This is a genomic window from Pseudoalteromonas sp. S1650, from assembly GCF_005887195.1.
GTDB classification, from domain to species: Bacteria; Pseudomonadota; Gammaproteobacteria; order Enterobacterales; family Alteromonadaceae; genus Pseudoalteromonas; species Pseudoalteromonas simplex.
The window spans coordinates 115,343-199,154 of record NZ_PNDF01000007.1; the positions used below are offsets into that span (position 1 = coordinate 115,343).

The 83,812-nt window shown below is 40.0% G+C and carries 79 protein-coding genes (1 of these 79 only partly in view); 49 read left to right on the forward strand and 30 right to left on the reverse strand.

Annotation, left to right across the window (positions count from 1 at the left end):
• Together CWB80_RS00880 and CWB80_RS00885 are read right to left on the reverse strand one after the other, a co-directional pair.
• Positions 1 to 844, reverse strand: the 5' portion of a protein-coding gene (locus CWB80_RS00880) for an HlyD family secretion protein (protein ID WP_138599788.1). It extends 287 nt beyond the left edge of the window; the window shows 844 of its 1,131 coding nt (coding positions 1–844); its start codon is at positions 842 to 844; its stop codon lies off the left edge, out of view.
• A gap of 3 nt (positions 845 to 847) precedes the next feature.
• Positions 848 to 1,192 carry a DUF3302 domain-containing protein gene (locus tag CWB80_RS00885; RefSeq protein WP_138599787.1) on the reverse strand — a complete coding sequence of 115 codons (345 nt, stop codon included), beginning with the start codon at positions 1,190 to 1,192 and terminating at the stop codon, positions 848 to 850.
• Between the two features lie 457 nt (positions 1,193 to 1,649).
• On the opposite strand from CWB80_RS00885, the gene ybaK reads away from it, so the two are divergent.
• From ybaK to CWB80_RS00900, 3 genes are all read left to right on the forward strand, one after another.
• Positions 1,650 to 2,111 carry a Cys-tRNA(Pro) deacylase gene (gene ybaK, locus CWB80_RS00890; RefSeq protein WP_138599786.1) on the forward strand — a complete coding sequence of 154 codons (462 nt, stop codon included), beginning with the start codon at positions 1,650 to 1,652 and terminating at the stop codon, positions 2,109 to 2,111.
• Between the two features lie 118 nt (positions 2,112 to 2,229).
• Positions 2,230 to 2,712, forward strand: a complete 483-nt coding sequence (locus CWB80_RS00895) for a DUF3015 domain-containing protein (RefSeq protein WP_054552216.1) — start codon at positions 2,230 to 2,232, stop codon at positions 2,710 to 2,712.
• Positions 2,713 to 2,757: 45 nt separating this feature from the next.
• The gene (locus CWB80_RS00900; protein ID WP_138599785.1) at positions 2,758 to 4,578 is read left to right on the forward strand and encodes an Lnb N-terminal periplasmic domain-containing protein; all 1,821 of its coding nucleotides are present in this window, start codon (positions 2,758 to 2,760) and stop codon (positions 4,576 to 4,578) included.
• Here the strand turns inward: CWB80_RS00900 and CWB80_RS00905 are convergent.
• The 3 genes from CWB80_RS00905 to CWB80_RS00915 all read right to left on the reverse strand — a co-directional run bounded on the left by CWB80_RS00905 (position 4,575) and on the right by CWB80_RS00915 (position 6,730).
• Entirely contained in the window at positions 4,575 to 5,831 is a 1,257-nt protein-coding gene (locus CWB80_RS00905; RefSeq protein WP_138599784.1) for a Y-family DNA polymerase, read from the reverse strand. The two genes, CWB80_RS00900 and CWB80_RS00905, sit on opposite strands and share 4 nt — an antisense overlap.
• Complete coding sequence (locus tag CWB80_RS00910) at positions 5,819 to 6,232, reverse strand: LexA family protein (protein WP_054552219.1); 414 nt, start codon at positions 6,230 to 6,232, stop codon at positions 5,819 to 5,821. Before CWB80_RS00910 ends, CWB80_RS00905 begins: the two co-directional genes overlap by 13 nt.
• Before the next feature lie 63 nt (positions 6,233 to 6,295).
• On the reverse strand, positions 6,296 to 6,730 hold the full coding sequence (locus tag CWB80_RS00915) for a MarR family winged helix-turn-helix transcriptional regulator (RefSeq protein ID WP_054552220.1): 435 nt from the start codon (positions 6,728 to 6,730) through the stop codon (positions 6,296 to 6,298).
• 111 nt (positions 6,731 to 6,841) lie between these two features.
• Between CWB80_RS00915 and CWB80_RS00920 the strand changes: the two genes are divergently transcribed.
• The 5 genes from CWB80_RS00920 to CWB80_RS00940 all read left to right on the forward strand — a co-directional run bounded on the left by CWB80_RS00920 (position 6,842) and on the right by CWB80_RS00940 (position 12,416).
• Positions 6,842 to 7,615 (forward strand): siderophore-interacting protein, encoded by a 774-nt coding sequence (locus CWB80_RS00920; RefSeq protein ID WP_138599783.1) that lies wholly within the window; start codon positions 6,842 to 6,844, stop codon positions 7,613 to 7,615.
• Positions 7,616 to 7,682: 67 nt separating this feature from the next.
• Positions 7,683 to 8,678, forward strand: coding sequence for an LLM class flavin-dependent oxidoreductase (locus CWB80_RS00925; protein ID WP_138599782.1), 996 nt, complete (start codon positions 7,683 to 7,685; stop codon positions 8,676 to 8,678).
• A gap of 174 nt (positions 8,679 to 8,852) precedes the next feature.
• Positions 8,853 to 9,809: a patatin-like phospholipase family protein gene (locus tag CWB80_RS00930; RefSeq protein ID WP_054552223.1), complete on the forward strand. Its 957-nt coding sequence runs from the start codon at positions 8,853 to 8,855 to the stop codon at positions 9,807 to 9,809.
• A 120-nt stretch (positions 9,810 to 9,929) separates the two neighbouring features.
• The gene (locus CWB80_RS00935; RefSeq protein WP_138599781.1) at positions 9,930 to 11,339 is read left to right on the forward strand and encodes an alanine/glycine:cation symporter family protein; all 1,410 of its coding nucleotides are present in this window, start codon (positions 9,930 to 9,932) and stop codon (positions 11,337 to 11,339) included.
• A 27-nt stretch (positions 11,340 to 11,366) separates the two neighbouring features.
• Positions 11,367 to 12,416 carry a patatin-like phospholipase family protein gene (locus CWB80_RS00940; protein ID WP_138599780.1) on the forward strand — a complete coding sequence of 350 codons (1,050 nt, stop codon included), beginning with the start codon at positions 11,367 to 11,369 and terminating at the stop codon, positions 12,414 to 12,416.
• A 17-nt stretch (positions 12,417 to 12,433) separates the two neighbouring features.
• Here the strand turns inward: CWB80_RS00940 and CWB80_RS00945 are convergent, their stop codons facing one another.
• The 3 genes from CWB80_RS00945 to CWB80_RS00955 form a co-directional block, all read right to left on the reverse strand.
• The gene (locus tag CWB80_RS00945; RefSeq protein WP_138599779.1) at positions 12,434 to 13,993 is read right to left on the reverse strand and encodes a methyl-accepting chemotaxis protein; all 1,560 of its coding nucleotides are present in this window, start codon (positions 13,991 to 13,993) and stop codon (positions 12,434 to 12,436) included.
• A 225-nt stretch (positions 13,994 to 14,218) separates the two neighbouring features.
• Positions 14,219 to 14,527, reverse strand: a complete 309-nt coding sequence (locus CWB80_RS23150) for an excalibur calcium-binding domain-containing protein (protein ID WP_054552227.1) — start codon at positions 14,525 to 14,527, stop codon at positions 14,219 to 14,221.
• A 616-nt stretch (positions 14,528 to 15,143) separates the two neighbouring features.
• Positions 15,144 to 15,707 (reverse strand): lipid-binding SYLF domain-containing protein, encoded by a 564-nt coding sequence (locus CWB80_RS00955; protein WP_054553327.1) that lies wholly within the window; start codon positions 15,705 to 15,707, stop codon positions 15,144 to 15,146.
• 134 nt (positions 15,708 to 15,841) lie between these two features.
• Here CWB80_RS00955 and CWB80_RS00960 point away from each other — a divergent pair, with 134 nt between their 5' ends.
• Both CWB80_RS00960 and CWB80_RS00965 read left to right on the forward strand, forming a co-directional pair.
• Positions 15,842 to 17,053, forward strand: a complete 1,212-nt coding sequence (locus CWB80_RS00960; protein ID WP_054553328.1) for a tyrosine-type recombinase/integrase — start codon at positions 15,842 to 15,844, stop codon at positions 17,051 to 17,053.
• Positions 17,053 to 18,240, forward strand: coding sequence for a cation:proton antiporter (locus CWB80_RS00965; protein WP_054553329.1), 1,188 nt, complete (start codon positions 17,053 to 17,055; stop codon positions 18,238 to 18,240). The genes CWB80_RS00960 and CWB80_RS00965 overlap by 1 nt, the downstream gene beginning before the upstream one ends.
• A gap of 36 nt (positions 18,241 to 18,276) precedes the next feature.
• On the opposite strand, the gene ydiJ is transcribed toward CWB80_RS00965, so the two are convergent.
• On the reverse strand, positions 18,277 to 21,321 hold the full coding sequence (gene ydiJ, locus CWB80_RS00970) for a D-2-hydroxyglutarate dehydrogenase YdiJ (RefSeq protein WP_138599778.1): 3,045 nt from the start codon (positions 21,319 to 21,321) through the stop codon (positions 18,277 to 18,279).
• Between the two features lie 147 nt (positions 21,322 to 21,468).
• On the opposite strand from ydiJ, the gene CWB80_RS00975 reads away from it, so the two are divergent.
• Positions 21,469 to 21,678 (forward strand): PGPGW domain-containing protein, encoded by a 210-nt coding sequence (locus CWB80_RS00975; protein ID WP_138599777.1) that lies wholly within the window; start codon positions 21,469 to 21,471, stop codon positions 21,676 to 21,678.
• An 80-nt stretch (positions 21,679 to 21,758) separates the two neighbouring features.
• On the opposite strand, the gene ppsA is transcribed toward CWB80_RS00975, so the two are convergent.
• Complete coding sequence (gene ppsA / locus CWB80_RS00980) at positions 21,759 to 24,134, reverse strand: phosphoenolpyruvate synthase (protein ID WP_138599776.1); 2,376 nt, start codon at positions 24,132 to 24,134, stop codon at positions 21,759 to 21,761.
• Positions 24,135 to 24,286: 152 nt separating this feature from the next.
• Here ppsA and ppsR point away from each other — a divergent pair, with 152 nt between their 5' ends.
• The gene (ppsR, locus tag CWB80_RS00985; protein ID WP_054553333.1) at positions 24,287 to 25,096 is read left to right on the forward strand and encodes a posphoenolpyruvate synthetase regulatory kinase/phosphorylase PpsR; all 810 of its coding nucleotides are present in this window, start codon (positions 24,287 to 24,289) and stop codon (positions 25,094 to 25,096) included.
• A 63-nt stretch (positions 25,097 to 25,159) separates the two neighbouring features.
• Here the strand turns inward: ppsR and CWB80_RS00990 are convergent, their stop codons facing one another.
• Positions 25,160 to 26,509: a class II 3-deoxy-7-phosphoheptulonate synthase gene (locus tag CWB80_RS00990; protein WP_138599775.1), complete on the reverse strand. Its 1,350-nt coding sequence runs from the start codon at positions 26,507 to 26,509 to the stop codon at positions 25,160 to 25,162.
• Positions 26,510 to 26,945: 436 nt separating this feature from the next.
• On the opposite strand from CWB80_RS00990, the gene CWB80_RS00995 reads away from it, so the two are divergent.
• Complete coding sequence (locus CWB80_RS00995) at positions 26,946 to 27,821, forward strand: DNA replication terminus site-binding protein (protein ID WP_054553335.1); 876 nt, start codon at positions 26,946 to 26,948, stop codon at positions 27,819 to 27,821.
• 63 nt (positions 27,822 to 27,884) lie between these two features.
• On the opposite strand, the gene CWB80_RS01000 is transcribed toward CWB80_RS00995, so the two are convergent.
• Positions 27,885 to 29,099 carry a hypothetical protein gene (locus CWB80_RS01000; RefSeq protein WP_054553336.1) on the reverse strand — a complete coding sequence of 405 codons (1,215 nt, stop codon included), beginning with the start codon at positions 29,097 to 29,099 and terminating at the stop codon, positions 27,885 to 27,887.
• 769 nt (positions 29,100 to 29,868) lie between these two features.
• Between CWB80_RS01000 and CWB80_RS01005 the strand changes: the two genes are divergently transcribed.
• From CWB80_RS01005 to CWB80_RS01025, 5 genes are all read left to right on the forward strand, one after another.
• The gene (locus CWB80_RS01005) at positions 29,869 to 31,107 is read left to right on the forward strand and encodes an AAA family ATPase (RefSeq protein ID WP_138599774.1); all 1,239 of its coding nucleotides are present in this window, start codon (positions 29,869 to 29,871) and stop codon (positions 31,105 to 31,107) included.
• 14 nt (positions 31,108 to 31,121) lie between these two features.
• Positions 31,122 to 32,084 (forward strand): transcriptional regulator, encoded by a 963-nt coding sequence (locus CWB80_RS01010; protein WP_138599773.1) that lies wholly within the window; start codon positions 31,122 to 31,124, stop codon positions 32,082 to 32,084.
• A gap of 415 nt (positions 32,085 to 32,499) precedes the next feature.
• Positions 32,500 to 35,643 (forward strand): DEAD/DEAH box helicase, encoded by a 3,144-nt coding sequence (locus CWB80_RS01015; protein WP_138599772.1) that lies wholly within the window; start codon positions 32,500 to 32,502, stop codon positions 35,641 to 35,643.
• Positions 35,644 to 35,872: 229 nt separating this feature from the next.
• Positions 35,873 to 37,339 (forward strand): DNA recombination protein RmuC, encoded by a 1,467-nt coding sequence (locus tag CWB80_RS01020; RefSeq protein WP_138599771.1) that lies wholly within the window; start codon positions 35,873 to 35,875, stop codon positions 37,337 to 37,339.
• Between the two features lies 1 nt (position 37,340).
• Entirely contained in the window at positions 37,341 to 38,318 is a 978-nt protein-coding gene (locus tag CWB80_RS01025; protein ID WP_138599770.1) for a hypothetical protein, read from the forward strand.
• Between the two features lie 29 nt (positions 38,319 to 38,347).
• Here CWB80_RS01025 and CWB80_RS01030 read toward each other — a convergent pair whose 3' ends face one another.
• Positions 38,348 to 39,052 carry a Clp protease/crotonase-like domain-containing protein gene (locus CWB80_RS01030; protein WP_138599769.1) on the reverse strand — a complete coding sequence of 235 codons (705 nt, stop codon included), beginning with the start codon at positions 39,050 to 39,052 and terminating at the stop codon, positions 38,348 to 38,350.
• 126 nt (positions 39,053 to 39,178) lie between these two features.
• On the opposite strand from CWB80_RS01030, the gene CWB80_RS01035 reads away from it, so the two are divergent.
• Positions 39,179 to 39,754 (forward strand): DJ-1/PfpI family protein, encoded by a 576-nt coding sequence (locus CWB80_RS01035; protein WP_138599768.1) that lies wholly within the window; start codon positions 39,179 to 39,181, stop codon positions 39,752 to 39,754.
• Here CWB80_RS01035 and CWB80_RS01040 read toward each other — a convergent pair.
• Entirely contained in the window at positions 39,749 to 40,630 is an 882-nt protein-coding gene (locus CWB80_RS01040) for a LysR family transcriptional regulator (protein WP_138599767.1), read from the reverse strand. The genes CWB80_RS01035 and CWB80_RS01040 overlap by 6 nt on opposite strands.
• Positions 40,631 to 40,730: 100 nt before the next feature.
• Here CWB80_RS01040 and CWB80_RS01045 point away from each other — a divergent pair, with 100 nt between their 5' ends.
• The 5 genes from CWB80_RS01045 (at position 40,731) to CWB80_RS01065 (ending at position 46,367) form a co-directional block, all read left to right on the forward strand.
• Positions 40,731 to 41,219, forward strand: a complete 489-nt coding sequence (locus tag CWB80_RS01045) for a DUF2938 domain-containing protein (protein WP_054553345.1) — start codon at positions 40,731 to 40,733, stop codon at positions 41,217 to 41,219.
• Positions 41,220 to 41,228: 9 nt separating this feature from the next.
• Positions 41,229 to 41,861 (forward strand): thiopurine S-methyltransferase, encoded by a 633-nt coding sequence (tmpT, locus tag CWB80_RS01050; protein WP_054553346.1) that lies wholly within the window; start codon positions 41,229 to 41,231, stop codon positions 41,859 to 41,861.
• 112 nt (positions 41,862 to 41,973) lie between these two features.
• The gene (locus tag CWB80_RS01055; protein ID WP_138599766.1) at positions 41,974 to 42,774 is read left to right on the forward strand and encodes a DODA-type extradiol aromatic ring-opening family dioxygenase; all 801 of its coding nucleotides are present in this window, start codon (positions 41,974 to 41,976) and stop codon (positions 42,772 to 42,774) included.
• A 94-nt stretch (positions 42,775 to 42,868) separates the two neighbouring features.
• Positions 42,869 to 45,199 (forward strand): S9 family peptidase, encoded by a 2,331-nt coding sequence (locus CWB80_RS01060; protein ID WP_138599765.1) that lies wholly within the window; start codon positions 42,869 to 42,871, stop codon positions 45,197 to 45,199.
• A 286-nt stretch (positions 45,200 to 45,485) separates the two neighbouring features.
• The gene (locus CWB80_RS01065) at positions 45,486 to 46,367 is read left to right on the forward strand and encodes an alpha/beta hydrolase (RefSeq protein ID WP_138599764.1); all 882 of its coding nucleotides are present in this window, start codon (positions 45,486 to 45,488) and stop codon (positions 46,365 to 46,367) included.
• Between the two features lie 115 nt (positions 46,368 to 46,482).
• On the opposite strand, the gene CWB80_RS01070 is transcribed toward CWB80_RS01065, so the two are convergent.
• Positions 46,483 to 47,331: a LysR family transcriptional regulator gene (locus tag CWB80_RS01070; protein WP_138599763.1), complete on the reverse strand. Its 849-nt coding sequence runs from the start codon at positions 47,329 to 47,331 to the stop codon at positions 46,483 to 46,485.
• Positions 47,332 to 47,451: 120 nt separating this feature from the next.
• Here CWB80_RS01070 and CWB80_RS01075 point away from each other — a divergent pair, with 120 nt between their 5' ends.
• Positions 47,452 to 48,114 carry an FMN-dependent NADH-azoreductase gene (locus tag CWB80_RS01075; RefSeq protein ID WP_138599762.1) on the forward strand — a complete coding sequence of 221 codons (663 nt, stop codon included), beginning with the start codon at positions 47,452 to 47,454 and terminating at the stop codon, positions 48,112 to 48,114.
• Between the two features lie 70 nt (positions 48,115 to 48,184).
• Here CWB80_RS01075 and CWB80_RS01080 read toward each other — a convergent pair whose 3' ends face one another.
• On the reverse strand, positions 48,185 to 48,643 hold the full coding sequence (locus CWB80_RS01080; protein ID WP_138599761.1) for a GyrI-like domain-containing protein: 459 nt from the start codon (positions 48,641 to 48,643) through the stop codon (positions 48,185 to 48,187).
• A 192-nt stretch (positions 48,644 to 48,835) separates the two neighbouring features.
• On the opposite strand from CWB80_RS01080, the gene CWB80_RS01085 reads away from it, so the two are divergent.
• The 6 genes from CWB80_RS01085 to CWB80_RS01110 all read left to right on the forward strand — a co-directional run bounded on the left by CWB80_RS01085 (position 48,836) and on the right by CWB80_RS01110 (position 53,536).
• The gene (locus CWB80_RS01085; RefSeq protein WP_138599760.1) at positions 48,836 to 49,462 is read left to right on the forward strand and encodes a fused MFS/spermidine synthase; all 627 of its coding nucleotides are present in this window, start codon (positions 48,836 to 48,838) and stop codon (positions 49,460 to 49,462) included.
• A complete protein-coding gene (locus CWB80_RS01090) occupies positions 49,447 to 50,337 on the forward strand; it encodes a spermidine synthase (RefSeq protein WP_138599759.1) in 891 nt (296 codons plus the stop codon). The genes CWB80_RS01085 and CWB80_RS01090 overlap by 16 nt, the downstream gene beginning before the upstream one ends.
• A complete protein-coding gene (locus CWB80_RS01095) occupies positions 50,334 to 50,810 on the forward strand; it encodes a TlpA disulfide reductase family protein (RefSeq protein ID WP_082389267.1) in 477 nt (158 codons plus the stop codon). The genes CWB80_RS01090 and CWB80_RS01095 overlap by 4 nt, the downstream gene beginning before the upstream one ends.
• Positions 50,811 to 50,945: 135 nt before the next feature.
• Positions 50,946 to 51,422, forward strand: a complete 477-nt coding sequence (locus tag CWB80_RS01100; protein ID WP_054553355.1) for a MarR family winged helix-turn-helix transcriptional regulator — start codon at positions 50,946 to 50,948, stop codon at positions 51,420 to 51,422.
• Between the two features lie 4 nt (positions 51,423 to 51,426).
• Complete coding sequence (locus tag CWB80_RS01105; protein WP_138599758.1) at positions 51,427 to 52,488, forward strand: HlyD family secretion protein; 1,062 nt, start codon at positions 51,427 to 51,429, stop codon at positions 52,486 to 52,488.
• A 13-nt stretch (positions 52,489 to 52,501) separates the two neighbouring features.
• Entirely contained in the window at positions 52,502 to 53,536 is a 1,035-nt protein-coding gene (locus CWB80_RS01110) for a DUF2955 domain-containing protein (protein ID WP_138599757.1), read from the forward strand.
• Positions 53,537 to 53,552: 16 nt separating this feature from the next.
• On the opposite strand, the gene CWB80_RS01115 is transcribed toward CWB80_RS01110, so the two are convergent.
• Both CWB80_RS01115 and arfB read right to left on the reverse strand, forming a co-directional pair.
• Complete coding sequence (locus CWB80_RS01115) at positions 53,553 to 53,870, reverse strand: hypothetical protein (protein ID WP_054553358.1); 318 nt, start codon at positions 53,868 to 53,870, stop codon at positions 53,553 to 53,555.
• Between the two features lie 135 nt (positions 53,871 to 54,005).
• Positions 54,006 to 54,419 (reverse strand): alternative ribosome rescue aminoacyl-tRNA hydrolase ArfB, encoded by a 414-nt coding sequence (arfB, locus tag CWB80_RS01120; RefSeq protein WP_063703818.1) that lies wholly within the window; start codon positions 54,417 to 54,419, stop codon positions 54,006 to 54,008.
• A 112-nt stretch (positions 54,420 to 54,531) separates the two neighbouring features.
• Between arfB and CWB80_RS01125 the strand changes: the two genes are divergently transcribed.
• The gene (locus tag CWB80_RS01125) at positions 54,532 to 55,089 is read left to right on the forward strand and encodes a short-chain dehydrogenase (protein WP_138599756.1); all 558 of its coding nucleotides are present in this window, start codon (positions 54,532 to 54,534) and stop codon (positions 55,087 to 55,089) included.
• A gap of 45 nt (positions 55,090 to 55,134) precedes the next feature.
• Here the strand turns inward: CWB80_RS01125 and CWB80_RS01130 are convergent, their stop codons facing one another.
• From CWB80_RS01130 to CWB80_RS01145, 4 genes are read right to left on the reverse strand one after another with little or no spacing between them, the layout of a single operon-like run.
• Complete coding sequence (locus CWB80_RS01130) at positions 55,135 to 55,869, reverse strand: phytanoyl-CoA dioxygenase family protein (RefSeq protein ID WP_138599755.1); 735 nt, start codon at positions 55,867 to 55,869, stop codon at positions 55,135 to 55,137.
• A 3-nt stretch (positions 55,870 to 55,872) separates the two neighbouring features.
• The gene (locus CWB80_RS01135) at positions 55,873 to 56,454 is read right to left on the reverse strand and encodes a uracil-DNA glycosylase family protein (RefSeq protein WP_138599754.1); all 582 of its coding nucleotides are present in this window, start codon (positions 56,452 to 56,454) and stop codon (positions 55,873 to 55,875) included.
• A 19-nt stretch (positions 56,455 to 56,473) separates the two neighbouring features.
• Positions 56,474 to 56,836, reverse strand: a complete 363-nt coding sequence (locus CWB80_RS01140; RefSeq protein ID WP_138599753.1) for a VOC family protein — start codon at positions 56,834 to 56,836, stop codon at positions 56,474 to 56,476.
• Positions 56,837 to 56,845: 9 nt separating this feature from the next.
• Positions 56,846 to 57,538, reverse strand: coding sequence for an aspartate/glutamate racemase family protein (locus CWB80_RS01145; RefSeq protein WP_138599752.1), 693 nt, complete (start codon positions 57,536 to 57,538; stop codon positions 56,846 to 56,848).
• A gap of 200 nt (positions 57,539 to 57,738) precedes the next feature.
• Here CWB80_RS01145 and CWB80_RS01150 point away from each other — a divergent pair, with 200 nt between their 5' ends.
• Genes CWB80_RS01150 through CWB80_RS01160 form a run of 3 tightly spaced genes read left to right on the forward strand, consistent with a single transcriptional unit; the run spans position 57,739 to position 60,013 of the window.
• Entirely contained in the window at positions 57,739 to 58,083 is a 345-nt protein-coding gene (locus CWB80_RS01150; RefSeq protein ID WP_206004023.1) for a hypothetical protein, read from the forward strand.
• Positions 58,080 to 59,681 carry a PepSY-associated TM helix domain-containing protein gene (locus CWB80_RS01155; RefSeq protein WP_138599751.1) on the forward strand — a complete coding sequence of 534 codons (1,602 nt, stop codon included), beginning with the start codon at positions 58,080 to 58,082 and terminating at the stop codon, positions 59,679 to 59,681. Before CWB80_RS01150 ends, CWB80_RS01155 begins: the two co-directional genes overlap by 4 nt.
• A complete protein-coding gene (locus CWB80_RS01160) occupies positions 59,678 to 60,013 on the forward strand; it encodes a DUF3325 domain-containing protein (RefSeq protein WP_054553366.1) in 336 nt (111 codons plus the stop codon). The genes CWB80_RS01155 and CWB80_RS01160 overlap by 4 nt, the downstream gene beginning before the upstream one ends.
• A 211-nt stretch (positions 60,014 to 60,224) precedes the next feature.
• Here CWB80_RS01160 and CWB80_RS01165 read toward each other — a convergent pair whose 3' ends face one another.
• Positions 60,225 to 60,758: a lipocalin family protein gene (locus CWB80_RS01165; protein WP_054553367.1), complete on the reverse strand. Its 534-nt coding sequence runs from the start codon at positions 60,756 to 60,758 to the stop codon at positions 60,225 to 60,227.
• 104 nt (positions 60,759 to 60,862) lie between these two features.
• Here CWB80_RS01165 and CWB80_RS01170 point away from each other — a divergent pair, with 104 nt between their 5' ends.
• The 9 genes from CWB80_RS01170 to CWB80_RS01210 all read left to right on the forward strand — a co-directional run bounded on the left by CWB80_RS01170 (position 60,863) and on the right by CWB80_RS01210 (position 67,432).
• Positions 60,863 to 61,312, forward strand: coding sequence for a YaiI/YqxD family protein (locus tag CWB80_RS01170; RefSeq protein ID WP_138599750.1), 450 nt, complete (start codon positions 60,863 to 60,865; stop codon positions 61,310 to 61,312).
• Positions 61,309 to 61,851: a DUF6942 family protein gene (locus CWB80_RS01175; protein ID WP_138599749.1), complete on the forward strand. Its 543-nt coding sequence runs from the start codon at positions 61,309 to 61,311 to the stop codon at positions 61,849 to 61,851. Before CWB80_RS01170 ends, CWB80_RS01175 begins: the two co-directional genes overlap by 4 nt.
• A gap of 119 nt (positions 61,852 to 61,970) precedes the next feature.
• The gene (locus tag CWB80_RS01180; protein ID WP_138599748.1) at positions 61,971 to 62,783 is read left to right on the forward strand and encodes a substrate-binding periplasmic protein; all 813 of its coding nucleotides are present in this window, start codon (positions 61,971 to 61,973) and stop codon (positions 62,781 to 62,783) included.
• A gap of 136 nt (positions 62,784 to 62,919) precedes the next feature.
• Positions 62,920 to 64,617 carry a gamma-glutamyltransferase gene (gene ggt, locus CWB80_RS01185; protein WP_138599747.1) on the forward strand — a complete coding sequence of 566 codons (1,698 nt, stop codon included), beginning with the start codon at positions 62,920 to 62,922 and terminating at the stop codon, positions 64,615 to 64,617.
• Positions 64,618 to 64,970: 353 nt separating this feature from the next.
• Positions 64,971 to 65,498: a hypothetical protein gene (locus tag CWB80_RS01190; RefSeq protein ID WP_212751206.1), complete on the forward strand. Its 528-nt coding sequence runs from the start codon at positions 64,971 to 64,973 to the stop codon at positions 65,496 to 65,498.
• An 84-nt stretch (positions 65,499 to 65,582) separates the two neighbouring features.
• Positions 65,583 to 66,077, forward strand: coding sequence for a hypothetical protein (locus CWB80_RS01195; RefSeq protein ID WP_138599745.1), 495 nt, complete (start codon positions 65,583 to 65,585; stop codon positions 66,075 to 66,077).
• 87 nt (positions 66,078 to 66,164) lie between these two features.
• Positions 66,165 to 66,545, forward strand: a complete 381-nt coding sequence (locus CWB80_RS01200; protein WP_138599744.1) for a hypothetical protein — start codon at positions 66,165 to 66,167, stop codon at positions 66,543 to 66,545.
• A 75-nt stretch (positions 66,546 to 66,620) separates the two neighbouring features.
• Positions 66,621 to 66,947: a hypothetical protein gene (locus CWB80_RS01205; protein ID WP_138599743.1), complete on the forward strand. Its 327-nt coding sequence runs from the start codon at positions 66,621 to 66,623 to the stop codon at positions 66,945 to 66,947.
• A 179-nt stretch (positions 66,948 to 67,126) separates the two neighbouring features.
• Complete coding sequence (locus CWB80_RS01210) at positions 67,127 to 67,432, forward strand: hypothetical protein (RefSeq protein WP_138599742.1); 306 nt, start codon at positions 67,127 to 67,129, stop codon at positions 67,430 to 67,432.
• 572 nt (positions 67,433 to 68,004) lie between these two features.
• On the opposite strand, the gene CWB80_RS01220 is transcribed toward CWB80_RS01210, so the two are convergent.
• The 5 genes from CWB80_RS01220 to CWB80_RS01240 form a co-directional block, all read right to left on the reverse strand.
• Complete coding sequence (locus tag CWB80_RS01220) at positions 68,005 to 68,667, reverse strand: class I SAM-dependent methyltransferase (protein ID WP_138599740.1); 663 nt, start codon at positions 68,665 to 68,667, stop codon at positions 68,005 to 68,007.
• A gap of 9 nt (positions 68,668 to 68,676) precedes the next feature.
• Entirely contained in the window at positions 68,677 to 72,330 is a 3,654-nt protein-coding gene (locus CWB80_RS01225; RefSeq protein WP_138599739.1) for an SbcC/MukB-like Walker B domain-containing protein, read from the reverse strand.
• Positions 72,327 to 73,559: an exonuclease SbcCD subunit D C-terminal domain-containing protein gene (locus CWB80_RS01230; RefSeq protein ID WP_138599738.1), complete on the reverse strand. Its 1,233-nt coding sequence runs from the start codon at positions 73,557 to 73,559 to the stop codon at positions 72,327 to 72,329. The genes CWB80_RS01225 and CWB80_RS01230 overlap by 4 nt, the downstream gene beginning before the upstream one ends.
• A gap of 69 nt (positions 73,560 to 73,628) precedes the next feature.
• Positions 73,629 to 73,865: a hypothetical protein gene (locus CWB80_RS01235; protein WP_054553375.1), complete on the reverse strand. Its 237-nt coding sequence runs from the start codon at positions 73,863 to 73,865 to the stop codon at positions 73,629 to 73,631.
• A 138-nt stretch (positions 73,866 to 74,003) separates the two neighbouring features.
• The gene (locus CWB80_RS01240) at positions 74,004 to 74,237 is read right to left on the reverse strand and encodes a hypothetical protein (protein ID WP_054553376.1); all 234 of its coding nucleotides are present in this window, start codon (positions 74,235 to 74,237) and stop codon (positions 74,004 to 74,006) included.
• Between the two features lie 267 nt (positions 74,238 to 74,504).
• Between CWB80_RS01240 and CWB80_RS01245 the strand changes: the two genes are divergently transcribed.
• The 4 genes from CWB80_RS01245 (at position 74,505) to CWB80_RS01260 (ending at position 79,046) form a co-directional block, all read left to right on the forward strand.
• Complete coding sequence (locus CWB80_RS01245) at positions 74,505 to 76,943, forward strand: M1 family metallopeptidase (protein ID WP_054553377.1); 2,439 nt, start codon at positions 74,505 to 74,507, stop codon at positions 76,941 to 76,943.
• Positions 76,943 to 77,446, forward strand: coding sequence for a DUF6702 family protein (locus tag CWB80_RS01250; RefSeq protein ID WP_054553378.1), 504 nt, complete (start codon positions 76,943 to 76,945; stop codon positions 77,444 to 77,446). Before CWB80_RS01245 ends, CWB80_RS01250 begins: the two co-directional genes overlap by 1 nt.
• A gap of 124 nt (positions 77,447 to 77,570) precedes the next feature.
• Positions 77,571 to 78,188 carry an HAD family hydrolase gene (locus CWB80_RS01255; protein WP_054553379.1) on the forward strand — a complete coding sequence of 206 codons (618 nt, stop codon included), beginning with the start codon at positions 77,571 to 77,573 and terminating at the stop codon, positions 78,186 to 78,188.
• Positions 78,189 to 78,320: 132 nt separating this feature from the next.
• Positions 78,321 to 79,046: a YebC/PmpR family DNA-binding transcriptional regulator gene (locus CWB80_RS01260; RefSeq protein ID WP_138599737.1), complete on the forward strand. Its 726-nt coding sequence runs from the start codon at positions 78,321 to 78,323 to the stop codon at positions 79,044 to 79,046.
• Between the two features lie 197 nt (positions 79,047 to 79,243).
• Here the strand turns inward: CWB80_RS01260 and CWB80_RS01265 are convergent, their stop codons facing one another.
• A complete protein-coding gene (locus CWB80_RS01265; protein ID WP_502704994.1) occupies positions 79,244 to 81,418 on the reverse strand; it encodes a malate synthase G in 2,175 nt (724 codons plus the stop codon).
• Between the two features lie 230 nt (positions 81,419 to 81,648).
• Here CWB80_RS01265 and CWB80_RS01270 point away from each other — a divergent pair, with 230 nt between their 5' ends.
• Complete coding sequence (locus CWB80_RS01270; RefSeq protein ID WP_138599735.1) at positions 81,649 to 83,250, forward strand: isocitrate lyase; 1,602 nt, start codon at positions 81,649 to 81,651, stop codon at positions 83,248 to 83,250.
• 141 nt (positions 83,251 to 83,391) lie between these two features.
• Here CWB80_RS01270 and CWB80_RS01275 read toward each other — a convergent pair.
• Positions 83,392 to 83,812 (reverse strand): IS3 family transposase (locus tag CWB80_RS01275; protein ID WP_138686269.1); only part of this gene is annotated, 421 nt, incomplete at its 5' end.

Consider the following 83,812-nt stretch of genomic DNA (forward strand, 5'->3'; position numbering starts at 1 on the left):
CTTTAAAAATAAAATCTGCTTTGTAGCCAGACTCGAGTCTTAATAGTGAATTTTGTCTAAATGCAGCGACGTAAACGGCATCTTCTTTGTGCACAAAGGTCATTACTGGGCGTAATGGCATTGGTACTGCAATCATCCCAGGGCGTAATGTTAGTTGTGTTACATAGCCATCAGTAGGTGCATAAACGCTTGTGCTGTCTAAGTTAAACTGAGCTTGCTCTAAATTAGCGCGAGCAGCGGCAATTTTAGTTTGTTCGCCGTTAATTTCTGACTCAAATGCTAGTTTCTGGCGTAACTCTTCGGCTTGTGCTGCTTCGTAGCTTGCCTTTGCTGCTAAATAGACCCCTAATTTATTATCAACTTGGCCTTTTGAGTAAGCACCGCTTTTTGCGCCTTTTTCATAACGTTCGTATTCTTTCTTGCTACGATCATATTCAGCTTTAGCCATTAGGGCACTGGCTTGTGCTGATTTATAGCTCGCTTCTAAACCGAGCACTGACTGTTTTGCATCCTGCAAAGCGGCAATCGCTTGATTTAGTTTGGCTCGATATAAGGTATCGTCTATGCGAAACAATAAGTCACCTTTTTTAACTGGCTGATTTGGCTTTACTGCAACCACTTCAACGGTACCACGTACATTTGGCACAATGGGTGTTGTGACATAGGCACTGCTGGCCATATTTGAATGTGGATGATTGTAGTTCATTAATAGGATTAAAGCGCCTATCAGTACCACACCACCGAGTACCGCGGTGGGTACTGTCCATTTATTAAGTGGGATTTTAAACACTTTAAAGATACCAATGCACAATGCGGTATAAGTGAGTATTAATAACAAATCCATAGTCTATTTCTCTTTATTATTCGATTGAGAATTTATTTGTGCTTGTAGTGCTGCAACCGTGGCTGTCAGGCTAGCTACTTTTTCTGCTAAGTCTTCTTGTTCCTTTTGAATTTGGTTAAACCCCCAGCCGCGGTCATCACGCCATAATGTCGCCCAAACCCATAAAAATGGCCACAGCACATGTAGGGTAAACAGGCTAACCCAGCCTGCATAATGGATGGCATCTTGGTGAGGGTGATTACGTTTTTTGGCAATTTCGTAGGGAATATCGTGAATGGCAATAACACCATAAAATATTACTACCGTTACAAACACTAGCATGACCAGTGCAAAGTAGTCTAAAAACATCTATCTTCCTTTGTTAAATTAATACCTAATTTATAATACGTTAAATTGACCCTATTCCTAATCGGCATTTTCAGATTTAATCTAATACAACATAATAGGCAGAATCATCAAGACATCTGCACAATGTTACATCATCAGAGAATACCGTTTTTTGAATCTTCCCTTTATTTAGACCAAGTGTTTGACATTTATTTTGGCAATCAATAAAGGAGTTCCACGCTAAGTATTCGTTGCAGATAAAATTAATCGTATACAACAGGGTGAGTATGATAAGTAACTGCTTAACCAGATATAGGCTATTAGCTCTAGACATGTTCATTACCTTGCGTAGTGTCTATCACTTAAGTGTAGTTCATTTTACTTAAATTAGTACTATTGTAGGCTTTGATTAATTGCTTTTAGACTACCGTTCACGTTATGTTTTTTATCGTTCAGCATTCAGTATTTGGAAGAAGTAATGACACCGGCTATTAATTTATTACAAAAGAAAGGTATTAATTTTGATGTGCTCAGCTATCAACATGATCCTTCAAAGCAACAGTTTGGTCTTGAAGCGGTTGAGAAGCTAAAACTCCCTGCTGAGCAAGTATTTAAAACTTTAGTACTTGAAGATACTGAGCATCAGCTTTTGGTTGCTATTGTGCCAGTGAGCCAGCAAGTTAACTTGAAAATGCTAGCAAAGGCGGCAAAGGTTAAAAAAGTGCAGATGGCTCCACAACAAAAAGTCGAAAACACGACAGGTTATATTTTAGGTGGGGTGAGTCCGCTAGGTCAGAAAAAGCGATTAATGACGTTTGTTCATCAATCAGTATCTAATTATGAAAAAGTATATGTTTCCGCGGGTAAACGTGGATTAGAGATTTCTATAGATCCTAACGATTTATGTGCTTTGTTAGGTGCTAAGTTGGCTGATTTTTAATCATATAACGGTGTTTTTTCCTAATTTCGGAAATTACTTATTGTACTGAGGCTATTTATAGATAAGCTGTTCATGCGTTATTAATTCTAATAACGAATTATCTTAAAGGATTCAGGATATGAAAAAAATTATTGCTATTTCTGCACTTACTCTTCTTCCACTTTCTAATGCGATGGCTGATCAAGATATCGGCTGTGGTCTAGGTTCGCAACTTTTCGCAGGCCAAGAAGGTAAAGTTGTTAAAGTATTAGGTGCGACGACAAACGGTACATCTGGTAACCAAACTTTTGGTATCACATTTGGTACGTTAGGTTGTGACGGTACAGGTACTGTTACGGCGTCAACTAAAGTAGCAACATTTATTGATGGCAACATGGAACAACTTGCGCGCGATATGTCTCGTGGTGAAGGCGAATCACTAGATACACTTGCGGAAGTTTGGGGTGTTCAAGCTCAAGATAAAGCGGCGTTTAATAAATTAGTACAGGCTCAGTTTACTCACGTTTTCACTTCTGAAAATGTTACTTCTCAAACTGTACTAGAAAACCTTAATAACCTTGTAGCGAGTGACTCACAGCTATCTTCTTACACTTTATCTTAAGTGTTAATATTCTTATCTAAAGCCCGTTTAGGGCTTTTTTATTTTATGTTTAAATTTCTTATTGTTGCTTCGTTTGTTTTGAGTAGCTCGGCTTATTCTGCTACAACAATACACAATATCGCCTCCCATCCATACTGGCTTAAATTAGGCCATTATCAGCAATCAATCTCGGGTTCATATGAAAGTGAGGTTGATAGCCATAGCTTTTTTCTTTCGGTTAATGGAAAGTTTGATCCTCATGCTGAACTTTTAGCTACTATCGAAGCGTTTCTGAGTGAGAATAATGATGTTACTTGTCAGTTCCCTGCTCGTTATCAATGGTTAAAGCAAAGCTTTTATTCGGAGTGGCCTGAGTTAGCTTGCCCTGAAATTAAGACATGGCAAAAGCTTATAAACCCAAAGGGGATGACTTTAGTTTTTCCTACCGCTTTTATGAATGATCCAGCTTCTATGTTTGGTCATACCTTGTTACGAATTGATGCTAAAGATCAAACTCGCAGTAGAGAACTGATTGCTTTTGCAGTCAATTTTGCTGCTGAACCTGATGCAACTGATAATGCAGCTTTATATGCTCTTAAGGGGCTTATAGGTCAGTATCCTGGTAAGTTCACATTAATGCCATATTATCGCAAGGTTCGTGAATATAATGATCTGGAATCTCGTGATATGTGGGAATATAAATTAGCTTTGTCTGAGTCTGAAATTCAGCGTGTTTTACTACATTTATGGGAACTGCAATGGGCTACATTTGACTATTTTTTTATTGATGAAAATTGTTCTTATCAATTATTAGCGCTATTGCAAGTGGCACGTGATGATCTTAACTTAACTAATAATTTTTCTAGTCATGCTATTCCTTCTGATACTGTCAAAGCACTTGCTGAACACAAACTTTTATCTATGCCTCGATATCGTCCTGCATCTGGCACCATGCTAATTAACTACGAAAGCCAGTTGACTGATGAACAAATTGATATTGCACGTAAATTAAAAAATGGCGAACCACTCAGTGGGTTTTCTTTAACAGCGGAACAAGCTGTGCCTGTACTTGAAATGGCATACGAGTGGTTAAATTATCAATACTACGACCAAGGTTTAGAACGTGAAGCAATTGCGCCTAGATTAACGGCCTTACTGCACCAGCGTAGTAAATTACTTTTGCCTTCGCCCTTTGCAAGACCTGTAACACCCAGCATTAGCCCTGAAAAAGGTCATGATTCTAGTCGTTTTGGAATGGTATTTAATCATTTTAAGTATTCAGAAAATCGCTACGGTTTTAGTTATCGAATGGCGTACCATGACTTGTTAGATAACGCTGGTGGATTTATACCTGGCGCGCAAATTAGCTTTTTTGATATAGAGGGAGATCTAGACTCTGAGGGGAATGTCTATTTAGAGCATGTGTATTTTATTGATGCAATGTCGTTAGCTCCAGATAATCGTTTGTTTGACTCTTGGTCTTGGAATATGCGTGTTGGTTTTGACCGTAAACCTACTGACGATAAACGTAAGGGAAGAGCCTTCATACAAGGCGGTTATGGAAAATCATTCGGTGATGCATCAGGCTTTCAAAGTTACTTTCTTGCGTCTTCGTTATTACAAGCTGGAGAGCTTACTGATTCAGTCTCGCTTGGCTTTGGCACAGAATTTGGACTAATTTGGCAAGCAAGTGATGCGCAAAAACTTGCTCTAACAGCACAGGGATTTTGGCTTGCTAATGATGCGAGCACAAATCATCAAATTGAGCTTGCTGCTCATTGGCAAATTGCACTTGCTCAAAACTGGGGATTAAGAAGTTCATATGTTTATCAAAATCAACAAAGTACTGAGCAGCAGTTAAAACTACAGTTATTCCATTACTTTTAACAATGTATTTTCGGTAGGTTATGCCAGCGGGTTGTGTAATGAGGCGATAAGTACGCGCGTTTCATATGCCAACGGCTCGTATGAGTTTCGCTGGCTATGGCAAGGGTACCCATGCCATAACGGGTGTTAATGCTATCAAGACACTGCATCAGTTTAGGGTTATCGATAGGCGCTTGAAACAAATCAGGCTGCTGAAACATGTGGCTTGATAACTCTAGAGCTCCTACACCACATTTATAAAATCGCACCCCAGGTTTATAGAGATGATCAAATACCTCGCTGATAGCATTGGCAAACACGCAACTATCGGCGGTGGCGACACTAAACTCATAAATATAGGACTTTTTATAATAGCCATCTTGATGAGGAGAGCTGGCCACAAACATTAATAAGCGTTGAGTGTGTGAACCTTGCGCACGTAATTTTCTTGCTACAATGACACAATGATTGATCAGTGCCGTTTTCAGCGCGGTGGCGTCAGTGATACGCTCTCCAAAACTGCGGGTCGAAAAAATTTCTTTTTTGTCTTGGCGTACTTCATCCCAGGCTAAGCAGCTTTTTCCGCGTAACTCGTTCACTGTGCGCTCTAATACAATACTAAACAGGCGTTTCATTTTTCGAGGATCTTGCTCGGCTAAATCAAAAGCCGTATTGATATTCATTGCTTTGAGTTTTTTAGCTAAGCGTCGACCAACGCCCCAAACATCTTGTACGTCCATGGCTTTTAAAATGGTTATCCGTGAAGCTTCTGAGTCAATCACTGCAACGCCATCAAAGCCGGGGAGTTTTTTAGCTGCATGATTGGCGGCTTTGGCAAGGGTGGCTGTTGGGCCAAATCCAACCCCAACAGGTAGCTTTGTTTCGCGCCATACGGTACGGCGAATATCATGGCCATAACGATGCCAATCGTGAATAAGCTTATTGAAACCAGTAAAGTTTAAAAATGATTCATCAATAGAATATATGTGCTGATTATCGCAAAAGCGGCCAATCACGTTCATCATTCGCTCGCTTAAATCCGCATACAGCTCATAGTTAGATGAGCGGATCACCACTTGGTTATCTTCGAGTATTTTCTTTACTTGAAAATAAGGCTGAAATTTTGGAATAGCCAGCTTTCGTGCAATAGGGCACACGGCACAAATACAGCCATCGTTGTTGGTGAGCACCACAACCGGTTTACTACGAATAGCCGGATCAAATACTTTTTCGGCGCTGGCATAAAAGGCCACAGCATCGACTAAGGCGTACATGCTAACAGCTCTTTACTACTGCGATGTAAGCGAATTGAGCGAGTAACCACGCCTTCTAACTGAAACTCATCCGATTGGCGTAGTTGCACCGCGGGGTATTTAGGCGAGGCTGATAATAACTGAGCATTGTGTTTATCTAATAGCTTACAAACAAATAAACCATTTAGATTCGCGACAATGACATCGCCATTTTTAACATCTTCGGCGCGATCAACCAGTAATAAGTCACCATCAAAAATCCCCACACCTTGCATTGATTCGCCAGAGGCAATACCAATAAATGTTGCATCAGGGTGTTTAATCAATAGCTGATCTAATGATAAGCCTAGCTCTTTGTATTGTGCTGCCGGTGATTCAAAACCACATACGCCAGCTTCGATATAAATAGGAATAACACGCATAACAAAACCACTATACTGTACATTTATACAGTATAGTGGTTTGTGGTTATCTTGCCAATAAGATCACGGCGTGTTGTGATTGATATTTTCGATCATAGTTGTGGCAATAGCGATGAAATCACGTACTTGCTGATCAGTTAAACCGTGGCAAAGTTTGGCATCAACCTCTTGCTCTGCAACTTCTAAGCGCGAGAACAGGGCGTTACCTTGATCAGTAAACGATAAAATTAAACAGCGTTTGTCATTTTCGTCGGCACATTTAGAAACCAGTTCAAGCTTTATAAGCTCTTTTACTAAGCGTGCTATTTGTGCTTTATCACGCCCTGTTTTGGTAACAATATCATTGGCGGTACAGTGCTGTGTTTCGGCAATGATATGTAAACAGCGTACATGCAGCGCATTAAGGCCAAGCTCGTTGGCGTTAATGGCTTCGCGTACAGTGACACGGTAACTTTGTGCCAGTGTAAATAAAGCAGAAGAAAGCGAGGTTTGTGGCATGGTTCACCTAAGTTCAGTTGGTGGATTTAGTTGACAAAGTCAATCAAAAGCGTATAGTTGACTATATCAACTATCGGGGCGTTGTGCAATTTAACCAGCTAGGAGAGAAAGATGGCTAGAAAAGTTCGTCGTGCAAACGTATTAAGTACTACACGTATTTCCCCGCATCTACAAAGAATTGTTGTTGGCTCAGACGAGTTTGCTGACTTCCCGCAAGATGCAAAAGGTGCGTACGTAAAGGTATTGCTCCCGCATGTCGGTGAATCTAAGGTTGAACTTGATTTACACGCTGAGCATCCCGCATTAATGCGTTCTTACACTATTCGCGATATCAACCCAATTAACGGTGCAATTACCCTCGATTTTGTGGTTAACCAACATCAAGGCGTGGCAACCAACTGGGCACAAAATGCGCGTGTAGGCGACGAAGTCGGTATAGCGGGCCCAGGCCCTAAAAAACTCACAGATTTTACGCAAACACATTATTTAATGCTGGCAGATTTAACCTCTGTCAATGCAATCAATGGCTACTTACAAGCCCTGCCACAAGACGCCACTGTCGATGTCATTATTCATGTTGCGGATAAAGCCGACATTATTGAACTTGAGCAGATTGAAGCACACAGCCAACATAGTGTTGAATGGCTAGTTACAGATGAGCCAGAAACTGATCTACTCGATCAAGTAACACGCTTATGCGCAGGTTATAACGCGCAACCTATGGTGTTTATGGCGCTAGAAGCAAATTTGGTGAAGGCAATTCGCCGTTTAATTACAAGCAGTTTTAAAATTGATCGTGAACACATTGTTGCATCGGCCTATTGGAAGCGTGGTATTGATGCTGATGGCCTAAAGGTGGAAAAACAGCAACAAAGCCGTGCCTAATTAGCATTTGAAAAAAAACCATTCGCTCTCATTAACTAATTATAAAGAGTTAAACTTTGGAGAGCGAATGTCAGATCTTAGCAACACACCTTTTTCATTGCTTGAATTGAGCCCAATGAAAGAGCACGAAACCGTTTCGCAAACACTAGCCAATAGTGTTACCTATGCACAAACAGCCGACAAACTGGGTTTTAATCGGTTTTGGATGGCAGAGCATCATAATATGCGCGGTATCGTGTGTGCCGCAACTTCAGTACTGATAGGTCATATCGCAGGTAAAACTCAGAATATCCGCGTAGGTGCGGGTGGAGTGATGTTACCTAACCACCCACCGCTGGTGGTTGCTGAGCAATTTGGCACCCTAGAGAGTTTATACCCCGGTCGCATTGATTTAGGTTTAGGCCGAGCCCCAGGTAGTGATCCAATTACCAGCCGTGCTTTGCGCCGTGATGAACAACGCGCTGAGCACTTCAATGATGAAGTAACGGAGCTGCAAGCTTTACTTGGCCCATATAAAGGTGATTCTCCAGTACGCGCAATCCCAGGTGAAGACACTAATGTGCCAATCTGGTTACTGGGCTCTAGTCTTTATAGTGCTGGACTTGCGGCAAAAAAAGGTTTGCCATATGCATTTGCTGGGCATTTTGCGCCACGATTTGTTGAAGATGCCATTGCATTGTATCGCAGAGAATTTCAACCATCTGAGGTATTAGATAAGCCATACGTCATGCTTGGTTTACCCGTTGTTGCCGCTGACACCGACGAACAAGCACAGTTTTTAGCAACCACAGCGAAACAACGTATCTTAGCACTTATGCGCGGCAAGCCACTTTGGCTTAAAGAACCTGTTGCAACAATGGAAGGGTTGTGGACAGCGCAAGAAAAAATGCAAGTAGAAAACTTTTTAGGACTTTCTGTTGTGGGCGGTCAAGCGAGCGTTAAGCATAAGCTGAGTATGATTAAACAAACGCTACAGGTTGATGAGTTTATTTTTACAAATGACCTGTATGAATTGAGTGACAGACAACATGCGCTGGAAATATTAGCAAGCATCATGCGCTAATACGGTTTAGCAAATAGTGAATGCGTGTAATGAGTTTTTATGCGCATTGCTTAAGCCCTGACACTCATTTATCAAACGGTTTTATAGATTAATTCAATTTATATAATCCGTTTTAAGGATTGAATTTAACTTTATACAATACATTTATTAACCATTACCCTAGGAAGGTGCACCGTGAAATCTCAAACAATTGCCGCAGTAGAACCACAAACAAAAACAGCATTAATCGCTGAGGGTGGTGGGCAACGAGGGATTTTTACCGCAGGTGTACTCGATGCGTGGTTAGAAAATAATTACGATCCATTCGATTTATTCATTGGTACATCAGCAGGCTCACAAAATTTAACAAGTTATTTAGCGCGTCAAAAAGGCTATGCAAAACGTTTGATCAGAGGACTTTCGCGGCATAAACGTTTTTTCCAACTTGGCCGCGGGCTGTTTGGTAAAAGCATTGTTGACCTTGATTGGTATTTTGATAAAACCAAAGAAGTAAACCGTGCCTTAGATTTTAAAACAGCAACGCAAAATTTAGGTAATCGTGAATTGTTGATCACAACCACTAACGCGGCTGATCGTAAACCCTATTACTTGAGCCCAAATGGTGAAGATACACAATGGTTGGCCTTGTTAAAAGCATCAAGCGCATTACCGTTTTTATATAAAGATGGCGTTAACTTAACGCCTTGGCTAACAACCAAGGCCGCAAATGATGCCATTATTCAAAGCTCTAATACTGATTTAGTCCATGATATGTATTTAGATGGGGGCTTAGCTGCACCTTTACCTGTGAAAGAGGCCTATAATCGTGGTGCTCGTGATATTGTGGTTATTCGTACTGTTGATGAAAACTTTCAAGTGCAATCTGAATGGGTAAATAAGTTAAAATCACTCGTTTGCGTATCGGGTTATTGCCCTAAAACCATTGATTACTTGGTTCAACACGAACAAGCTTATCAAGATGAATTAGATTTCATTGCAAACCCGCCAAGTGATGCCCGTATCACACAAATTTTTGCAGGTGATAAATTACGCAGTAAACTGCTGGGTAGTACAGATTCAGATCTCCGCTATGATCACAAATTAGGCTTAGCGGCAGGTCGTGCCTTTTTACAGCAACAACTGCTAAATTAGTTGGGAGCAGGCTCGGGTAATTAATCCCATTGCCTACTTGAGATATTTGTAAATAGAGTTAAAGTGGTTAGCTATTCACTTTTTGTGATTTTTTATCTATAAAAACAATAAAGGCTTGCCATGTTTAACAGTGCTGTATCGACAATCAATGGTCTTCTTTGGGGGGAAGGCCAAATTCTTATCTATATTCTTCTGTTTGCTGGGATCTGGTTTTCGGTAAGGTTAAAAGCGATTCAATTGGTTAAGTTTCGCCATATGTTTAGCCTGTTAAAGTCGAGTAACAGCACAGATAAAAACTCAATTAGTTCGTTTCAAGCTTTATGTACTGGTCTTTCAGCCCGTGTAGGTACCGGTAACCTTGCAGGGGTTGCCGTTGCTATTTCGTTAGGGGGCAGTGGTGCAATATTTTGGATGTGGGTGATTGCCATTTTGGGCATGGCCACAGGCTTTGCTGAGAGCGTACTTGGGCAAGTTTATAAAGTCAGGGATGCCAATGGCGAGTTTAGGGGCGGGCCTGCTTATTATATTCAACAAGGCTTAGGCAGTAGAGCGCTTGCAGTGTGTTTTGCTTTTTGCTTGTTTCTTGGTTATGGCTTTACGTTTAGTGCCATGCAAACGAATACCATTACCGATGCTCTCAATTACGCATTTGAAATTCCAACACTGTATTCAGGTATTGTGATCACAATATTGGCAGGCTCTATTATTTTAGGTGGCTTTAAAGCTATTGCCCGCTTTGCTGAACGCATTGTGCCAGTTATGGGCATTTTATTTGTACTAGCCGCTATCATAATTACTTTACTAAATATCGGTAAAGTGCCTGCGATGATTGAAGATATTTTACTTTCAGCCTTTGGCTTACAAGAGGCAGGCGCAGGGGCTATGGGCGCCGCAATTAAAAACGGTATTCAGCGAGGGCTTTATTCAAATGAAGCCGGAGCGGGGAGTGTGCCACATGCATCTGGCTGTGCATCGCCAGTACCAAACCACCCAGTCACTCAAGGTTACATTCAAATGCTTGGGGTGTTTTTTGACACTATTGTGCTTTGTAGTTGTACGGCGGTGATTATTTTATTGGCTGATATTGATATTAGCGGCGAAATGGAAGGAATACGCTTAACTCAATCTGCGATGACAGCGCATATGGCCGCTGGTGGCATTTACTTTGTAGCGGCTGCAATTTGCTTATTTGCGTTTACTTCTGTGGTTGCAAACTATGCCTACGCAGAAAGTAACCTACATTTATTTAAACTAGATAATAAACTCGGCCGAGGTATTTATACCTGTTTATATTTATCCATGATGATTTGGGGCGCATCTGCCACCATTAAACAAGTGTGGGATCTTGCAGACATTGCTTTAGGTTTAATGACAGTGGTGAACGTTATCGCTATCATACGCTTAACGCCAACCATCTTATCTGTGACAAAAGACTACCATAGTCAACGTGAAGAAGGGCTAGAGCCAAGTTTTGATTCTGAAAAAGTACAGGTTCAAGGTCAAACAGAGCAAGGTATATGGCGCAAATAAGCTAAAACAATAACGAGAAAAGTAACCATGATAGATATATATGCAGGGCCTAGTGCTGCAAAAGTAATTCAAGAGCAAGGCCTGTCTGCCGATTTGTTTAATACCTTTTTAGGAGCAAGCGGCGGGCCCAAGTGGTTTACATTATTTGGTTTGGATAAATATCTATTTGGTGAATTTTTTAAAGACCGTACCACACCTTTAAACTTATTAGGGTCAAGTGCCGGTGCATTTAGATCTGCTTGTTTTGCACAAAATGACCCTGTTGCTGCAATATCTCGATTAGCAAAGTCTTACTCTGAAACACGCTATTCATCGAATAAAGCAAAACCAGAAGAAATAACAACAAAAGCACGAGAGTTATTAACCACTGTATTTGCTGAAAATGGTATTCACGAAATCATTAACAACCCGATTTTTAAAGCCCACTTTATAGTTGCAAAATCGAATGGCTTTACAGCATCAGAAAACAAAGTGATGCAGTTAATGGGGTTATCTAAAAGCTACTTAGTCAATCGAATGAATAGACGTTTGTTAAGTAAGCAATATGAACGTTATGTATTTCAGCCTGCGGATAGTCAGTTATCTTTTTCCGATAATAATACTTTCAATACCCATACTATTGAGCTAAGCGAAGATAATTTAGCGGATGCTTTGCTTGCTTCAGGCTCTATTCCATTAGTGATGCAAGGCATTAAAAATATAACAGGAACACCACCAGGTATGTATCGTGATGGCGGTATTATCGATTATCACTTTGACTTAAGTATTCATAATGACGGGCTCATATTATATCCGCATTTTAATAATAGCCCAAAGGCAGGTTGGTTTGATAAGAGCCTAAAGCGCGGTATTACCCCGAGTAACTATGATAACGTAGTGATGATCACCCCATCAGCGGAATTTGTCGCTTCATTACCTTATGGAAAAATTCCCGATCGTAAAGATTTTACAGAACTTGATGCTGATATACGAATCAAATATTGGCAACAAGTATTCAAAGAAACCGAACGGCTAGCAGAGGCATTTGATACGGTATGTACTAATAAGCACACACCGAAAATAAACCTTATCAAATAATCGTGGTTTTGCTTTAACTACTTAAACTGGCTAATCAAGGATGTTTGTTCTGTCACTTTACTGAGTAATGCTTCACAAAGTTGCTGCGAAGTTTGGCCAAGCTCTTTACAGTCATGAGCAAAATCTTGAGCTGCTGTTATATTTCTTGCGATCGATTGACTTGCCGTTAGCTGTTCTTTTATCGCTTGGGCTACAACACTATTAAGCTCACTTAGCTTGATTGATTGCGCTTTAATATGGTCTAAACTATCGCCACTTTGATGGGCAAGCTTAACACTTTTGGCCGACAAATCTAGTCCGTCATTCATGGCAATTTGTGCTTGTTTCGAAGCGTGGGTAAGTTGATTTAATACATTGCTAATTTCTTCTGTTGATTGCTGAGTTCTAGACGCTAGAGCTCGTACTTCTCCTGCAACTACCGCAAACCCTCTGCCATGCTCACCTGCGCGGGCTGCTTCAATTGCCGCATTTAAAGCAAGTAAATTAGTTTGATCTGCGATGGCATTAATCTCAGAAAGAATTGCCACAATATCTTGATTTCCTTGGATTAAGTTTTCTACATAATTGCTTGCGGCATTGAGTTTTTCGTCAAGTTCACTAATTGAATTTATAGTTTGTCTAACAGCAAGTGAACCGTCTTCTGTTGCTTGATTCGTTAACTCAGCAGTTTGGCTTGATTTCATCGTGCTAGACGAAAGTTCATCAATAGAAGCGGTCATTTGTTCTGTTGCAACAACAATTTGTGAGACTTCGTCAGTTTGTTTATTTAAAAGCTCCGTAACATTATGGCCAGACTCAGCACAATGTTGGGCATTGTAATTAACACCCACACTAACATCATTCACACGGCCAACAACTGCTTTTAGTTTTGCTTTTTGCATCTCAAGTGCAAGATATGCAAAGCCAGATTGATCATTGGTACCAGAATACAGGTAAGCCATTAAGGGGTTATCGTATACTTGTTTTGCTTTACTAATAAGTGCTAAATATTTTTGGCGCCAAAAATACATAAGCCCATTAGCTGATGCTAAAAATAGTACAAGTACACAATTAAAAATATTAAATCCAGCACTGAATAGGGCAGCCAGCGAGCCTAAAAAGCTAATTAGCAACAGGGCACTTATGTAAAGAGTGGCATCATACTTTACTGCTGTAGCATGAGACTTTTGGTTGTTGTTTATTTTTGCATATTCAGCAGTTGCTCTTTGTACAACTTCATCACTCTGTTTGGTTCTGACTGATTGGAATTCAATGATATTACCAGTTTTATCTTTAATAGGTGTTACAAAGGCATTCACCCAGTAGTAATCACCATTTTTACATCGATTTTTAACAGGTCCCATCCAAGATTGACCATTTTTAAGATGGTGCCATAAATCAGCAAAAGCAAGCTTTGGCATATCAGAATGACGAACGAGATTGTGAGGTTTATGCACCATTTCGTCGAGGGAATATCCGGCTATTTTACAAAATTCATCATTGGCATAAGTAATATTGCTATTTAAATCTGTAGTTGATAAGAGGATAGATGATTCAGGAAATTTAACTTCATTGCTATTTATTAGTTGGCTATTCACAGTGCTGGTCACTTTTTTAGAATAATTATAATAGTAAAGTATTGTTTATTACCGATATTATTATTGTGAAATAAACAAGGAAAGTCTTATTTAAATAAGTTTTGTCCTATATCAAGTTACACCTAAGTAATTGATATGGAATTAAGAAAATTCATATTTTTTCGTAAATGCGGAGGAAAACTTTAATTCTAAATAGAATTTAGAATTAAAGTTAAACTATAGAAATTAAAACCTAGGATCACCTTCACATAACTCACCATCATAATCACTATCTAAATCAGTATTTGGACAATGCCTATTGAAAAAATAGGCTTCTTCAATGGATGTCATTTGCTTACAGTATTGTCTGCCATCACATTCGAAATAACTTTCATTAGTAGAGAAGCGTTTTTGTTGTCTCTTATTAAAGCGTGCTTTTAAAGGTGCTATAACACGGCTATTGACTACCTCAGTAATAGATGTACCACCATTATTTGTAACGTAATATTCCCATCCCAAATACAAAAAAATTGTCAGCAAAATAAACTTTCTCATAGGACCTGCTAATATTTATAGTTATAAAGTTTGAAGAAAATGCATGAAATGTTAAAAGAGAGACTCTTCTAGTATTAAAGTATGGATATGCTACTAAGATGAAAATGAAAAGTTAAGTTTAATTAATCATTTATCCATGAAATCTGAATTTTCCTAGAGGTGTAAGAGGAGGTAACCTAAAAAACTCGAACTACTTCTGATGTGGAACATCAAATGAAAAGATATAAAGTTATCAAAATTAGGTCGTTTATTTTGAATGGGCATTGTGCAAGCAAAGCCAGAGCAGATATATGAGATAGGTTTAAATGCTAAAAATATAAAAAGCTTTAACATCTAAACTGTTAGAGTAATACATTAAAAATAATTACGCATAACAAACTAATCTCTTGAGAACTATAAAAAACAACTAGCTATTTGTTCAAAGAACTTATTAATTGAAAGAGCGATAAATGAGAACTCATAAAAGATAGTAAAATAGATATAAACAAGTAAATTAACTACTAGAAACAAATTATACTTAATTACCCATAAATTACGTTATGTTAAATTACATAAATTAATTAAAAGTGGCAGTTAGGTTGCTAACTAGCCCACTTTTAGAAGGGTTTTAAATAGCTTAATTTAACTCAGAATCTACCCAAAACTTTGTGCCTTTAAGTACAGCTTGTAGTGCAAGGCCATTTTCGGTTAAAGAGTAAACAGTTACTTGGTCGGCAATTGCTTCGGCAACTAAAGCACCACCTTTATCTTCATATTTTGCTGCTGCATCTGCATTTCCACCGAATGCCCAACCATGTTCAATAAAGCGATTTACTGCTGCTTGATTATGAAAAACCATCACAACATTAAAGTCTTTAACACCTAAACCTAAGCCTAAACCTGCTTCACCCATATTCATGTAAGTTGATTTACCGGTTAAGTTATTTTTTACTACACCATAACCACCGCCAAAACTGGCTAAAACAACATTTACATTGGCATTATCAAAAACCGCATAACCAGCAGAGTTAGCAATTTGTTGTTTAACATCAGGTTTTTGAGCGTAAAGCTCACTTAATGTATTGTTTTTCATGCTTTGTACTAAAGCACGTTTTTCATCGGGAGATGCACTTCCTGTTGTAGCACAACCGGTTAAAATTGTAGTGATTAAAACTAAACTAATAGCGATAAACTTTTTCATACATATTCCTTGAATATTAGTATGGCAATCTAGTTAATTTTGCAAATACTATAGATATATTAAGTCCAATACTAGACAGTATCGGACTTTATGGTAATCTTATAACTAGCTATTTTACAAGATATTACATCATTATGCTCGTTGCTCTCGTCGATACACTAAAACAACTGCGTTACCAAATTGCCCATCTTGAAGATGATACTCTTGCAACAGAATATCCAGAACTTGAACACTTTATACATCAAGTTGGATTGACTGTTGCTGAATCAAAAAATGACTTAGCTTTTGTTTATCAGTTTTTATATGTGTATGGCCGAAAATCAGAAGCCACATTTAATCGTTTTCGAAATGAGCTTGAGCGTTTTTGTTTATGGTCGTGGTTGTTTGCTGAAAAATCGGTATTTGATCTAAAACGTGAAGATATTGAAGCCTATGTTGATTTTATGGTTGAACCAGATTCAGCCTGGTTGTCAAGTTCAGTGCAATGGCGTTATAAAGATGAACAAGGCATAAGACGACTAAATACAAATTGGCGCCCTTTCATCAATAAAGAAAATATTGCTAGCCAACAAACACTCGCAGCTATGTTTACAGCTTTAAATGTTTTTTATAAGTTCGCAATTTTAGAAGAAAAAACCTTTGCTAACTTTGTACCGGTTGTTAAAAAGAATAGCCCTTACTTAGTTGTGCAATCGCAAATTAAAATTCCCGATACACTTAGTGATATTCAATGGGAATATGTTTTTGGTGTTACTCGTGATTTATGTGAACAACAACCTGATTTAGAAAGAAATTTATTCACACTTGCTTGCTTAAAAGGATTGTACTTACGAATATCTGAGTTATCCGAGCGCCCTCAGTGGTCACCCGTTATGTCACATTTTTGGCAAGATAATGATGGTTTTTGGTTTCTAAGAATTATGGGTAAAGGCAATAAATTACGTGATGTTACCTTAAGTGAAGATTTTATATCATATCTAAAACGTTATAGGCTTTACCGTGGTTTACCTGCCCTGCCCCGCGTTGATGAAGCTGAGCCGTTAGTTCATAAAATTCGTGGTAAAGGAGGAATGACTGTTCGTCAAATTCGTCGTTTGGTTCAGCAAAGTTTTGATTTAGCAAAACAATCTCTTTTAGATGACGGCTTTAAAGATGATGCGGAACAACTTGAAGCGGCCACTGCTCACTGGTTAAGACATACCGGTGCAACACACGATGCCCAAACAAGACCGCTAAAACATTTATCTGAAGATTTAGGTCATGCAAAAATTGCTACGACAGATCAAATCTATATTCAAACAAATATAAAAGAACGTGCAAAGTCCGGAATAAAAAGGAAAGTGTAATGGAATATACAATACTGGCATCAGTTGGCTTAGCTTTATTATTTTATTCACTGACGATTCGGCAATTAGAGCGAACAGAAATTACCGGGCCAATGTTTTTTGTGTTGGTCGGAATTGCAATGTCTTACTTTTTGCCGAGTGAGTTTAAGTTAGGCGAAGCCGGACTCAGTGACATTTTACCTTTGGTTGAATTAACCTTAAGTATTTTTTTATTTACCGATGCCGCCAAATCAAAACTTCCCGTATTAAAACATAGTTATCAGTACCCTAGCCTGTTACTTTTTGTTGCTTTGCCGATGACATTACTGTTAGGTGTAGCTGGCGGGTTGTTTTTCTTTTCGGAGTTATCACTTTTTCAATCTGCTTTGATTGCGGTAATCTTAACGCCGACTGATGCCGCGCTTAGCAAAGGAATTTTAGAATGCACATCGGTTCCAGAGAAAGTTCGCGAAGGAATAAATACGGAAAGTGGTTTGAACGATGGCCTTTGCGTACCCATCTTTTTAATTTTACTTTTATTAGCTCAAAATCCAGAAAGTGCTGTAACGACAATTGATACTTTACTTGTTTTTGCAAGAGAGTTAGGTGTAGCACTTATTGTTGCTGGCGTGTCGATGGCTGTGTTTATTCCACTTTTAAAAATAGCATTAGCACGTCATTACTTTGCAAATAATAGCAGTCCATTTTTATTGATTGGCTTAGTCATGGCTATTTTCTCTTTAACACAAAATTTTCATGGCAGTGGCTTTATTGCTGTTTTTGTTTCGGGGCTTTTATTTGATTACTTAGCACCTAAAAAAATTCGTTCAACACTAGTTAAAGACTCTGAGCATATCGCTGAATTTGTTGCGCTACTAATTTGGTGTTTATTCGGTTTTGTATGTGGTCACTTAATTGTGAATGATATCACTTGGTCAATTATTTTTTATGCGTTATTAAGTGTGACGATTTTTAGAATTGTGCCGGTACTCCTTTCACTTATGTTTACTAATCTAAATTTCAAAGACAAATTTACTTTTGCGTGGTTTGGTCCAAGAGGTTTGGCGTCTATCGTTTTCACTTTAATGGTGATGGATACAGTAATTGAAAACAAAGAACAAATTGCCACAGTAACATTAACAACCATTTTATTTAGTGTGTTCATTCATGGCATGAGTACCAAGCCCATAGCAAAAAGTTACCAATAAAAAAGGCGCGTTGAGCGCCTTTTTTATTTTTACAACTTAAAGTAGCTCTGCAATTAATTGCAGTGGATGCTTTGGTTTAAATTTTTCATAGCGCTTCACTTGGCTACGACAAGAAAAGCCAGTTGCTAAAATAGTTTCAGGCTCATTACTTGAAATAATTGGTTGCCAACTCATTTCATAAAGAGCCCGTGAATTTTCTTGGTTTTGTTTTTCATGGCCGTACGTTCCTGCCATACCACAACAACCCGTACTGGTAGTTTCAAGCTGTAAATTTAGATCAGCAAAAATGGTTTGCCAAACTTTAGATGCATTCGGCATTGCTGTTGTTTCAGTACAATGACTCAACAATTTAAATGGCGAACTCGTTGTAGTGGCAAGAGTAACTTGTTTAAAGTTTTGCGTTTGAAGCCATTCATGCGCAAGCTCAACTTTAAAATCTCCACGGTTCTCTTTTAAAATTGATACATATTCATCTCGGTAACACATAACCAAAGATGCATCGAGCCCAACTAAAGGAGCATTGATTTCACTGAGTGAATTTAAAAACTCAGCTGCATTTTTTGCTGTTGTTTTAAATTCATTTAAAAACCCTTTTACATGCTGAGCTTTACCATTAGGTTTAAATGGTAATAGCATAGGTTTTTTGCCTAACGCTTTAATGACTTTAATAAAGCTTTCGACTAATTCGGCTTCGTAAAAACTCGTGAATGGATCTTGTACTATCAGTACATATTCTGCTTGTTGTTCTTTTGAAAGCGAATTAAGTAATTCAAAATTAAATTGCTGATCTTTTGAAATACGTTTAGAAAGTTGCGGTACGCTTAAACTTGGCGTATCAACATAACCAATGGTATTTTTAATTAATCCTGAAACAAGTTTTGTATTTACTATTGGATTTACCACTTTAGCAAATTTTGCCATCACCGGCGCAGTTTGTTCGATGCCTGCTACTAAATAATCTTTTGCTGGTCGAGCATAATAACTGTGGTAAAAATTTAAAAAGCGTGAGCGAAATGTTGGTACATCAACTTTTATTGGGCATGCAGTAGTACATGCTTTACAAGCTAAACATTCATCCATTGATTCTTTTACTTCATGAGAGAAATCATAAACGCCTTTTTTCTTATCGCGACTATGTTGATAGCGCTCCCACCAAGTGATCACTTCACCATTAACTAATTCTTTTTCGACATTGAGTAAATCAATATTTTCAGACTCTTGAAGGCGCAACCACTCGCGCATTAAACTTGCGCGACCTTTAGGTGAATAACGGCGGTCACCTGTTACTTTATAAGATGGACACATTGGTGATTTTTCATCGTAGTTAAAACACAGACCATTACCATTACAGGTCATCGCGTTATTAAATTCTGTTTTAACATCGATAGAAATTTCTTTGTCGAACCAGGCACGCTTTTGATCGTCAACAGAAACGAGTGAGTCTTTACTTTCAATTGGCGTACAGATTTTACCTGGGTTTACTCTGTTATTTGGATCAAATGCCGCTTTGATTTTTCGAAGTTGTGTAAATAAATGCTCGCCGAAAAACTCAGGGCCATATTCACTTCGATAACCTTTGCCATGCTCTCCCCACATCAATCCGCCATATTTTGCAGTCAATTTAACGACTTCATCTGAAATATGGCGAAGTAATTTTTCTTGCTCTGGATCACACATATCTAAAGCAGGTCGTACGTGTAAAACACCAGCATCAACATGGCCAAACATACCATATTGAAGGTTGTGGTCATCGAGAAGTTCACGAAACTCGACTATAAAATCGGCTAAGTTTTCTGGTGGTACTGCAGTATCTTCAGCAAAAGCTAAGGGTTTTTGACTGCCTTTTACATTACCTAAAAGACCCACTGACTTTTTACGCATTGCATAAATTTTTAAAATATCAGCTTTGTCATTCGTTAACTGATAACCGATCACCCCATTAGTTTGTTTTTCAACACATTCATCGAGTAGCTTACAAAGAGTGTCTACTTTATCTTTAATGTCTTCTGGTGAAACCGCATTAAACTCAACCATGTTGAGTCCTTGCATATCTTTGTTTTCAACATCGGTTATTAAGTCCGATACTGAATGCCAAATGATATCTTCTCGAGCAAGGTTAAGTACTTTGCTATCGACTGTTTCTACAGAAGTTGCATTTGCTGCGACTAGAAAGGGTGAATGACGAAGTGCAGAATCAAAGCTATCGTATTTAATATTTATTAATGTTTTAAATTCAGCAATGGGCGTAATATTTAGTTTTGCTTCAGTTACAATACCTAATGAACCTTCAGAGCCTGTAATTAATCGGCTCATATCAAAGGTTTGTAAATCATCAGAAAGAATATGTTCTAAATCGTAGCCGGTCAGAAAACGGTTTAAACGTGGGAATTTTTCTAAAATAGCGTCTCGATTCTCAAGGCCAATATCAAGAACTGTTTTATATAACTTACCTACTGTCGTGTTTTGTTCAGCAATTACTTTTGCTTTTTCAATAGGCATAGGGGTTGTTGACATTTCAGTGCCATCAACAAGATAAGTTGTTAGGCCTAAAACGTGATCACTTGTTTTGCCATAAACCAAAGAGCCTTGACCTGATGCATCTGTATTTATCATGCCACCGATTGTTGCACGGTTACTTGTTGATAAATCGGGCGCAAAGAAAAAACCATAAGGACGCAAAAAGTCGTTTAATTGGTCTTTTATTACACCCGTTTGCACGCGCACCCAATTTTCTTCGACATTGATTTCTAAGATTTCACGCATGTAGCGAGATAAATCAACAACTATACCAGGGGTTAGCGATTGACCATTAGTACCTGTACCGCCTCCGCGTGGACCAAAAGTCAGTGATAAAAACGGATCACGAGAAGCAATTTGCATAGCAAGTTGTATGTCTTTTGCTGACTTTGGAAAGATGACACCTTGAGGTACCTGTTGGTAAACGCTGTTATCGGTTGATAAACTTAAACGTGTAGAAAAGCTTGCATCGGTATCACCACTAAAACCTTGTTTTTGTATTGTATCTAAGTAATTAGAAACGAGTTCTGTGGTGGCTTGTTGTTGGCTTATTGTTGCTATCATGACGGTGATAAATTAAGGCATTTTGCAAATTATATCATGCTAATAGCTAAGATAAATTGAAGATTTTACAGTTTGTAACACTCTTTTTATCGATTTCGGGGGCATTACTTTTATACTGTGTATTAAAGCAGCAAATGAGATAGTCAGATGAAAAAAATTGCATTAATCAGTTTAGGTGCCTTGTGCATGTTATTGGGTTTAGTTTTTGTTATTATTCCCGGACAGTCGCTGATCTTCTTTATTGCAGGACTTTTCTGTTTATCTTTTTACTATCCTAAAGCGCGTGATTATTTAACCTTGTGCCAAAAGGCTCTGACTAAGTCATGTGCTTATATCGATAAAAAACTTGCTCGCTGATTTCTAATTGAGCTACAAAAATGCCAGCTAAGTGCTGGCATTTTTTATATCAGAATCTTTATTTTGATTAAATAAAGTACTTAGTCGGCTAATTTCTTAGCAAGATATAACCAAGTTTCTAATACTGTATCTGGGTTTAGAGAAACAGAATCAATGCCCTGCTCAACTAACCAAGCTGCAAAGTCTTCATGATCTGAAGGACCTTGACCACAAATACCTACGTATTTGCCTTTTGCTTTAGCTGTTTGAATAGCCATTGATAATAGTTTCTTGATTGCAGGGTTACGCTCATCGAATAGATGCGCAATTAAACCTGAGTCACGGTCAAGACCTAATGTTAACTGAGTTAAGTCGTTTGAACCGATAGAGAAACCATCGAAATACTCTAAGAACTCATCTGCAAGTAACGCGTTTGATGGTAATTCACACATCATGATTACTTTCAGACCATTTTCGCCACGTTTAAGACCATGTTCTTCAAGTAATTCAATAACGCGCTTACCTTCTTCAAGCGTACGAACAAATGGGATCATGATTTCAATATTAGTCATACCCATTTCGTTGCGAACACGTTTAATCGCTTCACACTCTAACGCGAAACAGTCACGGAAATCTTCAGAGATATAACGTGCTGCACCACGGAAACCAATCATTGGGTTTTCTTCTTCCGGCTCATATTGCTGGCCGCCAACGAGGTTTGCATATTCGTTTGACTTAAAGTCAGACATACGAACAATGACACGCTCAGGTGCAAACGCACAACCTAGTGTTGCAATACCTTCAACAAGCTTAGAAATATAGAACTCTACAGGTGATTCATAACCTGCCATCATTTCTGAGATTTCAGCTTTTAGCTCGTCAGATTGCGCATCAAAATTAAGAAGTGCTTTAGGGTGAACACCAATCATTCGGTTGATTACGAATTCAACACGCGCAAGGCCAACACCGGCATGAGGTAAGCGAGCAAAGTCGAATGCACGATCAGGGTTACCTACGTTCATCATAACTTTCATTGGTAATTCTGGCATTTCATCAACACGTGATGTAAGTACTTCGTAATCTAAAATACCTTCGTAGATATAACCTGTGTCACCTTCGGCACACGATACAGTTACATCTTGGCCTGCTTTAATTAAATCAGTTGCATTACCACAACCAACAACTGCAGGAATACCTAATTCACGAGCAATGATTGCCGCGTGACAAGTACGTCCACCACGGTTTGTAACAATCGCAGCGGCACGTTTCATGATTGGCTCCCAGTCTGGGTCAGTCATGTCAGTAACTAGAATGTCGCCTTGTTGTACTTTGTCCATTTCATCAATTGAATCTAGTACGCGTACAGTACCTGAACCAATCTTGTGACCAATTGCACGGCCTTCAGCAACAACTGTGCTTGTACCATTTAATTGGAAACGCTCCATAACGTTAGCGTCTTCGTTTGAACGAACTGTTTCTGGACGTGCTTGAACGATGTAAAGTTTACCGTCGTTGCCGTCTTTTGCCCACTCGATGTCCATTGCACGACCGTAGTGCTTTTCAATAATAACAGCTTGCTTTGCAAGTTCTTGAACTTCAGCATCTGTGATTGAGAATTTGTTTGAAAGTGACGAATCTACGTCAACAATTTCAACTTGCTTACCATGTGATTCATCCGCTGAGTAAATCATTTGGATTGCTTTTGAACCAATGTTACGGCGAACTACCGCTGGTTTACCGTTAGCAAGAGTTGGTTTATGAACATAAAATTCATCTGGGTTTACAGCACCCTGTACAACCATTTCACCAAGACCATAGCTTGAAGTTACAAATACAACATCTTCAAAGCCAGATTCAGTATCAATACTGAACATAACACCTGAAGCTGCTTTATCTGAACGAACCATGCGTTGGATACCAGCTGAAAGTGCAACACCACGGTGATCATAACCTTGGTGAACACGGTAAGAAATAGCGCGGTCATTAAATAGTGAGGCAAACACGTGTTTGATTGCAGTCATTACTGCATCAATACCACGTACGTTTAAAAACGTTTCTTGTTGTCCTGCGAATGAAGCGTCTGGCATGTCTTCTGCTGTAGCAGATGAGCGAACTGCAAATGAAACATCTTGTGATGCGTCGCCGTGTAGTTGGCTATATGCGTCGCGGATGGCTTGGTCTAGGTTAGGTTGGAATGGTGTATCGATAATCCATTGGCGGATTTCGGCACCGACTTTAGCGAGTGTATTTACATCATCCACATCCAATGTGTCTAAAATATCGTGGATTTTTGAGTTTAATCCAGATTGCTCTAGAAACTCATTGAATGCATCAGCGGTTGTAGCGAAACCACCTGGCACTTGAACACCAGCGTTAGCTAGGTTTGAGATCATTTCACCAAGTGAAGCGTTTTTACCGCCAACACGAGGAACATCTTGCATACCAAGCTCTTGATACCAGAGAACGTATTCTTGCACGGATCTTTCTCCATAAACAAATTGTAGTACTAACTGTGAGAGTTAAGAAAGAAAACCTTCTAAAAAGGTCGTAGTCATTCTACACTGGCAACAGACCTCACGTAAACCGTGAAGCCCCTATTTTGCAGATAAAGGTAATAAAAAGGTTAAATATGAGAACTGCATTTTATATTTCTGATGGAACAGCAATCACCTCTGAAGTCTTTGGTCATGCGACCTTATCTATGTTTCCTGTTGAGTTTAATCACAAAACAATTCCTTTTGTTGAAACAGAAAAAAAAGCAATTGAAGTTAAGAACTTAATTAATTCAACAGCGCAACGTGATGGAGAACAGCCACTCGTGTTCTTCACTTTTGTAAACCACGAGCTAAGTGAAATTATTAAATCGTCTTGCGCGGTGTGTTATGACTTTTTATCACAATACAGTGATAAAATTTCTCAAGAGTTAAAAGTTGCGCCAGTACCAAAGGTTCATAGAACGCATTCGATGCACGAGAAAAGTTATGATTTTCGTATTGATGCGGTTAACTATGCGTTGACCAATGATGATGGCGCTAACATTAAAAACTATGCTGAAGCCGACATTATTTTAGTAGGTGTTAGCAGAAGCGGTAAAACACCAACTAGTTTATACCTAGCATTACAATATGGTATCAAAGCGGCGAATTACCCGCTGACAGAAGATGATTTAGAAAGAGGCACCCTGCCTGAGTGTTTAAAAGCTTACAAACATAAACTTTTTGGTTTAACGATTGACCCTGTTCGCCTTGCCGATATTCGCCAGCGTCGTATGGCTAATTCAAAATATGCGTCTTTAAAACAGTGTCGTATCGAAGTGCGTGAAGTAGAAATGCTTTATAAAAAACAGAAGATTCAATTTTTAAATTCGACTCATCATTCAGTAGAAGAAATTTCTGCAAAGATTATATCTGATACTGGTCTTGAAAGACGTAAGTACTAACTTATTTTAGTATCGGACATTAAAGAAGGCTGCAATATGCAGCCTTTTTTGGATAACTTAGTGTTAATTACGTGCGTCTTTTAATAAATCAGCAACTAAGAAACCTAGTTCTAAAACTTGATCTGCATTTAAGCGTGGGTCGCACTGTGTGCGGTAGCGCTGTGCTAAATCTTCATCTGATAAACCATACGCACCACCGGTACATTCTGTTACGTGCTGGCCAGTCATTTCAAGGTGAACGCCACCTGGGTAAGAACCTTCAGCTTTGTGAACTGCAAAGAACTGGCTAATTTCACGAAGAATATTATTAAAGCTACGTGTTTTATACCCTGAGCTCGCTTTCTCAGTATTACCATGCATTGGATCTGAGCTCCAAATAACTTTACGGCCTTCTTGTTGTACTTTACGTACTAGTGCCGGTAGTTTCTCTGGCAGTACATCAGCACCCATTCGCGTAATTAACGTTAAGCGACCTGGAATGTTATCTGGGTTAACTGCATCGATAAGTTTGATTAGCTCATCTGGGTCCATACCTGGCCCAACTTTCACACCAATTGGATTTTTAATGCCTTTAAAGAATTCGATGTGTGCATGATCAAGTTGACGTGTACGTTCGCCAATCCAAACAAAGTGTGCAGAACAATCGTACCAGTCACCTGATAAGTGGTCGCGGCGTGTTAGTGCTTCTTCGTAGCCTAATAATAATGCTTCGTGTGATGTAAATAAGTCTGTTTCTTTTAAGCTTGGTGCAACAGTTGAGTCGATACCGCACACTTCCATAAATTCAAGCGCATCTTGAATTCTGTCAGCTAGTTGTTGGTATTTCTCTTTAAGCGGATTTGCCGCAACAAAACCCATGTTCCAGCGGTTTACTTGATGTAAATCGGCTAAACCACCTTGCGCGAATGCACGTAATAAATTTAGCGTTGCTGCACTGTGATGATATGCTGTCATCAAACGCTGTGGGTCGGGTACACGTGCTTGCTCAGTGAACTCGAAGTTATTGATGATATCACCACGGTACGAAGGTAGAGATACACCATCGATCGTTTCGTAATCTGATGAGCGAGGCTTAGCGTACTGACCTGCCATACGCGCAATTTTAACTACAGGGCATTTACCACCATAAGTTAAAACAACGGCCATTTGTAAAAGTGTTTTAAATGTATCGCGGATATTTGCTGCATTAAAGTCACTGAATGACTCTGCGCAATCACCACCCTGTAATAAAAAGGCTCTGCCTTCACATACAGCTTCTAGTTGTTTGTATAAGCTACGCGTCTCTTCAGCAAATACCAAAGGTGGTGCGCTTTTTAATTGCCCTTCAACTGATTTAAGGGCTTCTTGATCTGGGTACTCTGGCTGCTGAAGTATCGGCAGTTTTCTCCAGCTGTCTGGGTTCCACGATTGCATGTTGTTTCCTCATTCCTAACATAGACCATTTACGAAAACTAACTTATTGCACGCACTAAGTTCAAGGACAATATTCAGCTATTTACGATTATTTCGTTATTTGATAAACAGATTCGATATTAACTAGCAGATACTTAGCATCTTTCCATTTTGAAACAGTGAGTTATAGAGCTTTTTTTGTTTTAACAATTAACCCAAAGGCCAAGAACACATCTTACCTAAATTAAAGCCTAGTGTAACCTCTGCTTTACACACTTATATTGAACAATTTATATCTAACATTGATCAAATTGAAAACCTGTACTAGGCAGTATAAAGAAGAACACATCATACTTTAAGTAATTAAAAAGTTAGGTCAGCATTAAAAATAAATTTATCTATTAATTTTCAGAGGATAAGGTTAAAATTGAATAAACGTTAAGTAAGATGTGTTCCTATGAGTACAAAGTTAGAGATACGAAGTCAGTTTGATTTAGTCAGTGAATTGACTCATTTGTTTTGTGAAGAATTAAAAGAAGTGGGTTTTGATAAGGCTTCATATTATCAACTGCCAGATATCGATGTAAACGACGAAAAGAAAGTTCCTTCTTCAATTAGTGTACATAAAATTGAAGGCGATGATGCTCATAAATTAATTCTAAATTCCTTTGGTGATTTTTATAAAAAGTCAGGATTAAGTAGTCGAGTATTAAAAAGGCATCCAGGCTTATTAGTTTTAAAAGATGTCGATAAGCAACATTTCATTGCAAGGATAAATCAATTAAATAAAGCAAAAGCTGATTTTAAAAATAGTGTTATAGCTATCGATAATAATGATGCGCGGTTTGAAGCTGTTCACAATGCTGTTCCAAATCTCATTACCCTTGCAGCATATCGTAAGATCCATTTTGAAACTGAATCGCCCTACTCTGTTCGTTTTACTTGGATGCACAAACACGCAACTAAAACGCTAACAAAAAAAATGGCCTTAGCAATGTTGGATAAATCGGCTAGTTATTCTAACCCAAGAATGATCGACCAACACGCTTGGCAAGCGCTAGTTGCACAAGAGCAAAGTCGAGTTGCAAGTTTAGGTGATAAAGAAAAATTGCGAATTCGTAGACCAACAAGAGTTAGCCCACAAGTTAATGTAAGATATACAGCTAAAAATCGATATCATGTTAGTGCTGCTTTACCTTTTATTTTGATAAACCCTGAACCAGATGTAAAACTTGGTACATTAACTGATTATCAAAAACCTGAAAGCCACCCTCGAAAAAGAGAATATGATTTCTTAGTTGATAGACTTTACTTAGAACAAGTGACAGATTGATTATGTTAAAAAGGCCACATATGTGGCCTTTTGTATAGTAATAGTAAGTAAGTATAAAAGAAATTAGTCTTCGACTATTTCTTCAATTTTATCTTCATCGATTAATACCGCATTCTCAACAATGCGTTTCCCACCTTGAATTTCGATTCGTTTATTATGCTTATTAAGCGTAAGAATCTCATCACAAAATTGATCAGATGGATGCATTTCATATGTGTAATCAATAATATTACCCGTTTTGTCATCTTTGACATTGGTAATGTTATATTCAGAGATTGCACCTTTCTCAATTAAGTCTTTCATTGTCGTAGTCATATCACGACGCAAAGCTTTTAATTTATTCTCGGTAATTTCGTCTGTTGAATAAATAGAGCCATATTTTTCCATAATCGATAATAGTCGGAAATGGTAGGTCTTACCCGGTGCCGCATAACGCCATAAATGATATAAACGAAGCATCATCCAACGAGATAAACCACGTTTTAATTCTTGAGCACTATTAAAGTAGTAACCTTTGTATTCAAGGTTATCGATCATGTTATGAACGAAGGCATTCAAACAAGCCACACATTTTACGTTACCACCTTGACCTTTTTTTCCACTAAAATGAAGTGACGATAAAAAGTTCATGTTCGATTCGTAAAATGAGTCATCAATATCAGAGTTACGCGTATCTGTTGCTGAATATTTGAAAGAAAGTTTAGAACCTTGTAATGCTTCTAATGATTCTTTGATTTGCGGATAAGGCATTGACTGGCCAACCGCTTTCAGTTCTTGCGCTAATTCATTCATTGAAAAAACAACTGCGTATTGAATGCCAGACTTAAAATTGATTTTTACAATTTTACCTTTAGAGGCTAAACGAATTAAGGCACGTTCGACTTTTTCTTCTCGATCAGATGGCCAAACAAGATATTCAACATCTTCACCATCTTTTCTTGTGCTTACTACCGCAGGTGTAATTTTGATTTCGCCATCATAAAGAATGCCGTCTACTTTTTCAGAGATTCTTCTTGTGACGATGGTTTTCTTTGGTGCTTCTTCAACCGGAAGCTTCTTATGACCAGAACGGACAAAACGTCCCCATAAATCATAATGATTAAATGTATTTGAGTAAGCTCTCAAACCATGTGCAGCATTTTCAATTGAAACACGCACATCTTTGTTGTCTGTAAATAGTGCAAGACTTTCATTATCTATTGCACTTTCCACCCCGTGGATCTGCCCGCGTAATGTATCGGGTAAGTTATCTACCGAGATGTTGACCTTTCGGCTCATTGTTCTTATTTCCAATTTTTCTTCGACAGTTAATAACAACACATAAAACTTCAAAAGTTAAATGTTTAAGTTAGTATAAACTTGATCCGATCATAATTTATTTCTTCGGATCAGTTTTATACTAACTGTTTCGTAATTGCTGATTTTCAGATCAGATTTTTACTAAGTTATAGTTGATAGGTCGCAATTTTACTAACTCAGTTCAATTTATGTCCTGTTAATCACCTTTTTAAAGCAAATTAACACGACAAAAATTGCTTTTTTAAAACAGCATGTGGATAAACAGCTCTTTAGTTAGCATAGATCTGATCTGTACCAACTATAGATCAGATCCATACCAACTTATTGAGCATTTTAGTTATCCTCTCAGTGTATAACTTTATAATTTAGTTAGTAAAAGTTTGATCTACACAAGCATTTTTGTGTGTAAAGCAGTGACTAAGCTGTGCATAAGTCTAAAGCTCATTTTTTTCTTAGTAATATGCTGATCTGCGAGTCATTATAGATCTGATCTTTACCAAGTAAAAACACGATCTGGCTTTTTAGTAAATATTCAATAAAATCAGTAATATATTTCACTATTTTAGCATCTTAACCTTATATACCTATATACTTAACCGATATTAAACTTACTTATTTATACCTAGCATCAGTAAAGTTACAAATTTTTATCAAATGTCTTATAAATAAAAGGTATGTCGTCTTAAATACTTGTTTACAGCAATTTGAATGGACATTATACTTAAAGCATAACTTTGAGGAAGAAAGTATGTCTATCAATAATAATGCGCTAGCCACTTACAGGTTACTAAAAGCGACAGCAGAAGTTGCTGAAAAATCGCTAGAAGGACGTATTCAACATTATCGTGCCCATTTAAAGTCTGAAGAAAAAGAACTTCGTACTTACACGCAAAAAGCAGCCGCTGACTTATTAGGCTGTAATAATCGCACCTTGAAACGACGTCATGATAATGGTGACTTTGATGAACTAAATATCAAACGTGGTGCTAATGGTCACTACGCATATACCTTAGTAAATATTTTTGCTATGGCTGATATCATGGATATAAAGCCAGATCACCGTACAGTTGATGATAAATTACAAGTTATCGTTATTAACTCATTAAAAGGTGGTTGTGGTAAAACAACCAGCATGGTGAACATAGCCGCTGCACTTGCTACTACCAACATTAAACGATACAGAATTGGTATCATTGACCTTGATCCACAAGGTTCTTCATCAAGCTTTTTCCCACCAAGTGAGCCAGACCCAATTACTGTGGGCGATTTAATGCGTGACTGTATTGAACTCGATGAAAACGAAACCTGGGATGAATTAGTATCAAACTCTTTCTTACCTACCCATATACCTAATATTCGTATTTTGCCTTCTGGTATGGATGACTTTTATTTTGAGCATGAAACAGCAACTTTATTAAAAGATAGCTCTAGTTATGATAAAACTCGTCACTATCATAAATTGCTCGAAAAAGTTATTGAACCGGTAAAAGATCAATTTGATATTATTCTAATTGATACAGCTCCATCACTTAACTTTATGTTTTATAATGCATTAATGGCTTCTACATCGATGCTTATCCCTGTTCATCCTGAAGCTGTAGACTTTGATGCAAACAATAAATACTTAAAGCGATTAGGCGAGATTTACCATACAGTTGCTGCGCTTGGCCACCAAGGTTGGGACTTCATGCAATTCTTAGTAACTAACTATGTTAAAGGGAACCATTCACAGCGCGACATCGTTAAAGATGTTCGTAGTGCATTTGGTCGTCAAGTAATGAGTTATCCAATCAATCATAGCTCGGCAATTACCGCCAGCTCATCTTCTTTTAATACCATTTTTGATCAAAAAACGTCAGATAGCTTAGCTAGTCGTGAGTCACTACTTCGTGCGCAAGAAAATATCAAAGATGTGGTTGATGAACTAGAAATGTTGATCCGATCTAATTGGCAGTCAACTCAATCAACGCTAAATTCAGCTAAGTAAGGTAATTAATAAAAATGGCTAAAAAACGTAAAAACGATACCAGCTTAGACCCTTTTTCAACGTCTATCGAAAGCACTAGTTTAGATGCTTTGCTAGAACAGGCTTCTGCTGGTGATGTTATCAGTATGCCTGCTCCAAGTGATCCTACTCGTCAAATTACATTGGTTTGTAAGGTTATCGCAAGTTCAGAAATTGAAGCTAAAACAAAAGTTTATGGTAAAAACCGCCGTGTGCAATCATTATTAAATGAAAAGTCAGTTGCCGATATCCTACCTGCAATTGCCGAAGACGGTCGTAATCAGCACCCTGCCTTATGTTGGGATAAAGGTGACGAAATGCTTGTATTAGCAGGCTCTCGTCGTCGTAAAGCATGTATTTTAAGCAATTCTGATTACTTAGTTTTAAGCTCGGAAGACTTTACAGATCAAGATGCTAAAATACTTGCTGTATCATCTGATCAATACATTGCCCCGAGCCTATGGGAGCTTGGTCAAGCGTATCAACAAACCCGTGATGAGCTTATTGCTGAAGGTAAAAAAGGCTCTTATCGTGAGATTGCGGCAATTGAGGGGGTATCACACACAGCTATTGCTGATGCTATCAAAGCGTATGAGAACCTACCTTCAGAGGTTTTAAGCCTTTACCCAACAGCAAATCATGTTGGCCGTGAAGTAGCTAAAAAGCTTATTAGTGCCAAAGAACGAGATGAGCAGTTGTTTACCAAGCTTGTAAATGACGTTAGTAGTGATAGCGAATTAGCGCAAATCAGCAGCGATGATAAACGTGCTCTTGCAATTACCAAGCTATTAACTGCTGAACCAGCAGCGCCTAGCCGTCGTGAAGCGCTTATCGAGAGTGAGTTTGTTAGCGTACAGCGTAATATTAAAAGCGGTGATTTATCTGTCAAAATCGATAATAAAGTGATGACAGACAATCGCTTAGAGCAGCTAACTAAATTGTTAAATAGCTTTAATTAGTTAGTAAAATAATGATCTCTCACGCTTTTACAGTTAGTAAAAGCGTGATCTCCCCTCTCCTTTCGTTAGTAAAATAGTGATCTTTAGTTGGCTAATTTGGTCATTATTACACTCTCAGATCAGTTTTTTACCAACTAATCGCCCCTTTACAGTTCTGTTACCCTGTAAATTTGTTTGCTTAGTAAAAAATCGATCTGTAAAGCCCCTTCCTTGTTATTAACCTGTTTATATCTTGTGCGATTGTTGTTTGTTAAATGCTCAGTATGTCACTTTTCAACTTTGATTTTATTTTAAAGCACTTTTTTACTAACTAATCAGCTCCAACCAGTCCAATATTGCCCAATAGTGCTTTAGCTCTGGGCCGATAGATCATATACTGGCAGAATTATTTTTTGTTTTTACTGCCAAAAGCGTTATGTCTGCTAACTTATCCAAAAATGACTTATTAGCTATCTTTGAAGAAATCAAACAAGAGCAAGAAACTCAGTTTCCTCTGTCTGAGCGCTTCATCAAACAGCTGTTTAAGCCACATGTGTTAAGTAAAGCAAAAGAGTATCATCAGAACGGCCAAATCAATTGGTTGGAACATAACAGTGATTTTAGCGTTATTGATGCATCTATGTTTGGTAACGAAGGAAATACCTTTACTCAGCATATTGAGATCAGTAAATTACCAAGTGGTTTTTCGGTCGATTCGCATTGTACTTGTGGCTCTAAAACTAAATGCCGTCATATTGCAGCTGTGCTCTTAAAGCTGAAAATTGAACATTCAGGTGACTACGGTGAAGACTACATCATTAACGATTGGTTTAGTGAGCTAAAAACCCTTAAGCAAGTTGCTAGTGACAATGCCAAACAGGTTTTATTATTTGTTTTTGATGTAGAGAAGTCTGTTGTAACCCTTACTCCTAAAATTGCTAATTACGATCCTGAGCATAACTATACGCTTGGTCGTAACCTTACCGAGCAGCAATTAAATAGTTTTGTAACCCCCACTGATTTATTAGAATCGGATTTTCGTTTATATAGCTGGATCCGTTCTCAAAATGCCCTTGGTAAATTAGAGCTAAAAGGCCAATGGGGTTTTGCAGCACTGCAGCAATTAATTGCTACTCAGCGTTTGTTTTTAGGTCGCTCTCGCCAAGGAATTAAAGCTGATAGCATGCAAGCACTAGAGTTTGATTGGAAACAAAACAAAGACTTAACGTCATTGAGCATGACGCTTGTTGGTCAAGATAATTGGTTATTGTTAAAAACAACCCCCCCTACTTACCTTGACCCTGAAAAGCTAAAAGTGGGCCGAATTCGTACTCCGTTAACGGCTGATGAAATAGCGTTACTAGCCAATATGCCTGCTATTCACACAGAGAACTTTGATCGCGTTTATCAACAGCTCAATGATAATTTTGGTGAAGGTGTGATCCCTCATGCATTTAAGGAAAGCAAAAAAAGCCTAGCTCGAACTGTATTCCCTGTCATCAGTATTAATAATGACGAGGGCACAATCCGCTTAGGATTGCAGTTTAATTATCAAAACTCTTTGTATGATTTAAGCCAGGCGCCAGCTGATATATTAAACCAGTCATTAGAAAACACCGTTGTAAATGAATTAACTAACCTTGGCTTTGAATTATGTAAAGGGGCTTTACAAACTGATTTTATCTTTAATAAACAATCAGTTATTCATGAGCACTGGTTAAAGTTTGAAATAATTCCAAACTTATTAAAACGCGGTTGGAAAATTAATGATGAGTTAGACGTAGGCAAAGTTCTAAAACAACTTTCACTGCAAGTTGAGCGAGGTAAAGGTCATCAGATAGTTAGTAAAATCGTGATCTCTGGTGTTAAAACTCAACAGTTGTTTGTCACTGATAACAACACTTATCAATCTCTTAACAGACAAAGTGAACGCTTTTATTACTTTACTGTAGGAAAACGCTTTGCTGTGGTTGAAAAGGCCGCGATGATGCAGCTTAATGATTATCGTGAACGTTTTGAGCATATTAAAACCCGTGACGAAATCTTAATGCCTTTGTCGTTTTTGCCTAAGCTTATCGAACAAAAAGCAATTAAGGTTAATATTGTAGACGATGCTCTAGATGCTTACCTATCTGAATTAAATAGCTCGCAACAGCTTATTAAAAAGTCCGATATTCAAGGCTTAAACTCTGGTGTGCAATTACGAGAGTATCAACAACACGGTGTTGATTGGCTCAACTTTCTAAAACGTCACCAACTTGGTGGTATTTTGGCAGATGACATGGGGCTAGGTAAAACCTTACAAGTTATCGCCTTTTTAGCTAATGCCAAGCAATCACCACAAGCTGGCCCCACGTTAATTGTTTGCCCGACCAGTTTGGTTGGTAACTGGCAAAGTGAAATTAATAAATTTGCCAGCAACTTAAAAATTACGACTGTCTTTGGTGCTGCGCGCAGCGACCAATTACAACAGTTGTCGCAAGCAGATTGTATCTTAACAACTTACCCACTATTAAAGCGGGACATTGCCTTTTATTCGCCGCTGTATTTTGAAAACATCATTCTTGATGAAGCGCAATATATCAAAAACGATGCCGCACAGGTTTCACGCTTGGTTAAACGCCTTAATGCAGACTTTAAGCTCTGCTTAAGCGGCACGCCCATAGAAAATAACTTATTTGAGCTTAAATCTTTGCTCGACTTTGCAATGCCTTCTTTACTTGGTTCGCAAGCACATTTTAAGAGCTATTTTCAAACGCCTATTGAGCGTGATAACGACGTTGCCCGTGCAGATGAACTTAAGTCGTTGATCATGCCATTTATCTTGCGTCGTACTAAAGCACAGGTAACGCAAGAGCTCCCAGAGAAGACAGAGCTAGTTAAAGAGTTTGAATTTGAGAGCAAACAAAAGGAAATTTACACCGGTATCACTGAATCTTTAGAACAGAAATTAGTCGACCTATTTGCACAGCAAGGTGTACAAAAAAGTAAGCTAGCCTTTTTAGATGCATTATTAAAGCTCAGACAAATCTGTTGTCATCCAAAATTGATAGACCCTAGTTCACAGGCTGGCAGCGCTAAACTTGAATGGTTATCTAAGCATCTGCCTATTATGCTTAGCGAAGGTCGTAAGGTGATTATATTTAGTCAATTCACCATGGCACTTGATGTGATAGCTGAGCGATTAAATGAACTTGGCATCCGCTTTAGTATGCTTACAGGGCAAACGCGACATCGCGACCGTGTAATTGAAGAGTTTACTCAAGGTGATACATCCGTATTCTTAATCAGCCTTAAAGCCGGCGGCACCGGATTAAACCTAACTCAAGCCGATACAGTGATTCATTTTGATCCTTGGTGGAACCCTGCCGTTGAAAAACAGGCGACAGATCGTGCCTATCGTATTGGCCAAACTAACCCTGTGTTTGTTTATAAATTGATTATGGCTAACTCAATCGAACAAAAAGTATTTAAAATGCAGCAGCATAAACAAGCCCTTGTTGATGCATTATTTACAGAAAAATCAATGAGTTTCACTAAGTTTGATGAAGAGCAAATGCTTGCACTGATAAAAAATTAAATTTTTTTAAAGTTTTTTTGAACTAATCAAATTTTGGGGCGTCTATTATTATGCTTGTTGTTAAATTGCAGTTTACATAAGCATTATGTTGATTTCCCATTTGGTTACTAAATTTTAGTAATGTTAGAGCCAGCTCACCTTGAGCTGGCTTTTTTTATGCCTAAACCCCCTACTCTGCTGAGCGCTAATTCGTTATGATGATGTGTCTTTAAGTTATTGAGTTTTCATTATGATTACAGAGCTAATTGCACAGATTAATTGGCAAAGTGGTGTGCTTGGTGCTGCTGTAGGTGCTGTTGCAAGTGGTGTTATTTTTGCCCTACAAAATAGTCGCTTAAAAAATCAGTTAACCGAACTTCAAAATAGCCAGCAAATCCTGCAAAATCATTTAGAACAAAAGCAGCTGCAACTTGAACAAAGCCAGCTTACACTTTCGCAGTTACAGCAAGATTACGCAGAACAACGTGATGAGTCTCAACACTTTAAAACCCGCTTTGTAGAACAAGAAAAACAAGCACAACAATATAGTCAGTTTTGGCGCAAGGTCGAAGCTGAGCTTGCTGATACAAAAGCTGCACTTAATCAGCGCGATGTTGATTTAAGTACCTTACGAAGCACCGTTGAGCAAAAAGAACTGCATTTTAAAGAGCAGCTTAGCCATATCAAAGAAAGCAAAGAGCAACTCAAAAAAGAATTTGAAAATCTCGCTAATCAAATCCTTGAAGAAAAATCGCAACGTTTTAAAACCTTAAATCAAGAAAGTATTGAGCAACTATTAAAACCTGTTCAGGGTGAGCTAAAAGGCTTTCGCGATAAGATGGAATTGATCCACGTCGAAGATCTAAAGCAGCGTGCAGCGCTAAAAACTGAGTTATTGCATTTACAGGCTAAAAGCCAAGCTATCACTGAACAAGCCGATAGGCTGAGCACCGCATTACAGGGGCAAAAGAAAACCCAAGGTAATTGGGGTGAGTTAATGCTTGAAAATGTACTCGACAGCGCTGGGCTGCGTGCTGGAGTAGATTATCAGCGAGAAGTATCGTTTAACACCGAAGATGGCCGTTTACGACCAGATGTTGTGGTGTATTTGCCTCAGCAACGTCATTTAGTTATCGATGCTAAAACCTCTTTAAACGCGTATACACGCTATGTAAATGCCGATACAGAGCTTGAGGCGCAGCAAGCGCTAAAAGAGCATGTTATGGCGGTGCAATCACGTATAAACGAGTTAGCAAGCAAAGCCTACGACAGACTACCCGGTATTAACTCACCAGAAGTGGTGATCATGTTTGTACCAATAGAGTCGGCTTTTGTTGAAGCGCTTAAGTACCAGAGTGATATTTATCAGCAAGCAATCGAAAAAAACATTTTAGTTGCTACGCCAACGACCTTATTGACTAGCTTGAATATCGTAAAACAACTGTGGCGTTTTGAAGAGCAAACTAAATACTCAAAAGAGCTTGCCGCTCGTGCAGAGCGTTTTTACAACAAACTCAATGGTTTCTTAACCAGTATGGAAGGGGTTGGTAAGCAATTAGACCGCGCCAAAGAAAGTTATGATAAAGCGTTTTCTCAGCTGTACCGCGGTAAAGGAAACTTGATTAAGCAGGCCTCTGAGTTCAAAGAGTTGGGGGTTTCTGTTCAAAAAGAGTTACCCGCGGAAACTGTTGAAAAAGCCCAATTAGAGTTAGATTAATATGCAGGTTTTAAAGCTTATCGGGTTTGTTATTCTCGCATCTGTATGTTTTGCAAGTAGTGTCAAAGCTGAAAATTATGATTACGACAGCCAACTTAATAAAGCGTTACACGCTAATAAACTCGTTGCGATTGGTGATGTTCATGGCAGCGAGCATGTTGTTACTAGGCTTATAAAATACTTAGATGAGCCTAGTAACTGGCAGCAGCTTGATGATCTTGTCGTTGAATTTGGCAATGCGCGGTATCAAGATTTAGCTGATCAATATTTGTTGAGCAAACAGAATATAAGCATTGATGACGTAAGGCACATTTGGCGCGACACCTTGTATTTTATGGCATGGCAATATGATGTTTATGAGCAATTAGTTTTAAAGTTAAAACAGCTTAATAGTACCCGTTTACATAAAGTTCGTCTCGTCCTTGCTGAGCCTGCAATGAACTGGCAAACCCTCTCTAAAGAGGATTGGCAAAAGCTAGAGCGTAGCCGTGAAACTGGCTATTTAGAGTCAATAAATCAGCATGTTGTCGCTAAGCAGCGCCGTGCAATCTTACTCTTTGGTGCATTTCACACCTTTAAGCAGCCAGTGGTTATAAGTACTCAAGCTTCGCCTTTTAATTCAGTTATTACATTACTTGAACAGCAAAAGCCAGGTTCCACATACACTGTTTGGCCAGCGATGAAAAACGATGGTATTGCATCATCATACCCTGCGGATAGCTTGATCCCTTTATCGGCTTATAGTTCGTTGAATAAGCCGTTAGCGTCAATGTCTAAGCGCTTTGCTACAAGCAATAGTGTTAGCCTTGCGGATGTTGCGGACGCTTATTATGTGCTAAAAAACACAGATAGAAATGCGCCATTAAGTGATGCGGTTTTAAATGATCAGGCATGGCATAAAGAGTTAAAACGTCGTGCTGAAATAGTGTCACCAAGAAGTGCTAAACAAATCCACTCTTGGCTTAGCCAACATAACTAATAAAAAGCCTACGTCATGTGGACTTTTTATTAGTTAATAAGTTCTGCTGAAACAATATCGTTGAGCATCAAAAAGTGGTTAAGTACAGACTCTTCAAGTTCGAATACCTGCGCTAGTTTTTCGCCACTTGCTGACATCCCTGTTTGCGCACCAGCAAATTCAATATGTAACCCTAAACGTTTCAGGGTTTGAGCGTCGTAACTATAAATAGCAGAATCACGTTTCTCTGTAATACCAGGCATCATACCTATGATAGTAACCGCCTGTTCAACATTAATGATATCGAAGAATTGTCGCTCTGCTGTTTGCCATTTTGCTATATAGCTAGCGACCTCAGGCGGTTGCTCCATGGGCACGTATAATGGCTGTAATGAGCCCCCATGCCAGCCAATAACGGCTTGCTCTTCAACGAGGACATGTGGGCTTGCGGTAAGTACATAGTTGGCACAAGACGATGCACAAAGCTCACGCACTACAACATTGAGTTGATATTCATGAACTAAGCCTCCGAAATGGAGACCTGCCATCACATCACCACCTTGGCTATTAATTATTAAGGTGTTGATTTGTTGATCGCTATTTACTAATAATTGTTCAAACTTTTCAACATTTTGCTTTGATGTTTTGCCGTGAAAATAAATAGTGCCCGGCGATACTTCACTAATTTCAGCAACGCTTTGCTGTGTTGTTTTACAACCAACCAGCAGCACGCTCAATAATAATAAAAAACGCATTAACAATGCCTTGAAGTTTTGTTTGTATACAGTGCGCAATTTAATAATATGTCATTAACGAACTGCAAAAATGGCATAGTACGTTTTTTTACTTGAGAAATAAATCCACATAATAGGAACAATTGTATGAATATTGGAATTTACATCTATGATGATGCCGAAGTGCTCGATTTCTCAGGTCCGTTTGAGGTGTTTAGTACGGCTAGGCGCCTAGCGAATAATGACTGGCAAGTGAGTTTAATTGCTGAAAATGATAGTCCTGTTCTTGCCCGCGGCGGTTATAGTGTAAACCCCCATTACAGCTTTGCTGACTGCCCTTTGCTTGATCTGCTTGTTGTGGTTGGGGGTGACCATACACGAGAGCTCGAAAAAGTAGAGGTTATTACTTGGTTAAAACACACAGTCACTAACACCAAGCGTGTTGCGAGTGTTTGTACGGGGGCGTTTTTGCTTGCTAAAACTGGGCTTTTAAGCGGTAAAAATGTCACGACTCATTGGCAAGATCAACCTGAGCTGGCTGCTATGTTTTCTGATCTCAACGTGATTGCAGAAACTCGTTGGGTCACCGACGGTAAGTTTATCAGCTCTGGGGGGATTTCTGCAGGCATTGATATGAGCCTAGCATTAGTCGCTGAGTTTATTAGTTACGAACACGCCCTACTAACTGCTAAACAGATGGAATATAAATGGCAGACGTTATAATTTCTCAGCCATGTAGTCGGTTATAAACTGTTTTAAACATACAGCCTTTTTACTCAGTAAACGTGCGCTTGGCCAGATAGCATAAATGTCGCGGTTTTCCCCTCGCCAGTGTGGCAGTACTTGAACTAGCTGCTGAGATTTTAATTCATCTATAACCTCAAACCGAGGTAACAAGGCGATACCTTGCTCATCACAAACTAAGTATTTTACAAATCCAGTATCGTTAAAAGTACTAGCAAATCGGCACATGTGAGTATAAGTTGCATTCGTTTGTGTATTGGTTAGCTGCCACTTATTTCGCAACGTGGTACCAATTAATCTATGTTGTTTTAAATCAGCAGGCTCTTCTATGGCAGATGCCGAATTAAGGTATACTTTAGTGCTTACAAATAAGGTATCAACACTGCCTAACTTTTTCTGATGGAGCATAGAATCAGCCTGCGGCCCGACTCTTATTGCTAGATCAGCTTGGCTTTTACTCAGATCTTCAAGTTTATTATTAAGCAATAACTCAAGTTGAATATCAGGGTACTGTTTAGTAAATGCGAGCCACATCGGCTTTAAGAAACCATGACTAATATTCAGAGGTGCTAAAACTTTAAGCTTTCCTGATAATTGTGCTTTTTGATCATTGAGCTGGCGGTGAGTTTGTTCAAACTGCTCAATTAATTCAACATAACTTTGAAAATATACCTCTCCTGCTTGTGTTAACGTGCATTGCCTTGCTGAGCGATTTAAAAGCTGCTCGCCTAGGCGTTGCTCAAGCCGTTGCAAGCGCCTCGACACTGTCGCGGTAGGTAACGACAAGCTCTCAGCCGCATTACTTAGGCCGCCTTGTTTAACAATCTGTATGAATAGGGCAATATCGTCAATCATGTTCTCATTTATGCAATCATAGTTTGTTTATCTTGCTATTTTTAGCATTTTTGCAATTAGATATCATGTCTTTTATTAAATCATTTAAGAGCATCTAATTATGAGTGTTAATGATATTTATGTGATAACTTTTGTAGGCATAGCGGCGACTTTGTTCATTGATCTTTATGCTTTTTTGCTGGCTAAAGTGTTTAAGATACCGTCATTAAACTTTTGTTTAGTTGGCCGTTGGGGCTTGGGTTTATTAGCTGGAAAGTTTAAGCACCTGAATATAGCAACTAGTCCAGTTAAGCAGTTTGAGTGCGTGTTTGGCTGGTGTTTACACTACTTTATTGGTGTTTTATTTTCGTTTCTATTTATATTATTGGTCGGTATTGCTTGGCTTGAACAGCCCACCTTAATCGCTGCATGTATATTTGGATTAGCTAGCGTATCTATGCCATTTTTTGTTATGCAGCCCGCTTTAGGGATGGGGATAATGGCTACGAAAACAGCAAACCCACTTCAAGCCCGCTTAAAAAGTGCTGTAACTCACCTACTTTTTGGTGTCGGAATATATTTATCAGCTCAATTCATTCAATTTATTTAGGAGTATGTAATGGACGCAAAGCATTGGCATCAACGTTGGGAAAATAACGAAATTGGTTTTCATGAAGGAGACGTTAACCGTTATCTAGATCAGTTTTTTACTAACTTAAATTTACAGCAAGGCGATACTGTTTTTGTGCCACTGTGCGGAAAAACTCACGACATTCATTATTTGCTCGCGCAAGGTATGCGTGTTGTTGGGGCAGAACTTAGTGAGATAGCCATTAAGCAGTTATTTGATGAGTTAAAGCTAGAACCCGAAATTAGCCAACACGGCGAACTATTACGTTATCAAGGCGCAAATCTAACCGTTTGGGTAGGTGATATTTTTGCACTTACCGCGAATGAACTTGGCACTATCAACGCGGTTTATGACCGTGCTGCCTTAGTTGCGCTGCCAAAGCCCATGCGCATTCGCTATACCCAGCATTTACTAGAGTTGACCAATAGAGCTAAACAGTTAGTGGTGGTCTTTGAGTATCAGCAAAGTGAGTTTTCGGGTCCGCCGTTTAGTGTGGTCGCCGATGAACTACATCAGCACTACGATGCTTTTTATCAACTAACATTACTGTGCAAAGAACCTCTCGAAGGTGGCTTAAAAGGGCAAGTCCCGGCTATGAACGTAGCTTGGCATTTAAGTTAGTACTTACAAACTGGCGGTGTGTAAATTCACACCCTAGTTGTGCGTTTTTGTCGCTAGTTATTCTACCTCTGTGCGTGCACTATAGTGATTACTGCATTTAAGGAGTACATTTATGCAAAAGCCACGCGTTTTATTTGTTTCACATGGCGGCGGTCCTATGCCATTGCTTGGCGATCCAAGTCATGCCGATATGGTTACTTGCTTACAGTCTATTGCTGCAAAAATTCAAAAGCCGTCAGCTATTTTGATGGTGAGTGCGCACTGGGAAGCGAACCCTATTAGCATTACTTCGAGCGCAGCTCCTGAGCTAATTTATGATTACTATGGTTTTCCTGACCCTGCTTACAGTATTGAGTACCCAAGCCCTGGCGAACCAGCCCTTGCCGAAAAAGTACATCAAGCATTGGCAAAGGCTAATATCGATAGCACATTAAACCCATCTCGTGGCTTTGATCACGGTATGTATGTGCCTTTGAAGATTATGTATCCAGAGGCAGATATACCTTGTGTGCAATTGTCGTTACATCCAAGCCTTGAGCCAAACTTACACCTAGCGATAGGTGAGGCTTTACAACAGCTTGATTACGATAATTTATTGATCATTGGTTCTGGCTTTACTTTTCATAATATGCGCGCATTTTTCACCCCTGAAACAGCTGAAATTAAAGCGCAAAATATGGCTTTTGAGCAATGGTTAGTCGATGTCTGTGGCAATACTGAGCTGAGTGAACAGCAGCGACAAGCTAAGTTATTAGAATGGCAAATGGCCCCTGCGGCGCGTTTTAGTCACCCTCGTGAAGAGCACTTATTGCCGTTACATGTTTGCTATGGTGCGGCGATACGCCCTTGTAGTGATATCTACGAACTACGTATTGCCAATAAGCAAGCCAGTATGTTCTTGTGGGACGATTAAGTTTAAGTTCAACTCCCCAGATAACACGATAAAGGCTCAGATTTTATTCATCTAATTTGGTACGCTAGGTAAGTTAAAACCTAGGAACAACAAAATGAACTTAATAAAAACATCAACCCTTGCGTTTGCTGTGGTTGCGGGTTTAGGTTTGCAAGCATGCTCAAGTACAGAGCAAGCGAGCACGCCATCAGCAACAGTGAACGCAACGGCTAATCCGCTCTCGCTTGAACAAATTTATAAAGAAAAAGACTTTAAAGCTGAGCGTAGCACCTATTTTACGTGGCTCGATGATGGTACTGGTTATACGGTACTTGAAGGTCGCGAAAGCGATAAAAACAACCAAGACGACAAAGCTAAAGACGATGAGCACGGCGTAAAAGGCAATGATATTGTGTTTTATAACGCCGATGGCACGGGTCGTAAGGTACTTGTTAGCTACGAAAAATTAATTCCCAAAGGTGATAAAGAGCCACTCACCGTTGAAAGCTACCAATGGTCTAAAGATGGTAAATGGCTGATGGTTTTTACCAATGGCGAGCAAGTGTGGCGCTCACGTAGCCGTGGTGATTTTTGGCTTTTAAACCTCGAAACTGATTCGCTATATCAGTTAGGTGGCGAAAACATCGAAGCGAAAAAGCTGATGTTTGCTAAGTTTTCACCAGATAGCTCAAAAGTCGCTTATGTGCGTGATAACAACATCTACATGGAAAAAGTCGGCAGCAAGGCTGTGACTGCTTTAACCACTGACGGTAACGACACCATTGTTAATGGTAATTTTGATTGGGTATACGAAGAAGAATTTACTATTCGTGATGGTTTCCGCTGGAGTCCAGACAACAAATCAATTGCCTATTGGCAGCTTGATACCAGTGGCGTGAAATACTTCACCATGATCAATAACACCGATGATCTCTACCCTACCCTTAAAGAATTCCCGTATCCAAAAGCCGGCGAGATGAACTCTGCGGTTAAAGTGGGGGTGGTCAGTCTTAGCGACAAGAAAACTCGCTGGGCTGAACTAGGTGGCGATAATCGCGATCGTTATATTCCACGTATTAGTTGGGCAGGCACAGGTGAATCTTTGATGATCCAAGATCTTAACCGCCCGCAAAGCCACAATAAGGTTTGGTTATTCGACTGGCAAAAACAGCAGCTGACTAAAATTCTTGAAGATAAAGACGATGCCTTTATTGAGTGGTTTTATAAAGCAAACTGGTCAAAAGACGGTAAGTTCTTTATTTGGCATAGTGAGCGTGATGGCTGGCGTCATTTGTACCGTGTATCTCGCGATGGCAAAACGGTTGTTGATTTAACACCGGGCGAGTACGACATCATAGATATGTTAGCGCTCAACGAAGATAAAAACGTTATGTACTTTACTGCATCACCGGATGATCCAGGCCAGCGTTATTTATTCCGTACCTCGCTTGATGGTAGCACTAAACCGGTGCGCGTAACGCCTGCGTCATTCGATGGCTCAAACAGCTATTACATGTCTAAAGACACCTCTTGGGCGATGCATACCTTCTCTAAATTTGGCACCCCACCAATGAAAGAGATCATCAAAGTAAGCGATCACAGCAATGTGAAAACCTTAGTTGAGAACAAAGCATTAAAAGAGAAATTAGCGACTGAGCAGTTACCGACTCACGAGTTCTTTACGGTTAGTGCGCGCGATGGTGTTGAGCTTGATGGCTACATCATGTTCCCAGCGAATATGGATAAAAGCAAAAAATACCCAATCGTTTTCTATGTTTATGGTGAGCCATGGGGCTCAACAGTACAAGACCGCTGGGAAGGCGACAGTTACTTATACAAGTCGTATCTAACTCAGCAAGGGTTTATTGTTGCCTCAGTTGATAACCGTGGCACACGCGCACCAAAAGGCAGAGATTGGCGTAAATCTATCTACAAAAAAATAGGCTCTATTACTGTGCGTGACCAAGTTGACGCCCTTGACGCAATGGCAAAACGTTGGGATGTCATTGATACCGACCGTGTTGGTGTTTGGGGTCACTCAGGTGGCGGTAGTTCAACGCTTAATTTGTTATTCCGCCACGGTGATAAATTTAAAGTGGGTATTGCCTCTGCCCCAGTGCCAGATATTCGCTTGTACGATACTATCTACCAAGAGCGCTATGCAGGTAACCCAAATACCGATCCTGAAAGTTACGACAACACGTCTCCGATCAGCTTTGCAAAAGACCTGCAAGGTAAGTTGCTACTGATCCACGGTACAGGAGATGATAACGTTCACTACCAAGGCTCAGAGCGCTTAATTAACGAATTAGTTAAGCACAATAAACAGTTCGAGTTTTTCTCTTACCCGAACCGTTCTCACAGCCTACGAGAAGGTAAAGGCACTACCCTGCACTATCACACTATGATGGCTAACTTCTTCGAAAAGCATTTACTTAACAAGTAAATATGCTCTATAAAAAATACCGCAGCTTAGAGGTTAAGCTGCGTTTTTTTTATGCAAACTGTAAACCCCCGTTACACAAGATAGCGATTAGATGAAAGCTATCAAATGTTTGAAGTAAATTATCAGTGCTAGCAATGGCGGCTGCGAGCTATTGGATTATCTAATGAATATCCTGTATTACAGTCAAGTCGGTGAAAGGAGTTAACTAATACTCTGTTACAATTGTCTTATTAACTAATTTTTGTAATTGAAGTAGTGTCATTAAGTTATTGATTAAGGCTATAAAATGGCATTACTAAAATTTAGATTTCAGTATTTAGCTTGGTTTATTACATTTGTTTTGCTAGCTACAGGCTTGTATTTCGCGGTGAAATACCAACAGCATTATAGCTCACGCTTTATTGATGTAGATATCAAGTCCAATGCGCTTTCAGAAATGCGCAGAGTTTTCATTCGCTTGCCCAAAAACTACAACCCTAACAAAGCTTATCCGCTCATAATTAAAACTGACGGCAACTTTAACCTTGATACTTGGGATGACGCTTTAAGTATTCTTGAAAGCACTGATGATATGCATGAGGTTATTCTAGTGTCCATCCCGAACCTGTTTTGGCATGACACGCGAAATCGTGATTTAGTGCCACCTTACGCCCGTAAGGATGTGGCGATAGAAGCGCGCCCAATTAACCAAAATCAACGAGAAATATTTGGTAAAGCTGATGTGTTTTTAAAGTTTATTGAAACAGAGCTAATACCCTATTTAGAGGGAACATACCGTATTAGCGGACAGCGCACGCTAACAGGTTTTTCAGCGGGAGGTAGCTTTGTGTTATATACCATGGTTACTAAACCAGAGTTATTTAATGCATACTTTGCTTTTAGCCCAGCGGCTTGGTATGACGATAATGTTGTTGTAAAACAGTTCAGTAAAAACTTACCTAATACAGTAGGCAACACTCACTATTTTTATGTCACATTAGGTGGTGATGAGAATCCAATCATAACCGGTGCATTCAATGGTTTAGTGAATGCTCTTCAAAAGCATGCACCAAACGACCTTATCTGGCAGCACCACATCAACAAAGGTGCTGACCATGAACAAAACGCAAAACAATCCGTTCGCAGTGCGCTAGATGGGGCTTTTAATCATTTTGATATGGCTCAGTAATGACGAAAAACAAAGCTACAAATAGGCGTTAAACCAATTAACTAACTCTGTTTCTAGCTGCTTTTTATGGTTCATTAAAAACTTTATAATTTAAATGATGTTTACTTTTACATTTTTAAGTTAGTAACCGCTCAAGCCATTCAATCACAGCGTTATGTGCTGATGTTTCGAAGCGAGATTTTTCGGGAATGTAGTAACACAGTTTTGATTCAACTTCTTGGTTATTAAACGATGTTAGTAACCCTGCATCTAGGTAAGGTTGTACTAAGGTTTTTGAGCAAAACACTACACCTTTATTGGCGAGCACCTGATTTATACCAAACAGCTCTTGATCGAATGTTTTTACCTTGAAACATGAATCACTTAGGTTATTTACTTTTAGCCACTGCGTTAATGGTGGGGCTGGTAGGGCATTATTTTTCCATTGGCTGGTGTATAAAGTAACCTGTTTATCAAGCCAAGGGGCACTTTGTTGCGCGTTTGCCGCAAACATATCAAAGCGCTCATATTTGATGATATCTTCTTTGTTTACTTCCTCACTATTTCCTAGCCGAACAGGCAAGGTATGCAGTTGCTTATCTAAAGTTTCACTGGTTGATATATCGAGCTGTAAATGTGGTTTTTCGCTATTTAGCTCATCTAAAGCGGGTATTAACCTTAGGGCTGCTAGAGACGATGTTGTGGTGATGCGTACTTGATTATTTGCTTGGCTCAATTGTTCAATTGCCGTAAAAATAAGTTTAAAGCCGCTAGTTGTGTTTTGACTCAGGTACTCGCCTGATGGAGTTAAGGTAATCTTTCTCACTTCGCGATGAAATAAATCTGTATTCAAGCGGCTTTCTAGATTTGCAATGTGGTGCGATACCGCTGTAGGCGTAATCGCAAGCTCAGCGGCGGCTGCTTTAAAGCTACCTAATCGCGCAGCTGATTCAAAGGCTTTTAAAGCTTGTAATGATATATGCATATTTGAACCCACCTAAATTTATAGATGAGTATAACTTACTTATAGTGAATAATAACTCGTTTGTTAAATAGCCTTCATTTATTGATGATACCAACACATTAACTAATGAGGTATTTACTTATGAGCACTCTATTACACATTGATGCTAGTGTACGTTCGGCTAAAAATGCAAACCCTAACCACGACTCAATCTCTAAAAATATTGCTAAGAAATTTGTAAATCACTTACAGCAAAATAATGCTATAGCTGAGTATATTTATCGTGACGTTGGAATGAATCCACCTTCATTTATTAATCAATCTTGGGTTGGTGCTGTGTTTACGCCTGCCAATAAGTTAACGCTAGAGCAAAAAGAAGTACTGGCCGAATCAGATGAATTGATAAATGAGTTGGTTAAGGCTGATACCATCGTGATATCAACGCCTATGTATAACTATGGCATGCCTGCACAATTAAAAGCATGGTTTGATCAAATCGTTAGGATCAATAAAACGTTTGATTTTGGCTTGCAGCGGGGAGATTTCCCTTTGCAACCCTTGTTAACTGGTAAACGTTTGCTGGTTATAACCTCAACGGGTGAGTTTGGCTTTGAGGCAGGTGGTATACGCGAGAGTATGAGCCATTTAGTGCCGCACATTAAAACCTTGAGTAAGTATTTAGGTGCTGAGCACATTGATGAAATAGCCTGTGAGTATCAAGAATTTAACGACCAAAGACACCAACGCTCTTTGACTAATGCCTATGCTAAAGCAGAGCAATTAGCGCTGAGATACGCCAATTAATATACACAACAAAGCCGCAACAAGCGGCTTATTTTGTAATGGGGCTTTACACTAAAAAATGGGTTTAGTGTTATTCAACCGAAATGAATACCTCAACTTCGTCACTGTTTTTATAAAACTCATAGTCAGTTTTATATGCTCGAATGTGCGGGCACTGTTCATTACTAAAGTACTGCCAAACTTGACCCCAAACATCGATAACGGTTTGTGGCATTGCCCCTTTGCCGCTAAAGCGAAGGTAGTTACCTGTGGCGAGTGTCGTTTGTTCTATCTCTGATGACGTGACTTGCAGATCAGTACACGCAAACACATCAAACTCCCCTGTGACATCAGATTCATAATGAGTGTACACGCCATAAACTTGGCTCGATGGGGTTAATTTGGGCGCTATGTCTGTATAAAACTGCTGCCATAAGCCAGCGATTTTGGCACCTTCACCACTCATTTCATTCATATTACAGGTACGAACTTTGAGGCCAAATAAGATCGTAGGGTTGTCTATATTGATTTTCGTTACTTGCTGATCCATTGCATTTATCCTTGTTAGTTTGCTCCCAGTAAAATACCAGAGCATGTGTACTTTAACCTAGCCTTTTTAATTATTTATTTTAAAAAAGACTATATTTTGTCAACGGCCTTTACAGCTTAAAAAACAGTCATGGCATCCTTATCTGCATCAGGTTAAGATGGGTAAAATAACAACAAAATCAGCGGGTGTTTAATGAATAAAATCAATGCGCTTATCTACTTTTTAGCCTTTAGTAGTGGCTTTTGTATTATGGGAATTGAGCTGTTAGGCGGGCGAATTTTAGCGCCATATTTTGGTAGTAGTGTGCATATATGGGGCAGTATTATCACCGTCTTTATGTTGAGCTTATCTATCGGCTATTTACTTGGCGGCAAGCTCTCTACTCGCAATCCTTCGTTAACTAAATATGGACTCATTTTCTTTGTAGCAAGCATTATGGTGGTGCCAATTGTATTGTTTGCTGAGCCAATTATGACCTTTATTTTCACCCATATTGAAGACAGTCGCTACGGCTCGTTATTGGCATCAACGGCGTTGTTTTTTATTCCTACAACAATACTCGGCATGATCTCACCTTACTCAGTGCGATTATTGGTTACCGATCATGAAAAAAGTGGCCAGGTTGCCGGTGGTTTGTATTTTGTGAGCACCCTAGGAAGCGCCCTTGGCACGATTATTACCTCTTTTTATATGGTGCTAGCGTTTAATGTTAACGACATCATTAAAACCTTTGCAGCGGTTTTAGGCGCGCTTGGTTTGCTTGCAATTGTTGTTAGTCAAATTAAAACAAAGGAGCGTGCTGTATGTTTAGAATCTTAATGCTTTGTTTACTCATGACATTGCCTTTTAGCAGCTTAGCCGAAGTAATACATAAAGAGCGCTCGCTTTATCGCAATATTTTAGTGGAGAAGACTGGCGATTTACTGTGTTTAAAATTCAACGAAAAAACCCGTAAAAGTACGCAAAGCTGTATGTATGAGAGTAAGCCTAAAAAGCTGGTGTTTAATTACACCAAAATGACGTTCGCAAGCTTACTATTTATTAATGATCCTCAAAATGTACTGATCATAGGTTTAGGGGGAGGTTCACTCTCTAATACCATTCATGAGCTTTACCCTAGCGCTCATATCGAAAATGTCGAAATTGATCCTGCGGTGATAAAAGTTGCCCGCGATTATTTTAACTTTATAGAAACCGATAACGTGACGTCAAAAGTGCAAGATGGGCGTATTTTCATTAAGCGCGCCGCACTTAAAAAACAAAAGTACGATTGGATTATTCTTGATGCCTTTAATGGCGACTATATCCCTGAACATCTACTCACTAAGGAATTTTTTGCAGAAGTAAAAAGTGTTTTAGCTGATGGTGGAATTGTCGCTGCAAATACCTTTTCATCAAGCAAGTTGTACCAGCATGAGTCGGCAACTTACTTCGATGTGTTTGATGACTTTGTGAATGTTGTGACCGATGAAAATTCTAATCGCATTATTTTAGCGGGCTTCGAGACTATGCCTAGCCAGAAGCTTTTAATTGAGCGCGTCAACAAACTCGCAAATAAGTTAACCCCTTACGATGTTGATTTGCAGTTACTTAGCGAGCATTTGTTTTATACTAAGGGTAATCAAGATTGGCCAGCGGATACCAAGGTGCTCACTGATCAATATTCACCAGCGAATTTATTAAATTACCAATGATCAAATACGCCTTAATTGCATTTCTTTTCATTACGAGCTCTGCTGCTAAGGCAGAGCGTCTTTCGAGCCCTCCTTTAGCTGCAAGTCAGCAGCAATTGTCTAAACTACTGAATCAATACAAAGGGCAAGTCGTGTTACTCGATTTCTGGGCGTCTTGGTGCAGCCCGTGTCGACGGTCGTTTCCTTGGTTTATAGCCATGCAGAGCAAGTATCAACAGCAAGGGCTTAAAGTGATTGCTGTAAACATTGATGTTGAGCGTAGTGATGCCGATGCTTTTTTAACTGAGTTTGCAGTGAACTTTAATATTATTTACGACCCAGACGCTGTTATTGGCAAGCAATATCAACTCAAAGGTATGCCGAGCAGCTTTTTAATTGATAAGGAAGGCATAGTACGGTTCCAACACACAGGATTTGTTGCTGATAAATTAGACCTCTATGAAAGTCATATCAAAGAGTTAATCGCTAAATAGTGTTATCTAGCAGATAACTTTTGCAGTTGTTCGCTTTTATCGAACAAAGCTATCTATTTAATTAATTGCACTAATATTTACTTAGCATGCTAACTACATTAAAATACTTAGCATGCTAAGTAAATGGAGCGCATCATGTCTTCCACTCCCCCTTTTCACGAAACTCTTGATTTAACATTATGCGGCAGTATGGGCCGTGTGCATCGTTTATGTCGCGATGCTGTCACTTTGGCGGTTGAGCCTTTGGGGCTTACCCAATCTCGCTGGACCGCGATGATGCACCTGTTTCATTTAAACCAAGGTTGTACGCAACAAGAGTTAGCAAATAGCTTAGGCATTGAAATGCCTTCACTCACTCGTACGATTAAGCAGCTTGAGCAACAAGAGATTATTGCTCGCAAAGCTGACGCTGAAGATAAACGCAGTAAACGTCTGTACTTCACTGAGCAAGGTCTACAATTGTTAGACACATTGCAGGTGATTATTGCCGATGTGAAACAGCATCTTTATGCCGACTTAACCACTGAGCAACTCGATACCATGGCGCATGGTTTAATTCAGATGGAACAGAATGCTCGCCAGTGTATCCGCCATTATTCAGGAGATAAGTAACGTTATGACACCAGATCAAAAGTTTGCCCGTTACGTAAAAATCTCTTTAGCGGGTTTTATTGTTTTATTTTTATATTTTGTGATTGCCGATTTGTATATGCCTGTTACACCGCAGGCCCGTGTGTATCACCCAGTGGTGCAAGTGACCCCGCAGGTAAGTGGTCGCGTGACTGACGTACTTGTCACCAATAATCAAGCCGTCGAAAAACAGCAAGCCTTGTTTAAGATTAATGACGAGCCTTTTGAGCTTGCCGTGCAACAAGCTGAACTTGCATATGATGATGCAAAACTACAAAACCAACGTTTAGATAGCAGTGTGAAGGCAATAGAAGCACAGCTTGCAGCTGCTCAAGCTAAGCTGCATGAACAAACATTACTGTTCGAACGTGGAGAGTCGTTATTGAAAAAGCGCTCTATTTCAGAGCAAGAGTACGAAACAATCAATGCGAACTATCAATCAAGCAAAGCGAATGTAGCTGCAATTGAAGCCCAGCTTAGCGAGGCTAAATTAGCGCGCGGTAAAATAGGGGATGACAATTTAGCGCTTCGTCATGCTCAAAACCAGCTTGAACAAGCGAAACTAAACCTGTCGTACACCACAGTGACAGCCGATACCGACGGTAAAACAGCAAACTTACAGGTAACACCGGGTACTTATGCTAATAAGGGCCAACCGTTAATGGCGATAGTTGCTAATAAAGCTGATTTAGTGGCTGATTTTCGTGAAAAGTCTTTAGTTCACGTGCAAATTGGTAGTACTGCAAAAGTCAGCTTTGATGCGCTACCGGGCAAAGTGTTTACAGGCAAAATTGTTAGTTTTGAAGCGGGTGTGAGTGATGGCCAGCTTAACGCGAACGGTTTACTCAGTGCCACTGAAAGCAGCAACCGTTGGGTACGAGATGCACAGCGTCAACGTATCCATATTCAGCTAGATGAACACCAGATGCTGGCAAAATTTCCAAGTGGTGCGCGTGCAACTGTGCAACTTCTGCCTGACTCAAGCATTGGTAGCTGGTTTGCAAGCATGCAAATTCGCTTCATTAGTGTTCTGCACTTTATTTACTAAAGCTGGGTGAGTTATGTCAGTATTGCAACTCGATGGTAATGGCTTGCGCCAAGCGCTACGTATTGCCACGGGCTCAGCACTAGGGTTTACACTGGCAAAATTGATGAACTGGCCTAATGGCATCTTTTTTACTGTTTACCCTATGCTATTGCTCGGTTTAGTGCCTGTGCTTAACATGCATATTATTCGTCAGTTTTATGCAGGCGCGGTGTTCAGTGCGCTGTTCGTATTGGTTGTACAAGGTTTGTTTTCACACCTGCCTGTTGTTATGACAATGATGTGCTTTATCGCATTTGCTTTTTTGTTTTATCAAATGAGCCGTGGCGCTAATTTTTTATTTGGCGCCACAACGGTGGTGAGTTTGTCTATTCAATTGCACTTTTCGACCTACACTGGCAGTGGAGTGAGTATTTATCCGTTGATCATTAGTAACGCTGTTGCCGTTGTGGTCACAGTGGTGTTCTCGATGCTAATGCATGGTTTATTTCCTGATGTAGCACCACGCCAAGGTCGGGTAATGCCAGAAAAAGCAAAAGAAAGTGTGCGTCATGAAGTATTACTTTGCTCAACTGTAGCTACCTTGTCATTCGTTGTTTTTCAGGTCTTTGATTTACAAGATTCAATCTCTGCTCAAGCGGCCTCGGTACTGATATTGTTTTCGTTGTGCTGGAAAGCGGCAGGTATGGCGGCATGGCAACGTGCTATAGGCACCTTAATTGGTTGTAACTTAGCGTTAGTGGCACAGTTATTTTTGTATAACCATACCGATATTTTAATATTTCCTGCGTTAATTCTGTGGATTTTGACCTTTATCTTTAGTCGTTATCACATAATTGGTGGCGGTATTCCGGGTGTTGGTTTTGGTATTATCACCACATTTGGTATTTTGTTTGGCCAGTCATTAGGGCCGGGGCAAGATCTGGTTTACAGCGCGCTGTATCGTTTTTCGTCAGTGTCTGTGGCAATACTATTGAGCTTGTGTGCGGTGTATATAATGCATCACATCTTAAATCGCTTTGAAATGACAAGGCATCACACGTTTGAGTAAAGATTAAAAAAGGGAGTTAATCAGAACTCCCTTTTTTATTATTTGGTTCGAAAATGGTCGGTAAAGACTTAAGTAAATCGTCTTGTTTCTTTACAACACTCTGTACACAGGTTTTTGAGGCGACATCTGCAACCCAAGCCCCCCATTGCGAACTGCCAGGTTCTTCACCTGGAGTTGCCCACCATCTGGCTTTATAAAGAATCTCGTTATAACAGGTTTCACTACCTTGGGGATACGCGTTTCCGGCTTGCCATGAATCTACAGCAAAGCCCGACATAGGCAAAGCTGACAGCGTTATCATTGCAGCGGCAAAAATGCGTGATTTCTGGCCCATAAGCGGCTCCTTCATTAGTGGTGAGTTTGTATGACTATTATAGTCGCGGTAGGATTAACCATCAATTAACTTTGTTAACAAGTTACACTTCTTTACAGTTCTGCTTATTTTTGACACGATTATCTGATGTGAAAGTTAGAATTTTACGTTTTTTCTTAATACTTTTGTTTGTCCCCTTTTGGTTTTACTATCCATGCGTTTTCTCTGAGAACTTTTGCTTGGTTTTGTCGCTCTGCGCGCCTTTTGTACTTGTGTGGCATTAACGATTAATTCTTTCAAACGATTAAGCGCATCCTCTTTGTTCATCTCTTGCGTGCGATGACTTTGCGACTTAATAACAATAACGCCCTCTTTGGTAATTCGAGAATCATTCAAATTAAGTAAACGTTGTTTGTAAAAGTCAGGTAACTTTGAGCGTTTAATATCAAAGCGAAGGTGAATAGCTGTGGCCACTTTGTTGACATTCTGCCCGCCCGCGCCTTGCGAGCGGATCGCACTAAAGTCGAGTTCCCATTCATCAATTGTGACGGTATTAGAAATAATTAACATCAGGTTCAGTTAGCTATGGTAAAAAAGGTATTGTAACATTTGTAATTGGCTAAACATAATAGCTCGACTATTTGCGCCGGTTGCTAACCATTTTGAAAGAAAGGAGATCACGATGAAAGCACTACTTATTTCTATGAGTCTACTTGCGATGAGTTTTTCTAGCTTCGCAGAAGATATTTCTGAAAATCAGCTACAGCGTTACATTAAAGCCCTTCCTGCAGTTGTTAATTGGTCACAAAGCCAATCTGAGTTAGATACTGTAAACCTTGGTGGTATGCTAGGTAGTTCTGATGGTGTTGATAGTTCGTCAGTGATGTCAGCATTAGGTCACATCAAAGAGCATGAGCTTTACACTGAGTTTGCAGCCCTTACCAAACAATATGGTTTCACACCTGAGCAGTTAGTTACTGTTGGTACAGAGGTATCAATGGCGTATTTAGAAAACCTTAAAGCGGGTATGTCTGAAGAGAACAAGCAGCGTGTAAACCAAGCAATGAGTGGTTTGCAAAGCCTTACAGCATCATCATCTGATGCGGGTACTCGCTCAATGGCTGGTGCTTTAGAAGGTATTAAAGCAAGTACTGCAACAGCAGATGTTAGCGAAAGTAACGTTAACTTAGTTAAGCAGTATATGCCGCAGTTAAAAGAATTGTTCGCAATGTTGCAGTAACTGCAAAACGAAAAGAAAGCGGCTAGGTAGCCGCTTTTTTTACGCTTACTCGAATACCACAGCGTTTTTTAGATGCAGCTTTTGTTCTGCAGTTGGTAAAAATCCAGTTTGTACAAACTCGCTAAGGCTTGGATGACGTTCAAAGTATAAAATATCAAGGGCGAAACGATTCATGCCGTACAAGCCCCGATGGTTCATGTTTGCCGAAAATATGAGTAAGTCACCTTTTTTGAGTGCCACACTTTTACCACGAACGAGTGAGTCACTATTTCGAGCGCCCTGCTGTTCTAATCTAACTGTTAACTCTTCATCTGAATCCCAGTTTTTATGACTACCCGGTATAAGTTCTATTCCCGGTTCATCTTCAAAAGCAACGCGGCAATGTAATACTTCAGGGCCGTTAAGAGCTACTTTTTGCGCATCAAGCTCTAAGTGATACTGCATATCTCGATGCCAATAGTTAGCTTGTTTGGGATTGTATGGGTTAAAGAATAGTTGAGTATTCATAAACTGAGGACCAGCAACAATACCTTTAACCTGTTTCAATAGTGTGTTGGCGCTGACAAACTTAAAAAGAGTAAACTTTTCCTCAGCACTTAAACATGCAGCGCCAGTCAAACCTGAGCTATTAATACCTCTAGATTGATAAAAAGATTGGTTTTCTTGCAACCAGTGTTGATGAAATTTATCGAGAATTGGCCTTACTTTACTAAGCTCACTCTCTGTGTAAAGTCCCTTTACATGGTAGTAGCCGTTTTCAGCAAAAAAGTTATTTTTCATTTTCTACCTTGCTAAAATTGCACGTATTTTATTATTAAGCTCAGGCAATACTTGTTGCTCAAACCACTGATTTTTCTTTAGCCAGATATTATTGCGAGGGCTTGGGTGAGGAAGTGGCAAGTAATTTGGCCAATATTCACGCCACGATTTTACTAACTCAGTTAAGGGTAGCTGCTTAGTGTGAGGCAAATGATATGCCTGCGCGTACTTACCTAAGATAATGGTGAGCTCAATATTATTTAGTTGTGCTAAGAGCTTTTCACGCCATGCAATCGCGCACTCTTTTCTTGGCGGTAAATCACCTGATTTTCCTTTGCCCGGGTAACAAAAGCCCATCGGCAAGATAGCAAAATTGTGCTCATCGTAAAACTCATCGCTTGTTACACCAAGCCAAGAGCGAAGCCTTTGCCCGCTTGCATCATTAAAAGGTTTGCCACTTTCATGCACGTTAATTCCCGGTGCTTGACCAGCAATTAAAATGCGAGCCTGTGGATTAAACTGGATAACGGGCCGCGCTCCGAGTGGTAAATGAGGTTCGCAGATCACGCATTTACTAACTTGTTCTAATAATGATTGAGTACTCATGAGTTAGTAAAAATATGATCTATGCTTGTTTTGACCAAACTGCTAACTCGTTACCACTTGGCTCTGTGAAGTGAAACCGACAGCCTCCAGGAAAATCAAACAAGGGCTTAATAATTGTGCCGCCGTGTTTTTCTACCTGAGCTTGCGTCTCTTTAATATTATTTGAATAAAGCACCAGTAGCGCGCCGCCATTATTGGTTAAGCTAGCTAATGGGACTTGATAAAACCCGCCATCAAGCCCCGCAGATTCAGCGCTAAAGGCCGTGTATTCAGGGCCATAGTCGGTAAATTGCCATTTAAAAACCTGATGAAAAAATGCCTTTGTTGCGGCTAATTCTTTAGCAGCAAATTCAACATAATTTAAGCTATGGTGGTTCGACATGGTGTGCTCCTAATTTAAACTATTCTCAAGCGCCATAGCGCAGTGAAGAGCAGTACTATCAAGTAATGGAATCGATGTATCTGCTTGTTGAACTAATAAGGCTATTTCGGTGCAACCAAGAATAATGGCTTCAGCACCTTGCTGAGTTAGATTATCAATAATGGTTAAATACTCGGCTTTAGATTGTGGGCTGATAACGCCTTTACATAGTTCATCATAAATCACACGATGCACTGTTTCACGCCCCTGTGCATCAGGGATTAACACGTCTATGGCGAATTTATCTGCTAAACGCTGCTTGTAAAAGTCTTGTTCCATAGTGAACTGGGTACCCAACAAAGCCACTTTCTTAAAGTTATGTTGGATCAGGTTTTCACCAACTGCATCAGCAATGTGTAATAAAGGAATTGCAACCGCAGCTTGTACTTGCTTAGCTAGTTTATGCATCGTGTTGGTACAAATTAATAAATAATCCGCGCCCGCAGCTTCAACCTGCTTAGCGGCTTTAATGAGTATCTCCGCCATTTGCGGCCAATCTTGTTGCTGTTGAAGCATAGCTATTTCGGCAAAATCGAGGCTAACGAGTACTATCTTGGCACTATGCAGCCCCCCAAGTTTGTTTTTAATGCCTTGATTTAAAAGCTGGTAGTAACTTTGTGTAGACTCCCAACTCATGCCACCGATTAAGCCTATTGTTTTCATTGCAGCTCCCTTTTATTTACTTAACACCATATGATATTGCACAGAACAAAGCTAGCAGATCATTATTTTACTAACAGATCGACTTAGTTGGTTCAGTTTCACTATTTAATACGTGCATGCAAATGATAACTACTATCTTTTCTGTTTGTCGGCGATATAATACGGGGTTTTCTTCTCGTGTTATTTTTTAAGGGATTATCATGCATTCTCAATCATTAGATGCAGTGACTACCAATCGCCCTAAAAATACAGCTAAAAAGCGCTCTGTGAGCCTATCTTATCGTGTTGCTGTGTTTTTGCGTTTCGTTGCAGCCATCATTGGTGGTTACGCCTTTACCAGTGTGCTTATTTCATTACTAGCTGTGTTATTACCACTTAATAAACTCGACAGCGTGCTGTTAACCACGACTCTATCGGTATTTTTTTACTGTTGTGTGTTTATTTGGGTGTTTGCAGTTAAGTCTTTAAAGACTGTTTGGATCACTATTTTACTAACAACTGGTGGGCAATTGCTGGCCCTTTCATTGATTAAGGATTGGTTATGAAAGAGAGCTTTTTCCGCTCAATGACTTGGCTTCATACCTGGGTTGGCTTGCTGGTATGCTGGTTACTGTTCTTAATCTTTTTTGCTGGCACCATCAGCTTTTTTAAAGATGAAATCACTATTTGGGCTAAACCCGAAACACACAATGTGCAGCATCAAGCACAACGGGTTCAGTCTCAAGCTGAGCAAATTAATTATGTGTTTGCGCAATTACAGCAAAAGGCACCTAATTCATTATCTTGGCGGATAAACTTACCTGAGCCACGTAACCCTGTTTTAAGCTATGGGTTTGCTGAGCCTAAACAGCCAGGCCAGCGCCGAGCACCTTTCAACTACTCACATTTAGATCCTAATACCTTAGAGCAATTACCCGAACCTCGGGAAACTAAGGGGGGTAACTTTTTCTATCGCTTACACTTTGATTTACATTACATAGATGTATTTACTGCACGGATAATTGTTTGTTTAGCCTCATTATTTATGTTGGTAGCGCTTATAACAGGCATCGTGATCCACAAACGTATTTTTAAAGATATGTTTAGCTTTAGAGCAAACAAAGGCAGCCGAAGCTGGCTCGATGCACACAATGTTTCGTCAGTGCTGGCATTACCATTTCATATCATGATCACCTACACGGGTATTATTACACTGATTTTTATGCTGTTCCCCTACCCTGCCGAGACTGTATATGAAAATGGCTTAAGGCAAATGTTTGATGAGGCATTGCCTATTAATAAACGTGCAAAGCCCAGTGAAGAGCAGCGCCCTATGGTGGCAATCAAAGATGTGTTAGATCAGATTTATACTAAGTCACCGAATGCTGATATTAGCTACGTGTTTGTAAGAAATGCGAATACTGCTTCCTCACAAATCGTGGTTTATTTGGCAACCGGCAAAGAGGTTGTAGATAACGGACCACGCTACTTATTCAATGGTGTAACGGGCGAGCTTGAAGCGAGTTCTGGCGAAGATTGGAGCGCTTCGGCGCAGTTTTATGACTCAATGACGGCATTGCATAGCGGTCGTTTAGCGGAGCCGTTGCTGCGTTGGTTGTATTTTTTCTGTGGCGTAGCTGGCTGTGCCATGATCGCTACAGGCTGCATTATGTGGGCAAAACGCTTACGCGAGAGGCTCAAAGCAGAGCAAAAACCAAGCTTTGGTTTAAAGCTTGTTGAAAGTCTTAATTTAATAACTTTAATGGGCTTGCCGCTAGCAACTTCAGCGTTCTTCATTGCTAATCGTTTATTGCCTTTAGAGTTAGCTGGGCGTGCCGATAAAGAAATACTCGTGTTTTTCTTAACTTGGCTTGCGGTGGCGCTTTCGGCTGTGAGCAGTATAGAAAAACGCCATTGGCGCTATAATGCATGGCTCAATGCAATAGCTTGCTTTCTCGTGCCCGTGGTAAATGCACTGACAACAGATGGTAATTGGATCACGTATTTACTAACTAATCAATGGGCCTTATTCGGTGTTGATAGTGCGTTTATTTGTGCTGGCGTGTTGTTTTTACTACAAAGCAAAAAAATAGCTAGTCACAAAGCTGTTATTAACAAGACAAAACCAAGTAAAAATAGGGTGTTAAAGGAGCAACAAGGATGATGGAGTTACTGCAATTTAGTCTCTGCTTTTTAGGGTTTAATTGTTTTGCGCTGGCAAAATTCAATCATTTTCGTGATGTATTTAAAAAGAAATTAACCGAAAAACAACGAAATAGCTTTTTAGCCAGTGGCTGGATCAGTATTTTACTAAGTTTGGTACTTTGTGTGCTGTCTGATGCTGGGTACGGCGCATTGCTGTTTTGCGGCTATATGGCTTTAAGTGTGCTTATGCTCATGATTTTATACAGTTTTACTGTTTCATGGGTGAAGCATGTCAGTGTATTTACTATGTCTATTTTACTGTTGAGTGGCTTTTCGGTGATGATTTTGTAGTTTAGTTAGTAAAAAACTGATCTGATAGCAATTTGCAATAATGCTTAATTGATCAAATTTGTTAAAAAAATGGGTAGGCAATGCCTACCCTAGCAGGGGATTAAATTGGGGGATCACATGTTGCTTCAATTTAACGACGCTAAGTTTGCCTAGCATCCATTACAGTTGTGTTGCACATTCGTGATAGTTTAAAGACAGTTGTAAAGCCCCTTTACAAGCTATTATGGTCAACATAGATAAGTTCATCTGTTTTAAAGCCATATTCTTTTGCAGTGTTTATAAAGTCCTGCATTTGCTGTTTTGTCACGGTCGGTGTGCGCGACAAAAACCATAAATACTCTTTGTTATAACCTGTGATATAAGCGTATTGATAATTTTGCTTATCTAATTCAAACACCACGTAAGAGCTGTAAAATGGTCCAAAGAATGAGACTTCTAAGTGGCCTATGTTTTGTTCCTCTGCAAACTTCGCTTTACCTTCAGCTTGCTGCCATTCTTTATCTTCAGCGCTGTAACCCTTGTTGATAACCTTCACACTGCCATCTGGGTTAATTGAGTATTCGGCGGTAATGCCCTCAAGGCCGCGTTCAAATGAATGATCTAAACGTGCAATTTCGTACCATGTTCCTGTGTATCTGTTTAACTCAAAATTATCGACGGGTTTGATGTTGTCTGGCACGCCTGTACATGCAGATAAAATGACTGTGATACATAAAACCCCGATTAATTTTAATGATGTTTGCACGTTTTTACTCCCTTTAAAAATTAAACAAATTAATACGTTAATAGCACTAATTTAGTTCAATTACGGTAAACTATTAATGTCTAAAATTAAAGATTGAGAACAGCATGAAGATTTGGGTTGATGCAGACGCCTGCCCCGTCGTTATTAAAGAAATATTGTTTCGTGCCGCAGAGCGCACACAGACCTTTACCACATTAGTGGCGAACCATGCGATGCGAGTACCACCCTCAAAGTTTATTAGCCGTTTGCAGGTATCTTCGGGTTTTGATATTGCCGACAACGAAATCGTTAAACGTATTGAGCCGAATGATTTGGTGATCACCGGTGATATTCCCTTGGCTGCAGAAGTCATCGAAAAAGGCGCACAAGCGCTTAATCCGCGCGGTGAATTATATACGACCGAAAATATTCGCTCACGTTTAAACGTTCGTGATTTTATGGAAACAATGCGCTCAAGTGGTGTTGAAATGGCCGGTGGCCCACCGCCGTTAAGCCAAGCAGACCGCCAAAACTTTGCAAATAATCTTGATCGAATCCTAGCTAAACAGTTATGAGTGTCGTTAATAGTGCGCCACTGCAGGGTTTTGGTGATGATGCGTTTAAAGTCGCTGTTTATATAGAAAAGCGCCCGCCGATGCCTGCTTGGCAACAGCTTGATCATTTGCATGCAATGCAACCCGGCCAAATAAACGAAATAAACCAAGCATGTGGAAATGGTTGGCGCAAAGTTTTTAACGTGTATGGCAAAGTGCTGTTTGCACTACCAAGTGAATATTATGATTTTGCAAAAAGAGCATCTGATTGGCAGAGCTATCGCGATGAACAACTGCTGCAAGCACACAGCCAAACTACATTACTGTTTAGTCCGCCGATATTAGGCAAACCAGAGCAATTGCATATAATTGCAGGGCGAACACATGCTAAACAGCTTATAAATGACGGACTTTTGCATTGCCAATTAACTTGGCTTGATGATGAATTTGCTATTAGTAAATCAGATAAAGTGATTGTTTGCCCCTATTTTGATTATCGCCAGTTAAGTAATATTAAAATTGCACGACTTAGCCAGCTTGTTGCCGATATTTTTTCTTAGTTTCTAGTTTATTGCGTTATTGAGTTAGCAAACTAAGCTTTAAATACTGTAGAGCTTAATAGGAGTTTAGATGAAAACTCTGATCGAATTGTTAAAGTGTGAAAAATGGAGCTAAACCGATGTTTAAGCATTTACCAATAGTGAGTTTGTTTACAGCTAGCTCTGTTATGGCGAGTGCTGAACAATTGACTTTATATACTGAAGTGTTCCCACCCTATAATTTTGTGGAGCACAATCAGCTCACTGGTATTAACACCAAAATCATGGAATCTTTGTGCGAAAGAGCTAAGTTGAGCTGTACGTTTAGTGTATTGCCTTGGAAGCGCGCAATGTCACTAACCCTCGCCCAACCGAATGCAGGAATTTACTCTACTTCACGTACCGCAAAGCGAGAAACTCAATTTTACTGGGTTGGCCCTTTGGTATCTGGGCATTCATGTTTCTATCGTTTAAATGACCGAAACGACATTAAAGTAACGAGTACACAGTCGTTGCAAAACTACACCATTGGCGTATCTCGTGGTGATGTATATCAAACCGTTCTTGCTGATTTTAACCTTACTGAAGGCCAGCAATTTTTAACTTACTCAAAAAAGTTCGAAGAACTTAAAATGTTTAAGCAAGGCAAGCATGATTTACTGATTGGCTCCTCTCTCACTCTATCAACACAATTGATGAATGTAGGTATGAGCCCAGACCAAGTCACACCTGTATTTGAGTTAAAGCACCCTGCTTTAGTGGGTAATTATTTAGCACTTAACAAAAACACATCGCCGGAGGTAGTTACTAAGCTGCAACACGCCCTCGATACCATGAAGCAAGAAAACCTGATTGACCCTTTTGTTGATCAGTTTGTAGAAGAGGATAGGCACTCTCACGGCGAAGCATCCAAAGTATCAGAGCAGTGCTTAAATGGCTCTGCCATTTATTAAATTGGAGTGATTTTAGGTAAGTTAGCCGCTATTTTTCTTATTTTTGAAGTCAATCGCGATTTTTCGCGCTCGAACGCAAAGCCATTGCCTGATCTTAAATTGCTTTTTATAGTGACAAATAAAAAGGGCAAAAACTATGAAACCAACTCCACTCTTCAAAAGCTTAGTGCTAGCAGTATGCTTAGGCACAGCAGGTGCTGCTCAAGCTTACGATCGTATCACAGGCCATAACTTTGCTAGTCGTTCTGAAGTCATCGCACAATCAGGGATGGTTGCTACATCACAGCCGTTAGCTACGCAAGTAGGCTTACAAGTTTTAAAAGACGGCGGTAATGCTATTGATGCGGCTATTGCAGCAAATGCAGTACTAGGCCTAGTTGAACCAACAGGATGTGGAATTGGCGGCGATTTATTTGCCATTGTTTGGGATAACAAAAGCAAGCAACTTTACGGTTTAAATGCCTCTGGTCGTTCACCACAAAGCTTATCTTTTGATACTTTAAAAGCACAAGGTGACTACATTCCTGCTTATGGGCCATTGCCTGTGTCGGTACCGGGTGCTGTAGATGGTTGGTTTGAGTTACATAAAAAGTTTGGCAAAACACCAATGAAAGCCTTACTCCAACCTGCTATCGACTACGCTGAAAATGGCTTCCCTGTGTCTGAACTGATTGCCTATTACATGCAAAAAAGTGTGGCTGCGCGTGGTAAATACCCAGGCTTTAAAGATGTATATATGCCTGATGGGGCAATGCCAGAAAAAGGAGAGATCTTTAAGAACCCTGCCCTTGCAAACACCTATCGTAAAATTGCCAAAGGCGGCCGCGATGCTTTTTACAAAGGCGATATTGCTAAAGAAATAGGTCGCTACATGAAAGAGAACGGCGGCTATTTATCGTATGAAGATTTAGCTGTCCACCATAGTGAATGGGTTAAGCCTGTGAGAGCCGATTATAGAGGGTATACGCTTTGGGAGTTACCCCCAAATGGCCAAGGTATTGCCGCACAGCAAATTCTGAATATTCTTGAAGGTTACGATATCAAAGCTATGGGCTTTGATAGCCCAGAATACGTACACACCTTTGTTGAAGCGAAAAAGCTCGCGTTTGCAGATCGTGCAAAGTATTACGCCGATCCAGCATTTAACACCATTCCCGTACAAACACTTATTTCGCAGCAATATGCTGACCAAAGACGCAAACTGATAGACCCTAATAAAGCTGCAAAACGTGACCACGCAGGCCCAGTAGAAGGCGATACCATTTATATGACGACCGCCGACAAAGACGGCAACATGGTTTCGCTTATTCAAAGTAATTACCGTGGCATGGGCTCAGGTATGACACCTGCAAAATTAGGCTTTGTATTGCAAAACCGTGGCGAAATGTTCGCCCTTAAAAAAGGCCACATGAACCAATATGAGCCAGGCAAACGACCATTTCATACAATCATTCCAGCGTTTGTCACCAAAGATGGCAAGCCATATATGAGTTATGGCGTAATGGGCGGCGCAACACAGCCACAAATGCATGCTCAAATACTTATCAACATGATTGATTTTGGCATGAACCTACAAGAAGCCGGTGATGCACCACGTATTCTGCACACAGGTTCATCGCAGCCAACCGGCGAGATCATGGAAGACGGTGGTTTTGTTAGCTTAGAGTCAGGTTTTTCGATGGAAACCCGCCGTGAGTTAATGAAAAAAGGCCACACCTTACAAGACGCGGTTGGCCCATACGGTGGTTATCAAGCAATATTGAAAGACCCAAAAACCGGCGTTTATTACGGCGCATCTGAAACCCGTAAAGACGGACAGGCCGCGGGGTATTAGGCTATTGTAGGTTGGGTAGAGCGGAGCGAAACCCAACAAGCAAGCGAGTTTCAAGAGTAAAGTTAGCGAGCTTTGATGTAGTAGCGATTTCACATCGCGTAGGCGTGAAATTTATTTCACGCGATGGTTCATGGTTCGCTAACTCCCAACCACCTACCCTGCAAATAAGATCAAAATCAGCGTTAAGCCGTTTTTTCTGAATATCTTTAGTACCGATAAAAAATTTATAGTTAGCAATGCATTACGTTATTTGTTAGTAATAGGTTTATTAAATATTTGAGCGTGATGTCGGCAGAAAGGTGTGCGATGCGCGAACTATAAAATTGTTATGTTTGGTCTATAAAGGGTAAATTGTGAATAAACTTTTAGTATTATTTTTTGTCTTTCTATTTAGTAGCTCTGTGCTTTCAGAAGAAATGATAGAAGTTAAAGCACTTGATGGGAAAGTTTCAGTTTATGCTCCAAAAGATTTTGGGCCAATGCCCACTAGTATTCTTGATAAAAAATATCCTTCCTCAAGAAGACCATCAGAAGTATTAAGTGACAACACTGGTGGAGTTAGTTTAGCATTTAACTATACAAATAATGCTATGCAACCAAATCAAATCAATGAAGCTCACGGTGCAATATCGAAGATGTTTCATAACATGTACCCTTCAGCATCTTGGCTCAGAGATGAAGTTATTTTACAAAATGACCAGACATTTATGGTCATGGAGTTAATAACACCAGCAATGGATACGAAAATCCATAATATTATTTACGGAACATCTGTTGATGGCCGATTTCTGTTAGCAGCTTTCAATACTACCGCCGAGCAGTCAGGTAAGTGGCTACCTATCGGAAAACAAATAATGGCTTCAATGAAGGTAGTAAAATAAACATAACAAGTAACAGCAGCATAAAAAATCTAGCTACGCTCGACTTTTCCGGTGAGCAGAGCGTTAGTTTTCAAAGGAATTGAGATGGAATCCCTGAGCACGGCCAAACAAATTATCGACATATTTTCCGCTTTACTTAGCCCTGTTATTGCAATTTCCGTCGGCTTTATTGCATACCAGCAATGGAAACTAAATGTTGATAAAGAAAAGCGCGAAAGTAACTCAAATAAGCTTAAAATCTATATGGTCGTAAAAAGGTTTTTGCAGAGCGTCGATAACAAGCGTGTGGTCGATAAAAAACTATACGAAGAACTGCAAGAGTCAATTGCTTTAGCGGACTTTTATTTTGACGGGATTGTAACTGACTGGTTATTCCAAGTAGATTGTGACGCTTCATCTTGGTTAAATTTAACGCAGATTAATTCGCTACCAAATAGTGAAAAATTAAACCCTGAGTATGCCCGTAACCAAGAAGAGATTGAAAGGCTAATTGATAGCCTTCAACGTTTTCATTGTCAGTTATTTCAGGTGTTTAAAGATAGTATGATGTACTTGAAAACTAACAAGACGTTAAAGTAAAGAGACACAAAACTGCTGGCGAAATTCTCTTCGCTCATAATTTTAGCCAAGTATTATCTGCCCATTATACGGAGTTAGGTGCACTGGATGACGCAGCCAAAATCTATCCTTCTTTCATACATAATTTGCTTTGTGTGGTGTGTAATATTACCACTATTTTGGGTTGCGTCCTTTTCTGAAAGGATAGAGGTTGAGTATTTTGAAATCTTTTTATACTTCATCCCTGAGTTGTCTATTGCGACAGTCTTTATTTTCAGCCTAGTAGGGCTCTTTAAGTTGTACAAAGTAGCAGCAGCTTTAGCTTGTATTGCCGCTGTCTTAGGAATAATCGCCAAGTTTTTGCTTGGCAGTCCAACATTTGGTGGGATAGAAGTGGGCATTGTATTGTTATTAGTTTTGTCTTATCAGTTGTTTAATCAATCAAAACGAGCAAGTTCACCTAGAAAGCTGTTTAATAGAGGCAAATAAATAATAGGCTGATTTGGCTTTGCTAAGTTTTAGCTAACTATTAAACCTCCTGAATAGGGCGTTGGTATTCAAATCATGACTGTACGTTTTCTCACATTGTTGTTTATATTTCTCTCGGCAAATGTATTCGCGTGTTTTTCACCTATTGAGGGAGAGGAATATGATGCGTTAGTTGTAATGAACAAGATTGATAAAAATCATTACTCATATGAATTTCCTTCAGAAGCTCACGGATATAGAAATGACGGAATGGTTATATTAGCACTCTCTCAAAAGGAAATAGGTTCAATAATTGTTGATAGCCCTCACAAGGAAATATCCCCCAAAGAGGTGAATGGAAAAATGAAAGGTGAATTTTTCATCCCTGAAAATGAGAAAAATGGCTTCTTGATTGTTTCGTGAGCACCCAAAGACGAATGTTGTATGTGTGAGTTTTTGGCATACTCAAGTATGGTAAATAGAGAATGAATGCCTAAAAAGCAAATGAATTAAGATTCACATTTATTTTCATGCCATTTGCGGAGTAATTCGCCCGCCAGCACTTGGTTTACCTATTATTCGGGCGTTATTTTAAATGAGCTATGTGGGATCAAACAGATAATGGAGAAACCATCGGAACAACAGGTTCTGAAAATGGTGAAATAATTGTGGACGCGGAGCACTCCAAAGGCGCACGCCTAACTTTAGAAAAAGGTGGTGATATTGCACCATACTCTATAACAAGTGGGGTTTACGGTTCCTTTTTTCATACTACTTACTTATCAACCCTCGAAGAGAGTGTAAATGAAATAGAAGCAATGAAAGCTGAAATATCAGAATTCTTTAATACTGAAACTTCATCAGATGAAGAACATGATTGGATTTTAGAGTTTGTTAGTAGACATTAAAACCAACAAGTTCTAAAGAGGGGATTAGTTGGCTTTGCTTCTTCGTCGCCAATTATAGCCAGTTATTTTTTGCTTCTTAGTTGGGAGTTAGGTAACAGGAAATGGGAACTGAAATACTTGTATTGACTTACTTAACGACTCCATTGATATTTGTGATAAATATGGCCTTGTTGTTTAAAGGCAAATTCCCCAATTCAAAAGCTCTCGTGCTATTGCTCCTAAATGTTGTTTTCATGGGCTATTTTATCGTGACAGGACTATTCAGCGAGCACTTTATCCAAGCTTACTTCGTAGGCGGCTTTTTTCTCATTCCATTTCAAATTATAGCGTTATTAGTTGCTAAACTATTAAGCTCTAAAATCAGTAAGTTAAATGAGTTAAATAACATAAATCGCGCGAAATAAATTTCACGCCTACGCGATGTAACTTTACTCTTTCCCCTCGTAGCTCGCTAACTTGTTGGTTTCAATCTGAGAGCTGACGGCTGAAAGCTGACAGCTCACTTAACTAGCTAACTTGTTGGGTTTCGCTGCGCTCTACCCAACCTACGAGTTGACAGCTCTAGAACGTAGCTAACTCCCAACCACATACCCAGCAAAACCAAGCACTTTAAAGTACTGTTTAGGGGTGCTGAAGCGGGTTTCATTCATTAACTCTGAAAAACGAATGCGGTCTAATGGGTAAAACTCGTGCTCTAGGTTGTGGCGCATGCGTTCTACGCCGACTTCGGTTAGACCTAACTGCGAACATAGCTGTAGTTGAGATTCGCGCTCAAAAGCGGTTTCAGGGCGCATTAAATCGGCAATGTATAAGTTGCTCGATTTTTTAAGTTTGCTGTGAATCGCTTTTAACAGCGCTTTTTTATCGCCATTATCTTCAACAAAGTGCATTACTAGTAAACACAGTGCGGCGTCACATTGAGTGTCGATGTCGTTGATATCACCGCAGTGTACTGTTACGCGATCGCTAATGTTATGCTGGCCAAACTGTTGCTCGGCAATATCGAGCATGTCTTGCGAAATGTCTTGAGCAATAAATTGCCAGCTTGGTTTTAGCGCCGCTAATTCAATGATTTCTTTACCTGTTCCGGCACCAATCACTAAAATGCACGCTTCATCGCTCAGCGTGGCTGCAAGTTGTGCCGCGGTTGCTTGATGTAATAGCTCATAACCTGGAACTAGGCGCAAAATGCGTTCGTCGTAATGATTTGCTTCTTCGTGGTTAAAAGTTGGCATGCTAATCCTTTAAATAACTGAGATGGTCGAATAACCACCTGGTTTTTTCGCCACATGCACTTGCGTGGCAACGCGTTCGGTCATTTCTGATACGTGCGAAATAACCCCTACTTTGCGGCCTTGTGCTTGTAGTGAATCAAGAGCATCCATCGCGATGCTTAACGTTTCACTGTCCAACGTACCAAACCCTTCATCGATAAACAAAGAGTTTATTTGCACTTTATTCGACGACAACGAGGCAAGCCCTAGCGCCAGTGCTAACGATACCAAAAATGACTCACCGCCCGATAATGTATTAACAGAGCGCTGCTCATCGGCCATGTCTTTATCGATAATTGCGATATCGAGCGTTTGCCCTATGGCTGTTAATTTGTAGCGTTTATTTAGTGTCTGTAAGTGACTATTCGCGTAGTGCAGCAGTATTTTTAAGGTTTGCGTTTGCGCTAAATTACGCATGGTTTTGCCGCTGGCATCCCCTAAGACCTTATTGAGTAAATGCCAGTGATCATAGCTTTTTTGCTGCTCAACTAATAGCTTTTGTTTGTCTTCAAGTGCTTGGCTATTTTGTTGATGAGTTTTAAGCTCAGTCGCAACTTGCAATAGTGCATTATTCGCTTGTACTTGTTGCTCTGTGGCTTGATTAAGCTGTAATTGCAGCTCATCTTCACCGAGAACTGGCTTTTCTTTTTGGTGCTGAGCCAGCGCCTGCTGTCGCTGTTTTAAAAGAGCCTCAGCGTCTTTTAAGCTGCTCTCGGCGGTGTGGTAATCTGCCAGAGTTTGTTTAATTTCAGCGGGACTTATCGTTAATAGCTGACTAACTGCTTGCTCATCCAAACTTGGGTGCTGCGCTTTAAAATCGTTAAACCAAAGGCTAAATCGCTCATTAAGCGCCGCTTGCTCTGCGGTGAGTTCTTTTTCACGCTCGTCAAAATTGGCGATTTGAATGGCTTGTTCGTCACGCGCTTTTATCGCGTTACTATGGGTTGCTTGGGCAAGTTGCAGTGCCTGCTGCGCTGAATCTATCGCCTTTTCAAGCTCTGCTATAAATTCATCTACCGATATCGCTGCGTTACTAAATAAGCCCCCGCGCTTTGATTTTATCTGCGTTAGTTCGTTTTCAGTTTGGCTTAGTTGCTCGTTGCACTGAGATAAAGAGGTATGTGCTTCGTTAAGCTGCGGCGTTACATGTGCAAGGTGCTGCTCAATGGCTTTTAAGCTAGTTTTAAGCTCATCTGCCGTTTGCAGCGAAGCTTGATAAGCCTCAACGTGATCTGCAATGTTCTCTAAAGAAATGCTTTGTGTATTGAGTGCTTGCCACCATGGTGCACTGGCGAACTTTTGATTCAGTGTCGTGTAAAGCTGCTGATGCTCATCATTGAGCTCGTTTAAACGTGTTTGCTGATTATTCAGCTGTTGCTGTAATTCGTTTAATTGCTGCTCTTTGCTATGTAGCGCTTGCCCTTGCTGATTATAGTCAGTTTGCTTAACCGCAAGCGTGTTTTGCAGCTGCTGTTGCTGTTCAAGAGTTTTGTAGTATTGCTGTTTTTGCAGGCTGAGCTGTTGTTGACGCTCGTTTAACTGATCTTCGGTTAAATCATTTAGCTCAGTACGATTAGCCGCCATGGTTTCTTTGAGGCTCTGTTGTTGAGCGCTCAGTTCTGAGATTTGCCCAGTTAACGAGCTTATCTGTTGGCTGCATGCCGCCAGCTCATTACTTTTAGCTTGCTGTAATGCTTGCTGAGCTTTTAAGTGCTGTTTGGCGTTAGTTAGTTGGTTGGTAAAGTCGTTAATAAGTTGACTAAATTGCTCGTTAACCATTTCTTCATGCATAAAGGGGTGTTCTTTTGAGCCACATACTGCACACGGCTCCCCTGCCTTTAAAGTGGCGCGTAACTGGCTAACCCCTTCACTGGCTCTTAACTGCACTTGCTGTAAGTTTTGCTCACAAAACGAAACCTGCTGCTGTGCTTGCTCTGCACCTTGCTGCGCATCTTTTAATGCTGTTTGTAGTTGCTGCTCCGTTTGGCTTAAAGTGTTTAGCTGGGTTTGCCAATTTTTTAACTGCTGATGATTAGTTTGCCATACTTGGCGCTTTTCAATCAGGTGTTTAATCGCATCAAGCCTAGCGTCGATATCTGCCATTGATTGGGTGTTTAAACTCGATTTAAAGGCGGTATCTTGCTCATTTAGGCGCTTAATTTCTTGCTCAAGGGCTTGGTATTGAGTTTTACACTGCTGCGCAGCTGCTTGCTGCTCATCAATTTTAGGTTGAAGAGCTTTTACGTTTTGCTGTGATTGGCTAATTGTGTGCAGTTGCTGGCTAAAGCGGCTTAACTCACTTTTAAAGAATGACCAGTCTTTTGCTAATGGTTGCCATTGTGCGTGTGTTTCTAAATAGCTATTTATTTGCGCTTGTTGATCGAGCTGTTTTTGCTGCTCGGCTTTATGGCTATTTAGTGTATTAGTCAGCTCTTGATGATGGTGCTTAGCTTTCTCTGCTTGTACTTTTTGCGCGGCTGCTTGCTGGTTTAATACGGCAAGCTGCTTATCTAACTCACGGGCCTGGCTAATAATAGGTTGTGCGTCTTTTTGTGCTTGCTTTGCTTGGTTTAGTTGCGCGGATTGCTTTTCAAGCGTTTGCTCAGCGTCTTTGAGCAGTGTTTTATGATCAACGTTTAAAAGCTGCTCACGGTTTTTAATAAGTTGCCCATGTTGAGCAGTAATCGAAGTGACGCGTTCACGGTTATCTTTTATTTCTAAGCATTGCTGAGCTTGTTTCGCTTCAGTGGCTTTTTCAGCAAGCGCGTGCATTTGCTGCTGTAACTCTTGCTTTGCTTGCTCTGCCTGGTTTAGCTGTTGTTGCTGCTGAGATGCTTGCTTGTACCACCCTTGGTACTGTTCAAATTGTTTTATTTGCTTTTGCAACTCAGCAAGTTTAGCTTCAAGCGCTTTTTGTTCTGCTTGTTTCGTTTCGACCTGTTCAGGGCTTAAAACCTGATAATTACTTAAACTTAACTTTAACTGCTCTAATGCTTGCAGCTGCTCACGATGGCGTTCAAAAATTCGCTGACCAATACGGCTAAATTTATCGGTGCCTGTTAAGCATTCAAGTAGTTGCGCACGCTCATCTCCGGTCGCTTTTAAAAATGCCGCAAATTCATGTTGCGCAAGAAGGACTGCTCGTGAGAACTGCTCAAAGCTCAAACCGATAATACGCTCGATTTCTTTACCTGCCGCGCTTCGATCGGCGATTAGGGTTTCATCAGGTAAAGAGTGCAGGCTATGTTGTGCAGGTTGTAACTTGCCATCGGCTTTATTACGCGCTCGGCTAAAGCTTAACCTTGCTCGGTACTGTTGTTTATCTTGGCCAATAAAGTCGACTTCGGCATAGCCCTGCCCTGCCCCGCGGCGTAATAAGTTTCGCGAGTCATTGAGTTTGATATTGTCGCCGTTAAAGTCAATTTTATTGCCTGTATCGCCGCGTAACCTTGCTGTTTTGTTATAAAGTGCTAAGCAAATGGCATCGAGTAATGTGCTTTTACCGGCGCCGGTATCACCGGTGATGGCAAACAACCCTGCTTCTTTTAAAGGCGAAGCGCTAAAGTCGACTTCGGCGTCTAAGATAGAGGCTAGTTGGTGAACACGAATCGCTAAAATTTTCATAGTAGGTCCTCTGCATTCAATTCATCGATCACTTGGCTTAGTAAGCTTTCTAATTCTTTTGGCACCGCCTGCCCTGCCATATCTTTATTGTTTGCAAATGCTTGCTCTAAAAGTAAATGTGGATTTAGCGCTTCAATTTGCGAGACATCTTCAAATAGGGTTTGTTCATCGTCTTGCTGGTTGCTTTGCTGACGTACTCTTTCAATGCCACAAAACTTAACCTGCTTACCTTCAAGGGCTTGTTCTATTTGTTCTCTGAAAGTGGTGTCAGTGTCATGGGCGCTCAATTTAACCCGCAGATAGGGCGCTAAACCTTCATCTGTTAAATCGAGCTGCTTTATAAGCTCACAGAGTTCGTTCAGTGGCACACAGTCTTTTTCTGGTAGTAACATGACTTTACAGAAGCTAGGAATGTAAAGGGGGTTTACAGAAGTACCTGAGTCAGTAAGCTCGACTATTACAACTTGATGTTGGTAACGCCTTTCAGAAAATGACATCGGCATTGGCGTGCCACTGTAGCGAATGGTCTCTTTCTTCGCGACGGTTTGAGCCTTATGAAGATGCCCTAGTGCAACATAATCAGGCTGATCAGTAAATATGCTTGCCGATATCGCATCTTCACCACCAATCACTAAGTTACGCTCAGAATCAGATGAGATGTCTCCGCCTTTTGCATGCAGGTGGCCCATGGCAATTAATGGCGCGCTTGGTAATTCGCTTGCCGCTTGTAATGCATCTTTGTAAGCAAAGGCAACGGCTTGGTTGTAACTTAACGGTTGCTCTTGTTGACGGTTATAACTGCTTAAATCACTACTTCGTAAAAACGGCATAGCAACAACATTCGCATCGCCGTTTTTTGTGCTGATTGGCAGTACTACTTCATGAGGAGCATTACTATCAAAGCGGCCAACAACATGGGTATCAAACTGAGCCAATAAAGGTTTTGCCGCCATAATGCGATTTGCTGAATCATGGTTACCAGCAATAATCACTATGTGTAAGTCAGGGCAATGTTGCTTAGTGGTTTTAATAAATTGGTAGAGTTGATTTTCTGCGCTGGCAGGAGGTGTCGCCGTATGATAAATGTCACCCGCAACCAGTAGTAAGTCGATCTGTTCTGACACAAGCGTATCGGTTAACCAAGCTAGAAATGCTTGATGCTCATCGAATCGGGAGTGCTCGTAGAATTGTTGGCCTAAATGCCAATCAGATGTATGAAGGACTTTCATTAAACGCTCTTATTATTTATTAAGAGCGTCAATATACCTAAGCTGAGCCAAGATGCCCAGCCTGGTTTGTTAACTTAAGCTATACCAAGCAAAAACCACCATTGGCAAAGCTAACAATGCCATGATCATAGGTACTTTAAGCGCTTTAGTTTGCTTAGCTTGTAAAATCTTAAGGGCATTTGTTTCATTACATGCCGCTACTTTGTCGATATAAAAATACCCTGAATCTAGGTACTGTTTACAATTTTGTTCGTCCGCTGGAATTGCAATTAGTTCTTGTTGTTTTTTTAGGATATAGAAATCCATACGCTCACCGAATTCTATGCTGATTACCAAACATTTTGGGGATTAAAATGCATGCTGCGTAGACCCCAAAATCAAAAAAGTGGGCGATTTTAAATATAAATGGCAGTAAATTTCAATAGCAAATGCTACAAAAATTACTTAATTGCAAAAAATAATTATGGATAGGGTCAAAATAACCAAAGAAGATGACCAAATTAGCCATTTGTTAGCTCTTTTAATCTCTGGTTTTGTTCGTGATAGGGCGTCTGATTCATCACATGCATTGATGACCTCAACAAACTTAAAACCACGTTCTTGGTACTCGTTTAAGATTGATTCTTGCGCAGGAATGGCTGCTAAACGAGAGTCTTTTTTTACAATATAAAACTTCATCTAATCACCCTTTCATCATTAACTAGAATTTAAGTCGATTACCTTCTTTTTAACTGTAATGCTTTGGAATGAATTAGTGCTGAATTAAAATTAATCAGTTTTTGTAAACCCCCTTTACAAGATATTAATTAAAAAAAGCAACAATTAATCTTGATTAGTAATAACCGATGAATACTACCGGAAAAATACCGCAATTTATCGTGATAATGTTGCAACTTTGTTTTTAGTTTGCGATGTTACGGTTGCAAACTAATTACAGGATAAACAATGAAAAAAGCAGTTCTCAAATTGAGTGCTTTGGTATTGCCTTTAGCAGTATCTTCAGCTGTTATGGCGTCATCTGTTGAGCAAACTAAAGGCTCATTCGTTGACAAGTTCCGTCAGCTAGATGAAGCACTTCCAACTCCAAACGTATACCGTAGTGCGGCCGGTGAGCCTGCTGAAAATTATTGGCAACAGCAAGTAAACTACGACATCGATGTAAAGCTAGATGAAAAGAAACGTCGCTTAACAGCAAGCCAAACTATCGAATACAAAAATAACTCGCCGCACACCTTAAAGTATCTTTGGTTACAGCTAGACCAAAATATCTTTAAATCTGACTCAATTGCTGAAATGACATCTACTTTCAATGGTAAAACATTGCAAGGTGATCCTCAGCCAAAATCAACTAAATTGAGCTTAGGTCAGTTACGTCGTCAGCAATTTATGGCCGACAACGAGCTGGGTTATCAAATCGCCAATGTTAAAGACGAAGACGGAAAAGAGCTTAAAGTTACTGTAGTAGATACCTTAATGCGTATCGACTTAAACGAGCCGCTTAAACCGGGAAAAGACGTTGAGTTCAGCATGGACTTCGCCTTTAACATTGTTGAAGAAGACGCCGTTGGTGCACGTTCAGGTTATGAACACTTTGAAGAAGATGGTAACGATATCTTCTTATTAGCGCAATGGTTCCCTCGTCTTGCTGCATACACTGATTATGAAGCGTGGACTAACAAAGCTTTCTTAGGCAGCGGTGAGTTCACACTTGAGTTTGGTGATTACGATGTAGAAATTACAGTACCTGCTGACCATATCGTATCGGCAACGGGTCAACTTGATAACCCAAGCAGCGTTCTGACTAGCACACAGCGTAAGCGTCTTGAACAAGCTGAAGATGCTAAGCGCCCTGTTTTCATCGTGACTGAAGAAGAAGCGTTAGAAAACGAAAAAGAAGGCACAAACAAAACGAAAACATGGCATTTTAAAGCTGAAAATGTACGTGACTTTGCGTGGGCTTCTTCACGTAAGTTTATGTGGGATGCAAAAGGCTATCATCAAGGCGGTAAAGATCAGCCGTTAGTAATGGCGATGTCTTTTTACCCGAAAGAAGGTGGTGACCTTTGGAAGAAGTACTCTACTGAGTCAGTAGTTCATACAATGGAAGTGTATTCACGCTTCTCTTTTGACTACCCTTACCCAGTTGCTCAATCTGTAAATGGCCCTGTAGGCGGTATGGAATACCCTATGATCACCTTCAATGGCCCGCGTACAGATCTACAAGAAGATGGAACTCGTACCTACTCGCAAGCAGAAAAACGCTTCTTGATCGGTGTGGTTATCCATGAAATTGGCCACATTTACTTTCCTATGATCGTCAATTCTGATGAACGTCAATGGACGTGGATGGATGAAGGCCTTAACAGCTTCTTAGATGGTGTTGCTGGTCGCGAATGGGACCACACTATTCCTTGGGGTGTTGAGCCTCGCGACATCGTTGAGTATATGAAGTCTGAAAACCAAGTGCCTGTTATGACACAGTCAGACAGCGTATTACGTTTAGGCCCTAATGCTTATACTAAGCCTGCTGCTGCACTTAACATTTTACGTGAAGTGATCCTTGGCCGTGAGCTATTCGACTTTGCATTCAAAGAATATGCACAGCGTTGGAAATACAAGCGCCCTACTCCTGCTGATTTCTTCCGCACTATGGAAGAAGCGTCAGGTGTTGACCTTGATTGGTTCTGGCGTGGTTGGTTCTACACCACAGATCACGTTGATATTTCGCTAGACAAGGTTTATCAACTTCGTTTAGATACCAAAAACCCTGATATCGACTTTAATCGTTTACGTGATATCGAAGCTGACAAGCCAATGCCGTTATTCGTAAAACGTAATAAAGAAGAAGGTAAAAAACTGTGGGTTGAAGAAAACCCAGATGTAACTGACTTCTACGACGAAAACGACCGCTTCACAGTAACTAACAAAGAGCGTAACGCGTATAACAAATTCCTTAAAGGGTTAGAGCCTTGGGAGCGTAAAACGTTTGAACGTGCAATCAAAGAAGATAAAAACTACTACGTACTTGAGTTCTCAAACTTAGGTGGTTTAGTCATGCCTATCTTATTAGAGCTTACTTATGAAGATGGTACGAAAGAAGAGCAGTACATTCCGGCTGAAATCTGGCGTCGTAACCACAAGCATGTACAAAAGCTAATTGTTACAGAAAAAGGTAAAAACCTAGTGTCTGTTACAGTGGACCCTCGCTGGGAAACAGCGGATGTTGATGTAGAAAACAATAACTACCCGCGTCGTATTATTCCATCACGTATTGAAGTGTACAAACGTGAGAAGAGTAAAGCGAAAGTCAGCCGCGATATCATGCAAGATATTAAAACTGAGCTGAAAAAAGACGACGAAAATGATGCCCAGGAGCAACAATAATGCGCTTTATAGCCATTATTTTTGCTTTATTACTGAGTGCGCCAACCATGGCGCACCAGTTAAAAGCGTCTGTGACTACCGTGTTATTTAACAAACGCACCAACAATATTGAGCTGATGCATCGTTTTTATTTACATGATACAGAGCACGCCGTTGAATATTTGTTTGACGGCAATGCTGATATTTTATCAAATAAAGAAGATCAGAAGCGTTTTGCTGATTATGTTGAGTCACATATTGCTCTACAAACTTTAGATGGCAAGCCGCTTGAGCTTAAAGATGTGGGTGCGCAAGTTGATGGTAAATTCTTTTGGGTTTACCAAGAAGTCATGATCCCTGAGGGAATTCATGGTATTCGAATGAGCAACGGAGCACTTCGCGACCTATGGCCAACACAAGTGAATATGGTAAATATTGAGGGTAAAGGTAAGGTAAAAACGCTGACCTTTAGCCAAGATGATACTTGGCTTGAGGCTAGATTTGAGCCGGTCAATCCAGAGTAATAGCAGTCCTAAAGGATTAAAAAAGTTACTTTTTTAATCCTTTGATCCTTTAATAAACCCATTTCGTAAACTATCTTATTAATGGGCATCAACATTTTCCCACTTCTCATATACAGGGATTTATATGACTATCCATGACAACAATATCCGTGGCGTAATCTTTGACTTAGATGGTACTTTGGTTTCATCGGAGTTGGATTTTTCACTGATCAAAGCACAGGTAGGCTGTCCGCTTGATAATGACTTACTTGCTTACATTGCTTCGTTACCTTCGCCTTACATGCGTGAAGAAGCGATGAATATTGTTCATCAGCATGAACTTATTGATGCGCAGCATGCGCATTTATTGCCAGGCGTTGCTGAGGCAATTACGAGGCTGAAAGAAAATAACATCCCGATGGCGATTGTGACTCGCAACTACGACCGTGCAGCTGCCATTAAATTAAAGAATAACCCCTTACCAATAGAAACCGTGTTGACTCGCTCTGATGCGCCTGCTAAGCCTGATCCAAGTGCTTTAAATGCGATTGCGACATTATGGGAGCTTGATCAGTCTGAGTTACTTTATGTCGGCGATTATTTATTTGATATACAAGCAGCTCACAATGCCAACATGCGTGCTTGCTTGTACGCGCCAGATGAAATTCCTGAGTATGCAAATCAGGCCGATTATGTAATGCATCATTTTTCAGAACTACCTACTTTGGTTGACTCATTCCAAGAAAATAAAGTGTTATGTTAAATAGCTTTGTTTTTTATTTTTCCTGAGATTTATTGTTAGTTTTTTATTTTTCAAAATGCCCTAGTACTAGCCCAAGCGGTCATGAGTTGCTAAAATATCGGCAATTATCAAATGTATTCATAGAGGCATAAGATGGGCAGAGCATTTGAAGTCCGCAAAAACGCCATGGCTAAAACAGCCAATGCAAAAACTAAAGTAAATTCTAAGTACGGTAAAGAAATCTACGTTGTTGCTAAAAATGGCGAACCAGATCCAGAAGTAAACCAAGCGCTAAAACGTATTATTGAGCGTGCAAAAAAAGACCAAGTTCCAGCACACGTAATCGACAATGCGATTAAAAAAGCAGCCGGTGGAGCAGGGGAAGACTACTCTCCAGCACGTTACGAAGGCTATGGCCCGGGTAACTGTATGGTTATTGTGGACTGTTTAACTGATAACCCTAACCGTACTATTAAAGATGTACGTTTACCGTTCACTAAAACAGATTCAAAAATTGGTACACCGGGCTGTGTAGCGCATATGTTCGACCACTTAGCTGTTTTAGGCTTTGAAGGTGATGACGACGAAGTTGTACTTGAAGCGCTAATGATGGCCGATGTAGACGTAACAGATGTAGAAGTAGAAGACGGCAAAGTATCTGTATTCGCTCCACATACTGAGTACTACAAAGCAAAAACAGCTCTTGAAGAAGCATTTGAAGGTATTAACTTTGAAGTAGACGAAATCACGTTTGTTCCACAAGTTCATACTGACATCACTGATCCAGAGGATATCGCAAACTTTGAAAAGTTTATTTCTATGCTTGATGACTGTGATGACGTGCAAAACGTTTATCACAATGCGATTGTTAAAAACTAATTTTTAAAAAATTAGTACGTATTAGTACGTAAAAAGGGGCATTTGGTAACAAATGCCCCTTTTTTAATAGATTTTCATTATGCCGTGAATGGTGGCTATTCACTGTCGTTATGAGTTCAGTTGATATTAGTCAAAAAAAAGCAGCCCTTGGGCTGCTATGAACGACACATGAAACTCGAAGGGGAGTTGTGTAGTGGCTAATTTAACGATTTATACTTTATACGGAACGCATGCAATAATGGTTCAGTATAGCCACTAGGTTGTTTAACTCCCTCTAATACAAGGGCTAAAGCTGCTTGATAAGCAACACTTTGTGCTAAGGTTTCGGCTGAATCAGCCATATTATTGTAGGCCGGATCACCTTCATTTTGACCATCAACAACTTTTGCCATGCGTGCCATGGTTTTTCTAATTTGCTCTTCAGAGCAAACGCCATGATACAGCCAGTTGGCCATGTGCTGGCTTGAAATACGCAGTGTGGCACGGTCTTCCATTAAACCGACATGGTTGATGTCTGGTACTTTTGAGCAACCAATACCTTGGTCAATCCAACGCACAACATAACCTAAAATACCCTGAGCGTTGTTATCAAGTTCGGCTTGAATATCTTCTTTGCTTAAGCTGCTGGCATCTTTCATAAGCGGCGGAGTGAGTAAGCTGGTAAGGCTTGCTTCTTTGCGGTCCATAAGCGCTTTTTGGCAGGCAAATACATCAATATCATGATAATGCATGGCATGCAGGGTTGCAGCAGTAGGAGAGGGCACCCACGCGGTATTTGCACCACTTTTCGGGTGACCACTTTTTTGTTCCATCATTAACGCCATTTTATCTGGCATTGGCCACATACCCTTACCAATCTGTGCTTTACCACTAAGGCCAGTTGCAAGACCAATATCTACGTTGCGATCTTCGTATGCGCTGATCCAAGGTTCAAGCTTAATAGCGCCTTTTGGCAGTACTACACCTGCTTGCATTGAAGTATGAATTTCGTCACCAGTGCGGTCTAAGAAGCCGGTATTGATGAATACAACACGCTTTTTAGCTTCGAAAATACAGGCTTTTAAGTTAGCTGAAGTACGACGCTCTTCATCCATAATACCCATTTTAATGGTGTTTGTAGGCAAGCCTAACAGCTGCTCAACGCGGGTAAACAGGGTATTAGTGAAGGCAACTTCTTCTGGACCATGCATTTTTGGCTTAACAATATTAATACTATTAGCCGTTGAATTTTTAAGGCTACCTGTACCTTTTAAGTCATGAAGTGCAGCGGTGCTAGTGATAATGGCATCCATAATGCCTTCAAACACGTCATTGCCTTCACTATCATGGATAGCTGGATTAGTCATTAAGTGGCCAACATTACGCACAAACATCATGCTGCGGCCTTTTAGCGTGATTGTTTCGCCATTGACACCTTGATATTGGCGATCTTCTGCTAAACGGCGTTCAATGGTTTTACCTTCTTTGTTAAATGCTTCTACTAGGTTTCCTTGCATTAAACCAAGCCAGTTTTGATAGACGTTTACTTTGTCTTCGGCATCAACGGCAGCAACGGAATCTTCACAGTCCATAATCGTTGTAAGGGCTGCTTCTAGTAGTACATCTTTAAGGCCTGCTTTATCTGCTTGGCCTATTGGGTGATGATGGTCTATTTGTAGCTCAATATGTAAGCCATTATTTTTCAATAAGATAGCGCTTGGATTTTGCGCTTCACCTTGGTAACCAATAAGTTGTTCAGGGTTTGCTAGGCGAACCTGACTACTATCACGTAATGTGATTAAAAGCTCATTATTAACCACTGCATAGCTGGTGCTTTCGATGTGTGAGCCGTTTGCTAAAGGCAGTGCTTTATCCAGAAACTGGCGAGCATAAGCCATGACTTTAAAGCCACGCACAGGGTTGTATGTAGAGCCTTTCTCAGCGCCGTCGTCTTCACTTAATACATCTGTGCCGTATAGCGCATCATACAGTGAGCCCCAGCGCGCATTTGCGGCGTTTAAGGCAAAGCGTGCATTGCTTACTGGCACAACAAGCTGCGGCCCTGCAGTGCTTGCGATTTCAGGCTCTACTTGCTCTGTTTCTATGCTGAAGCTAGCTGGCTCAGGAACGAGGTAGCCTATGTCTTCAAGGAATGCTTGATAGTTAGCCGCATCCCATACCGGCTGCTGTTTATGGTAGTCATCAATCTTAGCTTGTAGTTGTTCGCGTTTTTCTAAAAGCGCACGATTGATTGGCGTTAGTTCATTGACGATATCAGCAAAACCTTGCCAAAAAGTGTCTGTGCTAATGCCTGTTCCTGGTAAAAGTTGCTGTTCAACAAACTGTGCAAGTTGTTGATCAACGCTTAAACCGTTAAGTGAGAGAGTGGTCATAATAATGTCCTTTAAACGAGCTTAATTTGATCATTCATGGTCCAACCATATCGTAAAAAAGGCTAATAAGCAGGCTATTTACCATTCACTAAAAATATAGTGGTAATAACAACTATAAATTTACTAAATTCCAAAAATCCGCCTAATGTTGAATTAAGCGCTACGAAGCAAACGCCAAGTAGCCACTCTCACTAACAAAAAATAGATAACCCGTTCGAAGGATTTTTATTATGATAACATATCAACGCGAAACCGATAACTTAGCTACTTTATGTCAAACACAAGGCAAAACGTGGCAGTCAATCAACCCAGAATACGCTAGCCGTATGCGCTTACAAAACCGTTTTCGTACGGGTCTAGACATTGCTCAATACACTGCAGACATTATGCGTGCAGACATGGCAGCTTACGATGCTGACCACAGCCAATACACACAATCATTAGGCTGTTGGCATGGTTTCACTGCACAACAAATGATGATGGCAATTAAACGTCATAACAAAACAACTAAACGCAGCTATGTATACCTAAGTGGCTGGATGGTTGCGGCACTTCGCTCTGAGTTTGGTCCATTACCTGACCAAAGTATGCATGAAAAAACATCTGTTCCAGCGCTTATCGAAGAAATCTACACTTTCTTAAAGCAAGCTGATGCACGTGAACTTGACCACCTTTACAAAGACCTAGACGAAGCGAAAGCAAACGGCGGTGACGTTCAAGCAGTACTAAATAAAATCGATAACTTCGAAAGCCATGTTGTGCCAATTATTGCTGATATCGATGCGGGTTTCGGTAACGAAGAAGCAACTTACCTACTTGCTAAAAAGATGATTGAAGCGGGTGCATGTGCTATCCAAATCGAGAACCAAGTATCTGACGCAAAACAATGTGGTCACCAAGCTGGTAAAGTAACTGTACCGCATGAAGATTTCCTAGCAAAAATTAACGCGGTTCGTTACGCATTCTTAGAGCTTGGCATTGATAACGGTATTATCGTTGCTCGTACTGACTCATTAGGTGCAAGCCTTACTCAAAAAGTGCCAGTATCTAAAACTCCTGGCGACCTTGCTAGCCAATACACGTCGTTCCTTGAAACAACACCAGTAAACAGTGTGGATGACTTAAACGAAGGCGACACTGCAATGAAGCTGAATGGTCAGCTTTGCAAACCAACACGTTTAGATAATGGTTTATACCAGTTCCGTGAAGGCACAGAGAAAGACCGCGTAGTTCTAGACTGTGTAACTAGCTTACAATCAGGCGCAGACTTACTGTGGATTGAAACAGAAAAGCCAAACGTTAAACAAATCGCTGAGCTTGTTAACCGCGTTAAAGAGCAAGTACCCAATGCTAAGCTGGTATACAACAACTCACCATCGTTCAACTGGACACTTAAATTCCGTGAGCAAGTTTATGCTGAATGGCAAGAACAAGGTAAAGACCTATCTGCTTACCCAAGCATTGATGACAATAAGGCATTAATGGCGCCAGAAATGGATGACACAGAGCTTGCTGCGGCAGCAGACGTACTTGTACAAAACTTCCAAAAAGATGGTGCACGTGAAGCGGGTATCTTCCATCACCTAATCACGCTACCAACTTACCATACTGCGGCGCTAAGCACTGATATCCTATCAGAAGGCTATTTCGGCGACCTAGGAATGCTGGCGTATGTTCGCGACGTACAACGTCAAGAAATCCGCCGTGAACAAGCATCAGTGAAACACCAAGACCTAGCAGGTTCTAACATTGGTGATACTCATAAAGAGTACTTCTCTGGTGAAAATGCGCTTAAAGCCGGTGGTGAAGCAAATACCATGAACCAGTTCTAACCAAGTTGTAATGTAGTTTCCTTTATAGCTATTCAATAATGTTGTTAGGGGCCTTCGGGCCCTTTTTCGCTTTTTAGCTATCAGCTTTCAGCCGTCAGCCATCAGACTCGTGATCTGACCCCGATAAAGTAGACACAGGGTTTAATTAACTTGTTCGTACTGCATGGGACTTTTATACCCTAGGGTGCCATGTCTTCTTACTGAGTTGTAGTATTTTTCAATATAAAAATACGTTTGTGTTGTCATTTCACTACGACTCAGTTCATTTAAATTCTTTATCCACTCCTTTTTATACTGCGCGAAAAAGCTTTCTGAGCACGCATTATCCCAGCAGTTACCTTTTCTAGACATACTCACTGTGACACCTCTATTCGTTAACCACTTCACTGTTTCCTTTGCGACATACTGAGCTCCTTGGTCTGAATGAAAGAGCAAGTTCGAACCATCAGGTTTGCGTGCTGACCATGCTTTTCTCAGGGTTTTAATAACTAACTCGGCGTTGTTTATCCGGCTTGTTACCCAGCCAACAACCTTACGAGAATACAAATCAATGATGACGAAT

Coding starts and splice junctions, on each gene's coding strand:
- CWB80_RS01195 (WP_138599745.1), top strand. CDS start 65,583: ATGGAATCCCTGAGCACGGCCAAACAAATTATCGACATATTTTCCGCT.
- CWB80_RS01090 (WP_138599759.1), top strand. CDS start 49,447: ATGTTTAGAATCTTAATGCTTTGTTTACTCATGACATTGCCTTTTAGC.
- CWB80_RS01240 (WP_054553376.1), bottom strand. CDS start 74,237: ATGAAGTTTTATATTGTAAAAAAAGACTCTCGTTTAGCAGCCATTCCT.
- CWB80_RS00955 (WP_054553327.1), bottom strand. CDS start 15,707: ATGAAAAAGTTTATCGCTATTAGTTTAGTTTTAATCACTACAATTTTA.
- ppsR (WP_054553333.1), top strand. CDS start 24,287: ATGAGAACTGCATTTTATATTTCTGATGGAACAGCAATCACCTCTGAA.
- CWB80_RS01265 (WP_502704994.1), bottom strand. CDS start 81,418: ATGACCACTCTCTCACTTAACGGTTTAAGCGTTGATCAACAACTTGCA.
- CWB80_RS01270 (WP_138599735.1), top strand. CDS start 81,649: ATGATAACATATCAACGCGAAACCGATAACTTAGCTACTTTATGTCAA.
- CWB80_RS01095 (WP_082389267.1), top strand. CDS start 50,334: ATGATCAAATACGCCTTAATTGCATTTCTTTTCATTACGAGCTCTGCT.
- CWB80_RS01040 (WP_138599767.1), bottom strand. CDS start 40,630: ATGATTGACGATATTGCCCTATTCATACAGATTGTTAAACAAGGCGGC.
- CWB80_RS01000 (WP_054553336.1), bottom strand. CDS start 29,099: ATGAGCCGAAAGGTCAACATCTCGGTAGATAACTTACCCGATACATTA.
- CWB80_RS00905 (WP_138599784.1), bottom strand. CDS start 5,831: ATGTACGCCTTAGTCGATGCTGTGGCCTTTTATGCCAGCGCCGAAAAA.
- CWB80_RS01105 (WP_138599758.1), top strand. CDS start 51,427: ATGACACCAGATCAAAAGTTTGCCCGTTACGTAAAAATCTCTTTAGCG.
- CWB80_RS01080 (WP_138599761.1), bottom strand. CDS start 48,643: ATGGATCAGCAAGTAACGAAAATCAATATAGACAACCCTACGATCTTA.
- CWB80_RS00885 (WP_138599787.1), bottom strand. CDS start 1,192: ATGTTTTTAGACTACTTTGCACTGGTCATGCTAGTGTTTGTAACGGTA.
- CWB80_RS01030 (WP_138599769.1), bottom strand. CDS start 39,052: ATGCGTTTTTTATTATTATTGAGCGTGCTGCTGGTTGGTTGTAAAACA.
- CWB80_RS01250 (WP_054553378.1), top strand. CDS start 76,943: ATGCGCTTTATAGCCATTATTTTTGCTTTATTACTGAGTGCGCCAACC.
- CWB80_RS01255 (WP_054553379.1), top strand. CDS start 77,571: ATGACTATCCATGACAACAATATCCGTGGCGTAATCTTTGACTTAGAT.
- CWB80_RS01150 (WP_206004023.1), top strand. CDS start 57,739: ATGCATTCTCAATCATTAGATGCAGTGACTACCAATCGCCCTAAAAAT.
- CWB80_RS23150 (WP_054552227.1), bottom strand. CDS start 14,527: ATGAGAAAGTTTATTTTGCTGACAATTTTTTTGTATTTGGGATGGGAA.
- CWB80_RS01230 (WP_138599738.1), bottom strand. CDS start 73,559: ATGAAAGTCCTTCATACATCTGATTGGCATTTAGGCCAACAATTCTAC.
- CWB80_RS01085 (WP_138599760.1), top strand. CDS start 48,836: ATGAATAAAATCAATGCGCTTATCTACTTTTTAGCCTTTAGTAGTGGC.
- CWB80_RS00925 (WP_138599782.1), top strand. CDS start 7,683: ATGTCAGATCTTAGCAACACACCTTTTTCATTGCTTGAATTGAGCCCA.
- CWB80_RS01200 (WP_138599744.1), top strand. CDS start 66,165: ATGACGCAGCCAAAATCTATCCTTCTTTCATACATAATTTGCTTTGTG.
- CWB80_RS01110 (WP_138599757.1), top strand. CDS start 52,502: ATGTCAGTATTGCAACTCGATGGTAATGGCTTGCGCCAAGCGCTACGT.
- CWB80_RS01125 (WP_138599756.1), top strand. CDS start 54,532: ATGAAAGCACTACTTATTTCTATGAGTCTACTTGCGATGAGTTTTTCT.
- CWB80_RS00920 (WP_138599783.1), top strand. CDS start 6,842: ATGGCTAGAAAAGTTCGTCGTGCAAACGTATTAAGTACTACACGTATT.
- CWB80_RS01140 (WP_138599753.1), bottom strand. CDS start 56,836: ATGTCGAACCACCATAGCTTAAATTATGTTGAATTTGCTGCTAAAGAA.
- CWB80_RS01225 (WP_138599739.1), bottom strand. CDS start 72,330: ATGAAAATTTTAGCGATTCGTGTTCACCAACTAGCCTCTATCTTAGAC.
- CWB80_RS00900 (WP_138599785.1), top strand. CDS start 2,758: ATGTTTAAATTTCTTATTGTTGCTTCGTTTGTTTTGAGTAGCTCGGCT.
- CWB80_RS01210 (WP_138599742.1), top strand. CDS start 67,127: ATGTGGGATCAAACAGATAATGGAGAAACCATCGGAACAACAGGTTCT.
- CWB80_RS01135 (WP_138599754.1), bottom strand. CDS start 56,454: ATGAGTACTCAATCATTATTAGAACAAGTTAGTAAATGCGTGATCTGC.
- CWB80_RS01235 (WP_054553375.1), bottom strand. CDS start 73,865: ATGGATTTCTATATCCTAAAAAAACAACAAGAACTAATTGCAATTCCA.
- tmpT (WP_054553346.1), top strand. CDS start 41,229: ATGGACGCAAAGCATTGGCATCAACGTTGGGAAAATAACGAAATTGGT.
- CWB80_RS01160 (WP_054553366.1), top strand. CDS start 59,678: ATGATGGAGTTACTGCAATTTAGTCTCTGCTTTTTAGGGTTTAATTGT.
- CWB80_RS01115 (WP_054553358.1), bottom strand. CDS start 53,870: ATGGGCCAGAAATCACGCATTTTTGCCGCTGCAATGATAACGCTGTCA.
- CWB80_RS01045 (WP_054553345.1), top strand. CDS start 40,731: ATGAGTGTTAATGATATTTATGTGATAACTTTTGTAGGCATAGCGGCG.
- CWB80_RS01055 (WP_138599766.1), top strand. CDS start 41,974: ATGCAAAAGCCACGCGTTTTATTTGTTTCACATGGCGGCGGTCCTATG.
- CWB80_RS01130 (WP_138599755.1), bottom strand. CDS start 55,869: ATGAAAAATAACTTTTTTGCTGAAAACGGCTACTACCATGTAAAGGGA.
- ybaK (WP_138599786.1), top strand. CDS start 1,650: ATGACACCGGCTATTAATTTATTACAAAAGAAAGGTATTAATTTTGAT.
- ydiJ (WP_138599778.1), bottom strand. CDS start 21,321: ATGATAGCAACAATAAGCCAACAACAAGCCACCACAGAACTCGTTTCT.
- CWB80_RS01145 (WP_138599752.1), bottom strand. CDS start 57,538: ATGAAAACAATAGGCTTAATCGGTGGCATGAGTTGGGAGTCTACACAA.
- CWB80_RS00935 (WP_138599781.1), top strand. CDS start 9,930: ATGTTTAACAGTGCTGTATCGACAATCAATGGTCTTCTTTGGGGGGAA.
- CWB80_RS01205 (WP_138599743.1), top strand. CDS start 66,621: ATGACTGTACGTTTTCTCACATTGTTGTTTATATTTCTCTCGGCAAAT.
- CWB80_RS01060 (WP_138599765.1), top strand. CDS start 42,869: ATGAACTTAATAAAAACATCAACCCTTGCGTTTGCTGTGGTTGCGGGT.
- CWB80_RS01260 (WP_138599737.1), top strand. CDS start 78,321: ATGGGCAGAGCATTTGAAGTCCGCAAAAACGCCATGGCTAAAACAGCC.
- CWB80_RS00990 (WP_138599775.1), bottom strand. CDS start 26,509: ATGCAATCGTGGAACCCAGACAGCTGGAGAAAACTGCCGATACTTCAG.
- CWB80_RS01015 (WP_138599772.1), top strand. CDS start 32,500: ATGTCTGCTAACTTATCCAAAAATGACTTATTAGCTATCTTTGAAGAA.
- CWB80_RS01070 (WP_138599763.1), bottom strand. CDS start 47,331: ATGCATATATCATTACAAGCTTTAAAAGCCTTTGAATCAGCTGCGCGA.
- CWB80_RS00995 (WP_054553335.1), top strand. CDS start 26,946: ATGAGTACAAAGTTAGAGATACGAAGTCAGTTTGATTTAGTCAGTGAA.
- CWB80_RS01010 (WP_138599773.1), top strand. CDS start 31,122: ATGGCTAAAAAACGTAAAAACGATACCAGCTTAGACCCTTTTTCAACG.
- CWB80_RS01245 (WP_054553377.1), top strand. CDS start 74,505: ATGAAAAAAGCAGTTCTCAAATTGAGTGCTTTGGTATTGCCTTTAGCA.
- CWB80_RS00910 (WP_054552219.1), bottom strand. CDS start 6,232: ATGCGTGTTATTCCTATTTATATCGAAGCTGGCGTATGTGGTTTTGAA.
- CWB80_RS01180 (WP_138599748.1), top strand. CDS start 61,971: ATGTTTAAGCATTTACCAATAGTGAGTTTGTTTACAGCTAGCTCTGTT.
- CWB80_RS01035 (WP_138599768.1), top strand. CDS start 39,179: ATGAATATTGGAATTTACATCTATGATGATGCCGAAGTGCTCGATTTC.
- CWB80_RS01100 (WP_054553355.1), top strand. CDS start 50,946: ATGTCTTCCACTCCCCCTTTTCACGAAACTCTTGATTTAACATTATGC.
- CWB80_RS00975 (WP_138599777.1), top strand. CDS start 21,469: ATGAAAAAAATTGCATTAATCAGTTTAGGTGCCTTGTGCATGTTATTG.
- CWB80_RS01025 (WP_138599770.1), top strand. CDS start 37,341: ATGCAGGTTTTAAAGCTTATCGGGTTTGTTATTCTCGCATCTGTATGT.
- CWB80_RS01005 (WP_138599774.1), top strand. CDS start 29,869: ATGTCTATCAATAATAATGCGCTAGCCACTTACAGGTTACTAAAAGCG.
- CWB80_RS01155 (WP_138599751.1), top strand. CDS start 58,080: ATGAAAGAGAGCTTTTTCCGCTCAATGACTTGGCTTCATACCTGGGTT.
- CWB80_RS00895 (WP_054552216.1), top strand. CDS start 2,230: ATGAAAAAAATTATTGCTATTTCTGCACTTACTCTTCTTCCACTTTCT.
- CWB80_RS00940 (WP_138599780.1), top strand. CDS start 11,367: ATGATAGATATATATGCAGGGCCTAGTGCTGCAAAAGTAATTCAAGAG.
- CWB80_RS01220 (WP_138599740.1), bottom strand. CDS start 68,667: ATGCCAACTTTTAACCACGAAGAAGCAAATCATTACGACGAACGCATT.
- ggt (WP_138599747.1), top strand. CDS start 62,920: ATGAAACCAACTCCACTCTTCAAAAGCTTAGTGCTAGCAGTATGCTTA.
- CWB80_RS01170 (WP_138599750.1), top strand. CDS start 60,863: ATGAAGATTTGGGTTGATGCAGACGCCTGCCCCGTCGTTATTAAAGAA.
- CWB80_RS00915 (WP_054552220.1), bottom strand. CDS start 6,730: ATGCCACAAACCTCGCTTTCTTCTGCTTTATTTACACTGGCACAAAGT.
- CWB80_RS00960 (WP_054553328.1), top strand. CDS start 15,842: ATGCTCGTTGCTCTCGTCGATACACTAAAACAACTGCGTTACCAAATT.
- CWB80_RS00965 (WP_054553329.1), top strand. CDS start 17,053: ATGGAATATACAATACTGGCATCAGTTGGCTTAGCTTTATTATTTTAT.
- CWB80_RS01175 (WP_138599749.1), top strand. CDS start 61,309: ATGAGTGTCGTTAATAGTGCGCCACTGCAGGGTTTTGGTGATGATGCG.
- CWB80_RS01020 (WP_138599771.1), top strand. CDS start 35,873: ATGATTACAGAGCTAATTGCACAGATTAATTGGCAAAGTGGTGTGCTT.
- CWB80_RS01075 (WP_138599762.1), top strand. CDS start 47,452: ATGAGCACTCTATTACACATTGATGCTAGTGTACGTTCGGCTAAAAAT.
- CWB80_RS01065 (WP_138599764.1), top strand. CDS start 45,486: ATGGCATTACTAAAATTTAGATTTCAGTATTTAGCTTGGTTTATTACA.
- arfB (WP_063703818.1), bottom strand. CDS start 54,419: ATGTTAATTATTTCTAATACCGTCACAATTGATGAATGGGAACTCGAC.